Origin of the sequence: Rhizobium leguminosarum bv. viciae (assembly GCF_012276115.1) — a bacterium.
GTDB classification, from domain to species: domain Bacteria; phylum Pseudomonadota; class Alphaproteobacteria; order Rhizobiales; family Rhizobiaceae; genus Rhizobium; species Rhizobium leguminosarum_T.
Genome location: NZ_WIEU01000004.1, coordinates 332,395 through 444,448 on the forward strand (window position 1 = coordinate 332,395; position 112,054 = coordinate 444,448).

The 112,054-nt window shown below is 61.6% G+C and carries 108 protein-coding genes and 5 pseudogenes (2 of these 113 running past the window's edge); 48 read left to right on the plus strand and 65 right to left on the minus strand.

What is annotated here, in order from left to right:
* The 8 genes and pseudogenes from GFM02_RS10075 to uvrB all read right to left on the minus strand — a co-directional run.
* On the minus strand, positions 1-871 hold the start of the coding sequence (locus GFM02_RS10075; protein ID WP_168271209.1) for a cadherin domain-containing protein. It extends 2,366 nt beyond the left edge of the window; the window shows 871 of its 3,237 coding nt (coding positions 1-871); its start codon is at positions 869-871; its stop codon lies beyond the left edge, outside the window.
* Between the two features lie 180 nt (positions 872-1,051).
* A complete protein-coding gene (locus tag GFM02_RS10080; RefSeq protein ID WP_168271208.1) occupies positions 1,052-3,850 on the minus strand; it encodes a metal-binding protein in 2,799 nt (932 codons plus the stop codon).
* A 334-nt stretch (positions 3,851-4,184) separates the two neighbouring features.
* Positions 4,185-4,571 (minus strand): GNAT family N-acetyltransferase, encoded by a 387-nt coding sequence (locus GFM02_RS10085; protein WP_168321579.1) that lies wholly within the window; start codon positions 4,569-4,571, stop codon positions 4,185-4,187.
* Between the two features lie 65 nt (positions 4,572-4,636).
* A complete protein-coding gene (locus GFM02_RS10090) occupies positions 4,637-5,491 on the minus strand; it encodes a hypothetical protein (protein WP_168321580.1) in 855 nt (284 codons plus the stop codon).
* Between the two features lie 335 nt (positions 5,492-5,826).
* A pseudogene (locus GFM02_RS35050) lies at positions 5,827-5,916 on the minus strand (GNAT family N-acetyltransferase); the annotation flags it as partial.
* A gap of 202 nt (positions 5,917-6,118) precedes the next feature.
* Entirely contained in the window at positions 6,119-6,715 is a 597-nt protein-coding gene (locus GFM02_RS10100) for a HEPN domain-containing protein (RefSeq protein WP_168321581.1), read from the minus strand.
* On the minus strand, positions 6,708-7,745 hold the full coding sequence (locus GFM02_RS10105; RefSeq protein ID WP_168321582.1) for a DUF262 domain-containing protein: 1,038 nt from the start codon (positions 7,743-7,745) through the stop codon (positions 6,708-6,710). The genes GFM02_RS10100 and GFM02_RS10105 overlap by 8 nt, the downstream gene beginning before the upstream one ends.
* A 154-nt stretch (positions 7,746-7,899) precedes the next feature.
* Positions 7,900-10,893 carry an excinuclease ABC subunit UvrB gene (gene uvrB, locus GFM02_RS10110; RefSeq protein ID WP_168321583.1) on the minus strand — a complete coding sequence of 998 codons (2,994 nt, stop codon included), beginning with the start codon at positions 10,891-10,893 and terminating at the stop codon, positions 7,900-7,902.
* 411 nt (positions 10,894-11,304) lie between these two features.
* On the opposite strand from uvrB, the gene GFM02_RS10115 reads away from it, so the two are divergent.
* Both GFM02_RS10115 and GFM02_RS10120 read left to right on the plus strand, forming a co-directional pair.
* Entirely contained in the window at positions 11,305-11,646 is a 342-nt protein-coding gene (locus GFM02_RS10115; protein WP_077978520.1) for a hypothetical protein, read from the plus strand.
* Between the two features lie 286 nt (positions 11,647-11,932).
* On the plus strand, positions 11,933-12,157 hold the full coding sequence (locus tag GFM02_RS10120; protein ID WP_064653080.1) for a DUF982 domain-containing protein: 225 nt from the start codon (positions 11,933-11,935) through the stop codon (positions 12,155-12,157).
* Between the two features lie 49 nt (positions 12,158-12,206).
* Here GFM02_RS10120 and GFM02_RS10125 read toward each other — a convergent pair whose 3' ends face one another.
* Both GFM02_RS10125 and GFM02_RS10130 read right to left on the minus strand, forming a co-directional pair.
* A complete protein-coding gene (locus GFM02_RS10125; RefSeq protein ID WP_168321680.1) occupies positions 12,207-12,656 on the minus strand; it encodes a DUF805 domain-containing protein in 450 nt (149 codons plus the stop codon).
* 166 nt (positions 12,657-12,822) lie between these two features.
* Positions 12,823-13,590 carry an adenylate/guanylate cyclase domain-containing protein gene (locus GFM02_RS10130; RefSeq protein ID WP_168321584.1) on the minus strand — a complete coding sequence of 256 codons (768 nt, stop codon included), beginning with the start codon at positions 13,588-13,590 and terminating at the stop codon, positions 12,823-12,825.
* Between the two features lie 231 nt (positions 13,591-13,821).
* Here GFM02_RS10130 and GFM02_RS10135 point away from each other — a divergent pair, with 231 nt between their 5' ends.
* Positions 13,822-16,038 carry an adenylate/guanylate cyclase domain-containing protein gene (locus tag GFM02_RS10135; RefSeq protein ID WP_168321585.1) on the plus strand — a complete coding sequence of 739 codons (2,217 nt, stop codon included), beginning with the start codon at positions 13,822-13,824 and terminating at the stop codon, positions 16,036-16,038.
* A 19-nt stretch (positions 16,039-16,057) separates the two neighbouring features.
* Here GFM02_RS10135 and GFM02_RS10140 read toward each other — a convergent pair whose 3' ends face one another.
* Both GFM02_RS10140 and GFM02_RS10145 read right to left on the minus strand, forming a co-directional pair.
* Entirely contained in the window at positions 16,058-16,549 is a 492-nt protein-coding gene (locus GFM02_RS10140; protein ID WP_168270097.1) for a YHS domain-containing (seleno)protein, read from the minus strand.
* A gap of 77 nt (positions 16,550-16,626) precedes the next feature.
* A complete protein-coding gene (locus tag GFM02_RS10145) occupies positions 16,627-17,274 on the minus strand; it encodes an ankyrin repeat domain-containing protein (protein ID WP_348643958.1) in 648 nt (215 codons plus the stop codon).
* A gap of 210 nt (positions 17,275-17,484) precedes the next feature.
* Here GFM02_RS10145 and GFM02_RS10150 point away from each other — a divergent pair, with 210 nt between their 5' ends.
* From GFM02_RS10150 to GFM02_RS10165, 4 genes are all read left to right on the plus strand, one after another.
* A complete protein-coding gene (locus GFM02_RS10150) occupies positions 17,485-18,273 on the plus strand; it encodes a DUF899 domain-containing protein (RefSeq protein ID WP_168321586.1) in 789 nt (262 codons plus the stop codon).
* Between the two features lie 240 nt (positions 18,274-18,513).
* The gene (locus GFM02_RS10155; RefSeq protein WP_168321587.1) at positions 18,514-20,274 is read left to right on the plus strand and encodes a phospholipase D-like domain-containing protein; all 1,761 of its coding nucleotides are present in this window, start codon (positions 18,514-18,516) and stop codon (positions 20,272-20,274) included.
* A 205-nt stretch (positions 20,275-20,479) separates the two neighbouring features.
* Positions 20,480-20,857 (plus strand): response regulator, encoded by a 378-nt coding sequence (locus GFM02_RS10160; RefSeq protein ID WP_168321588.1) that lies wholly within the window; start codon positions 20,480-20,482, stop codon positions 20,855-20,857.
* Between the two features lie 81 nt (positions 20,858-20,938).
* Complete coding sequence (locus GFM02_RS10165; RefSeq protein ID WP_072638083.1) at positions 20,939-21,190, plus strand: hypothetical protein; 252 nt, start codon at positions 20,939-20,941, stop codon at positions 21,188-21,190.
* Positions 21,191-21,287: 97 nt separating this feature from the next.
* On the opposite strand, the gene GFM02_RS10170 is transcribed toward GFM02_RS10165, so the two are convergent.
* Together GFM02_RS10170 and GFM02_RS10175 are read right to left on the minus strand one after the other, a co-directional pair.
* On the minus strand, positions 21,288-22,490 hold the full coding sequence (locus tag GFM02_RS10170) for an NAD-dependent formate dehydrogenase (protein WP_131619697.1): 1,203 nt from the start codon (positions 22,488-22,490) through the stop codon (positions 21,288-21,290).
* Positions 22,491-22,876: 386 nt separating this feature from the next.
* Positions 22,877-23,254, minus strand: a pseudogene (locus GFM02_RS10175) (LysR substrate-binding domain-containing protein); the annotation flags it as partial.
* A 215-nt stretch (positions 23,255-23,469) separates the two neighbouring features.
* On the opposite strand from GFM02_RS10175, the gene GFM02_RS10180 reads away from it, so the two are divergent.
* The 6 genes from GFM02_RS10180 (at position 23,470) to GFM02_RS10205 (ending at position 30,865) form a co-directional block, all read left to right on the plus strand.
* Positions 23,470-24,279, plus strand: a complete 810-nt coding sequence (locus tag GFM02_RS10180) for a class I SAM-dependent methyltransferase (RefSeq protein WP_168321589.1) — start codon at positions 23,470-23,472, stop codon at positions 24,277-24,279.
* 437 nt (positions 24,280-24,716) lie between these two features.
* Positions 24,717-25,967 (plus strand): MFS transporter, encoded by a 1,251-nt coding sequence (locus GFM02_RS10185; protein WP_168321590.1) that lies wholly within the window; start codon positions 24,717-24,719, stop codon positions 25,965-25,967.
* A gap of 216 nt (positions 25,968-26,183) precedes the next feature.
* The gene (locus tag GFM02_RS10190) at positions 26,184-27,371 is read left to right on the plus strand and encodes a GGDEF domain-containing protein (RefSeq protein ID WP_168321591.1); all 1,188 of its coding nucleotides are present in this window, start codon (positions 26,184-26,186) and stop codon (positions 27,369-27,371) included.
* A 119-nt stretch (positions 27,372-27,490) separates the two neighbouring features.
* On the plus strand, positions 27,491-27,838 hold the full coding sequence (locus tag GFM02_RS10195) for a DMT family protein (protein WP_017960930.1): 348 nt from the start codon (positions 27,491-27,493) through the stop codon (positions 27,836-27,838).
* 219 nt (positions 27,839-28,057) lie between these two features.
* Positions 28,058-29,569 carry a DUF1800 domain-containing protein gene (locus tag GFM02_RS10200; protein ID WP_168321592.1) on the plus strand — a complete coding sequence of 504 codons (1,512 nt, stop codon included), beginning with the start codon at positions 28,058-28,060 and terminating at the stop codon, positions 29,567-29,569.
* Positions 29,570-29,680: 111 nt separating this feature from the next.
* On the plus strand, positions 29,681-30,865 hold the full coding sequence (locus GFM02_RS10205) for a DUF1501 domain-containing protein (protein ID WP_168321593.1): 1,185 nt from the start codon (positions 29,681-29,683) through the stop codon (positions 30,863-30,865).
* Positions 30,866-31,028: 163 nt separating this feature from the next.
* On the opposite strand, the gene GFM02_RS10210 is transcribed toward GFM02_RS10205, so the two are convergent.
* Positions 31,029-31,616 carry a hypothetical protein gene (locus GFM02_RS10210; protein ID WP_168321594.1) on the minus strand — a complete coding sequence of 196 codons (588 nt, stop codon included), beginning with the start codon at positions 31,614-31,616 and terminating at the stop codon, positions 31,029-31,031.
* Positions 31,617-31,635: 19 nt separating this feature from the next.
* Entirely contained in the window at positions 31,636-32,022 is a 387-nt protein-coding gene (locus tag GFM02_RS10215; RefSeq protein ID WP_003540707.1) for an acyl-CoA thioesterase, read from the minus strand.
* 290 nt (positions 32,023-32,312) lie between these two features.
* Between GFM02_RS10215 and GFM02_RS10220 the strand changes: the two genes are divergently transcribed.
* The 3 genes from GFM02_RS10220 to GFM02_RS10230 all read left to right on the plus strand — a co-directional run bounded on the left by GFM02_RS10220 (position 32,313) and on the right by GFM02_RS10230 (position 36,076).
* Positions 32,313-34,130, plus strand: coding sequence for a methyl-accepting chemotaxis protein (locus GFM02_RS10220; RefSeq protein WP_168270074.1), 1,818 nt, complete (start codon positions 32,313-32,315; stop codon positions 34,128-34,130).
* 150 nt (positions 34,131-34,280) lie between these two features.
* Positions 34,281-35,594: an extensin-like domain-containing protein gene (locus tag GFM02_RS10225; protein WP_168321595.1), complete on the plus strand. Its 1,314-nt coding sequence runs from the start codon at positions 34,281-34,283 to the stop codon at positions 35,592-35,594.
* A 134-nt stretch (positions 35,595-35,728) separates the two neighbouring features.
* Positions 35,729-36,076: a hypothetical protein gene (locus tag GFM02_RS10230; protein ID WP_012757920.1), complete on the plus strand. Its 348-nt coding sequence runs from the start codon at positions 35,729-35,731 to the stop codon at positions 36,074-36,076.
* A gap of 214 nt (positions 36,077-36,290) precedes the next feature.
* On the opposite strand, the gene GFM02_RS10235 is transcribed toward GFM02_RS10230, so the two are convergent.
* The gene (locus GFM02_RS10235; RefSeq protein WP_246728775.1) at positions 36,291-37,685 is read right to left on the minus strand and encodes a M20 family metallopeptidase; all 1,395 of its coding nucleotides are present in this window, start codon (positions 37,683-37,685) and stop codon (positions 36,291-36,293) included.
* Between the two features lie 216 nt (positions 37,686-37,901).
* On the opposite strand from GFM02_RS10235, the gene GFM02_RS10240 reads away from it, so the two are divergent.
* Both GFM02_RS10240 and GFM02_RS10245 read left to right on the plus strand, forming a co-directional pair.
* Positions 37,902-38,297 (plus strand): Ohr family peroxiredoxin, encoded by a 396-nt coding sequence (locus tag GFM02_RS10240; protein WP_168270068.1) that lies wholly within the window; start codon positions 37,902-37,904, stop codon positions 38,295-38,297.
* 119 nt (positions 38,298-38,416) lie between these two features.
* Positions 38,417-39,508, plus strand: coding sequence for a DUF3095 family protein (locus GFM02_RS10245; RefSeq protein WP_168321596.1), 1,092 nt, complete (start codon positions 38,417-38,419; stop codon positions 39,506-39,508).
* Here the strand turns inward: GFM02_RS10245 and GFM02_RS10250 are convergent.
* From GFM02_RS10250 to GFM02_RS10260, 3 genes are all read right to left on the minus strand, one after another.
* Positions 39,487-39,921: an NUDIX hydrolase gene (locus GFM02_RS10250; RefSeq protein WP_168321597.1), complete on the minus strand. Its 435-nt coding sequence runs from the start codon at positions 39,919-39,921 to the stop codon at positions 39,487-39,489. The two genes, GFM02_RS10245 and GFM02_RS10250, sit on opposite strands and share 22 nt — an antisense overlap.
* A gap of 32 nt (positions 39,922-39,953) precedes the next feature.
* Positions 39,954-40,454 carry a MarR family winged helix-turn-helix transcriptional regulator gene (locus GFM02_RS10255; protein ID WP_168321598.1) on the minus strand — a complete coding sequence of 167 codons (501 nt, stop codon included), beginning with the start codon at positions 40,452-40,454 and terminating at the stop codon, positions 39,954-39,956.
* A 116-nt stretch (positions 40,455-40,570) separates the two neighbouring features.
* Positions 40,571-41,626 carry a GlxA family transcriptional regulator gene (locus GFM02_RS10260; protein ID WP_168321682.1) on the minus strand — a complete coding sequence of 352 codons (1,056 nt, stop codon included), beginning with the start codon at positions 41,624-41,626 and terminating at the stop codon, positions 40,571-40,573.
* A gap of 162 nt (positions 41,627-41,788) precedes the next feature.
* On the opposite strand from GFM02_RS10260, the gene GFM02_RS10265 reads away from it, so the two are divergent.
* From GFM02_RS10265 to GFM02_RS10290, 6 genes are all read left to right on the plus strand, one after another.
* Positions 41,789-42,667: an ABC transporter substrate-binding protein gene (locus GFM02_RS10265; protein ID WP_168270062.1), complete on the plus strand. Its 879-nt coding sequence runs from the start codon at positions 41,789-41,791 to the stop codon at positions 42,665-42,667.
* 68 nt (positions 42,668-42,735) lie between these two features.
* Positions 42,736-43,488, plus strand: a complete 753-nt coding sequence (locus GFM02_RS10270) for an amino acid ABC transporter ATP-binding protein (protein WP_168270060.1) — start codon at positions 42,736-42,738, stop codon at positions 43,486-43,488.
* 7 nt (positions 43,489-43,495) lie between these two features.
* Complete coding sequence (locus tag GFM02_RS10275; RefSeq protein ID WP_131663600.1) at positions 43,496-44,155, plus strand: amino acid ABC transporter permease; 660 nt, start codon at positions 43,496-43,498, stop codon at positions 44,153-44,155.
* A complete protein-coding gene (locus GFM02_RS10280) occupies positions 44,152-44,814 on the plus strand; it encodes an amino acid ABC transporter permease (protein ID WP_168270058.1) in 663 nt (220 codons plus the stop codon). The genes GFM02_RS10275 and GFM02_RS10280 overlap by 4 nt, the downstream gene beginning before the upstream one ends.
* A 23-nt stretch (positions 44,815-44,837) precedes the next feature.
* Positions 44,838-46,067, plus strand: coding sequence for an Atu1372/SO_1960 family protein (locus tag GFM02_RS10285; RefSeq protein ID WP_168270056.1), 1,230 nt, complete (start codon positions 44,838-44,840; stop codon positions 46,065-46,067).
* Between the two features lies 1 nt (position 46,068).
* The gene (locus GFM02_RS10290; protein WP_168270054.1) at positions 46,069-47,310 is read left to right on the plus strand and encodes an FAD-dependent oxidoreductase; all 1,242 of its coding nucleotides are present in this window, start codon (positions 46,069-46,071) and stop codon (positions 47,308-47,310) included.
* Between the two features lie 152 nt (positions 47,311-47,462).
* On the opposite strand, the gene GFM02_RS10295 is transcribed toward GFM02_RS10290, so the two are convergent.
* Positions 47,463-48,233 carry a siderophore-interacting protein gene (locus tag GFM02_RS10295; RefSeq protein ID WP_168321599.1) on the minus strand — a complete coding sequence of 257 codons (771 nt, stop codon included), beginning with the start codon at positions 48,231-48,233 and terminating at the stop codon, positions 47,463-47,465.
* A 262-nt stretch (positions 48,234-48,495) separates the two neighbouring features.
* On the opposite strand from GFM02_RS10295, the gene GFM02_RS10300 reads away from it, so the two are divergent.
* Positions 48,496-49,113, plus strand: coding sequence for an O-methyltransferase (locus GFM02_RS10300; RefSeq protein WP_168321600.1), 618 nt, complete (start codon positions 48,496-48,498; stop codon positions 49,111-49,113).
* Between the two features lie 114 nt (positions 49,114-49,227).
* Entirely contained in the window at positions 49,228-49,623 is a 396-nt protein-coding gene (locus tag GFM02_RS10305) for a hypothetical protein (RefSeq protein ID WP_168270048.1), read from the plus strand.
* A 4-nt stretch (positions 49,624-49,627) separates the two neighbouring features.
* Here the strand turns inward: GFM02_RS10305 and GFM02_RS10310 are convergent, their stop codons facing one another.
* On the minus strand, positions 49,628-50,320 hold the full coding sequence (locus GFM02_RS10310; protein WP_168270046.1) for a GntR family transcriptional regulator: 693 nt from the start codon (positions 50,318-50,320) through the stop codon (positions 49,628-49,630).
* Positions 50,321-50,689: 369 nt separating this feature from the next.
* On the opposite strand from GFM02_RS10310, the gene GFM02_RS10315 reads away from it, so the two are divergent.
* Positions 50,690-51,472 carry an alpha/beta fold hydrolase gene (locus GFM02_RS10315; RefSeq protein WP_168270044.1) on the plus strand — a complete coding sequence of 261 codons (783 nt, stop codon included), beginning with the start codon at positions 50,690-50,692 and terminating at the stop codon, positions 51,470-51,472.
* A gap of 128 nt (positions 51,473-51,600) precedes the next feature.
* On the opposite strand, the gene GFM02_RS10320 is transcribed toward GFM02_RS10315, so the two are convergent.
* Positions 51,601-52,083, minus strand: coding sequence for a methyltransferase family protein (locus tag GFM02_RS10320; RefSeq protein ID WP_168270042.1), 483 nt, complete (start codon positions 52,081-52,083; stop codon positions 51,601-51,603).
* 220 nt (positions 52,084-52,303) lie between these two features.
* Between GFM02_RS10320 and GFM02_RS10325 the strand changes: the two genes are divergently transcribed.
* Positions 52,304-52,696, plus strand: coding sequence for a VOC family protein (locus tag GFM02_RS10325; protein ID WP_168270040.1), 393 nt, complete (start codon positions 52,304-52,306; stop codon positions 52,694-52,696).
* Between the two features lie 91 nt (positions 52,697-52,787).
* Here the strand turns inward: GFM02_RS10325 and GFM02_RS10330 are convergent, their stop codons facing one another.
* The 3 genes and pseudogenes from GFM02_RS10330 to GFM02_RS10340 form a co-directional block, all read right to left on the minus strand.
* Positions 52,788-54,131, minus strand: coding sequence for an epoxide hydrolase family protein (locus GFM02_RS10330; RefSeq protein ID WP_168270038.1), 1,344 nt, complete (start codon positions 54,129-54,131; stop codon positions 52,788-52,790).
* Positions 54,128-54,337 (minus strand): annotated as a pseudogene (locus tag GFM02_RS10335) (isochorismatase family protein); the annotation flags it as partial. The pseudogene GFM02_RS10335 and the gene GFM02_RS10330, both read right to left, overlap by 4 nt.
* A gap of 9 nt (positions 54,338-54,346) precedes the next feature.
* Entirely contained in the window at positions 54,347-55,018 is a 672-nt protein-coding gene (locus GFM02_RS10340) for a TetR/AcrR family transcriptional regulator (RefSeq protein WP_168270034.1), read from the minus strand.
* 93 nt (positions 55,019-55,111) lie between these two features.
* On the opposite strand from GFM02_RS10340, the gene GFM02_RS10345 reads away from it, so the two are divergent.
* The 3 genes from GFM02_RS10345 (at position 55,112) to GFM02_RS10355 (ending at position 57,500) form a co-directional block, all read left to right on the plus strand.
* Positions 55,112-55,732: an NAD(P)H-dependent oxidoreductase gene (locus tag GFM02_RS10345; RefSeq protein WP_168270032.1), complete on the plus strand. Its 621-nt coding sequence runs from the start codon at positions 55,112-55,114 to the stop codon at positions 55,730-55,732.
* An 83-nt stretch (positions 55,733-55,815) separates the two neighbouring features.
* Positions 55,816-56,775, plus strand: coding sequence for an acetylxylan esterase (locus tag GFM02_RS10350; protein ID WP_168321601.1), 960 nt, complete (start codon positions 55,816-55,818; stop codon positions 56,773-56,775).
* A complete protein-coding gene (locus tag GFM02_RS10355; protein WP_168270027.1) occupies positions 56,772-57,500 on the plus strand; it encodes an esterase family protein in 729 nt (242 codons plus the stop codon). Before GFM02_RS10350 ends, GFM02_RS10355 begins: the two co-directional genes overlap by 4 nt.
* Before the next feature lie 10 nt (positions 57,501-57,510).
* On the opposite strand, the gene GFM02_RS10360 is transcribed toward GFM02_RS10355, so the two are convergent.
* From GFM02_RS10360 to GFM02_RS10420, 13 genes are all read right to left on the minus strand, one after another.
* Complete coding sequence (locus GFM02_RS10360) at positions 57,511-58,503, minus strand: dihydroxyacetone kinase subunit DhaK (RefSeq protein ID WP_168321602.1); 993 nt, start codon at positions 58,501-58,503, stop codon at positions 57,511-57,513.
* Positions 58,504-58,554: 51 nt separating this feature from the next.
* Positions 58,555-58,962, minus strand: coding sequence for a hypothetical protein (locus GFM02_RS10365; RefSeq protein WP_020050423.1), 408 nt, complete (start codon positions 58,960-58,962; stop codon positions 58,555-58,557).
* 1 nt (position 58,963) lies between these two features.
* Positions 58,964-60,568, minus strand: a complete 1,605-nt coding sequence (locus GFM02_RS10370; protein ID WP_168321603.1) for a putative PEP-binding protein — start codon at positions 60,566-60,568, stop codon at positions 58,964-58,966.
* On the minus strand, positions 60,552-60,896 hold the full coding sequence (locus tag GFM02_RS10375) for an HPr family phosphocarrier protein (RefSeq protein ID WP_020050421.1): 345 nt from the start codon (positions 60,894-60,896) through the stop codon (positions 60,552-60,554). Before GFM02_RS10375 ends, GFM02_RS10370 begins: the two co-directional genes overlap by 17 nt.
* Positions 60,896-61,294, minus strand: coding sequence for a dihydroxyacetone kinase phosphoryl donor subunit DhaM (gene dhaM, locus GFM02_RS10380; RefSeq protein WP_168284346.1), 399 nt, complete (start codon positions 61,292-61,294; stop codon positions 60,896-60,898). Before dhaM ends, GFM02_RS10375 begins: the two co-directional genes overlap by 1 nt.
* Positions 61,291-61,899: a dihydroxyacetone kinase subunit DhaL gene (gene dhaL / locus GFM02_RS10385; RefSeq protein ID WP_168284345.1), complete on the minus strand. Its 609-nt coding sequence runs from the start codon at positions 61,897-61,899 to the stop codon at positions 61,291-61,293. Before dhaL ends, dhaM begins: the two co-directional genes overlap by 4 nt.
* A 52-nt stretch (positions 61,900-61,951) precedes the next feature.
* Positions 61,952-63,592, minus strand: a complete 1,641-nt coding sequence (locus GFM02_RS10390; RefSeq protein WP_168321604.1) for a dihydroxyacetone kinase subunit DhaK — start codon at positions 63,590-63,592, stop codon at positions 61,952-61,954.
* A gap of 53 nt (positions 63,593-63,645) precedes the next feature.
* The gene (locus GFM02_RS10395; protein ID WP_168270013.1) at positions 63,646-64,653 is read right to left on the minus strand and encodes an ABC transporter ATP-binding protein; all 1,008 of its coding nucleotides are present in this window, start codon (positions 64,651-64,653) and stop codon (positions 63,646-63,648) included.
* The gene (locus GFM02_RS10400) at positions 64,646-65,743 is read right to left on the minus strand and encodes an ABC transporter ATP-binding protein (protein ID WP_168270011.1); all 1,098 of its coding nucleotides are present in this window, start codon (positions 65,741-65,743) and stop codon (positions 64,646-64,648) included. The genes GFM02_RS10395 and GFM02_RS10400 overlap by 8 nt, the downstream gene beginning before the upstream one ends.
* 3 nt (positions 65,744-65,746) lie before the next feature.
* Positions 65,747-65,959: a hypothetical protein gene (locus tag GFM02_RS10405; protein WP_168321605.1), complete on the minus strand. Its 213-nt coding sequence runs from the start codon at positions 65,957-65,959 to the stop codon at positions 65,747-65,749.
* Positions 65,956-66,909, minus strand: a complete 954-nt coding sequence (locus tag GFM02_RS10410) for a carbohydrate ABC transporter permease (RefSeq protein WP_017994415.1) — start codon at positions 66,907-66,909, stop codon at positions 65,956-65,958. Before GFM02_RS10410 ends, GFM02_RS10405 begins: the two co-directional genes overlap by 4 nt.
* Positions 66,906-67,874, minus strand: a complete 969-nt coding sequence (locus GFM02_RS10415; RefSeq protein WP_020050414.1) for a carbohydrate ABC transporter permease — start codon at positions 67,872-67,874, stop codon at positions 66,906-66,908. The genes GFM02_RS10410 and GFM02_RS10415 overlap by 4 nt, the downstream gene beginning before the upstream one ends.
* Before the next feature lie 106 nt (positions 67,875-67,980).
* A complete protein-coding gene (locus GFM02_RS10420) occupies positions 67,981-69,306 on the minus strand; it encodes an ABC transporter substrate-binding protein (protein WP_018074537.1) in 1,326 nt (441 codons plus the stop codon).
* 560 nt (positions 69,307-69,866) lie between these two features.
* Here GFM02_RS10420 and GFM02_RS10425 point away from each other — a divergent pair.
* Positions 69,867-71,312: an MFS transporter gene (locus tag GFM02_RS10425; protein WP_168321606.1), complete on the plus strand. Its 1,446-nt coding sequence runs from the start codon at positions 69,867-69,869 to the stop codon at positions 71,310-71,312.
* A gap of 278 nt (positions 71,313-71,590) precedes the next feature.
* The gene (locus tag GFM02_RS10430; protein WP_168321607.1) at positions 71,591-72,655 is read left to right on the plus strand and encodes a sensor histidine kinase; all 1,065 of its coding nucleotides are present in this window, start codon (positions 71,591-71,593) and stop codon (positions 72,653-72,655) included.
* Positions 72,656-72,681: 26 nt separating this feature from the next.
* Here the strand turns inward: GFM02_RS10430 and GFM02_RS35700 are convergent.
* A pseudogene (locus GFM02_RS35700) lies at positions 72,682-72,807 on the minus strand (endonuclease domain-containing protein); the annotation flags it as partial.
* Positions 72,808-72,875: 68 nt separating this feature from the next.
* On the opposite strand from GFM02_RS35700, the gene GFM02_RS10435 reads away from it, so the two are divergent.
* From GFM02_RS10435 to GFM02_RS10445, 3 genes are all read left to right on the plus strand, one after another.
* Complete coding sequence (locus GFM02_RS10435; protein WP_168321608.1) at positions 72,876-73,427, plus strand: DUF924 family protein; 552 nt, start codon at positions 72,876-72,878, stop codon at positions 73,425-73,427.
* A 103-nt stretch (positions 73,428-73,530) separates the two neighbouring features.
* Positions 73,531-76,065: a mechanosensitive ion channel family protein gene (locus GFM02_RS10440; protein ID WP_168321609.1), complete on the plus strand. Its 2,535-nt coding sequence runs from the start codon at positions 73,531-73,533 to the stop codon at positions 76,063-76,065.
* Positions 76,066-76,177: 112 nt separating this feature from the next.
* On the plus strand, positions 76,178-76,444 hold the full coding sequence (locus tag GFM02_RS10445; RefSeq protein WP_017994411.1) for a hypothetical protein: 267 nt from the start codon (positions 76,178-76,180) through the stop codon (positions 76,442-76,444).
* A 21-nt stretch (positions 76,445-76,465) separates the two neighbouring features.
* Here the strand turns inward: GFM02_RS10445 and arsK are convergent, their stop codons facing one another.
* The 6 genes from arsK to GFM02_RS10475 are packed head-to-tail and all read right to left on the minus strand — an operon-like array spanning position 76,466 to position 80,392.
* The gene (gene arsK / locus GFM02_RS10450; RefSeq protein ID WP_168321610.1) at positions 76,466-77,698 is read right to left on the minus strand and encodes an arsenite efflux MFS transporter ArsK; all 1,233 of its coding nucleotides are present in this window, start codon (positions 77,696-77,698) and stop codon (positions 76,466-76,468) included.
* On the minus strand, positions 77,695-78,420 hold the full coding sequence (arsH, locus tag GFM02_RS10455) for an arsenical resistance protein ArsH (RefSeq protein WP_168321611.1): 726 nt from the start codon (positions 78,418-78,420) through the stop codon (positions 77,695-77,697). The genes arsK and arsH overlap by 4 nt, the downstream gene beginning before the upstream one ends.
* Positions 78,395-78,817, minus strand: coding sequence for an arsenate reductase (glutaredoxin) (gene arsC, locus GFM02_RS10460; RefSeq protein WP_020050407.1), 423 nt, complete (start codon positions 78,815-78,817; stop codon positions 78,395-78,397). The genes arsH and arsC overlap by 26 nt, the downstream gene beginning before the upstream one ends.
* A complete protein-coding gene (locus GFM02_RS10465; protein ID WP_168321612.1) occupies positions 78,814-79,509 on the minus strand; it encodes an MIP/aquaporin family protein in 696 nt (231 codons plus the stop codon). The genes arsC and GFM02_RS10465 overlap by 4 nt, the downstream gene beginning before the upstream one ends.
* Entirely contained in the window at positions 79,509-80,039 is a 531-nt protein-coding gene (locus GFM02_RS10470; protein WP_168321613.1) for an arsenate reductase ArsC, read from the minus strand. The genes GFM02_RS10465 and GFM02_RS10470 overlap by 1 nt, the downstream gene beginning before the upstream one ends.
* On the minus strand, positions 80,036-80,392 hold the full coding sequence (locus GFM02_RS10475; RefSeq protein ID WP_131663569.1) for an ArsR/SmtB family transcription factor: 357 nt from the start codon (positions 80,390-80,392) through the stop codon (positions 80,036-80,038). The genes GFM02_RS10470 and GFM02_RS10475 overlap by 4 nt, the downstream gene beginning before the upstream one ends.
* Positions 80,393-80,434: 42 nt before the next feature.
* Here GFM02_RS10475 and GFM02_RS10480 point away from each other — a divergent pair, with 42 nt between their 5' ends.
* On the plus strand, positions 80,435-80,956 hold the full coding sequence (locus tag GFM02_RS10480; protein WP_020050403.1) for a DUF6428 family protein: 522 nt from the start codon (positions 80,435-80,437) through the stop codon (positions 80,954-80,956).
* 28 nt (positions 80,957-80,984) lie between these two features.
* Here the strand turns inward: GFM02_RS10480 and GFM02_RS10485 are convergent, their stop codons facing one another.
* The 6 genes from GFM02_RS10485 to GFM02_RS10510 form a co-directional block, all read right to left on the minus strand.
* A complete protein-coding gene (locus GFM02_RS10485; protein ID WP_020050402.1) occupies positions 80,985-81,437 on the minus strand; it encodes a DUF411 domain-containing protein in 453 nt (150 codons plus the stop codon).
* Positions 81,438-81,493: 56 nt separating this feature from the next.
* Complete coding sequence (locus GFM02_RS10490; RefSeq protein ID WP_168321614.1) at positions 81,494-84,664, minus strand: efflux RND transporter permease subunit; 3,171 nt, start codon at positions 84,662-84,664, stop codon at positions 81,494-81,496.
* The gene (locus tag GFM02_RS10495; protein WP_348643959.1) at positions 84,661-86,106 is read right to left on the minus strand and encodes an efflux RND transporter periplasmic adaptor subunit; all 1,446 of its coding nucleotides are present in this window, start codon (positions 86,104-86,106) and stop codon (positions 84,661-84,663) included. The genes GFM02_RS10490 and GFM02_RS10495 overlap by 4 nt, the downstream gene beginning before the upstream one ends.
* A complete protein-coding gene (locus tag GFM02_RS10500) occupies positions 86,103-86,522 on the minus strand; it encodes a FixH family protein (protein WP_205930251.1) in 420 nt (139 codons plus the stop codon). Before GFM02_RS10500 ends, GFM02_RS10495 begins: the two co-directional genes overlap by 4 nt.
* A 111-nt stretch (positions 86,523-86,633) precedes the next feature.
* On the minus strand, positions 86,634-87,017 hold the full coding sequence (locus GFM02_RS10505; protein ID WP_168321615.1) for a hypothetical protein: 384 nt from the start codon (positions 87,015-87,017) through the stop codon (positions 86,634-86,636).
* Positions 87,018-87,059: 42 nt separating this feature from the next.
* Complete coding sequence (locus GFM02_RS10510) at positions 87,060-88,064, minus strand: squalene cyclase (RefSeq protein ID WP_168321616.1); 1,005 nt, start codon at positions 88,062-88,064, stop codon at positions 87,060-87,062.
* A 408-nt stretch (positions 88,065-88,472) separates the two neighbouring features.
* Between GFM02_RS10510 and GFM02_RS10520 the strand changes: the two genes are divergently transcribed.
* From GFM02_RS10520 to GFM02_RS35055, 3 genes and pseudogenes are all read left to right on the plus strand, one after another.
* Positions 88,473-89,303: a response regulator gene (locus GFM02_RS10520; RefSeq protein WP_131663565.1), complete on the plus strand. Its 831-nt coding sequence runs from the start codon at positions 88,473-88,475 to the stop codon at positions 89,301-89,303.
* Positions 89,304-89,488: 185 nt separating this feature from the next.
* Positions 89,489-90,820 carry a diguanylate cyclase gene (locus tag GFM02_RS10525; RefSeq protein ID WP_017960878.1) on the plus strand — a complete coding sequence of 444 codons (1,332 nt, stop codon included), beginning with the start codon at positions 89,489-89,491 and terminating at the stop codon, positions 90,818-90,820.
* Between the two features lie 31 nt (positions 90,821-90,851).
* Positions 90,852-90,971, plus strand: a pseudogene (locus GFM02_RS35055) (glutaredoxin); the annotation flags it as partial.
* 664 nt (positions 90,972-91,635) lie between these two features.
* On the opposite strand, the gene GFM02_RS35545 reads toward GFM02_RS35055, so the two are convergent.
* The 10 genes from GFM02_RS35545 to GFM02_RS10580 form a co-directional block, all read right to left on the minus strand.
* Positions 91,636-92,655, minus strand: coding sequence for a GlxA family transcriptional regulator (locus GFM02_RS35545; RefSeq protein WP_003540607.1), 1,020 nt, complete (start codon positions 92,653-92,655; stop codon positions 91,636-91,638).
* 294 nt (positions 92,656-92,949) lie between these two features.
* Complete coding sequence (locus tag GFM02_RS10540; RefSeq protein ID WP_026157393.1) at positions 92,950-93,150, minus strand: hypothetical protein; 201 nt, start codon at positions 93,148-93,150, stop codon at positions 92,950-92,952.
* Between the two features lie 316 nt (positions 93,151-93,466).
* Positions 93,467-93,931, minus strand: coding sequence for a hypothetical protein (locus tag GFM02_RS10545; RefSeq protein WP_168321617.1), 465 nt, complete (start codon positions 93,929-93,931; stop codon positions 93,467-93,469).
* A gap of 316 nt (positions 93,932-94,247) precedes the next feature.
* Positions 94,248-95,690, minus strand: a complete 1,443-nt coding sequence (locus tag GFM02_RS10550; RefSeq protein WP_168321618.1) for a DUF1254 domain-containing protein — start codon at positions 95,688-95,690, stop codon at positions 94,248-94,250.
* 118 nt (positions 95,691-95,808) lie between these two features.
* Positions 95,809-96,639: a transporter gene (locus GFM02_RS10555; protein WP_168321619.1), complete on the minus strand. Its 831-nt coding sequence runs from the start codon at positions 96,637-96,639 to the stop codon at positions 95,809-95,811.
* 96 nt (positions 96,640-96,735) lie between these two features.
* Positions 96,736-98,559, minus strand: coding sequence for an adenylate cyclase (locus GFM02_RS10560; RefSeq protein ID WP_168321620.1), 1,824 nt, complete (start codon positions 98,557-98,559; stop codon positions 96,736-96,738).
* 228 nt (positions 98,560-98,787) lie between these two features.
* Entirely contained in the window at positions 98,788-100,092 is a 1,305-nt protein-coding gene (locus GFM02_RS10565; RefSeq protein WP_432444445.1) for an alpha/beta hydrolase, read from the minus strand.
* A gap of 74 nt (positions 100,093-100,166) precedes the next feature.
* A complete protein-coding gene (locus tag GFM02_RS10570; protein ID WP_168321686.1) occupies positions 100,167-100,541 on the minus strand; it encodes a hypothetical protein in 375 nt (124 codons plus the stop codon).
* 105 nt (positions 100,542-100,646) lie between these two features.
* Positions 100,647-101,663, minus strand: a complete 1,017-nt coding sequence (locus GFM02_RS10575) for an Lnb N-terminal periplasmic domain-containing protein (RefSeq protein WP_168321621.1) — start codon at positions 101,661-101,663, stop codon at positions 100,647-100,649.
* Between the two features lie 50 nt (positions 101,664-101,713).
* Positions 101,714-101,980, minus strand: a complete 267-nt coding sequence (locus tag GFM02_RS10580) for a hypothetical protein (RefSeq protein ID WP_020050386.1) — start codon at positions 101,978-101,980, stop codon at positions 101,714-101,716.
* Between the two features lie 219 nt (positions 101,981-102,199).
* Here GFM02_RS10580 and GFM02_RS10585 point away from each other — a divergent pair, with 219 nt between their 5' ends.
* From GFM02_RS10585 to GFM02_RS10620, 8 genes are all read left to right on the plus strand, one after another.
* A complete protein-coding gene (locus GFM02_RS10585) occupies positions 102,200-102,502 on the plus strand; it encodes a DUF2147 domain-containing protein (protein WP_062940606.1) in 303 nt (100 codons plus the stop codon).
* A 116-nt stretch (positions 102,503-102,618) separates the two neighbouring features.
* Positions 102,619-103,395 (plus strand): hypothetical protein, encoded by a 777-nt coding sequence (locus GFM02_RS10590; RefSeq protein ID WP_168321622.1) that lies wholly within the window; start codon positions 102,619-102,621, stop codon positions 103,393-103,395.
* A gap of 134 nt (positions 103,396-103,529) precedes the next feature.
* A complete protein-coding gene (locus GFM02_RS10595; RefSeq protein WP_168321623.1) occupies positions 103,530-105,047 on the plus strand; it encodes a DUF1254 domain-containing protein in 1,518 nt (505 codons plus the stop codon).
* Positions 105,048-105,265: 218 nt separating this feature from the next.
* Positions 105,266-105,751, plus strand: a complete 486-nt coding sequence (locus GFM02_RS10600) for a hypothetical protein (protein WP_246792173.1) — start codon at positions 105,266-105,268, stop codon at positions 105,749-105,751.
* A gap of 147 nt (positions 105,752-105,898) precedes the next feature.
* Positions 105,899-106,321, plus strand: coding sequence for a cysteine rich repeat-containing protein (locus tag GFM02_RS10605; protein WP_072637511.1), 423 nt, complete (start codon positions 105,899-105,901; stop codon positions 106,319-106,321).
* 24 nt (positions 106,322-106,345) lie between these two features.
* Complete coding sequence (locus GFM02_RS10610; protein ID WP_168321624.1) at positions 106,346-106,915, plus strand: OmpA family protein; 570 nt, start codon at positions 106,346-106,348, stop codon at positions 106,913-106,915.
* Between the two features lie 18 nt (positions 106,916-106,933).
* Complete coding sequence (locus GFM02_RS10615) at positions 106,934-107,617, plus strand: hypothetical protein (RefSeq protein ID WP_168321625.1); 684 nt, start codon at positions 106,934-106,936, stop codon at positions 107,615-107,617.
* Positions 107,618-107,638: 21 nt separating this feature from the next.
* Positions 107,639-108,361, plus strand: coding sequence for an LssY C-terminal domain-containing protein (locus GFM02_RS10620; RefSeq protein ID WP_168321626.1), 723 nt, complete (start codon positions 107,639-107,641; stop codon positions 108,359-108,361).
* Between the two features lie 465 nt (positions 108,362-108,826).
* Here GFM02_RS10620 and GFM02_RS10625 read toward each other — a convergent pair whose 3' ends face one another.
* From GFM02_RS10625 to GFM02_RS10635, 3 genes are all read right to left on the minus strand, one after another.
* Positions 108,827-109,474: a MarC family protein gene (locus GFM02_RS10625; protein ID WP_168321627.1), complete on the minus strand. Its 648-nt coding sequence runs from the start codon at positions 109,472-109,474 to the stop codon at positions 108,827-108,829.
* 79 nt (positions 109,475-109,553) lie between these two features.
* Entirely contained in the window at positions 109,554-109,955 is a 402-nt protein-coding gene (locus GFM02_RS10630) for a hypothetical protein (protein ID WP_168269975.1), read from the minus strand.
* 54 nt (positions 109,956-110,009) lie between these two features.
* Positions 110,010-112,054, minus strand: partial view of a mechanosensitive ion channel family protein gene (locus GFM02_RS10635; RefSeq protein ID WP_168269973.1) — the 3' portion only. It continues 112 nt past the right edge of the window; only the last 2,045 of its 2,157 coding nucleotides appear in the window; its start codon lies off the right edge, out of view; its stop codon occupies positions 110,010-110,012.

The following is a 112,054-nucleotide window of genomic DNA, read 5'->3' on the forward strand; positions in this document are numbered from 1 at the left end:
TTCCGGCATCGCCGAAGATTTCATCGTCACCCTTGCCGGCGTCCAACCTATCGTCCCCGGCATTGCCGTTGATGTAGTCGTTGCCATCGCCCGTGTCGATAACGTCGTTGGCGGCGGTGCCGATCACATTGTCCTGAGTGCTTCCGGTGGTGAAGTCAATACCGGATACGTCGTTATTGCCAGAGATGTAGTTTCGGTCTCCTGCCAACTCGTCGGAGAGATCGAGATGGGCTCCGTCCGTCAAGACCAAGTTGACGGAGGAATCGGAGCTCGAACCGGTGATCTTGTCGAAGTATTCGAGTTGCGCGGTCGACGCGGTAACTCCGAATATCCCTGATTGGAGGATCTCGACGTTCTTGATCGTCAGGCCCGACAAAATGCTGGCTTGCAGCGTGTCGGTGCCATCGCCGCCGTCGACTGTTCCTGATATCTGGAGGAAAGTGTCGTTGGACAAAATTACGGTGTCGTTGCCATCGCCCGCATCGATATTGAAGACTTCAGCGACATCGGAAAAATAATAACCATCGCTAATCGTGTCGTTACCCGCGCCACCATTGATGACGTCATTGCCGACGTCGCCATAAATCTCGTCATTGCCGTCACCGCCATTCAGCGTGTCATCACCAGCTTGACCGTTGATCAAGTCGTCGCCGGCGCCTGTCGTGATTACATTGTCGCCGCTCGAACCTACCACGTTCGCGGAGACGGTGCCCAGTTCATCGGCCAGATCTGCCACGCCGGAATCCGAGACCTGCAGATCGACCGAAGCGAGAGGATTAGCGGGGGAGTGGCGAACAACATCGTAAGCTTCGAACTGGGCGCCGGTCTTGGTAATAATGGCGCCGTTCGTGTCCAGAATATTCAAGGCCATGTTAAACTTTCTAGAAGATGCGTTGGACTCTGCAAGAACGGCTTGTGTCTTTATCTGCCGTTCCGGATGGAGAAGGTTCGTGCGGGAGAGCAGTCGCCTTATTCGGAGAGACGGCGGCCGCAGGTTGGAAGGTGGGGCAGTGTTCGGGACGCATGTCTGCGTCCCGCGGCAGTGTTGCGACTAGATCAACGCCTCATGCGACAAGCTCGAAACCGACGGCTCGAAGACGTCCTTCACGGCCAGCGTAAACTCGTGGCTGGTTGCATTTCCGGCCGCGTCGTAGGCTTCGGCGGTGAAGGTCAAGCTGTGGGTGCTTTCGTAGTCGATCGCCGCCTTGGTCTGGATTTTGTTGCCGACGAGCTTGAAGATGCCGTCAGCATCATCGGTCAGCCGCCACTTCACCGTGCCGCCTTCCGGATCGACGGCTGTGAGAAGGCCGACCGAGGTGCCGATCGCGATATTCTCGGAGACCGAGCTGCGCGAGAAGGCGAGATTGGTCGGCGCCTTATTGACGGGGGCTTCGTTGACGTCGAGGACGCTGATCGTGATGTCCTTTTCGACCGTGACCTTGCCGTCCGAAACAGCCACCTTGATCGTGTGCGACTTGTCTGTCTCGTAGTCGAATTCCTTCGAGGTGACGATGCGGTTGCCCTTCAGCCGGAAGTGATCATTCGCCCCGTCGATCAGCGTATAGGTGAGGGCGTCGCCATCGGCGTCCTTGGCGCTGAGCAGGCCGACCGTAGTCCAGATCGGCGTGTCCTCTGAGAGGGCGGTCTTCGAAAGCTGGATATTGGTCGGCGCGGCATTGCCCTTCGGCGTAAAGGTTTCCGTGGCAAAATCGTAGACGCCGTCGGCAAAGCGCGCTAATTCGACGTCTGTCAGCGTATCCGTCCCTTCCCCAGCGCTCGTCAGGATGTGATCGCCATTATTCAATGCGAAGGAATAATTGGCGAAATTGCCGGAGAAGATTGCCGTATCGACGCCGTCGCCGCCATTGATGGTGTCGTCGCCGGCGCCACCGGTCAATTTGTCATTGCCGGCATTGCCATTGAGGATATCGTTGCCGCCGCTGCCGTCGAAAATATCGTTGCCGTCGGTGCCTGTGAACTCGTCGTCGCCGCTGCCGGTCTTGACGTCAATGCCGAAGGCATGGCCGTCGATGAAAGATCCGAGTTCTCCCAGCTCGTCGGAGAGATCGAGGTGGGCGCTGTCCGTCAGTGCCACTGAGGCGCGAAAATCGCCGAACGGATCGGTCGACCAGACGATCTTGTCGAAGCTTTCGAGCTGCGCGCTCGATCCGGCAACCGACCATCCGGCCGTTTCAAGAATCTCGACGTTCTTGATCGTCAGGCCCTGGAGCGAGGATATCTGCAGCGTATCGATCCCGGCGCCGCCATCGATCGTTCCGGAATTCATTGGAGCGAATGTCTCAAGAATTATGGCATCGTTACCGTCGCCCGCATCGATATCAACCACTTCAGAGGCAAGGCCAAAAAGCTCACCATCGGAGATCGTATCGTTACCCGCGCCGCCTCTGATGATGTCATTTCCGATGTCGCCCCAGAGCCGGTCATTGCCGTCACTGCCATTCAGCGTGTCATGGCCATCCCCGCCATGAAGCTGATCGTTTCCGGCCCCGCCGTTCAGCGTGTCATTGCCGTCACCGCCATTGATATTGTCATTGCCGGCGCCTGTGGTGATCGCATTGTCGCCGCGTGAGCCGGTGATATTGGCGGAGCCCGAGCCCAGTTCGTCGGAAAGGTCTACCGTGCCGGAATCCGAGATGACCAGATTGACCGCGACGAGAGGGTTGGCTTCGGAGTCGCGGATGACGTCGTACGCTTCGAACTCGGCGCCGGTCTTGGTAATCGTGGCACCGTTCGTGTCCAGGATATTCAGCGGAGTACCCGGCTCGGTGCTGTTGAGCGTGAAGCTTTCCGTCGCGAAGTCGTAAACGCCATCGGCAAAGCGCGCGAATTCGACGTCTGTCAGCCTGTCCGTGCCTTCCAGCGCGCTCGTCACGACACGGCTGCCATTGTCGATCGCGAAGGAATATTCGGCAAAATTGCCGGCGAAAACAGCCGTGTCGATGCCGGCACCGCCATTGATGGTGTCGTTGCCGTCGCCGCCGGTCAATTTGTCATTGCCGTCGTTGCCATTGATGAGGTCGCTGCCGCCGCTGCCGTCGAAAATGTCGTTGACGTCGCTGCCCGCAAACTCATCGTTGCCGTCGCCGGTTTTGACGTCAATGCCGGAGAAGCCGCGGACAAGGGTCCCGAGATCTCCCAGTTCGTCGGAAAGATCGAGATGGGCGCTGTCCGTCACTATCAGTGAGGGATCAAAATTAAAGACCGGATCGGTCGACCTAACGATCCTATCAAAGCTCTCGAACTGTGCGCTCGAACCGCTAACCTGGAAATCTGCCAATTCAAGCACTTCGACGTTCTTGATCGTCAGGCCCCGGAGCGCCGAGGCACGCAACGTATCGATCCCGGCACCGCCATCGATCGTTCCCGATATCAGTGGAGCGAATCTCTCAATGGTTATCAAATCGTCGCCGTCGCCGCCGTCAATGTCGACGATTTCTGGTTGGAGGCTGCCATCAGGTCCGGACACAAAGCCAAAACCACCATCAGTGATCCTGTCGTTGCCGTCACCGCCGATCAATTTGTCGTTGCCGGCATTGCCGTAGATCGTATCGTCACCGCCGCCGCCGCTCAGCGTGTCTGCGCCGTCGCCGCCCGAAATCGCATCGTTGCCGGCGCCCGTCGTGACCGTGCTGCCGCCGCTCGATACCGTCACGTTCGCCGATACCAAGCCCAACTCGTCGGCCAGATCTGCCGCCGAGGAATCGGAAACGGTGAGAGTGACGGGCGCGGAAGGGTTGGTTTCGGAGTTGCGGATAACATCGTAAGCTTCGAACTCAGCGCCGGTCTTGGTAACTGTGGCGCCGTTCGTGTCCAGAATATTCAGGGCCATATTAAACTTTCAAAGATGCGTTGTATTCTGTAAAGCGAGGAATCTCAGAAGAACTGTTCTTACTGGTTCAACGGACGACAACCCTTTGGGGATCTATGCCAATCCGCAACTAAGTTTTCAATGGGTAATTGTGTTTTTTTATTGCTTTTTTAACGGAAAAGTAAGCTTAAACACGAAGTTAGCAGTTGGAATTAGGGTACTCTTGGTGATATTTTAGTCTTTTATATCATATAAGTTCGCGGAATAGCTGTGGGAAAGCTGGCTGTAAGCCGGTCTGTTTCAACATTGCCGTTGAACGTCATAGTTTGGAGTACTTCGCGCGCGGCCGCCGGCTTTATGCCAGCTTGATGAGGCCTGCTTCCGTGGGTCTGAAACCGCAGGCGCGATAGAAGCCAGTCAGGTGCGGCTCGAAATCGACATGCAGCCACTCTGCACCCCGCTCCCGCGCAACCTGCGTCGCTTCCCTGACCATGCGCGTCGCGATGCCTTGCCTTCGCATGTCGGGATGCACCGATGTATCGAGGATGAAGGCGTGGATGCCTCCATCCCAGGCGACATTGACGAAGCCGACGAGACGGTCGTCCTGATAGGCGCCGATATGGGCGAGGCTGCGGGACAGGATGGCGGTGAAATCGTGGTTGTGCGGGCTGTCCCAGGCGGCGGAAAAGAGGGCGTTCAGTTCGGCGGCGGAGGGGAAGGGGTCGATGCGCAGGTCCAGCATGGGCGGTTCCCTTCCTTTAGCGGGCATGGAGGTCTTCCTGATCAAGGGCGGGCGACGTTGCAGGCTCACTCCGTCACAGTGACGAGCCGGCCGTCGCGCCGCTCGAAAATCCTGTCGGAGAGAAAATCGACGCCGCGGTGTTTCGCCATGTCGATCAGCTGCCGGGCCGTGATCAGCGCGGAGGGCGCTTTCCGGTCGATCACGGCGACCTCGTCGCGCTGGCTCAGGATCAGCAAGGCGCCATCCGGGAAATTCTTGTCCACCATCGCCCAGAATTCATCCGTCAGCACGATGGCCGGCGTCAGCGGTGGGTTGTCGTCGATCCGGTAGGCGATCATGTGATCGTTGACCCGTTCTTCCTGGAGCTTCGACATTTCCCGCAGAATATTGCTCTGCGCGGCCTGGCGGATCTCGGCGACGGAGCGTTCGCCGAGATCGGCGCGCGAGAGCCCGACCAGGCTCTGCGGCGTGTCCAGCTGCAAGACGATCGCCACGTCGCCGGCAAGTTCCTCCGCCAGGGACGTTGCCGCATCCTGTTCATTCGTAGGCGGCTGCCGGAAGCGAATATTGGCGAAGACATGTTGCAGGTCGAGTTCCGGCCTGCGGACGGTGACGAGAATGCTCTGCACGAGGTTTTCGATGGCGGCCTCGCGGTCCAGATCGTTGCGGAGCGTATAAAGCCTGCCGTAGACGTTGGTGACATCGACCGTCCCCGTCACGGCTTCTCCCCCGCCATTGGCAAGCCGCACGCGGAGAGCGGCGGGATTGCTGGCGTCGATCGCAACCTCTTCGACCTCGGGCTCGCTGCGCAGGCGCGCGGCAACGGCGTCGCGCAGCTGCGCCAGCGTTTCGGGCGGCACGGCAGAGACGGGCTGTGCTTGGGAGCGGAGGCCTATTTTGGAGAGAAGGGTCTTGAACATGTCGGCATTTCCCTGATGTGTCGTGTCCGCGTAAGCTGCCGCCGGCGTCAGGATCAAGGCGAGGCAGGCTGAAAGATTGATGATCCGCTTCCTGGCCTCGGGCACCCGCGAAGGAGACGGCAACCGTCCGGCCGCCGGCCGAAGTGCGTTGCGGCGAACCGGATTCACGCTACGCGTTTCAGGCGTTCGTTCATGCATGTCGTCCCCCGAAGCCGCCGCGACGGCCGGCCGCCAGCAGAAGCTAGGGCAAAGCTGTTGCCGATCAATGACGGATGCGGCGCATCAACCGGAAGAGGCGGCGGGCCTTATGCCAGGTTGATGAGGCCTGCCTCTGTGGGATCAACGCACGTGGCGAGAATGAAGGCATGAATGCCGCCATCCCATGCGACATTAACGAAGCCGAGGAGTTGGTTGTCGTGGTACGACGCGGCTGGCCGGCGGCGGGGTATGAGGCGAGCGCGAGGAGTTCGGCCTGTCGTGTGGAGCGGATTTACTTTGCGCTGGTGGCGGCGACGGAGAGGATGGCGCATGGGTCCGCGGGAAGGCTATAGCAACTGCGCATCGGCTGAAACAAAATGGGCAGCAACGTACGGCCATGCAAGTCCTTACGCAGATCGGCATCAATATCTACAATGCTGAAAGATGCGGACTCTTTTCTACGACAGCAAATATGGCTTCAGCGTACTCTTTGAATTTCTCAATAATATTGATAACGTCCGTCAAGCTAATATCGCTAGCGTTATCGTTGTGGTGTACTATCTTATTTCTTTTGTCGACAGTGGATCCAATAAAGTCTGCGTATTTTGCAAAATTTGCGTTTCCTTCTAAGTCAATGCCGATTTTTTCAAATATTTTTATGGTTTTAAAGAAATTTGCTGAAACCTCGTCCGTGATATTGCTTTTTTCTATGCCTGTCTTGTAGGATTCAAATCTATATGATGTTTTCTTTGTCTCTCCGTGTGACCACATAATTATGTTTCTCGGTATATTTGATTTTATTATTCTATCTTCCATGACGGTGACATAAGAAAATAATACATCCTGAATGAATGCCTCAAGTATTGAGCGGGCGCTTACTATGTAAGATTTGGTGAACACATTTAGGTAGTTTTCAAACAGACGATCAATCGGGTCCACTGTGACGCGTCGGTTTGATTCCGACACAATTAAGAGTAGGTCATCGAATTGCTGACTAAACACAGTAAGCGCTGTACGATTAATCACGGATGGCGCCCTGCAGTTTCTTATTCCAATCAGAATTCCGTTTATTTACAGAGGATTTGCGTTGCAATCCACCTGCGGTAGATTTTTTAAACGAGTCGGATTTGCAAAGATCTATGAATGCAGAGCGAATTGCTTCTCTCTTTTTCTTTATAACAGAGTGTTTTATCCTTCCCAGCGTTGTCATAAGCAAATCATAATATACTACCCCCTGGCGACGTCGGTCTCTGCTTATGTCGGCGAAAACCTCATCTTCATCGAAAGCAATCAGGCAAGCGCTCAACGCGGTATTGAAGTCTTTCTTTAGTTTCTCCAGTTTGTCTCCAGAATAATACGACGCCGTTTTCATATATTTATCGAGAAATTTCGATAGGTTTCCCTCGTATGTTTCTGGAGATTCAAAAAAAGCAAAGAATCTTAGGACTAACTCTTCAGATTCTCGAGCGTCCCTCTTTCCCTTTCCTTCTTTGCCGAGGCCGAAATCTTTAATAATTTTGTTCTCGGCGAGTTCGCTCAAAAGTTTGTCAAAAGCTCCAGGATAAAGGGCATGCCGAATTTCTTGGTCAGACAACGAAACCGAGCCTTTATTTAGGCGCGCAAATATCTCTGTGACAAGTTCGTCCGGGTTTTCGCGCCGAAGTATTACGCACCTTATCGTGGTTGACTCAAGTTCCGCTCGATAGGCTCCTAATTCAGAAAATTTCTTTCCTTCCAAATCTGGAAAAGCGCTCATCTCCTCAAGTGCAAACTCGTTATTAAAGAACTTTAAAACTGTGGTTATCCGTTGCACTCCATCTATCACAAGATGTGAGCCATCTTTGGTCTCTGCGAAATAGCAAGACGGAAGCGGAATTCGCATCAAACACGATTCAATAAATTTAGAAGCGCGAGCCCAACCTTCCTTATCCCATTTGTATTTTCGCTGAAAATCTGGATCGAGAATGAGTTTGGGTGGATTTGCCTTTGCTCGCTGAACCAACGTTTCAAAAGGATAATCAACAGTATTTAGATTTAAGGTTGAATTATTTTTCATGGTACTATCCCAGGGGGCGGCTATTGCCCTACACTATAAGCAATCAGAAGTTGCTGAAGTTTTAACATCACCTGATCACAGCGAGGTCGCTAGACTCCGCAATATACGTGGCGCAATGGCTGTTATCAATTTTCGAACTTGGCGATAAGATGACTCACCGCCCCGGCCGCCCCGTCTTCCCCTTCGTCCGCCCCTTGCGCTTCTGCTCGCCCGGGTCCTCATAACTCCCCACGCCCGTCTTCCCGCGCACGACCGGCCGCACGTCATCGCGTTCCGGCTGTCCCTCAAGCAGCGGTGAAAACCGCTTCGTGCTCTTGGCGGCATCCGGCTTTTCCGGCAGCGCGCCGGTGACCGGCTTTTCCGTTCGGCCGACGGTCATTTCGTCGAGGTCGTTTTTGCGGAAGAGGGTCTTCTTTGCGGGCTCGGCGATGTCGCGGCCCATGTCGTCGAGGGCGGGCTTGCGGAAGAGGGGAGTGGTGGTGTCGGTGCCTGGGCCCATGTCGTCGAGGCTGGGTCTGGAGAAGTAGGAGGGGGTGGCCCCCTCATCCGCCCTGCCGGGCACCTTCTCCCCGGCAGGGAGAAGGGACTCGCGGGTCGCTTTGGCGTTCCTTCTGACGCCTTCCATCGCCTTTGACTCTTCTCTGGCCATGGGATCGTCCATGACCGCCAGCTCGGCAGCTTTGAGGCGTTTGATTTCGTCGCGGAGGCGGGCGGCTTTTTCGAAGTCGAGGTCGGCGGCGGCGTCGCGCATGCTCTTTTCGAGCGCGTTGAGATGGGTCTGCAGGTTGTTGCCGACGAGGTTGCCGCCATCGGCGAAGCCCTTGCCCGAGACGCCCGAAATATCGGCGCGGACGTGGTCGCGTTCGTAGACGGAGTCGAGGATGTCGGAGATCCTGGCTTTCACCGATTCAGGGGTAATGCCGTGTTCCTGGTTATAGACCATCTGCTTTTCGCGGCGGCGGCCGGTTTCCTCCATCGCCCGCTTCATCGAGCCGGTGACCTGGTCGGCATAGAGGATGACCTTGCCGTCGACGTTACGGGCGGCGCGGCCGATCGTCTGGATCAGCGAGGTCTCCGAGCGCAGGAAACCTTCCTTGTCGGCGTCGAGGATGGCGACGAAGCCGCATTCGGGAATGTCGAGGCCTTCGCGCAAAAGGTTGATGCCGACGAGAACGTCGAAGGCGCCGAGGCGCAGGTCGCGGAGGATCTCGATGCGTTCCAACGTGTCGATGTCGGAGTGCATGTAGCGGACGCGCACGCCCTGCTCATGCAGATATTCGGTCAGGTCCTCGGCCATGCGTTTGGTCAGTACAGTGCAGAGGGTGCGGTAGCCCTTGGCCGATGTTTCGCGGATCTCGCCGAGCACGTCGTCCACCTGGCTGCGGGCCGAGCGGACCTCGACCGGCGGGTCGATCAGGCCGGTCGGGCGGATCACCTGTTCGGCGAAGACGCCGCCGGATTGTTCCATCTCCCAGCTACCAGGGGTGGCCGAAACGGCGATGGTGTCCGGGCGCATGGCGTCCCATTCCTCGAAGCGTAGCGGCCGGTTGTCCATGCAGGAGGGCAGGCGGAAGCCGTATTCGGCCAGCGTCGCCTTGCGCCTGAAGTCGCCCCGGTACATGCCGCCGATCTGCGGCACGGTGACATGGCTTTCGTCGATGAAGACGAGGGCGTTGTCGGGGATATATTCGAACAGCGTCGGCGGCGGATCGCCGGGATCGCGGCCGGTGAGATAACGCGAATAGTTTTCGATGCCCTGGCAGGAGCCTGTGGCTTCGAGCATCTCGATATCGTAGCGGGTGCGCTGCTCCAGGCGCTGGGCTTCCAGCAGGCGGCCGGCCTTTTCCAACTCGGCCAGGCGAAGCCTGAGCTCCTCCTTGATCGACTTGATGGCGCCGTTCAGCGTTGGGCGCGGGGTGACATAGTGCGAATTGGCGTAGATCTTGACCGATTTCAGGTCGCCGACCTTCTGGCCGGTGAGCGGGTCGAACTCGGTGATGGCGTCGATCTCGTCGCCGAACATCGAGATGCGCCAGGCGGCATCCTCCAAGTGGGCGGGGAAGAGCTCGATCGTATCGCCGCGCACGCGGAAGGAACCGCGGGTGAAGTCCATGTCGCGGCGCTTATATTGCTGGGCGACGAGGTCGGCCAGCAGCTGGCGCTGGTCGAGCCGGTCGCCGACCGACATCTGGAAGGTCATCGCCGTATAGGTTTCGACCGAGCCGATACCGTAGATGCAGGAGACCGAGGCGACGATGATGCAGTCGTCGCGTTCGAGCAGCGAGCGCGTCGCCGAGTGGCGCATGCGGTCGATCTGCTCGTTGATCGAGCTTTCCTTCTCGATATAGGTGTCGGAGCGCGGCACATAGGCTTCCGGCTGGTAATAATCATAGTAGGAAACGAAATATTCCACCGCATTGTCGGGGAAGAAATTCTTGAATTCCGAATAGAGCTGGGCGGCCAGCGTCTTGTTCGGCGCCAGGATGACGGCCGGGCGCTGCGTCGCTTCGATCACCTTGGCCATGGTGAAGGTCTTGCCGGAGCCGGTGACGCCGAGCAGCACCTGGCTGCGGTCGCCATTCTCCAGCCCCTCGACGAGGTCGCGGATGGCGGTCGGCTGGTCGCCGGCCGGCTCGTAATCCGACTGCATGCGGATGGCGATGCCGCCTTCGGATTTGTCGGGCCGGGCAGGGCGGTGCGGCGTCCAGATCTTGCCGTTCTTGTGCAGCGGATTGCCGCTCTCGATCAGCGCCGACAGCGCCTCGACCGTGGCGGTGACGGCGGTGCCTGCCTGCAGCGACGAGGCCTCCTCCAGCGTCGTATCCATGCCCGAGACGGGATTGAGGCCGGCGGCGGCGCGCGTCTTCGGGTCGGTCGAGCCGCCCATGGAGGTGCCGCGCGCCGATTTCGACGCGCTGACGCCGCCGTCGCTGGTTTTCGTCCTGGCGGCGATTTCCACCTTCTTGCGGTGCTTGCCGGCCTTGGAGGCGATCTGGCGCTGGGTCTCGACGCCCGAGGCTTCGGCATCGGCCTCCAGCTGCTTCACCCAGTCGGCAACCGAGCCTGAGAGGGGGGCTCCCTCAAAAGACGATTGAGGGGCTTCCTCGAAGCCATTCGGGGCGGGGGATTTCTTCGGAGATTTGGCCATGGGCAGAATATGGAGAGAGTCAGCGCGAAAGTGAAGAGGGAAAGAGTACAAAAGGGAAACGAATGAATCGTTCGGATTGGCTTAATAATTCCGAAGCTTGTGGGGCTGGGGCCGGCGTGCCCGCCCCACCCTTCGAGGCCCCTGCGGGGCACCTCAGGGTGAGGCTCTCTTGGGCGCTGGCGGCCTCCTTCGCGCCAGCGAGCGGCTGCGGCATCCTCCAACCTCCCTCATGCTGAGGTGCGCAGCCCGAGAGGGCGGAGCCTCGAAGCACGCGCTCGGCGCTGCTCCTTGCAGGCCATCGGTAAACCCAAATGCATCCCCAGTCGAATAAAAGTCTGTGGTTGAAGGCTGGGCAGCCTCCCGCAATGCGCGCGGCAATGTTACAGCTGCTGCGGGAATTGGGGACCATTCATGAACAAGATAATCATTGCATTCGCGGCGGCCGCGGCAGTGGCCGGCTGCGCCAAACGTCCTGACGCCATCGTCCAGGTCGATATTCCGATGGCCGCCTATACGAACCTCAGTTGCGAGGCGCTTGCAGTCGAACATAAGAAAGAGAAGGCCAAGCTCGACGACCTGTCCAAGCAGCAGATCAGCGCAGCGAATGGCGATGCTTTCGGTGTCTTCCTCGTTGGCGTCCCCATCGGCAGCGTCGCCGGGGGAGACAAGGAAGGCGAAATTGCCGCGTCCAAAGGCAAGGTTTCGGCCATGCAGTCCGCTGGAATGAGCAAGGGCTGCAAGCTGCCCGGCTGACTGCCGGGGCCGCTACAATCGAGATCGGCCCGGCCAAAAGTGAGGCATTGGCCGGCGATCCCGATTTCAATATCCATTCGGCGCCCGTCGTTTCTTCGCCGAAAGACCGACGGCATTCGTGAAATGCCGCGCGGCGATCGTCCGAACCCCCGTATCGGAACCGAAGTCGGCCCTCCGCAGTTAGTTTCCTGTGACTTAAGCTTCAGGTGCTACTGCCATTAGCGACCATTCTGCCTTCTGGGAAACCCCCATCTCGATCGACCTTGATACCGGCGAACGGCTGGTTTTGCGCTCACCGCAGGATGCGCTTTATGCACTCGTCTCGGACTGGCCGGTCAATGGCGGCGTCCATCAGCAGAGGGCGATCGATTTCTGCCGCGCCTGGCTTGCCGGACGGATGCCGGCCGAGACGGTGCGGCAGGCCTTCATCCTGGCCGCGCTGGAAGCCGGCGTTACGATCAATGATGATGAAGACGGCGCAGAAGCCTCCGCTTTGAACCCTGCGGTATAGCTGGAGCGACGCGGCTATATCCACGCGTCACGCGGCGGCATCCGCGGCGTCAGACGGACGCCCTGGAGTGATCCGCAGCCGGCGCTCTGCAATACCAGACGATGACGGCAATCGTTCCAATGGGAAACAGAATCCCAAGAAGCTGGTGCCATCCGCTTCGGTTGACGTCGTGAAAACGCCGAGCGGTCATGGCGATTGAGGGAAGAAACGTCACCAGCGACCAGATCCCGTTCAATGTTGCTGTTCGATCAACAAGGTACAAAGCGATGCTGACGAGAGCGACAAAGAGCGCCGAAAACCAGAATTCCGATCGGCTGGCTCTGCCGGTGAAATCCACATATTTCTTGAAGTAGCTGCTGATCGCTTGGCCGAAACCCATTGGCTGCGGCGGGCCGCCGAAGCGGTTCGGCCCGGCGGGTGGGTTTCTGAAAATGAAGAACAACGGCAAGGTTAGCGGGATCAAGACGACCAGCCAGTGAAAGAGAGAAAAACTACCCATGAGATACCCCAACGATTTGAATGGTATAGAGATAAGCAATGGTCGTTGCCGGAAGATTAACTGGCTTGCAATTTGACGCGTTCGGCAATCAAAGCGTGAGAAACAGCGGCTGCCACGTTGAGGGCAGTATAGACGCTTGGAAGAGGTTGGCAGCGCAGTTGGCAGCTTAGCGCTTGGCCAGCACCCGTGCCTGCACCGGCTGCTCGATGCCCTTGAGCACGAGCGAACGGGTTTCGGCGCCTGCCGCCAGATCTGCGGCCTGGGCTGCCGTCTCGGCCGAGACGATGATCTCGCCGGCGGCGGCTTGGGATTCCAGCCTTGCGGCCTGATTGACGACGCCGCCGATGGCGGTGAAATCGCTGCGAAAGCTTGAGAATTCGCCGATCTGGACCTTGCCGGAATGGATGCCGACGCCGACGCCGAGGGTGCGGCCGGGCAATGCCTCGAGCGCCAGACCGTTCAACGCGGCGGCGCAATTTTGCTGGATCTCCTGCGCGGCCAGGATCGCGGCGTCGGCGTGATCCTTTCGGACGATCGGGAAATTGAAGATCGCCATCAGGCCGTCGCCCATCTGCTTGTTGACGATGCCGTCATGCGCCCAGATCGCCTGCGCGCAGCGATCCTGGAACAGGCTGACGATCTCGCTCAGTTGCACCGCTTCGATGCGCTCCGACAGATCCGTGAAGCCCCTGATATCGGCAAACAGGATGGTGGCGTCGACGGTGATCTGGCGCTGCTTCTTGACATATTGGAAGGAGCGTTCGCAGATCGTGCAGATATCGGGGTTCATCTTGCTGCGGGTGATGCCGAAGGCACGGAAGGGCAGGGCGAGGGGGCCGCCGATCGGGATCGGCACATGCATCTGGTCCCAGCAGCCACGACAGATCCTGGCGCTGCCGTGCCTGGTTGGCTCCGTGGAAGAGGCTGTCGTCATATCTCGCAATCCATCGCCTGATAGCTGAAAATAAGCTTCCGACACTCGCCTGCTTTTGGCAACTCTCCCGACCGTCGAGGGCGATGATAACTCGAAATATTTCGTCCGGCTCCATCCTTATCGGACACGTCGCCACTAAGTTGAATATCGCCCGACCCGACGATAGCATCGCTCTGGGACATACTGTAGGATATTGTTAGTAATACATTCGCTCTCCAGGAAAGACCGGGGATGGAGCGCCGTCTTGCAGCAATCCTGATCGCTGATGTCGTCGGTTACAGTCGATTGAGCCAGATCGACGAAGAGGGCACCCGTGCGCGTTTTCAGGCGGACCAGAACGATGTCTTCGAGCCGGCGATCGAGCGTCACCATGGCCGGCTGGTCAAAACCATGGGCGATGGTCTGCTGGTCGAATTTCAGAGTGTCGTCGATGCCTTGCGCTGCGCGGTTGAGGTTCAACAACTGAAGGCCACGCAGAGTGCTGCGGCGCTGCCGGAGCACAGGCTCGAGTTCCGGATCGGCATCAATCTCGGCGATATCATCGTCGAGGGTGAAGACATCCAGGGCGACGGCGTCAATATCGCCGATCGAATACAGGCGTTGGCCGAGCCAGGCGGCATCGCCATATCAGGCACGACATACGACCAGGTGAAATCGAAAGTCCCGGTCGGTTTCGCTTCACTTGGCGAACAGCGGTTGAAGAGCATCACCGAACCGATCCGCGTCTATCGCATCCTGCTTGACCCCACTGCCGCCGGCAAAACCGTCAAAACCCGCAGGCGCCTGCCAAGACGCCGCCTCTTTGCCGGCATCGTAGCGGCCGTCGTCCTCGCGCTTGCGGGCGCAGCGCTCTGGTGGCAGCCGTGGATGCCGGCAAAACCGCCGGCGCTCGGTGAACGTTTCGCCTATCCGTTGCCGGACAGGCCCTCTGTCGCGGTTCTGCCCTTCATCAATGTCAGCGGCGACAGCGAGCACGACCATCTCGCAGAGGGGTTGACGGACGATCTGATCACCGAATTGTCCAAAGTATCGGGTCTTTTCGTCATCGCCCGCCACTCGGTCTTCGCCATCCAGGGCTCCGTCGGCAAGATCCAGGACGTGGCCGCCGAACTCGGCGTGAAATATGTGCTCGAAGGAACCTTGCAGCGCGCCGGACCGCGGCTGCGGATCAATGTCAAGCTGATCGACGCGGTCACCGGCCTGTCGCTTTGGGCCGAGCGCTACGATCGCCAATATGCCGACCTCTTCGCCGTTCAGGACGATGTGATCGGCAAGATCATCTCGGCCCTGTCGGTCAAGCTCAGCGCCCGCGAGCGCGACCAACTGGCCCGGATCCCGACCGAAAATCTCGAAGCCTACGATTTTTACATGCGGGCCGAGCAGGAGGGTTTCATCTTGAGGGATGTCGATACCTATCGCCGGACCCTGTCTTTCTACCAGAAAGCGATCGATCTTGATCCGGGCTTTGCCAATGCCCACGCGGGAATCGCCCGCGTCGCCGTCGATGTCTGGCGCAACGACTATAATTACCTCTGGTCGGCTGCCGTCGCCCGCAAGATCGCCTATGACGCCGCCGGGCAGGCCCTCAAACTGGATCCCAACAATGCCAGGGCGCACACGGTGCTTGCCCTGCTGCAATGGGTGGATGGACGCGAGACGGAGGCCAAAAATTCCGCCAACATGGCGGTTGCCATGGAGCCGAACGATGCGGAGGCCGCCGCCAACCTCGCTCTCATCCTGGTCCACACCGGAAGCAGCGGGCAGGCGATCACGGAGATGGAAAAGGCTTTGCGGCTCGACCCTTCGCCGGCGTCGAGTTTTCAACTGCTGGCGGGGATCGTCTTTTATACCGCGGGTGACGATCAGCGCGCGATCTCGCTGATAGAGCCGACGCTCGACAGCCTGCCGAAGGTCGAGCCGGCACGCGAATACCTGGCGGCGGCCTATGCCGACCAGGGCAATGAAACCAAGGCTGCAGCGGAGACGGCAAAGCTGCTGGAGCTCTTCCCCGAAAGCAATCTCACCTATTACGGCTATCTCTATGATTACTGGCGGGACGGCGATCTGCAGCGCCATCTGGCCGCATTGCGAAAGGCCGGCATTCCCGAATGGCCGTTCGGTTTTACAGGCAGTCAAGCCGACAGGCTGGGCGAGGCAGACCTGCGCAATCTTGTTGACGGCAAGAGCTGGACCGGCAAACACAAGAACGGCACGGATTTCACCCAGTATTTCGACAAGGCTGGAAACACTGCCTATCGCAGCGCGAATACCAGCATCACCGGTGTCGTCGAGGTGCGAGGCGACAGTCTCTGCGAAAAATTCGACGGCTATTTCCTGGACCGGATGGTGTGCGGATATGTTTACCGCAACACGTCAGGTGAGCAGCGCGACAGGCCATACGTCCATGTCACGCCACGCGCCTTGACGTTTTTTTCACTCACACCCTGACGGGTCGGGCGTTGCGGCTTCATTTCGTATCCGGTTGCTGCCAGACGGTGTGCATCTTCTCCGAAATCAGCGTCTGCTGAACTTCGGACCAATGCTTCTTCGAGTCGGTCACCTTGGTCGGATTTTTCTCCATGCCTTCGGCTGCCCCGGGATCATAGCTCAGGTACAGTTTGCCATCGATGATCCGCCAGGCTTTCGGATCGATATTGGTGGTCACTGTCCCGAAAGATACGCCGTCGGCGCAATAGCCGCCATATTGCGGCGCATATCTGGACGGATCGCCCTTGAAGAGATCGCGATTTCTAGCGCTGGCGAAATACCAGGTCGCGCCAAGCCAGTGGTGGGAATATGTCTCGGATCCTTCGACGGCCTGGTTTTCGGTGAAATAGGCGACTGGGTCGTAGCCCTTGATCGCGACATCGCCGAAATAGCCGGTATTGACGAGTTCCTCGGCCCCCGCAGGCTGAAGGAAGGAAAACAGCATCACCGCAGCGCCAACAGCCACGCCCATCCGCGTTCCGCATTTTTGCACATGATAAGACATAACAAGCTCCGTTCCCGGACGCGGTCCGTTACTCCAGCGAAATGCTATTGCCGTTTGGTGCATTCCTTGTAGAGCGGTTCGCCCACAAGCTCGGCTTTCTGGCAAACAGCACCGGCTTCCATGAGTAATTTGGCCGTATCCCAATGCGCCCGCCACCCGGCTTGAGTGAGAGGCGTGTACCCGTTTCTTTCCGTCGCTTCGACATCCGCGCTCTTCGTCAGCAGAAAAGCGACCACGTCGGTGCGGCCCTCTTCGGCGGCGGCGTGCAGCGGCGACATCTGATAGAAATTCTTCCTGTCGTTGACGTCAGCTCCCTCGGTGACAAGCCGTTTCACCACCTCCAGATTTCCTGCATAGGCTGCTGCATGCAGTGCCGTCAGCCCGCCCTTGTTGCGAATTTCGATGTCGCCGCCGCGATCCAGCAAAAGAACGACGACATCTGTATGGCCCGCCAATGACGCGATAATCAGCGCCGGTTCGCCCGTCTCATCGAGCTCCGACAGATCGGAGCCCTGGTCCAGCAACTGTGTGACGCGGGCGATATCGCCGTCCTTTGCCGCCTGATGCAAAGGACCTGCCCATGCCGGGAGGACGCCAATGACAAGCGTAGCAACAGTCGCGATAAAAATATTCACGGGCACGATCTCGGTTTGATCAGGGTTCGTATGCGCCGTTTTGTCGCGTTTTAGCACGTGTGCAATTCGTAAACAAGATTGCGCTAATGGACGCGCTCCCGGCCAACACCACTCGCGCGCCAAGGCTGCGACCGACGGTTCCAAAGAATACGGTCACACTTGTTACTCCCCCTGTTCGATTTCCGATGCGAAACTATCTCAGACCAATGCGCGATGAACCGGGCGTCCAAGCCCCGCGAAATCGCCCCAATGAGGAGATTGAAAGCCATGACTGCTTCAGCCGAGAATGGAAAAAGCGGACAAGCCATGCACAAGCCGCCGGTCGTATCGCCGCAAGCCTGGGAAGCGGCCCGCGCGCAACTGCTCGTGAAGGAAAAGGCTGAGACGCGCGCCCGCGACGCGCTGGCCGCCGAGCGCCGGCGCATGCCGTGGATGGCGGTGGAGAAGGCCTATGCGTTTGAGAGCCCTCAGGGCAAGGTCAGCCTGCTCGACCTGTTCGAGGGCAGACACCAGCTCATCCTCTACCGCGCCTTCTATGAGCCCGGCGTGTTCGGCTGGCCCGAGCATGCCTGCCGCGGCTGCTCGATGGTGGCCGATCAGGTTGCCCATGTCGCCCATCTCAACGCCCGCGACACGACGCTGGTCTTCGCCTCCCGCGCGCCGCAGGCCGACATTGCGCGGCTGAAGGCGCGGATGGGCTGGACGATGCCGTGGGTCACGATCACCGACAGCTTCGACAAGGACTTCGGTGTCGACGAGTGGCACGGCACCAACGTGTTCTACCGCGACGGCGATCGCATCTTCCGCACCTATTTCATCAACAACCGCGGCGATGAGCAGATGGGCGGCACCTGGAACTACCTCGACATCACGCCGCTCGGCCGCCAGGAGGTCTGGGAGGATTCGCCCGAGGGCTATCCGCAGACCCCGACCTACAAGTGGTGGAACTGGCACGACAGCTATGTGCCGGACGCCGAGCCCGACAAGAAATGGGTCGAGGTGTCAGATGCAGGGGAGGCGGCGTTTCGGGCCGAGAGTGCAAACGAGAAACCGTAGGGTCGGTCCGGCCGTATCCTCCGTCCCGTCCCGGCAGGAGGGTACGGCGGTCCGTCTGAAAGTCTGCTCAACCGCAAATCTCCTTTCATGACGACGCATCAGCTGGGCAGGTCGTGGCGCCGCTGGCGCTTGCTCCGTGCCGTCGCCTCCTGCACCTTCTGCGCGCAAAATTTCACCGACATATCTCCTTACTGTCACGGAACCATGCTAGATTTCGCCCGATTTCCAGGGGAGGCGGGCATGGATACGGATTTTCGTGTGACCGGTAGGAATGCGGCTGCGCTTTTTGCACTGACCATCCATCGCGGTGACGGCATGGTGCTGCTCGGCATGGATTGGAAGAATGGCCGGCCGCCGATCGATTTCGTCGGTTTCGCCATCCAGTATCGCGAGCCGGGTACTGACTTCTTCAAGAACGTGCGCAACCGTATCGGCTTTCCCGGCCAGCCGGTTCCAGTCGACGGCATCCGCACGACAGAGGCGCCGATCCAGAAATTCCGCTGGGTGCATTTTCCCTTCAATGCCGATCTGCCCGGCAAGTTTCTCTATCGAGTCACGCCGAAGTTCATGGATGCGTCGGGCGCGCTGACTGCGGGTGAGGCGCAGGAGGCGGAGCTGGCGCTGATGCGCGAGACCATTCCCGGCAAGCTCAACGTCGCCTTCACCCGCGGCTTCGTCTCGTCGCAGGCCTTCGTGCGCAATTTTGCCCCCGACGCGCCGACGATCATCACGCTGGTGCCGCCTGTCGGCGATGAGGGGCTGGACTTCGTGCCGACCCACGCCGATGCCGAGCGGGCGCTCGCCTGGATGGGCTTCGAGGCGCGGGCCGAAACGCTCGCGCTGCTCGACAAAGCGCGCGAGGCCGGCGCCGAGGTGCGCGTCATCGCCTATGATCTCAACCTGCCCGAGGTGGTCACCCGGCTGGAGGCGCTGGGGCCGAAGCTCAAGATCATCATCGACGACAGCGACCGCACCAAGGGCCATGGCCGCCCGAATTCGCCGGAGACCAGGGCGGCGGAGCGGCTGATCGCCTCGGCGGGTGTTGCCAATGTCAAGCGCCAGCACATGGCCAATCTGCAGCATCAGAAATCGATCGCAGTCCGCGGCGGCGGTATCTCGACCGTGCTTTACGGCTCGACCAATCTCAGCTGGCGCGGGCTTTATGTGCAGTCGAACAACAGCCTCGCCGTCCACAGCGACAAGGCGATCGAGGATTATTTCACCGCCTTCGAGAGCTATTTCACCGCCAAGCGCGCCGAAGACTTCCGCGACTCGCCAAGTTCCGCCGGCTGGATCGATCTCGGCCTTGACGGCGTCGACGCCAAGGTCGCTTTCTCCCCACACAGCGATGCCAATGGCCGGCTCGACGAGATCGGCGCCGATATCGATACCGCCCATTCCAGCGTGCTGTTCTCGCTCGCTTTCCTCGGCCAGATGACCAGGGGAGCGATCGGTCCGGCGCTCGGCCGCGCGCTCGAACGCCCCGAGGTGCATGTCATGGGCATCGCCGATGCCGAGGTCCGCGCCGGCAATCTCGGCCTCAATGTGCTGACGCCGGACAATCGCCGCAGGGTGGTGCGGGCGGCCGCCTTGACGGGCAACGTGCCGCCGCCCTTCCTGACGGAACCCTCGGGTCTTGCCGGTGTCGACGGCAACCAGCGCGGCACGCGCATGCACCATAAATTCGTCGTGCTCGACTTCGACAAACCGACGGCGCGCGTCTATCTCGGCTCCTACAATTTCTCGAACCCCGCCGATGACGAGAACGGCGAAAACCTCGTCGTCGTGCGCGACCGGACGGTTGCGACCAGCTACATGATCGAGGCGCTCCGGATGTACGACCACTACATCTTCCGCGTCGCCTCCGAAGCGAGCGACGGCCCGGCCCGTCCGCTGGAGCTCAAACGCCCGCCTCAGCCCGGCGGCACGCCCTGGTTCGAACGCGACTGGACCGACCCCATCCGCGCCCGGGACCGGGAGTTGTTTGCCCGGGCGGAGTAATGTCGCTGGTCACGACCGCTGCGGCACAGGCCGGAGCGACCTCGCTATTGGCTGGTTCCTCCACAAGGACCGGTAGCGGGAAAACGCGGCGCTGCCCGTCGATCGCCAACATATTCTTCTCAAAGTGGAAACATTCCGGGGACGGTTGGCGTTGTAGCCGCTACCGGCAGTGCGCCTGACAGGCCGTCTATGAGGAGGCTTATCCATGAAGGTGATGATCGTTGAAGATGAGAATTTTATCGCTCTGGAACTTGAACGCATTGCGCAAGAGGCTGGACACCAGACCATCGGGCCGGTTTCGACGGTGGAGCAGGCACTCGCCCAAGCTCAAAGAAGCGATGTTGCGCTCGTCGATCTCAGTCTCTCCGATGGGCTGAGCGGCGCCCAGCTGGCGCGCCGGCCGATCGACCGCCATGGCGTTGACGTCATCTTCGTGACCGGCAGTCCCGAAAATGTCGGCCACGGTATCGAAGGCGCGCTCGATGTGATCTCCAAGCCTTTCATCGATGAGAGGATCGCCAGCGCGCTCTCGCGGGCGGAGGAGCGACGTAAAAACTTCGACAGCAGCAAGGCTGCGTTGTGAACAGCAGCAAGGCTGCTTTGTGATAAAGAAGGAGATCGACGTCATTCAGGCCGCTACTGCCTGCCTGAGGAGATAGTCCGGATGAAATACGCGCTCCTTGCCGTTCTCTTCGCTCTCTCGGCCTGCGCCAGCGCAGGGGATCCGCAGCCTCTTCCCGGCAGCCTCACCTATGGCGGCAAGGTCCTTCATTCGCCCTACCGTCCGGGAACGGTAGTCAAGAATACCTTTCTCGGTGATTTCGGTTACCGTGTGTTCGAGACCTATGTCGTGCAGCCGGATGGGACGCTCAAGCTCACGTCCCAGAGCACGGGACCGGACTTCCTCTGGCAGTGAAAGAGGCACCGCCTCCTGTCGCGCCGGCGCCACGATCATCTCTGCGGCGGGACGTGGTCAGGCGCATGCGGGGCCGCATGCGCCTTGCCTGTTCAGATCACGTGCGCTTGAACTTTGCGGCCTCTTCGGAACCGCCCGTCGCATTGCCGGCGCTGTAGGAATGCGCGCCGGTGCCGGCGAGTTTGCCGCCGTCGACGATCAGGTATTCGTCGCGGATCGGCCGCTGCTCGAAGAAGCATTCGAGGATCTCGCGCGTGCCGGCGGCATAGCGGGTCTGGGCCGAGAGCGATGTGCCCGAGATATGCGGCGTCATCCCGTGATGTGGCATGGTGCGCCACGGGTGGTCGGCAGGGGCCGGCTGCGGGAACCAGACGTCGCCGGCATAACCGGCAAGCTGGCCGCTTTCGAGCGCACGCGCAATCGAGTCGCGGTCGCAGAGCTTGCCGCGGGCGGTGTTGACGAGATAGGCGCCGCGCTTGAAGTGCTTCAGGGTCTCGTCGTTGATCATATGCTCCGTTTCGGGGTGGAGCGGGCAATTCAACGTCACGACATCGCAGACCTCGTAGATTTCCTCAGGCGTCGCATGCCAGGTGAGGCCCAGTTCCTTTTCCACCGTATCAGGCAGGCGATGGCGGTCGGTGTAGTGAAGGTGCACGTCGAAAGGCTTCAGGCGCTTCAGGACGGCAAGACCGATGCGGCCGGCGGCGACCGTGCCGACATGCATGCCTTCGACGTCATAGGATCGCGTGACGCAATCGGCGATGTTCCAGCCGCCTTTCACCACCCACTGGTAGGAGGGGATGTAGTTGCGGACGAGGCCGAGGATCATCATGACGACGTGCTCGGACACGCTGATCGAATTGCAATAGGTAACTTCGGCGACAGTGATGCCGCGGTCGATCGCCGCCTGCAAGTCGACGTGGTCAGAGCCGATGCCGGCGGTCAGCGCCAGCTTGAGCTTCGGCGCCTTGGCGATGCGTTCGGCGGTGAGATAGGCCGGCCAGAAAGGCTGCGAGATCACCACGTCGGCGTCGACGAGTTCGCGCTCGAAGGCCGAATTCGGGCCGTCCTTGTCCGAGGTGACCACCAGAGTGTGGCCGTTCGCCTCGAGATATTTGCGAAGGCCGAGTTCGCCCGACACGCTTCCGAGCAGAGTGCCGGGCTGGAAATCGACGGCCTTCGGCGTCGGCAAGGTCTGACCACCAGGATATTGATCAATCCTCGGCAGGTTGTCACGGGCGTAGGATTTGGGATAGCCGTCGATCGGGTCGTCGTAGAGTACGCACAATACTTTGGCCATGGTCGGTTCCTCTGTTCGAGCAGCCGGAAACACGCCGGAATGCGCTCTTCTCGCATCGCCATTCCATTGTTGCGTTCTGGCAGCGGGTCTCGTCGAATGGGCTCGCGAGCGCGCCGCTGGTGTTTCCTCGAGGCTGCATCCCGTTTTGCCGGGATATCGTTCAACGACCGGATGATTTCATGCCAGGGGGCAGGGCGCAAATGAAAGCTTTGGAACGATTGGTAGGCGTCATCTATCAAGCCGCTTTCAGGCGAGAGCGAAAATCGGCGTCGAAATCGGAATCACGCAGAGCGCTGACCAACGCCTTCGTCATCGGCGATTGCGGTGACCGATCCGACATGACGAGGCCTATCGCCTGTGTGCTGCCGCAATGCCGGCGGCTACCTTTATACGATCACGAAGTCGTCGCTCCCGCCGATCCCCAAGGCGCTCAGCCGTCTCGCGGCCAGTTCGATGAATGCCTTGACCAAAGGCGGCAGGTGCCGGCTGCTGAGATAGACGACATGCAGACCGCCGGCCGGGGTGGTGTAACCGTCGAGCACGCGGCATAGCCGCCCGTCCTTAATGCAGGCTTCGCCGACCCCATAGGGCAGCTGGGCAATGCCGTAGCCGGCAATCGCGGCGGCCATGACCGCCTGCATTTCATTGGCGGCGAAGCGACCTGATACCGTGACCGTTTCCTGGCCGTGCGGGCCTTGGAGCAGCCATTGCGCATGGGCGGATTGGCCGGCGATGACGCAGTCATGGCGGGCGAGATCTTCAGGCGCCGGCGAACTCACCCAGTCGCCTTGCCAACGTCGCTCCAGTCGAGCTGCACTCCCAGTCGGCATAGCTGACGTGGCGTCGGCTATGTGATGGATGTCGCCAATTGGTGACATCTGATGGAGGTGGATCGGCTGGCGTTTGCCTCACGGCTTGCACAGTCGCCGGCGAACGTTAGTATTCAATCGAAGACCTGTGTCCTTGAGGGGAGGCTTCGATGCCGTCGAGTTTCAATGTCGAAAGTGCGGATGGTTACGAACGGCTGATGGGGCGGTGGAGCAGGAAGCTCGCGCCGATGCTGATCGATTTCGTCGGTCTTGCAGATGGCGATCGCGTGCTCGATGTCGGCTGCGGCACCGGTAGTCTGGCGTTCACGCTGGCGGAAACGCCGGGCCTGCAGGAGATCGCAGCCGTCGACTATTCGCCGGTCTTCGTCGAGGCGGCAACGCGGCGCAACGCCGATCCGCGCGTATCGATCCGGCAGGCCGATGCCTGCGCGCTTCCCTTCGAAGATAACCGCTTCGACAGGGCGATGTCGCTGCTCGTGCTGCATTTCGTGCCGGAGGCGGGAAAGGCGGTATCCGAGATGCGCCGCGTGGTGCGCCCGGGCGGCGTGGTCGCGGCCGCCGTCTGGGACCATTATGGCGGCATGTCCGGCATGCGGATGATGTGGGATACGGTGGTGATGCTTGATGAGGGCGCGCTGCCCCTGCGCCGCAAATATTGTTTCCAGCCGATGATGCGGCCGGGGGAAATGAAGGAGAGCTTCATCGCGCAGGGCCTTGCCGATGTCGAGGAAACCTCGCTGCTGATCCGGATGGAATACCTCTCCTTCGCGGACTACTGGGGCCCGATCGCCGCCGGAGAGGGACCGCTCGGCAAATATGTCGCGGGGCTGGACCCGGCGAAGCGAAAAGCGGTTGATGCGGCGGTGAGGGCGGCATACGAGGCCGGCGAGCCGGATGGGCCGCGGTCGTTTGCGGCGGTTGCTTGGGCGTGCCGGGGCAGGGTTCCGGGCGGTGGATAGCGGTGTGTGATGCCGGTTGCGGTTGATAGACAGCGAGTCTGCGCCACGCCCAAGAGAGCCTCATCCTGAGGTGCCCCGAAGGGGCCTCGAAGGACGGGGCGGGCGCGCGGGCGTCAAATGGACGCAAGGAGCGGCGTTGCGGCGTGTCCTTCGAGGCTTTGCCCTGCGGGCTACGCGCCTCAGGATGAGGGATGTTGGAGGATGCCGCGCCCAAGATACGGCGCCGGGGAGAGTGCCATGCCTTCAATGGTGGCGCTGGAAGTGCCACCCGATCACGGCAATCGTGATGGAACTCGGGCAGTATTGCTGACGTTATTGCCCGCTGTCTGCGACTGCAAACGCAGCCGCAACAGCATCACCCGCCCGTTTCGGGCACCCCTTCCGACGGCATCCGGAATTGCCCGCCTCGCCGCCGCTTTCGGACGGAGGAATATCAGATGTCTGCTTTGGAAAGCCTGCGCCGGCTGACGCCGCAGCAGCGCAACACCGTCATCGCCAGCTATCTCGGCTGGACGCTCGACGCTTTCGATTTCTTCATTCTTGTTTTCGTTCTCAAATATATCGCCGAGGAATTCCATACCGACGTTCCCGCCGTCTCGGTGGCGATCTTCCTGACGCTTGCCATGCGGGCGCTCGGCGCGCTGGTCTTCGGGCTGGCGGCCGACCGTTACGGGCGGCGCATCACGCTGATGGCCGACGTGCTGCTCTATTCGCTGTTCGAACTGCTGACCGGTTTTTCCACCGGGCTCACCATGTTCCTCGTCTTCCGCGCACTCTACGGCATCGCCATGGGCGGCGAGTGGGGCGTCGGCGCCTCACTCGTCATGGAGACGGTACCGGAGGATTCTCGCGGCATCGTCTCGGGCATTCTGCAGGCGGGTTATCCCTCCGGCTATCTGATCGCCTCGGTCGTGTTCTTCCTGCTTTTCCCCGTCATCGGCTGGCGCGGCATGTTCTTCGTCGGCGCGCTGCCGGCACTGCTGGTGCTCTATATCCGCAGCAATGTCGAGGAGAGCCCGGCCTTCTTGAAGCGGCAGGCGGAGGGGCGCCGGCCGTTCCTGACGGTGCTGCGCGAAAACGTTCCGCTTTTCATCTGGGCGGTGCTGTTGATGACCGCGTTCAACTTCTTCAGCCACGGCACACAGGATATCTACCCGACTTTCCTCGAGACCCAGCGCAACTATTCGAGCTATACGGTCGGCGCGATCGCCGTCGTCTACAATATTGGGGCGATCTGCGGCGGGCTGTTCTTCGGCGCACTGTCGCAGCGGATCGGGCGCAAAAAGGCGATCGTCATCGCCGCGTTGATCGCCGTGCCCGTCGCGCCGCTCTGGGCCTATGCGCCGGGGCCGGTGCTGCTCGCCATCGGCGCCTTCCTGATGCAGTTCTTCGTCCAGGGTGCCTGGGGCATCGTGCCGGTGCATCTGAACGAGCTGTCGCCGGACGAGGTGCGCGGCACATTCCCCGGCTTTGCCTACCAGCTCGGCAACCTGTTGGCGTCGGGCAATGCGACGCTGCAGGCAGGGCTCGCCGCCCGCTGGGACGGCGACTATGCCTATGCGCTCCTGATCGTTGCGGCAGTCGTGGCGCTCGTCGTCGCGGCCCTTGCCGGCTTCGGCTTCGAGAAGAAGGATGTCCGCTTCGGTACGGAGGAGGCCGAGGAACCGCATGGCGCGATGCGAATCTAGCGCTGCCTTGCGGCTATGAAGGCCGGCGGCTGACGTCGCCGGCCTTTCCTTGTGCCTGCCGCGCCATCTGCCCTTGAATGCTAAATTCCGGTGCAATTTCTGTACCCCGCCGGTTTCTTTTTTTTAAGGTCGTTGTCTTAAGTGTTTAGTCCCGGGACTAAACACTTGGCCTATTCCTCGCGTGGGTCATGTCTTGCGTCTCGCAGCGAGGAGCGTATGGGTTCGACGGATAATTTCGCCTTCCTGTTGCCAGCAATCATGCTGATTTTCGGCTGCACCTTTTTGGTGGTCAGGCGGCAGGGTTTGCGCGAAGCCGGTTATTGGGCGGCGGCCTATTTCCTCGGCGTGGCGGCCTTCTCGATGCCGCTGCTTTCAGACCTCGTTTCGGATTCCATCCTGTCGCCGATCGCCGACGCGCTGTTCGTTTCAGCCTTCTACTTCTATAGCGGCGCGCTGCTCTTCCGCTTCGGGCGGCCGGGTTTCGTGCGGGGACGGCTGGTCTTCTGCGGTCTCTCCGTCGCGGCGACCAGCTATGCGGCCCTTGTCGCGGGGAACCTGCCGGCCGAGCTCGTCATCAACGATCTCTCCTGTTCCGTGCTGCTCGCCTTCGCCGTTGCACTGAGCATCAGGCACGCCCGTCATCTTGCCGACAGGCTACTGCTTGTCATCGCCGTGCTGATCGTGCTCGATACGGTCGGTCGCAATATCTTGCTGGTCTTCGTGATGCCCTCCTATGGCGGCACGGCCGAAGGGTTCCTCTCGTCGAATTATGATTTCATGATGCAGGCGACCGCGTCGATCCTGTCGCTGCTCTTCGGGCTTTCGGCGCTCGGCGCGGTCGCGCTCGACCTCATCGCGCGTTATCGCGACGCCGCCGATCACGATCCGCTGACGGGCCTTCTCAACAGGCGCGGCTTCGACCGGGTGGTTGCCGATCGGGCGACCGGAGCGAAGGCTGCGACCGGCGCCGTCATCATCTGCGACATCGACGATTTCAAGCGGGTGAACGACAGGTTCGGCCATGCTTGCGGCGACCTGGTCATCCGCGGCCTTGCCGAGCAGCTTTCGGCGCGGCTGCCCAAGGGTGCTTTTGCGGCGCGCTTCGGCGGCGAGGAGTTCGTCGCCTTCCTGCCTGACGTGGGGATCGCGCAGGCGGCGGCCATCGCCAACGCCATCCGGCTGGACTTTGCAGCCACCGACCGCAGCGCGCTCGGCGCCGACCAGGCGATCACGGCAAGCTTCGGCGTTGCGGAGCACCGCCAGGGCGACCGGTCCTTGCACGAACAGATCGGCCGCGCCGATATCGCGCTCTATGCGGCAAAGGAGGCCGGCCGCAACAGGGTGATGCTGGAAGGCGAACCGCCGCGCGACCTGCCTGGTATCCGCATCGCCTCGGCGGTGTGAGGCTATCGCGACCGATCTCGGGCGTCGCAGGGCTTGCCGCCGAATGGCGGCGTGCTAGGTAAGGGCTGCCGGTATCTCCCTGCCGGATCGGTTCCTCCCTTCACAGCCCGAGTTACCCCATGTCCTTTTCCCCTGCGGCCGTCTGGCCTGTCGTCATGCTGTTTGCCTCCAACATCTTCATGACCTTTGCCTGGTATGGGCATCTCAAGCACAAGAGCAGCGCGATTTTCCTCGCCATCATCGTCAGCTGGGGCATCGCCTTCTTCGAATATTGCTTGGCGGTGCCGGCGAACCGCATCGGGTCGGCGGTCTATACGACGGCGCAGCTGAAGACGATGCAGGAGGTGATCACGCTGATCGTCTTTGCCGGCTTTTCGATCTTCTGGCTCGGCGAGAACCTGACCTGGAACCATGCGATCGGTTTCGCCCTGATTGCAATTGGTGCATCTTTCATCTTCCGTGCATAAACTTTAGCCTTTTCAATAGATTACAAATCGTCCATGTCTAGATATCGTCACATTTCCTACAGATTGGCGTCGCAATCGGCTGGCAGCCTGTCACCTCAAGCATTTCCGTTTTTTTCGAGTCACTGAAATGCTCTGACTTTTTGTTTGCGCAATTCCGGACGCAAAACCGCAACGCACTTTTGCTGGGATTGCTTAGCAGTGATCAGGAGGTGACCGGCCATGAGCCTCTCTTTCCCGACGATGGCGGCGATCCGCTTCGGTTATGGCTTGCGGCCGGGCGAGGCGCCGCCGCAGAGCAAGGATGAGCTGATCGGCCAAATCGCCGAGGGCGTGGCTGCAACGCCGGATTTTCCCCTCGGCGGGCCCGACATGCGCCACCAGGCAATTCTCAGCCTGCAGGCGCAGTTGAAGCAGATCCGGCAGGACGCCAAGACGGTGACCGACGATACGACGCAGCGCGAGATGCGCAAGGGCGTGCAACAGCAAGTGCAGCAGCAGTTTCAACATGATGTGAACCTGCGGCTGATGCAGGCGGTGCTGTCGCCGTACGGCTTCTACGAGCGGCTTTCGACCTTCTGGACCGATCACTTCTCCACCAGCGCCAATAAGAGCCTGCCGATGCGCCTCATCGTGCCGCTCTACGAGGCGGAGGCGATCCGGCCCTTCATATCAGGCAGGTTCGGCGATCTCTTGTGCAATGCCACCGCCCATCCGGCGATGCTGATCTATCTCGACCAGGCGGATTCGCTTGGGCCGGATTCGGCCGGCGGCATGAAGCGCAACAAAGGGCTGAACGAAAATCTCGGCCGCGAACTGCTGGAGCTGCACACGCTCGGCGCCGGCAGCGGCTATAGCCAGGCGGATGTCACGGCGGCGGCCATGGTGCTGACGGGGCTCACCATCGACCGCAAGGAGATGGACATCGCCTTCCGGCCGAATATTTCGGAGCCCGGCGCACATGAGGTGCTCGGCGTCAGCTATGGCGGGCGCCGGCGTTCGCGCGACGATTATCTCGACATGCTCGACGATCTCGCCGTCCACCCAAAGACAGCGGCGCATATCAGCCGCAAGCTCGCGGTGCATTTCATCGCCGACCAGCCTGACGAGGGCATGGTGTCCGATATGGCGGAGGCCTGGAAGAAGACGGATGGCGATCTGACTGCCGTCTACACCGCCATGCTTGATCATCCCGCCGCCTGGCGCGACGAGGGCGCCAAGGCGCGCCAGCCTTTCGACTATGTCGTCGCCGGCCTGAGGGCGCTGAATGCGGGGCCGGTCAACGGCGTTGTCGGCAGTTTCCTGGCGGCCAACCAGCAGGGTACGGACGAGGGCGACATGGCGGCGAACACGCCTGGCATGGCAGGATCGCCAGTGCCGACGGATCCCGCCGGCGAGGCGAGGGACAAGCGCCTCAAGGCGTTCCGGACGGCGCGGGCGCTGGGGCAGGGCGCACTCAGGCGCATGGGGCAACCGACCTGGCTGCCGCCGAGCCCGGCCGGTTTCGAGGAAGGCTTCTCCGCCTGGATCACCGGCAGCCAGCTCGCCGAGCGGCTGGCCTGGGCAAGGCGGGCCGCGGCCCAGTTCGGCCGGGACGAGGATCCGCGCGAATTCCTGAAGTCGACGCTTGCCGATGCGGCGCGCGACGAGACGATCCGCGTGGTATCGCAGGCGCCGAACAAGATCAGCGGGCTGACGCTGGTGCTGGCATCGCCCGAATTCAATCGCCGCTAAGCAGACTTTCGTTGGCAAGCCAACGCTTCGTCTGCTTAGCTCCTTTGTTTTGTCGCAGGTTCCGGAAAACCGTTGGACACTTTTCCGGAACCTGCTTAGGAGGCCCCGCCCATGACGTTGCCCATGAACCGGATTTCGCTGTCGCGCCGCGGCTTCCTGACGTCGGCCTGCTGTCTCGCCGCCGCCCCCATCTTTACGCCTGTCACCTTCGCGGCGATGCCGGGGGACAACCGTTTCGTCACCATCGTGCTGCGTGGCGCGATGGACGGGCTGGATCTGGTGCAGCCCTATGGCGATGCCGGCTTTGCGGCGCTCAGGCCGACACTGGCGCTGACGCCCGAGACCGGGCTTCTCGATCTCGACGGGCATTTCGGCCTCAATCCGGCGGCCGCCGAGCTGCTGCCGCTCTGGAAGAGCCGCGAGCTCGCCTTCGTGCATGCCGTATCGACGCCCTATCGCGACCAGCGCAGCCATTTCGACGGGCAGGACATGCTGGAATCCGGCGGCGAACATGTTGCCGAGGAGAAGACCGGCTGGCTGAACCGGGCGCTCGCCGTCATTCCGCGCTCGGATGCGCGCAAGGCAATCGACATCAACACCTCGACGGAGCTGATCCTCTCCGGACCCAACAATGTCGACGTCTGGGCGTCGGATTCCAATCTGGCGCCGGCGCGCGACGAGATGCAGTTCCTGGCGCGGCTCTATGCCGGCGATCCGCCGTTCGCAGAGGCGATGGCCGAGGCGACACGGGCCAACAGCGCCTCGATGATGGTCGAGCCGGAGGGCCAGCGCGGCGCGAAGATCGCCGATGTGGCAGCGCTTGCCGGCAACATGCTGAAGGGCGATTACCGCATCGCCAGCTTCTCGATTTCAGGCTGGGACACGCATATCGGCCAGGCCGGCCAGTTCAAACGACCGGTGCAGGACCTTTCGCAGGCGATCAATATGTTGAAGACCACGCTCGGGCCCGAGATCTGGGCAAAGACGGTGGTGCTTGCCATGACCGAGTTCGGCCGCACCGTGCGTCAGAACGGCTCAGCCGGCACCGACCACGGCACCGGCGGCTGCGCGCTGCTATCAGGCGGCGCCATCAACGGCGGCCGCATCCTCGGCCGTTGGCCGGGCATCGGCGACGGCCAGCTGCTCGACGACCGCGACCTGATGCCGACCGGCGACGTGCGCGAGCTCGCCGCGGCGATGCTCTACCGGCAGTTCGATGTGTCTGCGGATGATTTGACGGGGAAGATCTTTCCGGGACTGGGGTTTGATAAAGGGTCGCAGTTTTTGAGGGAGTGAGCGGCGGAGCCGCGAATGCATGGAGCGTAAGCGAAGGGCAAGAATAAGGTCGTCTCTTGGCTAGCCAGGGAGCTTGCCGCTACCCGGCCCTTCGCCTGGCTCAGGGCGTTCGACGTTGCAATCGATTCACTGGATCGATTGCTCCCGCTCGCGGGACCACGTCTCACCCCAAGACATCATAAAGCCGGAAGATGAAACTTACCTGATAGATCAGGTTGGCGATGATGAAGGCGGTGTGGAAGCGGCGGTTGGGGGTCCAGGCGGCGATGGCGCATAGGAGGATGTAGACGATGTTGCGAGCTGGGTATTCCCAGCCGAGCGAGAGGATGCGCTCATGGCCCTTGATTGTCGTGTCGAGAATATCGACGGCGTAGGTGAGGCCGAGGATGCCGAAGAACCATTTGCGCCGGGAAATGAAATATTCCTCGTAGCCGCCATATTCGTCGAGCGAGGCCGGAAAGAGCAGGGCGCAGAGCAGGAAGAACAGACTGCAGAAGCAGATGAGGAAGAGATAGATGCCGAAGCCGATCGCCGGCACCGCCTGCAGGCGATATTCCCACCACCAGATATGGATGATGAACAGGAACATCGACAATGCCCAGCCGAGATGGATGGGATAGACCTTGGCCTTGGCGGGATGCTGGACGATGCCGGCAAGGCCGGTGAGCACTCTGGCGAGTGAAAGGCTGATGACCATGCCCATGACCACCTTGATGTGAAGGAAGACCTCCGGCGAGCTGACCGTTTCCATGCTGTCGATCCCTGGCCTGTCACTCCTCGGGGACTTGCTTCGGTTTGCCCTCTTCGTCGAGCGCCACCATGATGAAGGTGCCAGCCGTGACCTTTTCCATCTTGGCGTAACGTGCGCGGTGCGCCCAGGCTTCGACGCAGAGCGTGATCGAGGTACGGCCGACACGGTCGATATCGGTATAGACGGATAATGTGTCGCCGATCTTTACCGGCAGCTCGAAGGCCATCTCCTTGACGGCGGCGGTGACGACGCGGCCCTTGGCGCGCTCTGCAGCGCGGATGCCGGAGGCAAGGTCCATCTGCGCCATGACCCAGCCGCCGAAGATATCGCCGGCCGGATTGGCGTCACCGGGCATGGCAAGCGTCCTCAGCGTCAATTCGCCTCTCGGCTTGGCGGCATCGGTCATCAAGTCTTCTCCATCTGGTGCGGGCCATGGGCCGGCGATTCACTGGAGAGCACCCTAGTGCAAAGGCCGAGGGCTGTAAAAGACGGCAAGACCAAGCGCTAGAGACGGCCGATGAGAAAAATGTTGCTGCCGTTGCCGGTTGAAATCTCATTTGATTTCAAATGGTTGAATTTTACAGCTTTCATCTGACCTTACGTTATTTAATTGTCTCCTAATTAAGCTTTACGCTCCAGTAATTCCGGCAATTCAGAATGCGATCGATCTCAAACATAAGAATCGCCGGGAACCTCATGCGCAACGTCAAGATTTCCACCCGACTTTACTGCCTCGTCGCATTCACGCTTGCCGTGCTCACGGCGACGATGGTCTTCTTTCTGAACTATTCCTATTCCGAGCTGGAAGCGGAGCGGAAGGCGGGGCTGGCGCAGTTGGATGCGACGGCGCTCGGCATCTTCGACAAATATTACAAGATGGAGCAGGCGGGCACGATGACCCGCGAGCAGGCGCAGGCGGCGGCCAAGGATGTGATCGGCGCTATGCGCTACGGCGCCGACGGTTACTTCTGGATCAACGACATGCATCCCAAAATGGTGATGCACCCGATCAAGCCGGCGCTTGATGGCACCGATATCTCGCAGATGAAGGATCCGAACGGCAAGTTCCTGTTCATCGAGTTCGTCAACAAGGTGAAGAAGGACGGCAAGGGTTTCGTCGATTATTACTGGCCGAAGCCGGGTGCCGATGAGCCGGTGCTGAAATATTCCTATGTCGCCGGCTTCGAGCCCTGGGGCTGGATCGTCGGCACCGGTGTCTATGCGGATGACCTTGCCGCGCTCTATCGCCAGAACGCGATGTGGGCCGCACTGCTCTGCCTGCTTGGCGCCGCCGCCACGATTGCCATTGCCTATGCCATCGTGCGCAGCGTGACAGTGCCGATCGTCCGGCTGAAGGCGGCGATGAACGCGATTGCGGCCGAAGAAGCATCGGTGGAGATATCAGGCAGCGACCGTCGCGACGAGATCGGCCAGATGGCCAAGGCGCTGCTAGTGCTGCGCGATTCCGTCGACGAGCGCAGCGCGCTGCGCGGGCGGGAAGACGAAAGACAGCAGCAGATCGAGGAAGAGCGCCGCGGCAACGAGGCAAGCCTGCGTTCCGCCTCCGAACGGCAGAACCGCGCGATGCAGGCGCTTGGCGTCGGCCTGGAGAAGCTTGCGGGCGGTGACTTGACGGTTGCGATCGGCGATATCGGAGAGGATTACGCCAAGCTGAGGGGCGATTTCAACGCCGCCGTCGACGCGCTGAACGGCGTCATCCATGCGATCGCCGAATCGAGCCGCGTCGTCAACGACAGCGCTTCCGACATCAGCGAGGCGACCGGCAATCTGTCGAAGCGGACGGAGCAGCAGGCAGCCGCACTCGAAGAAACGGCGGCAGCGCTCGACGAGATCACCGCGACGGTCAAGACGGCATCCGAACGGGCGAACGAGGCACGCGAGATGGTGGCCGAGACCAAGGCGAGTGCCGGAAAATCCGGCGAGATCGTCCGCAACGCGGTGACAGCGATGGGCCGGATTGAGGATTCGTCCAACCGCATCGGCCAGATCATCTCGGTCATCGACGAAATCGCCTTCCAGACGAACCTTCTGGCGCTGAATGCCGGCGTCGAGGCTGCGCGGGCGGGCGAGGCGGGCCGCGGCTTTGCGGTCGTCGCCCAGGAAGTGCGCGAACTTGCCCAGCGTTCCGCCAATGCGGCCAAGGAGATCAAGGAACTGATCAGCCGGTCCGCAACGGAGGTCCAGGGCGGGGTGGCGCTGGTGCGCTCGACGGGCGAGGCGCTGCTGGAAATCGAGGCACTGGTCAACCAGGTCAACGATCACGTCGCCTCGATCGCGACGGCGGCGCGCGAGCAGTCGACGGGGTTGAACGAGATCAACGGTTCCGTCAATCACATGGACCAGATGACCCAGCAGAATGCCGCGATGGTCGAGGAGACGACGGCGGCAAGCCGCACGCTCGCCGACGAGAGCACTCAGCTGAAGACGCTGCTTTCGAATTTCCGCCTGCGCGGGGAGCCGCCGCCGGTGACCCGATACACACGGGCAGCGTGAAGAAACGTAGAAATGAAAGGCCGGGAAACCGGCCTTTTCCTTTCCGTCGCGTTCAGATTGTGCCGGTAAGTTTTCATTCACCGTTTTTAATTAAAATTGGAGTGAGTTTTTTCGGTCACTGCCCAGCCAGCCTGCGGAAGCGATAAGAGTATGGCGTTTGTTTCCTTTCCTCGGCGATCCCTTTTGCCCATGCTGCTCTCAGTGGCGCTGACGACCTGTTCGATCAGTGACGGGCTGGTGCCGCCGGCCAATGTCGACAACGGCACCAGGGTCAGTTCGATCTCGCCGTCGCGGGGGGCAGCGCGCATGGCGCCTGCCGTGCGCATGGCGCCGGTGGAGAGCCAGGCCTCCTATCCGGTTTCCAGCGCGCCCGTCGGCAATGGCCAGGGCTCCGTCGATTATCTCGATACGCCAAACCTTGCCGGCACCGGCCATGCCTCCCAAGCCGCGCCACAGGCGCGGCGGGGCAAGCTGCCGATGATCGACAGCGACGAGGCACTGGCGGCAGGCCAACCGAGTGGCAGCTGGGGCGGCACGCAGGCGCTTGCGATCCCGTCCGGCGGCGTCAACATGGATGACGATCTCGGGGCGGAGCCGGTCGTCGGGCTGGCGCAGGAACAACAGCAGCAGATCGCCGAGGGCAACGCCACCGAGCCGGTTGTCGACGGCATCGGTACCGATAATCCAACGCAGCTCAACCAGCCCATGCGCCAGCCCGCGCAGCAGCCAATGCCGCAGCCGGCGGCCGAGGCACAGATGAGCCGGGCGCCCGCCTGGAACGACGGCACCCCTGTGGTGGCGCCGAGCCGTGTTCCCGAAGAGGACGAGAGCGAAGAGGTCGCGATGCTGCGGCCGAACAATCCGATGATGAGCGAGCCGGCGGCACCCGTCGATCCCAGCGTCATGCCGTCCTCCGAGCTTGCCTGCCGGCGTGAGCTGAAGCGCATGGGCGTCCTCTTCGACAACAAGCCGCCGATCTCTAATGGGCCGGCCTGCCAGGTGCCTTATCCGGTGTCGCTGAAAGGGCTTTCCGGCAATATCGGCGTGCGCCCGGCCGTGACGCTGAACTGCCAGGTGACGCTCGCTTTCGCTAAATGGGTGAAGAACGAGCTGGCACCGTCCGCTCGCTACCGTTACTGGTCCGGCATCAAGACGATCCAGCCGCTCGGCGGCTATTCCTGCCGGCGCATGAACAACAGCCGGCAGAAATACAATCCGATGTCGGAACACGCCCGCGGCAACGCCATCGACGTCGGCAAGTTCGTGCTGAAGAACGGCCATGAGATCGACGTGCGTAAGAAGGGCCTGTTCTCGCTGCGTGAGGGGCGGCTTTTGAAGGCGGTGCGCAGCGACAGCTGCCGCTATTTCAATACCGTGCTCGGCCCCGGCAGCAACCCGGAGCACTGGAACCACTTCCACTTCGATCTTCGCTCTCGCAAGAGCGGCAAGGCCTATTGCGACTGATGCATATCGCCTAAGCCATGCGGCGCGGGTGCGGCTGATGTCGCAGCATCGGACTCGGCTGCCAAAAAAGGTTCATCCCTGCCGCAGGGCACGCTATAGATCGGCGAGCCGATTGCGTTTCGAGAGTTTGATCCATGAGCTATGATTTCCATGTCGGCCAGAAGGTCGTCTGCATCAACGACACCTTCAAGCATGTCAGCATCGACCAGCTCATCCGCAAGGGCGAGATCTATACGATCCGCTGGGTGGGTGAATATACCCATTATATCGACGGCACCTTCATCGGGGTGAAGCTCGCGGAGATCAACCGCGGCAATGATGACGGGCCGGAAGGTTACGGAGCGGCCGACATGCCCTATCGCGCCACGCGGTTCCGGCCGCTGGTGAAAGACAAGATCTCGTCACTGCGCAAGCTGTTGGCGCCGACGCCCGATGCACCGGTCGAACCGAAGGAAAAAATCAGGAAGAAAGAAAAGGTCTGAGCGCTGGCGCGCCGGGATCTCCAGGTGATCCGCCATTGCTGACCAATACATCCGTAGCAGCGGCTGCACGGCGGCTTCGGCACAACCCATCTTGGCCTGCGCGAGGACGTGCTGGAGCGTTTCAGCGATTGGCATCCCTCGCTCGTGGACCTCATCTCCAGAAGCAGGCGCCGTTGATCGCAAGGCCGCTTTAGGCATGAATGGATGGTGGCGTCTAGATTGTCTGCCGGCCGACTGGCACGCCGGGCTCGCCGAGATCCCAATAGAGGCCTGCCATCAATGCCAGGCCCTCGCGGGCGATGGAGAGGGGAAGATGCTCGTTCGGCGCATGCTGGGAGCATCCCGGATAAGAATGCGGGACCCAGATCGTCGGCAGGTCCAGGGTCTCGGAGAAGGTGTCGTTCGGCAGCGATGCGCCGAGGTTCGGCAGGATGGCCGGCGTCTTGCCGGTGGTGCGGCTGATCGAGTCGACCGCCCAACCGACCCAGGGATGCTTGGGATCGAGACGCGTCGCGTAGAAAATCTCGTCGCCTGCCTGGGCAATCTGCACCTGCGGAAAACCATGACTGTCGAAGTGCCGTCGCAGCGCCGGCAGTATATCCTTCACATCGACTCCGACGACGAAGCGTAGCTGGCAACGCGCCCAGGCGCGCGGCGGGATCGCGCCTACGGGTGTCTTGGGGTTGCCGGCTTCGAAAGCCAGGATCGCGAAGGAGCTCCAGGCAAACAGTTTTTCGGCTGGCGTCAGCCCGGGTTCGCCCCAGTTCGGATCGATTTTCGCATCGCCGTCGCCATCCTCTGGGACGCAGTCGGCAAGCACATGCCGGACATTGTCGGGGATCTCTTTCGGACACCATTCCGGGATGCGAATTTCGCCCGACGGGCCGGTGATGCTGGCAAGCGCATGGGCGAGTTGGATTGCGGGATCGGAGAGTAGGCCGCCCCAGTTCCCGGAGTGGTGCCCGCCCTTGCGCGCGTCGATCAATATATCGAAGCTGACGGCGCCGCGGGAACCCAAGAAGATAGTCGGCCGTTCGGCAGTGAGCCGCGGGCCGTCTGAGGCGATCAGCACGTCGGCGCGGAACAATTCCCTGTGCGTGACGGCGAGTTCACGCAGGCCGGGCGATATCCGCTCCTCACCCATCTCGATCAGATATTTGGCGTTGAACCCGAGCTTGCCGCGCGTTTCCAGCACGGCCTGGATGGCGCCGATGTTGACGGTATGCTGCCCCTTGTTGTCGGCGACTCCGCGCCCGTACCATCTGCCGTCACGTTCGGTCATCCGCCAGGGCGACAGGCCGTCGTCCCAGGCATCGTCAAGTCCGCGGATCACGTCGCCATGGCCATAACCAAGGACAGTCGGCCGTTCGCGATCCTCGATGCGCTCGGCAAAGAGAAAGGGCCAGCCGGTCTCCGTCAATGTGCGGCAGGTGAAACCGAGAGCCTCGAAGGTCGGCCTGATTTCGGTTTCGATATAGTCGAGCAACACCTGCCTGCGATCGGGGTTCTGGCTCTCCGTCGGCATGCCGACACGGCGCGTAAGATCGGTTCGGAACGATCCTGAATCGAAATAGGCCTCTGCTCTTGCTATGGCCGCGTCACGTGTCATGAGCCGGAGCATAACATCAGGACAGGCGCATCGAAATGCCCAATCGAATTTCGCCGCTGCCGCTCAGGGGTGCCCGGATATGGCGTGTTTCCGCCTATAGAAACAAATCGCATCCGATTAAATCGGAGTGGTGTTGACATCGCTTTTGGTTGGGCGTATTAGAGCGCATCCGATTTAATCGGATGCGAATAAAACTTAAACCGAAAGGATATCACCATGACCGAGAAGCTTCTCTTTACCGGCAAAACCCACATCTCCGGCGGCCGCGACGGCTCTGCGCGCAGCAGCGACGGCACGATCGACATCAAGCTGCCGCAGCCGCATCCGGCCGCCGAAAACCTGTTCGGCATCGCCTGGTCGGCCTGCTACATCGGCGCCATCGAACTTGCCGCTGCCCAGAGAAAGATCACGCTGCCTGATGGTCCCGAGGTCGACGCGGAGATTACTCTCAACGCCGACAACGGCTCCTTCTTCCTGAGGGCGCGCCTCAATGTCAGCCTGTCCGGCATCGATCGCGACATCGCGCAGGAACTGATCGAGGCAGCCCATGGCATCTGCCCTTATTCCAAGGCGACACACGGCAATATCGACCTCGAGACCAGGCTTGTCTGAGCGGGCGAGGGCAGACCTCATCGCCGGAGGGTTTGATGCGGAGGGCCTGCCGGTCGGGCCGGCAGACCTCTTTCTGAGGTAGCAGGCACGGGAAACCTTGCCGATCTGGAGAGCAAGCGATGATCAGTAGCCACGGCCAGTCGCACCAGGCCTTTGACGAGTTTTCACATGTGCTCGACCCTGATGTCTATGAGCCGTTGTCCGATGACTGGCTGGTCGGCATCACTGATGTCGTCAACTCGACCACGGCGATCCGGTCGGGGCGCTATGAAGACGTCAACTATGCCGGCGCATCTGTTATCGCCGCGCTCGGCAATGCCTGGGGATCGTTCGATTTCCCCTTCGTGTTTCGCGGAGACGGGGCAGCATTCGCCTTGCCGCCGCAGGGCATCATGGCGGCGACATCGGCATTGCGGCAGGTCGCAGGCTTTGCAAGAGCCGATCTCGATCTAACCCTTCGTATCGGGCTGCTGACCGTACGCGAAATCCGCACCAGTGGGCGCGACGTCAGAATTGCCCGTTATGCCGCCTCCGAGAACGCGACCTATGCGATGTTTACAGGGGGCGGGCTCAAATGGGCGGAGCAGCAGATCAAGAACGGCCGGTATCTGGTCAAGCCGGGCCGCTACGCCACGAAGCCCGACCTGAGCGGTCTCAGCTGTGACTGGACCCCGTTCCCAAGCCAGCGGGGCGAGATACTGTCGCTGCTGGTCGAGCCTCGCGATCATCTCAGTCCCGAGGTCTTTGCCGCCATGGCAAAACGCGTTCTTGCGGTTTTCGATGCCGCGCCGCGCCAATCTCATCCGCTTCCCGGTGGCATTCCCACCGATGGAGGCAGCGGGAAGCAGGTCGATGCGAAAGGCTGGTCGGAGGTCGCCGCCAATTCGGATTTCCGCAAGTTCGATGATGGTTTGCGTTTGACGCTGGACTGCACGCGCGAACAGATCGACAGGGTCGAAGCGATCCTCGTTCCGGCGAGGGCGCGCGGCGAGATCAACTTCGGACTGCACCGCCAGTCGCATGCGCTGATGACCTGTCTTGTGCCATCGGACAGGCCGGATTCGCACCTGCATTTCCTCGATGGAATGGGCGGCGGCTATGCCAGCGCCGCCGAGAAGATGGAGGAAGGCGCGCTTGGCGATGTCGTCCGGCATCATGCGCCGTCGCTCAGGACCCAGCCGGCGCGGGATCATCGCCGCCAAGAGATCTGAGCGGGCTTCCCCGTTTCCCGGCTGACAAGGTTTGCGAGCATTTCGCCGAGCTGAGGCGGCGCTAACTCGGCTTCACCTTCTATCGCGGCGAGGCTAAACCATCTAAGCTCGGTGTGTTCGTCATCGACCAGCCGCGGATAGCCGTACCACTGATCGATACGATAGACGTGGAAGGTGGCGGATGCCTCAGGCAGGCCCTCCGATGCGAACTTTCCCGCAAACTGCCAGCGCTGCGGCGTCACGCCTATTTCTTCCATCAATTCCCGGCGCAATGCCGTCTCGGCGTCTTCGCCGTCTTCGATATGGCCGCCCGGCAGGCTCCAGCGATCCCGGTGCACCTTGCGCCTGGAACTGCGTCTGGCCAGGAGAACGGTCCCATTCTGAATCAAGGCGCCCATCGCGATCTCGGGCATTTCGTCTTCTCCGTTATGTCATGATGCCGGGATCACGATTTTTCCGGCTCGGGTTGCGTCGATCGCAGGAGGTTGTCGCGCAGCCGCGTCACCGATTTTTGCACGACGGGAAAGTCGTCGCCGAGCCCGGTGGCGGCAATCATGGGAGCGACGGGATCGCCGTCAAGAAGAGTGCGCCCTGCCGGCGTCAGGCTCACCCGCACCTGCCGCTCGTCTGCGGGATCGCGACGACGCGTGATGTAGCCAACCGATTCCAGCTTCTTGAGGATGGGCGTCAGCGTATTGGATTCGAGAAACATCTTTTCTCCCAACGCCCCGACCGTCTGATCGTCCTCTTCGGAAAGGGCGACGATGACGATATATTGGGTGTAGGTCAGGCCAAGCTGATCCAGGATCGGCTTATAGGCGCGGCCGAAGGCAAGATTGGCCGAATAGACCGCGAAGCAGAGGAAATTGGAAAGCTTGCGACCGCCCTTGCCCGCCTGCGGAGAGGTGGGCATATCCGGTCCCTTAGCTGCTTTAGATGTCGGCATCGGTCCATCCTGTCCAAGCTTTCTGACAATAAGATCTATATAAATCGCATCCGATTAAATCGCAATAGTGCCGAAGTCGGTTTTCGATCCCGCCGTTTGCGGTGACTCGACAAAGATCAGCGGAAACTCCTGGGAGGCTTCCCATACTTCTTGCGAAAAGCGGTCGCGAAATGGGCGGAGTCGGAGAACCCGATTTCAAAGGCGATCGCCGTCATGGGCAGTGTGCTGTTTTCGACCAGAAACCGGCCATAGCGCAATCTCGTCTCAACGATAAAACGCTTCGGAGTCATGCCGATATTGTCCTGGAACAGACGCGCGAACTGACGTGGTGACAGGCCGACCAGAGAGGCCACCTGTTCCGGTGAGACATCGCGGCCTTTCCGACTCTCGATGAGAACGACGGCTCGCTGAATACGCGAATCTTCCGTGCGGCGAAATGTTGTGGCGCGGCCGTGATCGAAGGCGCTCATGTGCTTCTGCTCCGTGAGCGAAAGCTGGTGCACGGCTTTGGCCGCCCGATCCGGTCCGCAATGCGTGCGGATGAGCTCCGTCATCAGCGACAGGATCGATACGCCGCCAGGCACGGTAATGCGACCGTTTTCGATCAGGAAGTCATCGCGCGTGGAGAAGGCAAGACGCGGGAAGCCAATGCGGAAATCCTCCGCGTGAAAGGGATGGACGCACGCCTTGCGCCCGGCAAGCAGGCCCTCCTGCGCCAAGACGAAGGCGCCCGTACACACACCAATGACCGGGACACCTGCCGATGCCGCCACCCTGAGATAGTCGCGATGCTTGCTGGGTGCGGCGCGCAGATGTGGCAGGAGGCCACCGATAACCACGACGTAGTCGAAGTCGGTCGGGTTAATGTAGGGCGCATCGGCGTGAACCCGGATGCCGCAGCTGGCGACCGCCGCATGGCCGGGAACCCCCATGATCGACCAGCGACAATGCAATGGACGGGAATTGTCGGCAAAGTCCGCCGCATGCCTGAGGGGCTCGACGATACCCGTCAGCGACATCATCGGGAATGTCGGCCAGAGGAGAATGCCGACGGAGAGATCGGCCTTTCGGTCGCGTGCGACCAGAAGCCGCTCGGCCCAAAGATCGTCGAGCCAGCGCACATAGTCCGGCTCGTTGGCAGATATTTCGGACGGTTCCTCGGATGTGATCATGGTGTGTGGCGATGATAGAGTCATCATGTCCTTTTTTCAAAGAAAATGTCCGATTTATAAAATTCAGTAGCAGCCTTCAGTGTCAAGTTTCCTCTCGTCGAACGCGACATCCGGGGACAGAAACCACCGGACCGGGGAACCAACAAATCAAGGATCAGAACAATGGCACTTTCTCTTTCGAGAAGGATGGTGACGTGCGCTCTGCTGGCAGGCAGCTTCATGTCCCTTTCATCTATCGCCAAGGCTTTCGAACTTGCCGAGCAGGGCAAGCTTACGGTTGCCTTCACCGGCGACATGCCCGGCTCCGGCTGGCAGGACGGGAAGCTTATAGGCTATGACGGTGAAATCATGCAACGCATTGCCGACAAGCTCGGGCTCAAGATTCAGCCTGCCCTCATGGAATGGTCGGGTACGATCGCCTCCGTTCAGTCAGGCCGCGTCGACGTTATGCTCGGCACCATGGGCTGGACCGAAAAACGTACCAAGATCATGACACTGTCCGAACCGATCCACTACTTCAAGAACGGCATCATGCAATCGACGAAGACGAACTGGGACAAGCTTTCTGACCTGGAAGGCAAGAAGATCGGCACGATCACCGGCTTTTCGTTCATTCCGGAATTGAAGAGCATCAAGGATCTCCAGCTCTCGCTCTACGACACTTCCGATGCGGCCGTGCGCGATCTTATCGCCGGGCGCATCGACGCTGTTATCGGCGATCCGCCGGTGATCTCCTACGCCATCAAGCAGAACCCTGATTGGAATATGCACTTCCTTGCCTTCACCGATAACAGTCCGGATTTTCCGCTGCTGACCGGTCTCGGCCAGGTCGTCTATGGCCTCAACCAGAAGAACGACGATCTGCGCCAGAAGATGGACGCCATCATCGCCGACATGTGGAAGACCTGCGAGATGAAGGAAATCGGCGCCCGCTACGGATTGTCGTCGGATGTCTGGTTCAAGCCTGTGGGTCAAAACTTCCGCGCCGGCGTCGATCGCCCTGCAGATTACAAGCTGCCGTCCTGCGCAGCTGGCGGCTGAACGAGCGTGCGGACGGAAGCTGCAATCGGCGGCTTTCGTCCACCCTCTAATCGCATGAGGAAACGGTGATGAACGCGCTTCTGAGCGTTGCAGGCCTGCGCAAGAGCTATGGTCCTATCGAAGTTCTCAAAGGCATCGATTTCGACGTCGCGCCAGGTGAGAAGATTGCCCTGATCGGTCCGTCCGGCTCCGGGAAATCCACCTGTCTGCGCTGCATGAATTTTCTGGAAAAACCCAGTGCCGGCGAGATCCGCCTCGATGGCGAGCGGATCGGTACACGCAACGGCCGTATCATGAGCGATCGGCAACTTGCACCGCAGCGCGCCGAGATGGGCATGGTCTTCCAGCTCTTCAATCTCTGGCCGCATCTGTCGGTGACGGAAAACGTGGCGATCGCGGCGCGCAAGGTGCGCGGTCTGCCTGCCGCCGAGGCACGCGAACTGGCTTTGGAAATGCTGGCCAAAGTCCATATGACGCATCGCGCCGACGCCTCACCGCTCGAACTGTCCGGCGGCCAGCAGCAGCGTGTCGCGATTGCGCGAGCGCTTGCCCAGAAGCCAAAGCTCATGCTGTTCGACGAACCGACATCCGCACTCGATCCCGAACTGGTCCAGGAGGTTCTGAAAGTGATGGAGGAGCTGGCAGCCGAAGGGCGCACGATGCTGATCGTCACGCACGAGATCGCGTTTGCGCGCGACATTGCCGATCGCGTCCTGTTTCTTGACGGCGGCACGATCGTGGAATCCGGCCCGGCACGCCAGGTCATAACCGCTCCCCGCGAGGCGCGCACGCAAGCGTTTCTCAACAAGATCCGGCACTAGGCGTGTCATGATTGGATTTTCCGTATTCTTCTCGGTCGTCCAGGGGCTCGTCGCCGGGCTTGGCGTAACCGTTTTCGTCACGATCGCCTCGCTCGTGTTCGCAGCCGCCTTCGGGTTCCTTCTCGCTCTGCTCAGACAATTTGTCGGGATCAAATTCATCAATCTCGCGATCGATGCCTGCTGCGAGATTCTCTGCAATGTGCCGGCCTTGACGCATCTGTTCATCCTCTACTTCGGGCTTGCCAGCCTCGGCGTGAAATTGACGTCAATCACGGCGGCCATCCTGGGCCTCGGGCTCATCGGGGCGGCGATCACCTGCGCAATCTTTCGCGCCGGTTTCGCTGCGCTGCCGAGCGGGCAGGCGGAGGCGGCGCTTGCTGCAGGGCTGACCCCACTCCAGACCATCTTTGAGATCCTGACGCCGCAGGCCATGCGGATAGCGCTTCCGGGGCTCGGAAACTACGCGGTGCAACTTCTCAAGGACACGTCCGTCGTCTCGGCCATCGCGGCGCCGGAAATCATGTTCTTCGCCCGTTCAATGGTGACGTCTTCCTTCCAGACAACAATGATCTATGCGACGGCGGCGGCACTCTACCTGTTGCTGAGCCTGCCATTGATGCAGGCAACGCAGTTCCTCGAAAGACGTTACGGGAGATTGAAAGGATGAGTGCTTTCCTGGCGCCCTATGGCGATCATGGTGCCGAATGGCTGCCTCTGCTGCTGCGGGCGATGGTGAATACGGCGCTGCTTTCCGTTTGTGCCTTTGCCCTGGCATTCGTTTTCGGCCTGCTGCTTTCGCTCTGCCAGAAATCCAGTTTCGCAGCGCTGCGGTATTTTGCGGCTCTTTATGTGACGATCGTGCGGGGCGTGCCGCTATTGGCGGTTCTGTTTCTGCTTTATTTCGGCTTGCCGGGCATCGGGGTCGTCTTCGATGCTTTCGGTGCGGCGATCGCCGGCCTGGCGTTGTGTTTCGCGGCCCAGGTCGCCGAGCTTTTCCGCGCCGGTCTGAAGGCTATACCGGCCGGACAGAGTGAGGCAGCGCTGGCCGCGGGCTTCACCCCGGCCCAGAGCTTCGCCTGGATCATCCTGCCGCAGGTCGCGCGTGTCATTCTGGCGCCGATGATCATCACCTTCGTCTCGCTGCTCAAGGATTCTTCGCTCGCTTCGCTGATTACCGTCGACGAACTGGTCCTCACGGGGCGGTCAATGGCGACGGAGTATTTCCTTCCCTTGCAAATCTATGTTGCCGTCGGGCTCTGCTATTTCGCGATAGCCTGGCCGTTCTCGGTCCTCTCGCGTCGGCTAGCCCTTCCGGCCGCCCGCTAACTCGTCATCACAAGGCCAAGACCATGACCACTGAAACGACCGTTGCCACGGGCAACGCATGTCGGCATGCAACGCAATCGCATGAACCTCGTTGGCCGGTGATCCTCATGACCCCCGACGTCAGCGAGGCGCCCGATGCGCCGACCGAGACGGAGTATGTGGTGCGCGCCAACTATGCGGATGCCATAGCCGAGGCAGGGGGAATTCCTTTGATCCTGCCTTACAACACCCGGAACCTGGCATCGGTGTTGGCGCTCGCCGATGGGATCGTTCTCACCGGTGCGCGGCCGGGGACCGAGGTGACAGGCGCGCGCAGACAGTTCGAAATTCAGCTGGTCGAACAGGTCTTGAAAACGGGCAAGCCGCTTCTCGGCATATGCCACGGCATGCAACTGATCGGTGAATACCTTGGGGGCGAATTTCAAACCGAGCTCCCGGCCGCCGCCGTATCCCACATCCCGCAGGGTATTCCCGACGTGTTGGCGCACGAGATCACGATCGAGCAAGGCAGTGTGCTGACCGATTGGGTGGGGAAGGGGCCGGCACGCGTCAACAGCCTGCACCGGCATGCTTTGGCCGGCCAAGGACGCTTCCGTGTCGCCGCGCGGGCGCCGGACGGAACCATCGAAGCATTCGAAGGGGACACGGACGGCTTTTGCCTCGGCATCCAGTGGCACCCCGAATACCGGCTGAGCGAACTCGACAGGAATATCATGAGGGCCTTCGTCGACCGCAGCGCAGAAGCGGCAGTCCGCAAGGCACGCAGTGCTTCATCGGCTGGAAGCAATCGTGTGCGCGAACGGCTGGCACAGCTTGAGCTTGCTCTGCCTGAAGCATCCTCGCCGCCAGGCGCATTTTCGGGTGCTGTGCGGACCGGCAGTATCATCACCGTTTCAGGTCAGGTGCCATTGCAGGACGGTGTGGTGCTGCGGACGGGACATCTCGGAGCATGCGTCTCCATCGAAGAGGGGCGAGAATGCGCGCGCTGGGCGCTTCTTAATGCGCTTGCACAGCTGGAAGGGGCTGCGGGCGGCTTTGACAACATCCTGGGCTTCGTCCGGCTCGCGGGCTATGTCGCGGCGGATGCTGCTTTCGAGCGCCACGGCGCCGTCATCGATGGGGCTTCCGAATTGCTCCGAGAGCTCTTCCCGGATCGATGGGCGCATGCCCGCATCGCAATCGGCGTAACATCCCTGCCGCGCGGGGTTCCTGTTGAAGTCGAGTTGACGGCCGTCGTCGGCGACGAGGCTTGAGATGGCACGCGTTGCGGTGATCGGCGCCGGCGTCATCGGCGTATCGTCGGCCTATCTTCTGGCCCGGGCGGGGCATGATGTGACACTTATCGATGCGGCAAGCGCGCCTGGCATGGGGGCGAGCGCCGGCAACGCCGCGCAGCTGTCCTGGGCCTATGGTGACGCAATGGCATCACCAGCCCTGCTGAAGCATCTGCCAGCGATTGCGATGGGCCGCGATCCAGCCTTCCGAATCCACTGGCAACTCGATCGGGACTTTCTCTGCTGGGGGCTGAAATTCCTTGCCAATACACCGTTCAGACGTTGGTGGAGCAATACGCAGGAGATCCTGCGCCTTGCCGAGCAATCCCGTCACGAACTCGCAATCCTGCTTAAGGAAACCGATATCGAATTCGACTATCGTGTCGCCGGAAAACTGCACCTCTATGCCGACCGGCAAAGTTTTGCTGCCGCCGATTCCAGTGTTGCGCGCAAGAATGCTCTCGGCTTCGAACAGCGCCTGCTGACGCGGGTGGAGGCGGAAGACGTCGAGCCTGCGCTCGCCGCATATCAGGGAGAGATTGCCGGCGCCGTTTATACACCCAGTGATGCCCTCGGCGATGCGGCTGGATTTTGCCGCCAACTGACCGCCTGGATGATCGAGCGCGGGCAGGTCTCGGTGCTCTTCGGCAAGAGGGTCTCGAGCTTCGTCCAAACGGGAGGCGTGCTGACAGGATTGAGGTTCGAAGACCGCGATGAGCTTCGCATCGACGCGGCCATCGTTGCGGCAGGACCGCAGATCCGTTCCCTTATATCCGATTTGCCCGAGGCTCGCGACATACGCCCCATCAGAGGCTATTCGCTCACCGTTCCAAGAACTTGCCTTGCACCAAGTATCAGCCTGACAGACGTCAAACGAAAGCTTGCCTTTGCGACAATTGGCGACCGTTTTCGTGTCGCCGGACTGGCAGATATCGAGCGTCCAGGGGCGGGTTTTGATGCCAGACGTTTCGACACGCTCAAGCTGGCCGCGTCCGCGGTGCTGCCCGACCTTTTCGAGCGATCGAATGAACTGATGAGATGGTCAGGCGAGAGGCCTGTGACACCGACCTCCAGGCCCATTATTGCCGGTTCCCGACACATCAAAGGTCTCTACATCAATGCCGGTCACGGCATGCTGGGTTGGACACTCGCATTGGGCTCTGCCCGCCGCGTGGTCGATCTCGTTCAACAAGTCGGTGGCTGGCGCCGCCCGGTGCTATAGTTGCGGACGCCATTCCGCCTGTCGCAGTGTGGATTGCCCTTAGAACAGGATGATTTTAGGCCGGGTCGGCCTAAAATCTGAATCCTGTTCTAAATTAAAGAGTTAGAGCATGATGTCGTCCGAAAACCGCTCACACTTTTCGGCATCATGCACTAGCCGAATTTCTCCGTCGTATCGGCCTTGCCGAACACCCAGTAGCCGGAAGCCTTGATCCAGCCGAGCGGGCAACCTCGTTCCAGCAGGTAGGCGCGGATATCGCGTGTCACCGAGGCTTCCGCCGCGACCCAGATGAAGGTTTCCGGTTTGATATCGACCGCACTCAAGAGTTTCAGCAGCGCTGCGGCATCGGTTGCCTGAGAGAGAGGCCGGTGCGCCCAGTTGAGGTGCAGCTCGGCTGATGTCTCGAAGGTCTGCTCTTCCAACGGGCCGGTGACGGCTGCGATTGTGGTGATAACGGTTCCGGCGCCGCTTTCCTCGATCCGGCGGCCGATCGCCGGCAGTGCTGTTTCGTCGCCGATCAGCAGCCATCGTTTGACAGTCTTCGACACTACGGCGGAGCCTCTAGGTCCGCCGATCTCGAGTTCGTCGCCTGGGCCGGCGTCGATCGCCCATTGCGTCACCGGACCTGCCTCATGCAAGGCAAAGTCGATGGTCAATCTCCGCTCGGCATTGTCATAGCGGCGCGGCGTGTAGTCACGGCGCTCTTCTCCACCGCCGGCAGTGGGAATGAAGATCTTGATGTGGTCGTCAGCACCGAGACTGATGAAATCGGCGAGATCGTCACCTGCCAATACGACCCGGCGCATACTCGGAGTGATATCGACGACGCTTTCGACTGTCAGCATGCGCCGCCGCGTGTCGTGGCGAATCCGCTCTATGCCAGGGATCGATGAAGCTTGATCTTTGAATTGATTGTTATCCATGTGTCCTTCCGGGGCTTCTGAAGCTCGATCCGCAGGACACAGTCGCGCAGATCGAAGCCGCAAAGCCGTTCGATCATACGCGTTGAGTGACGTTAACGCTTACGTGGCCGGGTGACCCGACCATTGACGGCATGATGTAGCCGACGGCGGCGACATGTGCAACGGCAAGGTGGTCAACAAGGGCGATGATTGCCAAAGTTTAACTTTCCGGTGCCGTTCCGGTTGGGCAATGATCGGCCGATCAGCGGTTATGGAGAAGACGATGGACAGCAGAATCCAGGACGTGCTCGACATCTATCACGCGATGATCGAGACGGAGCATAACAGCCCGCGCGAGCTGCCTCACGGCGGGCGCGATGGAGGACAGGATCAGCGGCTGCGCGCGGTCGGGCCCGCGACCGGGCAGTTCATCAATATTCTCGCCAAGAGCCTCAAGAGCCCGACCATTCTCGAACTCGGCACCTCCTTCGGCTATTCCGGGATTTGGCTGGCGGAAGCCGCGCGCGCCTCCGGCGGACGGCTGGTCACCATGGAAATGCACGGCTACAAGTCGGCCTACGCATGCGACATGGCCGTCAAGGCAGGGCTCGCAGAGCATGTGGAATTCATGGTGGGGGATGCGGTCCAGATGATCGGCGAGCTTTCCCAGGGCATCGACTTCGTGCTGGTGGATCTCTGGAAGGATCTCTACGTTCCCTGCCTCGAAGCCTTCTACCCCAAGCTCAATCCGGGCGCGATCATCGTCGCCGACAACGTGCTGCGCCCGGGAGGCGATGATCTCAAACGCTACGGGCAAGCCGTTCGTGCCAAGCCAGGGATGTCAAGCGTGCTGCTGCCGGTCGGCAGCGGGCTTGAGGTCAGTCGGTTCGATGGAGGCTGAGGTGAGATCAGCGGCCATTTTGTTTTTAGTTGCAGAAAAAAAGATGACACGTTTGAAGCTAATTTCCGACACTTTCCCGATCAAAGCTCCGCCATCGCGAGCTTTGGAGATGTGATGTCGGGCATTCTTATCGCCACCCTGTTGGCAACGGTTTCAGCAAAGATTCCCGCCGGATTTTCCAGCGGTGGCCTCCTTTATTCTGATTGCGGCGGCTCACGGCAGTTTGTCGTCGGATATGTCGCGGGTTGGTTGGACAAGTGGAACCGGGACGAATATTTGGCCCGCCGTATTTTCACCGAAGTCGTTCCTGCGCCTAAAGCAATGGTAAACTCGGCGTATTTTGCCAACTCCGTTGGGGTAAACGTCTGTGTGCCGGTTGGAACGACCGCGGAAGCAATCGGCAATACGTTGTGTACATTCCTCGAAGAGAATCCCGGCATTCGCGAGGCCACCGGCGACGAGTTGATGACGACCTTGATCGCCTATAAATACCGCTGCCCCGTGCCGTAAGACGTCAAACTCCCCCCGGCTTGTTGATTTCGATGAAACGGCTGAGCGAGGTGGCGGCGTTCAGCATGTGGGCGCGCATGCGCCGGGATGCCATCTCACCGTCGCCTTCGGCGATCGCTTGCATGATTGCCTCGTGTTCGTCCCGGGATCGGCGGAGCCGTTCGCCCTGGCGCAGCTGCGTGCGCCGGAAGGCATTCAGGCGGTTGCGCACGGCGATCGCCTGTTCGGCAAGGAAGCTATTGTGGGTGGCGTGATAAATGGCTTCATGGAATTGGCGGTTGAAGCTGTCATAGGCATCGAAATCGCCGGTCTCGACGATCGGCTGGGAGAGGTCGTGCAGTTCGATCAGATGGCTGCGTTCCAGTGGTGTCATGCGGTAGGTGGCGAGCCTGACGCAAATGGCCTCGATCTCGGCCACAGTCTCGAACATCTCCATAATGCGCTCCGGCGTCATGCGGGCGACGACACCGCCGCGTCGGGCGCGAAGCTCGACGAGGCCGCCCGCCGCCAGCTGACGCAGCGCTTCGCGAACCGGCGTGCGGGAGGCGCCGAAACGATCGGCAAGCTGCTGTTCGTCCAAGGCTGCGCCCGCCGCCAGCGTGCCGGTGGCGATCTCGTCCGTCAGGGCGTTGCGAATGCGGTCCGAGAGCAGCCCGCGATCATCGCCGTCATCCTCGGTTTCGAAATTACTCGCCATTCCGTTATCTCCGATCTGTTTCAACATCGACGGCTCGATCGATTGTGTATGCAAATGCGATCGAGGTGCCCCCAGGTGTATACACTTATGGCATCACGAAGGTGTTACGTATTCAATAATTGACTTTATATCGGATGGGAATACATACATCTCCAGCGAGCAGGCTTCCGCATACAGGAGGCCGCTTCAAATACCGATTTGAATAGGACGGAACCGTAACGCGGCGAAGGCCAGCGCCTCGCGCCGGGCAAAGCGAACCGTGCCGACATGGCATCACAGACCAACCGATTTTGATTTGGCTTCGGTTCTTCGGTCCCAAGCCAGCATGCTTTCGACCCTTCAATTCCTCGACGCACAAGGAACCAGATCATGATGATGAACAGACGGACTTTCTCGGCTGCCCTTGTTGCCGGCGCCGCCGCTTCTCTGCTTGCTACCCGCGGTATGGCCGCGACATCCGCTCCCGTTAAGGCGCGCAACGTCGTGCTGGCGCACGGGCTGTTTGCCGACGGCTCGTGCTGGACCGAGGTGATCGCGCGCCTGCAGGCGGCCGGGCTCAATGCCACGGCGGTGCAGAACCCGCTGACGACGCTGCCCGAGGCGGTCGCTGCCGTGAAGCGGGTGCTCGACCGGCAGGATGGCCCGACGGTTCTGGTCGGGCATTCGTTTTCCGGCATGATGGTCACCGAGGCCGGCGTGCACCCTGATGTTTCGGCACTCGTCTATGTCGCCGCGCGCGCCCCGGATGCGGGCGAGGATTACACCGCTCTCGCCAAGACCTTCCCGACGCCACCGGCATCTGCCGGCATCGTCTTCGACGGCGATGAGGGACGCCTCAGCGAGGCCGCCTTCCTGCACGACTTCGCCGGCGATCTGCCGGAAGCCAAGGCCAAGGTGCTCTATGCCGTGCAGCAACCGTTCCAGAAGGTGCTGCTGACCGGCAAGACGACGCAGGCGGCGTGGCGCTCGAAGCCAAGCTGGTATGCCGTTTCGACGGAGGACAGGACGATCAACCCCGATCTCGAACGCTTCATGGCCAAACGCATGGGGGCGAAGACGATCGAGGTGAAGGCCAGCCATCTGTCGCTGATCTCCCACCCTGACGAGATCGCCCGGCTGATCATCGAGGCTGCCGGGCAGAACACGAACTGATCTCAACGGCCGGCGGAGCGGTATGTCGTTCGCCGGCTTGCTTTGGCGATGGCCATGATGCCGCGAGGGTCGTGTCTCGACCCGTTTCCGTCATTCGTGTTTCAGCAGGTCGACGCTTCTTCGTTTCGCTACAGCCACCGCCTGATGCGGGCCTTGTAAGCGAGATAGACGTCACCGAATTTCCGCTCGAGATAGGCCTCCTCGCGGGCGACCACGCCGTAGCGGATGACGAGGTAGAACGGCACCAACAGGAAGATGAGCCATAGGCTGTCGAAAGCGATTGCGAGGCCGATGAGGCCGAGGAACATGCCGATATAGATCGGGTTGCGCGTGAAGCGATAGGGGCCTTCGTCGACGATCGTTGTCGTCGGCCGGCTGAGCTGGACCTGCGTTCCCGCCCGGCGGAAGGTTGCTACCGCCCAGATCAGCAGCGCCAGGCCGGCGAGGAACACGATGCCGCCCAGCCCGCCGGCAGGCATGGCCGCCGGCAGGAACGGCAGCGGATAGAGCCAGTCGAGTGCAAGCCCGGCGACGACCATCAGCGCCCAGGCGATCGGCGGCCGCACCGCCGCGCCTGAACTGTCGCGCAAATTGCCGTTCGCCTCGTTCATGCTACCCCCTTCCGATCCCCCAGCCCCTGGAATCCCAGCGCATGGGGAGCGTGTTTCGTACCATTTGTCAGGGCTCCTCCACCGGTGGAGTCTACCTCGTTTCGACAGAGATTTGAAGGCGGAGAGGCACGGTCGAAGTTCGGAACAAGAGGCGTCCGCGAGGGTTAACCGGCAAAGCTTCCATCGAGTTTGTAACTCCCTTCGTTTGCGAGAAACCACTATGGCCATCCACTTCAATCATACCATCCTGTCGGCTCACGACAGCAAGGCCTCGGCAGATTTCCTGGCCGATATGTTAGGGTTGCCGGCGCCGCGGCGCTGGGGGCCGTTCCACATGGTCACGACCGACAACGACGCCAATCTCGACTATATGGAAATGGAAGGTCAGATCGTCCGCCAACACTACGCCTTCCTGGTCGGTGACGCTGAATTCGAGGCGATATTCAATCGAATTCGCGAGCGGAACCTGAGCTACTGGGCCGACCCCGGTCAACGGAAGCCTGATGAGACCAATGACCACGACGGTGGGCGCGGCGTCTATTTCGAAGATCCGAACGGCCATCTGCTCGAAATCATCACGCGTCCCTATGGCAGCGGCGGCTGGAATCCGTGAGCTTGGCGCCAAGGGAGGCGACCCCGGTGCCGATCATGGACAATGATACCAGACGGCAGCATCCCTGAGCGGCGAGGGGCCGCCGCTCTTCTCATATCGGTCGGCGCAGCGGCCTGAACGCTGCTCGAAGCTCGGCGGAGAAGAGCTCCGGCTGCTCCCAGGCGGCGAAGTGGCCGCCCTTGTCGACCTTGTGGAAATAGATAAGGTTGCGATATGCGCGACGGGCCCATGTCTCCGGGGCCTGGTAGCTCTCCCCAGGAAAGACAGTGATGGCGACCGGAAGCGCGATCTTGGAGGTCTTCTCCCCGGCCGCAAGGACGGGACTGCGCCCGCCGCCATATTCCCAGTAGATCCGGGCCGAGGAAGCGGCGCTGTTGGTCAACCAGTAAAGCGTGATGTCGTCGAGCACCTCGTCGGGAGACTTTTCGGGATCGCTGCTGTCGTAGGTCCAGTGCGTGAAGCCTGGATGACCGAGCGTCCATGCCGCAAGGCCGGCCGGGGAATCCGATATGGCGTAGCCGATCGTCTGCGGCCTCGTGCCCATCATCGTGGCATAGGACCTGTTCCCCATCTTGGCTGCGGCGCTGAGGGCATCGAACGCCGCGCGTTCCTCGGTGGAGAGTCGCTGCGGCGCCGGCCCGCCCGCGGCGAGCACCGCGGCAACTTCGGGCGGCACGACAGCCGGCAGGTTGATGTGGATGCCGAGCAGACCTTGTGGCGCGAGCCGTGCCATCGCGCCGGAGACCGGCGAGCCCCAGTCGCCGCCCTGGGCGACGTAGCTGCTGTAAGCGAGGCGCTTCATCAGTTCCGCCCAGGCCCGCGCGATGCGGTCCGGCCCCCAGCCGGTGCCGGTCGGCTTGCCGGAGAAGCCATAGCCCGGCATCGACGGAATGACCACGTCGAACGCATCTTCGGCGCGTCCGCCATGAGCGGTCGGATCCGTGAGCGGGCCGATGATCTTGAGGTTTTCGAATACCGATCCCGGCCAGCCATGGGTGATGATAACGGGCAGGGCATTCGGATGTTTCGATTGGACGTGAATGAAGTGGATGTCTATGCCGTCGATCTCGGTGATGAATTGCGGCAGCGCGTTCAGCTTCGCTTCCGCCTTTCGCCAGTCGTAGCCGGTGCCCCAATAATCGACGAGCGGCTTGATCTTTTCGAGCTGTATGCCCTGCGACTGGTCGTCGACCGTCTCCCGTTCGGGCCAGCGTGTTGCCAGCACGCGCCGGCGAAGGTCGAGGAGGTCCGCCTCGGGAGTGTCGACGCGAAACGGGCGGATCGCATCTCCCGTGGCCGATGCCGGATAGGACGGAAACAGGCTGGTTGCGCCCGCGGTGGCGATCCCGATCGCCGCGGTGGTCAGGAACCTGCGCCGGTCGCGGTTCAGGGATTCCGAGCCGGCACTTGTGAGCATTTTGAAGAGCATGGTCATGGCATTGTCTCCTTTGAAGCAGACGCCTTGGGCAAGACTTCGATGAGTTCGGCCGTCGTCAGAATAGCATGGGCGTAGGTCGGGCCGTTCAGCTTGTGCGCAGCATGCATCATTTGGTGCGAGAAGACGGCCGTCGCGTCGCTCGCCAGGGTCGGGAAATAACCGAGTTCCATGGCGAAGCGGGCGGTGGATTCGATACAGGTATTCCCGCCGGATCATCTCGATGCGAGGCCGGCCGTATTGCGCAGGTGATCGGGATGCGTGCCGCCGCCCATACTTCTCTCCACCATCGCGACGATGGTTTCGAAGAGTTCATCCTTTGCCTCGACGGCAGTGATATCGCCCGACGCGGCGGCATAGGAGAGGGCTTCGGCAGCGCCGAGCATGGCCCAGAGGCCGGCTGCGGCGATCGTGCCGGCGCCGGCGAAGGGCGAAAGCGCAATGCGGCATTTCTCGATGAAGACCGCCTCATATTCGCGCTTGATCCTTTCGAGTTCCGGCGAGCCAGCGAGCGCGGCAATGACGCCGGGGATTTCGCGGCCCTGGAGAAGCACGCAGTCGACATAGGAGGCGGCGATGACCGCGGCCCGGTCGGCGAGAGATGGCTGGCTTGCCGCAAGGGCTGCGTCCATCACTGTCGTCTGGCGGGCGTCGAATTCGCGGTAGAGCGCTGCGAGCAGGCCGGGGCGGGTTTCAAAATGATCGTAGACCACGGGTTTCGTCACGCCCGCCTGCTCGGAAAGCCGGCCAAGGGTCAGCGCTTCCGTTCCCTCATCGCGGGCGATCTGCCAGGCGACGTCGAGAAGCTGGCGATGCCGGTCCTGCCGCGACAGGCGGCGGCGCCGCTGCGGATCGGTCGGCTGATTTGTTGTTCCGGAGCTTGACATCGCTATATACTAAAAGTAACTTACTGACGGTAGCTTACCAAAGGTATACAGGCTGCGTCTTCTGTCCGCAATCATTCAGCAGGAGTTTTTGCCATGCACGCGCTCATCGTCGTCGCGCATCCCGACCCCCGGTCGCTCACCCATGGCGTCGCCGCGCATCTTTCCGAGGGTATCACGCTCTCCGATGCCGGCCATTCCGTCGAGATCGCCGATCTCGCGGCCGAGGGCTTCGATCCCCGGTTCACTGCGGCCGATATCGCCCTGCATCTGAGGGAAGGGGCGCTGCCCGCCGACGTTGCCGCCGAGCAGGCAAGGATCGACTGCGCCGATGCGCTGGTGCTCGTCTATCCCGTCTACTGGTGGTCGATGCCGGGGCTGCTCAAGGGATGGATCGACCGGGTGTTCACCAATGGCTGGGCTTACGACGATCGCGCGGATGCCGGGCTGGTGAAGCTGCTTGGCCGTCTCCCGGTGCATCTGGTCGGCCTCGGCGGCGCCGACGCCGGGACCTATGCGCGGCACGGCTATTTCGGCGCGATGAAGACGCAGATCGATCACGGGATCTTCGACTATTGCGGCGCCCGCGTCGTGACATCGGAGCTGTTGCTCGAAGCCGGACCGGACCATGCGGCCGCCCATCTGGAGACTGCGCGCGCCATCGGCCGCAGGCTCTTCAAGGCATCTGGGCGATACGAGGCGACTGACGCCGCGTAAAGGCGTCCGGCATTCAAGCAAGCTTTGTCGGCTGGCGCAGGCGAAGCCTTGCGCCGCCGGCTTTTTCACGAGAAAAGCCTTGGATGAGTATTCCCAAGACACATCCCTTCGATTTCGATCCGACCTACGGCATGCAGCTCGAGGACCTTCTTGCGGTCAAGCCACCCGAGGCGCCTGAGGGTTTCGATGATTTCTGGAAGGCGCGGCATATCAAAGCGCTGGCGGTCGATCCGCAGCCGGTACTGCGTCGAAGCAAGATCGCCCATCCCGATTGGCATGTGCTTGATCTCGTTTATATCTCAACCGGTTCATACAGGATCGGCGGCTGGCTCATCCTGCCGCGTCAGGGGGAGGTGCGGCGCGGCCTCGTCGTCGGGCATGGTTATGGCGGGCGGGATCGGCCTGAATTCGATCTGCCGGTCAAGGAGACGGCGGTGCTTTTTCCCTGCTGCCGCGGGCTGTCCCTCAGCGCCCGCCCACCGATTTCTCAGAACCCCTCCTGGCATGTGCTCCACGATATCGACAAGCCTGATAGCTACATCATCGGCGGCTGCGTCGATGATATCTGGCTTGCCGTCTCGACGCTCACGGGTCTCTATCCGTGGCTCTCGGGGCATATCGGCTATAGCGGCATCAGCTTCGGCGGCGGCGTCGGGGCGATGGCGATCGCCTTTGACCAGCGCATCGATCGCGGCCATCTGGCGCTGCCGACCTTCGGGGATCAGCCGCTGCGGCTGACCCTGCCGACCGTCGGCAGTGCGCAATCGGTGCAGGAATATCATAAGAAACACCCGGATGTGCTCGGGACGCTTCGCCTTTACGATGCGGCAACGGCTGCTTCGCGGATCAAGGTGCCGATGCTGGTTGCCGTGGCTTTGTTCGATCCTTCCGTCGCGCCGCCCTGCCAGTTTGCTGTCGCAAATGCGCTACCGAAATTTAATGAAATCTTCATCCTGGATGCCGGGCATTTCGATTACCCTGGAAGTGCTGAGCAAGAAGCGGTTCTCCGCGAAAAGATCGGACAGTTTTTCAGGGTGCCATGAACCGCGAATATCTGCGCTGGTACAGTCAGCGCCTGCATCGAGACATGGAGATGCTGGTGTTCGGCCATGCCGGCGCCAAGGTGCTGGTTTTTCCGACGCGGGACGGGCGTTTCTTCGAATATGAACAACTCGGCCTAGTCGCCAGCCTCGCCGACAAGATCGAGGCCGGCCAGCTTCAACTCTATTGCATCGAGGGGCTGGCAACCGAAACTTTCTATGCCTTCCACCACCATCCGGCAGAGCGCATCCGCCGCCATAGCGCCCTGGAGGAGTATATCCTCAACGAAGTGCTGCCGCTGATGGCGGCGAAGAATTCGCATGACTGCACCATCGTGCATGGCTGCAGCCTCGGCGCCTTCCAGGCGGCAAGCCTGTTCTTTCGCCATCCACATCTATTCCGCAAGCTCGTCGCCTTTTCCGGCCGCTACGACCTGACGATGAAGGTGGAATCCTTCGGCGACCTGTTCGACGGCTATTACGATGACAGCGTCTATTTCCACACGCCGGCGCATTTTCTTCCAGGGCTCGGCAGCGACTGGCGGCTCGACAGGCTGCGTGAGCGCGACATCGTTCTCACCATCGGCGACGCCGACCCCTTCCTCGATAACAACCGCTATCTCAGCCGGCTGCTCGGCGAAAAGAATATCGGCCATCAGTTGCATGTCTGGGATGGACGCGCCCACCGCGCCGGCGCCTGGAGGAAGATGGCAGCGCTTTACCTCTGACGGGACGTGGTCATGGCCAACGCAAAGCCGCCGTTGCCACCGGCGCGTCCCAGAGGGCGATCTCCTCGTCGCTCAGCAAAGCAAGGGTGACGGACAGTCCCTGCATGTCGAGCGAGGTGACGTAGGTTCCCACAAGCGAGCGCTCGATCGAGATGCCTCTTTCCTCGATGAAGCGGCGGGCGCCGTTATAGGCGAGGTAGAGTTCGGCCGGCGGCGTACCGCCGAGGCCGTTGACGAAGAGCAGCGCTCTCGCGCCCGGCGTCACTGCGATATCGCCGGCGATGGTCTCGCAGAGATGGCCGATGATGGCATCGGAGGCGGCGAAGGGCTGCCTGGCATGGCCGGGTTCTCCATGGATGCCGACGCCCATTTCCATCTCGCCAGGCCCAAGCGAAAATGTGGTGCGCTCGGTCTGCGGCACCGTCACGCCGTTGAGCGCGACGCCCATCGAGCGGATGCGTGTGTTCAATCCCTCGCCGAGCTGCTTCAATTCGGCAAGCGGCATGCCGCGTTCGGCCGCAGCGCCCAGGAGCTTTTCGACGATCAGCGTTCCGGCAACGCCGCGCCGGCCATTGCCTTCGCCGGTCCTTGATGTCTCGATATCGTCGCTGACGACGACCATGTCGATGTTGTGGCGGTCGCCGGCCATCTCGATCGCCATTTCGAAATTCATCAGATCGCCGTCATAGTTTTTGACCACGAGCAGGCAGCCGGCGCCGGTATCGGTCTCTTCAATCGCAGCGATGATCTGGCTCGGCGTCGGCGAGGTGAAGATATGGCCGACGCAGGCGGCATCCAGCATGCCATGACCGACGAAGCCGATATGCATCGGCTCATGGCCGGCGCCGCCGCCTGATATAAGCGCCACCTTGCCAAGGGCGAGATGGCGGCGGCGGATGCATCTGCGCTCAGGCCCGAACACGACCAAGGCTTCATGGGCGCGCACGAAGCCTTCGACGCTTTCCGCGACCATGGTTTCCGCAGTGTTCATGAACTTCTTCATCAAGCCCTTCCCAAGGCCAAAAGCATTACGTTACGTCAACCAGCTCACTTGTCATTCAGCACCCGATATCGCGACGATCTTCTGCACCAGATCGGAGATCGCCTCTTCCAGCAGGCGGTTTTTCCTGTCGTCGCCGAAGTCGGGCACCATCAGCGACAGGTGACGCAATCTCTCGGAATGGCCGAGATCAGGCAGCTTGCCGGGATGGGCGGCCTGATAGGCTTCGAGAAAGCGCTCCTGTTCGGCGGCGCTAAAATGGCAGACGCGGACGATCGTCGCGAGATGGCGCGCCGGCAGCGGCGTTGCATAGGTCGGGCTGGTGATCTGGGTGACGAAGCTGCGATGTTTTCCAAGCGCCGTCGCCAGGCGCTGGCGCGTGCCCGATGGCCTGTTGTCGATGATCTGCGCCAGAATGGACTTGTAGGCGATAATGGCGTCTTCGGTGTCTTCGCGCGCCATTTTACTCTCCGGCTGCCCTTGTGCCATCGGCGTTGAGGCCGATGATCGCCGATCTTATCGCGGGACGTCGGGCCGGCGCCACGGAAAAATGCCGAAGACCGGCGGCAAGCAGCCCAGGCAGATAGCTCGGATTACCGGCCATGTCGCCGCAGATGCTGACCGGCTTGCCGGCGGTCAGCTTCACCGCCTGGGCAATCAGCCGGAGCACGGCGGGTGCCGCCTTGCCGGCATCGGCGTCGATATCGTCGCGGGCGGAGGCGGCAAGATATTGGGTGAGGTCGTTGGTTCCGAACGAGAAGAACGCCGCCGCCCCGAAAGTGTCGAGCATCAAGGCGGCGGCCGGCACCTCGACCATCATGCCGATCGGCGGCATCCGGTGAAGCAGGGCGCGGCGGCCGAGCTTTTCGGCTTCCTCGCGGAACAGCTCGCGCATCCTGTCGATCTCGTCGGGAAAGGTCACCATCGGCAGCATCACCGAAAGCCTGCCGAAGACGGCGGCGCGCAGCAGGGCGCGGGCCTGGACGCGGGCGATTTCTGGCCGGGCAAGCAGCAGCCGGATGCCGCGCAGGCCGGAGGCGAGAGCCGGCAGGTCTTCCAGGCCGGCGAGCGGCTTGTCGCCGCCGATATCGAGCATTCTTATGATCACTGGCCTGTCGCCCGCCTGCTCCAGCACGCGGCGATAGATCGCCAGCTGCCGTTCCTCATTGGCGGCATCGGCGACCGAGGTGATTGAAAATTCCGAGCGCATCAGGCCGACGCCTGCCGTTGCCGGATCGAGCGCGTCGATCTCGGCGGGATCGTTGATGTTGATCGAGAGCAGGATCGGCACGCCATCCGCCGTGCGCAGCTCGCCGCCGGTGGTTTGCGTGTCGCCGGCGGGTTCTTGTGCAGGCACCAGGGGCGGGATCAGCATGCTGCCCGCCTGCAGGATGACCGCACCGGCGTTGCCATCCACGCCGACAGGATCTCCGTCTGCGGCTGAAAAGCGGCCTGTGCCGATCACCATCGGCACCGATTTCGCCCGGGCGAGCAGGGCGACATGGCCGGCAGTGCTGCCTGCGAACAGCGCGATGCCGCCGCCTTTCGACCAGTCATGGGCGAGAAAGCGGCTCGGCTCCATGTCCTTGCCGATAAAGACCGAGCCGGGCGGGAAATCGGCGATCGGGGTGCCGGCGAGCGCGCCCAGCACGCGGTTCTTGATGTCGAGAATATCGACGGCGCGCGCCCGCATCTGCTCCTCGTCGGCCGCTTCGAGTTCACCGATATAGGCGTCGAGGGTGGCGACCCAGGCGAAGACGACGTTCTCGTCCGCTTCCATGCGCGCGCCGGTCGCTTCCGCGATCGAGGGATCGCGCAGCACCTCGATCTGGAAATCGATGATATCCCGGCTTTCGGCATCGGCTCCATCGGCAAGGTGCTCGAGTTCGCCGATCGAGATGTCTATTGCCTTCTCCAGCGCGCCGTATCCACCAACGGCTCGGGACGCAGGGGCAGCGTCCGGCCGCTCGGCAGCGGAAGGAGCCTTCGGCTCCTCCGCGAGAAAGGCCGGGCCGGATGCGATGCCCGGGGATGCGCTCTTTGCTTTCAGTCTAAGCGGTTCGGCCATGTTTCTTTTCCTCATCGAAGTTGCGCTCGATGAGTTCCTTCAGCGCGCGGATCGCCTCTTCGGCGAGGATGCCGTCGGCGCGGATCCGGAGGATCGACCCCTTGCGGATTCTCGCGCCCATGATCTTGATGATGCTCTTGCCGTTCAGCCAGACGTCGCTGCCGTTGACGGCGATTTCGATCGAACAGGGGAAGGACTTGGCAAGCCGCGTGAAGGTAACGGAGGGGCGGGCATGCAGCCCGACGCCGTGCTTGACTTCTACCTCCGTCTGGCAATTCACATGCAATGGATCGGGCTCCTGTTTTTCATTACGCAATCCGCTCGTCATCAGGGGGACAGTTCCTCGGCTGTGGCGACGACTTTGGCCAGCGAGGCGCCCCCCGACGCCTCGGCAGCGGCGATGACGGCGCCTTCGACCAGCGGCGCGTTGCAGATGGAGACGAGGGCCGCGCGGGGAAGGCCCAGCATCTCGATCGCCATCTCGCTGTTGGTTTCGGCGCCGCCGAGATCGACGAAGACGGCGACGCCGGCATCGGACCAAGCCGCCTCCATCGCCCTCAGGATACCGGCGGCATCGGTGCCGAGTTCACCGTGGACGTTGCCGCCCGACCAGGCGAGCGGCACGCTGTCGCCCACCATCTGCCTAACCATGTCGGCGATCCCCCGTGCCACCAGCGGCGAGTGGGAGACGATCACGATACCCACATTTGCGGTCTTCCCATTCATTGCGGACGGTGCTCCCCGAGATAGCGGCAGATCGCCGTGGTCAGCAGCGCGCAGCTCGACGCGCCGGGATCGACGTGGCCGATCGAGCGGTCGCCGAGATAGGCGGCGCGCCCGCGCATTGCTTTCATCGCCGCAGTCCTGATGGCGGAGCGTTCGGCCCTGCGGGCGACGTCACCGAGCGGCGACTGTTTGGCGAGTGCCGCATGCACGGGATAGAGGACGTCGAGCAGGGTCTTGTCGCCGGCATGCGCGCGCCCGCGTCTTGCCACAGCGTCGATCGCCTGTTTCAGCACGAGGGAAAAATCGGCCTCACTTTTGCGAAGCTCGCGACCGATTTCCATCAGCAGCGTGCCATAGAGCGGCCCGGCCGCACCGCCGACATTCATCACCAGCGTCAGGCCGATCTTTTCCATGGCGTCGGGGAAGGGCAGGCTGGACAGGCTTTCGCCTTCGGCGCTCACTGCCTCGCAGCCGCGCCGCATATTGGTTCCGTGGTCACCATCGCCGATGGCGCGATCGAGCGCGCAGAGATGATCGCTGTTTTCAGCGATCGTCGCGCGGCACACTTCGATTAATCCTGCCAAAAGCACCGGTTCCGCCTGCACTGCCGTCCTCCCTGTCGCCGCGCCTCCCGCGGGCTTTCAAACTTTACTCCGGTCAGGCGAGGCTTGCCACCACGCCGAACGCGCCGGCAACCGCGACGGCACCCGGATCGGCAACGCCCGCCAGATCCCTTTCGCCGACATAGGAGGCGCGTCCGGCTCTGGCCTTCATCATCGTCTTCGTCGATTCGGCGCCGGCTGCCGCGGCCCTTGCCGCGGCGGCGACATCGCCGGATGCGAGCGCCTGCAGGGCCGGCGACAGCGCATCGACCATCGTCCGGTCGCCGACTGCGGCTCCACCATAGAACGTCATCCTGTCGAGCCCGGCAAGAAGGGCGGCTGATATATCGGCTTTGTCAGCCATCGCCTTTGCCGCGGCGGTGAAGAAGATCGACAGCAGCACGCCACTCGATCCGCCCATGCTGGTGCCGAGGATATCGCCGAGCGAGGCAAGCGTTGCCGCCGGCCGGTCGAGCGGCAGCGTGTCGAGGCGGGCCAGCACGCTGCGGGCGCCCGTCGCCACCGTCGAGCCGGTATCGCCATCGCCGACGCGGCCGTCCAGGCGGTTGAGTTCTGTTTCCTGCGAGATCAGATGCTCACAGAGCGCCGTGATCAGGCGCCGGTTGCGAAGGTTGTCTCCAGCAATAGCCGCGCCGTTCAATCCGGCTGATGTTCTCGGTGCGGCGATGATCTGGATCTCGTGGCGTTCGACGGCCGGCATCCAGGCATGCGGTTCGACCGCTGCCGTCAGCGCCGCCTCGCGAACGGCATCCAGCCGGATCAGCGACAGCGAGAAGCCGTTCATGTTGAGCGCGGTCATCATCGGCGAAGGTCCGATGATCAGCCGGATGCGATCGGCAAGTGCGGAGGACAGCACGGCCTTGGCAATGACGGTCATTTCGAGCGGCGGCACTGCGCCGAGATTGTTGATGAGGAGTGCATAATTTCCCCCTTCGCGCAGCGCAGGCGACAGGCGTGCCACCATGGTGGCGACGATATCGGCGACCGGCTGCAGCGTGATGCGCTCGACGCCGGGCTCGCCGTGGATGCCGAGGCCGAGTTCGCCTTCGTCTGCTCCGAGACGGTCCTCATGGGCCTGGCCGGGCACGCTGCAGGTGGACAGAGACATGCCGAGCGAGACGATGTCGCCAGCTGCTGCCGCGGCATGGGCTGCAATCGTCTTCAGATCCTCGCCCCTTTCGGCGTGATAGCCTGCGATCTTATGGACGAACAGCGTGCCGGCGACGCCGCGCGGCTGGTTGATGCCGGGGATGGCGATGTCGTCGGCGACGATGACCATCTCGACGTCGAAGCCCTCGGCGCGCGCTTTTTCGGCGGCGAGGCCGAAATTCAGCCGGTCGCCGGTATAGTTCTTGACGATCAGCAGGGCGCCCTTTTCGCCGGCGACGGCGCGGATCGCCGTCAGCACGGCATCGACGCTCGGCGAGGCGAAAATCTCGCCGGAGACGGCCGCCGTCAGCATGCCCTTACCGACGAATCCGGCATGGGAGGGCTCATGACCGGCGCCGCCGCCTGAGATGATCGCCACCTTCGACTTGTCCCAGTCCGCGCGCAGGATCACCTTGATGTCGGGAAAGCTGTCGAGGCGAGCAAGACGGCCGCTGCTGCTCGTCAGAAGCAGACCGTCCAAGGCTTCGGTGACGATGTTTTCCCTGCGGTTGAAGAAGTGTTTCATCGATTGAGACCCGTCTGTTTGTTTTTCATGCCATCGTCACGTCTGTTTGCCGGTCAGGAAAGGCGCTGTCCAGACGCATCGAAATAAAGCGGATCGCGCAGCGTCAGGCTGATCCGGTCGCCCGGCGCGATCGCCAGATATGGATCCGCAAGTGTGACGAGCTTGTGATTGCCGACCTTGATGTGCAGATGGTTCTGGTCGCCGAGGTGCTCGATCCAGTCGATTTCTGCATTGGCATCCTTGCCGACCAAGATATCGAGATGTTCGGTGCGCGCGCCGACGGTTTTCGTGCCGGGCGGCGGCCCGCCGCCCGGCAGGAGGTCCGCCGGCAGAAGATTGATGTGCGGCTGGCCGAGACGGGCGGCGACATGCAGGTTGGCGGGATTGCCGTAGATCTCGCGCGGCGTTCCGACCTGCATCAGCCGGCCCTCGGCAACGATGCCGATGCGATCGGCCATGGTCATGGCTTCCACCTGGTCGTGAGTGACATAAAGCAGCGTCGAGCCCAGTTCCTTCTGGATGCGTTTGAGCTCCAGGCGCAGTTCGGCGCGCAGCTTGGCGTCGAGCGAGGACAGCGGCTCGTCCATCAGATAGATCGCCGGCCGGCGCACCAGCGCCCGGCCGATCGCGACACGCTGCATCTCGCCGCCGGAAAGCCTGGTCGAGCGGTTTTCCAGCTTGTGGTCGATCCGGACCATGCGCGCGACTTCGCGCACACGGCGGTCGATCTCCGCGGTGCTGAGTTTGCGGACCGGCGCCTTCAGCGGGAAGGCGAGGTTCTCGTAAACCGTCATATGCGGATAGAGCGAATATTGCTGGAAGACGAAGGCGACGTCGCGTTCGGCGGGGGCTTCGGCGGCGACATTGCGGCCGGCGATCTCGATGCCGCCGCTATCGGGCTTTTCGAGGCCGGCGATCAGCCGCAGCGTTGTCGTCTTGCCGGCGCCTGTGGGACCGAGCAGCACGACGAACTCGCCGTCGCGGATCGAAAGATCGAGGTCAGCCAAAGCCTGGGTGTCGCCGAAGCGCTTGGCGAGGTTCCTGAGGACGACATCAGCCATGCCGGGTCTCCTGATAGAGCTGGGATGGCACCGCGCGGCCGGACGTGCAGTCGAAGAGCGCGAGTTTCGCCGGGTTGAATTCGAGGCCGACCCTTTCGCCGATCTGGAAGCTGCGATTGGCGGGAACGCGGGCCTTGATCAGGCCGCCCTGGGTTTCCACGGCCACGACCTGGTTGGTGCCGAGATATTCGCTGCCATAGACGGCGCCGCGAAGTGGCGAGCCGTCGCTGAAGCGGATATGCTCCGGCCGCACGCCGAGCGCCAGTTCGCTTTCGGCCATGTCCTGGTGGATCTCGGGAACGGCGACATCGACGCCATCGAGCAGGATGGAGCGGTCACCGCTTTTCAGGCCGGAGGTAAAGCGCATGAAGTTCATCGGCGGCGAGCCGATGAAATCGGCGACATACATGGTCGCCGGCTTGGCGTAGATCTCTTGCGGCGTGCCGAACTGCTCAATGACGCCATGGTTCATGACGGCGATCTTGTCGGCCATCGCCATCGCCTCATGCTGGTCATGGGTGACGTAGACGGTGGTCGCGTGGATGCGGTTGTGGAGTTCGCGCAGCTCATGAACCATGATCTCGCGGAACTCGGCGTCGAGCGTGCCGAGCGGCTCGTCCATCAGGAAGCATTTCGGACGCCGGACGATGGCGCGGCCGAGCGCCACGCGCTGCCGGTCGCCGCCGGCAAGGCCGGAGACCGAGCGGTTGAGAATATGGTCGATCTGCAGCAGGCGCGCGGTCTCTTCGACGCGCTGACGGATTTCGGCCTTGGGCATGCCCTGCGACAGCAGCGGGAAGCCGATGTTCTTGCGCACGTTCATATGCGGGTAGAGCGCGAAGAGCTGGAAGACGAAGGCGATGTCGCGGGCGCTGGCGCGGTTGAAGGTGACGTCCTCGCCGTCGAGATAGATCTTGCCGCTCGACGGCAACTCGAGGCCGGCGATCATGCGAAGCGTCGTCGTCTTGCCGCAGCCGGAGGGGCCGAGAAGCGCCAGGAACTCGCCGTCATGGACGGTGAAGCTCGAATCCTCGACGGCGACGAAGCTGCCGAATTCCTTGCGGAGATTTTCGATCCGGATATCCGCCATGGTTCACTCCGGGAATTTTGAAACGATGATGAACATGACGGTGCCTGCAAGCAGGGTTACCAGCGAATAGGTGTAGAGCACCAGCAGGAAGGGCTGGAACAGCATCAGGAAGCCGATACCGATCAGCACGGTGGCGATGGTCTCCATCGGGCCGCGACGCAGGAAGAACGGCCGCTTCGGACGGGCAGGGCTTGATGTTTCGATCAGATGGCTCATTTGCGGACGGCTCCGAAGGTGATGCCGCGCAGCAGCTGCTTGCGCAGGAGAATGGTGAAGACGAGGATCGGGATCAGGAAGATCGTCGTGCCGGCGGCGACGGCCGGCCAGTCCTGCCCGCCTTCGCCGATGATCGTCGGGATGAAGGGCGGCGCGGTCTGGGCCTCGCCCGAGGTCAGAAGGGCGGCGAAGGCATATTCGTTCCAGGCGAAGATCAGGCAGAAGATCGCGGTCGCGGCGATGCCGGTCGTTGCCTGCGGCAGCACGACCTTGCGGAAGGCCTGCAGGCGGGTATAGCCGTCGATCATCGCCGCTTCCTCATATTCGCGCGGGATCTCGTCGATGAAACCCTTGAGCAGCCAGACGGCGAGCGAGACGTTGACGGCGGTGTAGAGCAGGATCATGCCCAAGGCCGTGTCCGACAGGCCGAGCTCGCGGTACATCAGGTAGATCGGGATGGCGACGGCGATCGGCGGCATCATCCGCGTCGACAGGATGAAGAACATCAGGTCGTCGGCGAGCGGTATCTTGAAGCGCGAAAAGCCATAGGCGGCGAGCGTGCCGAGGAAGACCGCGAGGAAGGTGGAGCCGAAGGCGATCACCAGTGAATTGACGAAGCGCGGCAGGAAGTTCGACGGGCCGGCGATCACCATGTTGCGCTTGCGCGTGACCTCATCGCAGGTGCCGACCGGGGCCGGCAGCGAGGCGATATAATCAGGCGTCTGCCGCGTGCGCGTCGTGAACAGGTTGCAATAGCCTTCGAGCGACGGCGAAAAGACGATCTTCGGGGGATAGCTGATCGAATCCGGCGGCGACTTGATGCTGGTCAGGAAGATCCAGACGAGCGGAATGAGGGTGATCAGCGCATAGAGGACGACGATGGTGCCGGCGATGCGCTTGCTGGACAGGCTCGGTTCGACGACCGAATGGGCTGAGTTGGCGGCGCTCATCGTTGCTTCACCTTGTTCAATGCCTTGACGTAGATGTTGGCGAGGCCGAACACCGCGACGAACAGGATGATGGCGAAGGCCGAGGCCCGGCCGGTCGCCCAGCTTTCGAAGGCGGCGCGTTTCAGGGTGATCGAGGCGACCTCGGTGACCGAACCCGGCCCGCCGCCGGTGAGCAGCGTCACCATGTCGAACATCTTGAAATTCTCGATGCCGCGGAAAAGCACGGCGAGCATGATGAAGGGCAGGGCCATCGGCACGGTGATCGACCAGAACTGCCGCCAGGGCGAAGCGCGGTCGACCTCGGCTGCCTCATAGATATAGTCGGGGATCGACCGCAGCCCGGCGAGGCAGATCAGCATCACATAGGGCGTCCACATCCAGGTATCGACGATGATGATCGCCCAGGGCGCCAGCGTAACGTTGCCGAGCATCTGGATATCCGATGTCGGAATGCCTGTGACCAGCGACACGGCATAGGCGAAGAGGCCGATCTGCGGCTCGTAGAGAAAGCGCCAGAAATTGCCGACCACGGCGGGCGACAGCATCATCGGGATCAGGATGATCGTCGTCCAGAAGGCATGGCCGCGAAACTTGCGGTCGATCAGATAGGCGAGCGTGAAGCCGATCACCGTCTGCAGCACGATTGTCCAGAAAACGAAATGCGCGGTGGTCTGCATTGCCTGCCAGATGTCGGGGTCGTTCAGAACGCGCTGGTAATTTCCAAAGCCGACGCCCAGGACCGGCGCATTCGGCCGGTTGGCGCGGTAATTTGTGAAGGAGAGATAGACCGCCCAAAGCAGTGGGAAGATATTGATCGCCAAGAGCAGGGTGATGGCAGGCGCAATAAACAGCCAGGCGATCGCCCTGTCGGAGAGGCCGCGGACGCGCCGGGCGACCGAGGAGGGCGTCGCCCTTGCGGTCGCATCGGCCGCCTTCTCGACGATGGAGGAATGGGAAATAGTCAAGTTTTCACCTGGTATTTTTGGGGTATGAGAGATCTGGCGGCCCGGCTCGTCTGCCGATCCGGGCCGCCATCCTGTCGAGGATGGCGCGCATCAGGGATGCCGCGCGTCAGATCTTGCCGTCGTCCTTGAAGACGTCGCTCCAGTCCTTCACCAGGCCGTCGAGCGCTTCCTTGGCGGTGCCGTTGCCGGCGACCACGTAGTTATGGACGCGCTTTTGCATAGCCTGCAGAAGCGAAGCGTAGCTCGGCTCTGCCCAGAAGTCCTTGACGATCGCCATCGAGTCCAGGAAGGCCTGGGCATAGGGCTGGCTCTTGGCAAAGCCCGGCGCGTTGACGACGGAGTTCAGGCAGGAAAAACCGCCGAGTTCCCACCACTTGGCCTGCACGTCGGGCTGTGCGAACCACTTGATGTATTGCAGGGCGGCATCGCGCTTGTCGGAGTAAGAAACCACCGAGATGCCCTGGCCGCCGAGCTGGGCGAAGTGGGCCTTTTCAGCCGGATTGGGGAAGAAGCCGATCCTGTCGCCGCCGACCTTCTCGTCCTTGTAGAGGCCGGGCCAGGTGAAGGCGAAGTTCATCTGCATGGCGACCTGGCCGGATTTGAAGGCGTCGGCGGATTCGACCATGTAGACGTTGGAGCTGCCGGGCGGGGTGCAGCAATCATAGAGGGACTTGTAGAATTCGAGGCCCTTGACCGCGTCGTCGGAGTTGACGAAGCCTTCCATGTCATAGGGCTTCTTCGGGTTTTCGTACTGGAAGCCCCAGTCATAGAGCACGTTGGTCACGCCCATGGTGATGCCTTCGGAGCCGCGCTCGGTATAGATCGAGGCGCCGTAGACGGTCTTGCCGTCGATCTGACGCTTCTGGAAGAATTCGGCGATCTGCTTCAGCTCGTCGTAGGTCTTCGGCGCCGCGAGGTCGTGGCCGTATTTCTCCTTGAATTCCTTCTGCAGTTCCGGCTTCTCGAACCAGTCCTTGCGGTAGGTCCAGCCGACGACGTCACCCATGGCGGGCAGCGCCCAGTAGTTCGGGGTGTTTTTCGGCCATTCCGAGTAGCCGACGACCGTCGCCGGCACGAAGTCATCCATCTTGATGCCTTCCTTGTCGAAGAAGTCGTTGAGCTTGACGTAGTGGCCGTTCTCGGCCGAGCCGCCGATCCATTGGCTGTCGCCGATGATGAGGTCGCAGAGCTTGCCATGGGAATTCAGCTCGTTGAGGAAGCGGTCGGCATAACTCGTCCAGGGAACGAATTCGAACTTCATCTGCGTGCCGGTCTTGGCGGTGAAATCCTTCGACAGCTCGACCAGCGCATTGGCGGGGTCCCATGCGGCCCAGCACAGCGTGAGTTCATCGGCTTTGGCGAGATTGGGCAATGCCGACGACATGACGAATGCCGTGGCCAGCCCGAAAAGGGCTTTCGATGTTTTCTGCATAAGTTCCTCCCAGAACCAAGGGCCGGCTCCCCGCCGGCGTCGCATGTTCACCCACTTCAGAGAATGCTCACATGAACTCCTCAATCATCATGTTTAGCAATATGTTTAGTGATATCTATTTTTATAAACATTGCAAGCGCCAATCGTTGTTGCAATGCGACAGGTGTCGCGCCAAATGGGCAGATAGTTTTGGGGGCCGATCTTTTTTCGGCACGATCGCGAAAATTCTTTGGCGAGCGTACCGATGCAGCGACATCTGGCCTCGCTGCGACATCGATCGCACGGTATGGATTGCACGCCGCTCCTGTTTTTCCCCGGAGCGGTTCAAGCTTGGCCTCGCTTCGGTGGGGCCTTTTTCTTGAATCCTTTCTTGGGTCGAGGCCGCTTGGTATCGGGAATATTCCTGCGCAGTGCGAGATTTAGCCTTTCCGGCCGGCTGCAACGGGCGTATTCAGCCAGTGCGTGGCTTTCCATGTCCGCGCTCCCCCGCGCGGCAGATCTCCGATCGGCTTCCTTCCCGTTTGCCTGCCGCGTCATCCAGAATTTTCATTGGCAGATCGATGACCACGGCAGAGACGAGCGAGAATGGGCAAGAGGCGGCAAGTGGCCGCCAGGCGAAGATCGTGGCGCTGGTCGTTGCCGTTTCCTTCTTCATGCAGATCCTCGACGGCACGATCGTCACCACCTCGCTGCCGCAGATGGCGGCGAGCTTTAATGTACAGCCGGTGTCGATGAGCATCGGCATCACCGTCTACATGCTGACGATGGCCGCCTTCATTCCGCTGTCGGGCTGGCTCGGCGACCGGTTCGGCGCGCGCCGCATCTTCCTGATGTCGATCGCCGTCTTCACCGGCGCCTCGCTGTTCTGCGGGCTGTCCGGCAGCCTTGCGGAATTCGTGCTGTGGCGCGCCGTCCAGGGCGCAGGCAGCGCGCTGATGACGCCGGTCGGGCGTATCATCGTGCTGAAGAACGCCCGCAAGTCGGAACTCGTCCAGGCGATCGCGCTGATCACGTGGCCGGCGCTGACGGCGCCGGTGATCGGCCCAGTGCTCGGCGGCTTCATTACCACCTATGTCAGCTGGCACTGGAACTTCCTCATCAATATCCCGATCGGCATTCTCGGTATCGCGCTGGTGCTGCGCTTCGTGCCGGAGCAGCGCGAGACCAATCCCGGCCGGCTGGATCTCGTGGGCTTTGTGTTGAGCGCCGCCGGGCTGACCTTCCTGCTCGCCGCCCTCGAGCTCTCGGTCAAATGGGACGGCGGGCTTTTGCCCATCATATCCATGCTGGCGGCGGGCATCGTGCTGTCAGTCATGGCGACGCGGCATTTCCTCGCCGTCGACAATCCGCTGCTCGATCTGTCAGCCTTCCGCATCCAGACCTTCTCGATGTCGACTCTGTCGGCGGGCACGGCCTGCCGGATGGCGATCAATGCGACGCCGTTCCTGCTGCCTCTGCTGTTCCAGCTCGGCTTCGGCCTGAGCTCGATTGCCGCCGGCACCTATCTGCTCGTCTATTTCCTCGGCAATTTCAGCATGAAGGCGGTGACGACGCCGCTGCTGCGCTTCTTCGGCTTTCGCACAGTGCTTGGGGTCAACGGGCTGATCGCCGCGCTTTCGATCGTCGGCTGCGGTTTCCTCTCGCCGGAGACGCCGCCGTTTTTCATCCATGCGCTGCTTTTCCTCGCCGGCCTGTCGCGGTCGATGGAATTCACCGCTTTGAACACACTCGCCTTCGCCGATATCGGCCCGGCGCAGCGAAGCTCGGCCTCGACGCTGTCGAGCATGCTGCAGCAGGTATCGATGCTGCTCGGCGTGGCAGTGGCGGCGGCCGTGCTCAACATCGCCTCGGCTCTCAGGGGCGCCGACAATCCCGTCCTTGCCGATTTCCGCTGGGCTTTCGTCGTGGTCGGCGTGATCGGTATCGTCTCGTCGCTGCGCTTTCTGCAATTGCCGGCAGAGGCAGGGGCCGAAGTATCCGGCCATCGGAAATTCCAGAAAAATTAACTTGTCCGCGGAACCAGTCGGGCCGCTCGGCGTTCATGCATCTCATTTCAGGTTTTTCGTTTCCCCATCTCCTTCAACGACTTCCACAGGGATCCTCCCCAGGCCAGGGTCATGTTCTGAAAATGCCGGCTTCCCGACATCCTCCTTCCGCGCCGCCTGCGACAAGAGCGAGGGATAACCGCTGTTTACCCCAGGCGGCCAATGCAATACGACATTGCCATGCGGACGACTCGGACGCTTGCGGGCGGTCGTCGCGCGAGAGAACGCCGGGAGACCGAATGAGCAATGCTAGCGGCGATGCGGATGCCCTGATCCACATCCTCTATATCGACGACGACGAGGGTCTCGCCCTTCTGATGCAAAAAAACCTGCGTCGGCGCGGCTTTTCGGTCGAGTGGGCCGAGAGCGGCGCTGCCGGTCTTGCGAGACTGGGCGAGGGCGGTATCGACGCCGTCGTGCTCGATCATGTCCTGGCGGGCGAAACCGGCCTCGACATTCTGCCCAGCATCACTGCGATACCGGATCATCCGCCGGTCATCTATGCGACAGGTTCGGACGATACCAGCATCGCGGTCGCCGCGCTGAAGGCCGGCGCCGACGATTACGTGCTGAAGGGGATCTCAGCCGATTATTTCGACCTGCTCGCCGCCGCCCTCGAACAGGCGCTGGAGCGGGCGCGTTTTCGCCGCGAGACGGCGCAGGCGCAGCAGGTGATTCGCCAGCAGCGCGACCTTGCCGAAATGCTGCTTGCCGAAGTCAATCACCGCATCGCCAACAGCCTCGGCCTCGTCGGCGCGCTGATCCGCATGCAATCCTCGATGACCACGGACCAGGTTGCGATCGACGCGCTGCACGAAACGCAGATGCGCATCAACGCCATCGCCAGCGTGCACCGCCGGCTGTATACCAACCGGCAGGTCGGCTCGGTGCAGGTCGACGAATATCTGAACAGCCTGCTCACCGAACTCGAAACCTCGATGCGCGACGACAAGCGGCCGCACCGGATCGTCCTCACCGCGCAGCCGGTCAATCTGGCGACCGACAAGGTGATCACACTCGGGCTGATCGTCAGCGAACTCGTCACCAATGCCTTCAAATATGCCTATCCGGACAACGTGCCGGGTGAGATCCGCGTCATCGTCGACCAGACGGACGGGGCATTGCGCGTCATCGTCGAGGATGACGGCGCCGGTTTCGACCCGTCGAGCCCGGCCAGGGGAACCGGCCTCGGCACACGCATTCTGACGGCCATGGCCGCCAGCCTGAAATCGGATTTCGCCTATGACCCCGGCCACGACGGAACCAAGGCGACGCTGGTGTTTTCGTTGCATGAGGGGAAGTAGAAAGTGCAGCCTAGGGTGTGCCGTGTGGCCCCCTCATCCGCCCTACGGGCACCTTCTCCCCAAGAGGAGAAGGGGGAAGGAGACGTCGCCGCGAATCTCTTCTCCCCAGCGGGGAGAAGGTGGCGGCAGCCGGATGAGGGGGCTACCGGCACGGTGTTATCCCTTTTTCTACAATAATTTACCGAAACTGCATTAACAAGCCTAACGCTAGGGGAGGAACATGACGACGATCCGTACGCCGATAGAGGTCTATGATTTCTGGTTCGTCAGATGCGGCCAGGAGCTGTGGTTCCGCTCGACGCCGGAACTCGACGTGGAGATCCGCGAAGGCTTTCGCGATACCCATCTGGCCCTTGCCACGGATGTTGGCGCCGAATGGCGGGCGGATGCGGAGAGCCGGCTGGCGGCTGTGATCGTGCTCGACCAGTTTCCCCGCAACATCTATCGCGGCACGCCGCTTGCCGTTGCGACCGACGGGCTGGCGCTTCGCGAAGCCAAGCTCGCACTGGCATCCGGCGCCGATCTGTTGGTAGAAGCCGCATGCCGCACCTTTTTCTACATGCCCTTCGAACATGCCGAAGACCTTGGCGAACAGGAGCGATCGGTGGAACTGTTCACCGCGCTTGGCGATGAAGAATATCTCGATTATGCAATCCGCCACCGCGACGTGATCGCCGCCTACGGCCGCTTTCCGCACCGCAATGCCATGCTCGGACGCGAGTCGACGGCTGAGGAATGCGACTATCTCTCCCGGCCCGATGCCGGTTTCTGAGGGTCTCCAGGGAGCTTCCGCCTTTCTGTCGCCTTTCTGTCGCCTTTCTTTACTAAGACAAGCTGGCATTCTATTCCGACGACAACCTTTCCCGGAGGCGCTTTTGCGGCTGAGACCGATCCTGCTTCGCACCATTCTTCTGCTGACGCTGGCGGTCGCCGGCGCGCATTTCAAGGGTGCTGCGGCCTTCGCACAGGAGCCGCAGGCACCGGCGGCGGTGCAGGCGCCGCTCGCCGATACGCCGTTCGACCAGGCGACAAAGGAGATCGACAAGGCGAAGGTCCAGCTGAGCGCGCTTCAGGACGGCGTCAAGCAGAATGCCGACAATGACGATGCCCTGGTCGGGCTTGCGACCAAGGCCGACGAACTCAGCCGCGCCGTCATCACCATATCGGTCAATCTCAGGCCGCGTTTCGACCAGATCAAGAACCGGCTTGCCGAGATCGGCGATCCGCCGAAGGATGGGCAGCCGCCCGAAGCCGAGATCGTCACCCAGGAGCGCAACGCTCTCGCCGCCGAACGCGCGCAGATCAACGCGCTGACGGGCGACGCCGAAAACCTGTCGATCACGGTGACGAAGCTCGTCAACGAGATCACCGAGATGCGGCGGCGGCTGTTTGCCGATACGCTGCTCAGGCGCACAGAGATTTCAGTCTCGGTGCTCGACGATGCCGGCAGCGCCTTCGTGCATGAGGCCCGCGAATTCTCGCAGGCCCTGTCGAGCTGGGCCGCTTTCGTCTGGAAATTCAAGCGTTTCCCGATGTTTGCCGCGATCTTCCTGTCGCTCGCCTCGGCGCTGATCCTACTCTCCGGCAGTTACCGGCTGTTCGGCTCCTACCTGCGACGCGACGAGGCTGTCGAGAACCCGTCCTATATCGGCCGGCTGTCGATCGCCTTCTGGTCGACGTTGATCCGCACGCTGGCGCTCTCGGTGCTGCTCGTCACCTCCTTCTTTTTCCTTAACGGGTTCAATGTGCTGAGGCCCGATATCGCACCTGTCATCGGCGCGCTGTTCGGGGCGATCGGCCTCGTCTATTTCGTCGGCCGCTTCGTCAATGCCATCTTCGCGCCGCACGAACCGCGCTGGCGCCTCGTTCGGCTTTCCAATCTCGGCGCGCGCTCGATCGGCTACTGCCTGCTGGCGATGGCGATCGTCAATGCGCTCGATTATCTGTTCGGCACGATCGGCGAGGCGATGGGCTCGCCGCTCGTGCTGACCGTGGTCAGAAGCCTGATTGCCGCGCTGATCATCGGCCTGATCCTGATCGCGGTCTCGTTCGGCAAGCCGATGCTGGCGAAGAACGGCGATCCCGATGCGCCGGGAAGGCATTGGCCGCGCGGCATGGCGATCATCCTGCGGGTCGTCGGCGCCGGCCTCATCCTCACCGCACTGACCGGTTATGTCGGGCTCGCGCGCTTCGTCGCCACCCAGCTCATCATCACCGGCGCGGTCGTCGTCACCATGTATGTCGGCCTGCTTTCCGGCAAGGCGATATCAAGGCAGGAAAGCTTCGGCGACACCTTCTTCGCAAGCTTCCTGACGCGCCGCTTCAAGCTCGGGCCGGTGGCGATCGACCAGGCCGGCCTGCTTGTCGGCCTTGCCATCTATGCGGTGGCGCTTCTCGTCGGCATCCCGCTGATCCTGCTGATGTGGGGCTTCCATGTGCAGGACCTGCAGATTCTTGCCTACAGGCTGTTCACCGAGGTCAGGCTCGGCGGTATCAGCATCTCGCTGCTCGGCATCTGCACCGGCATTCTCCTGTTTGCCGGCGTCTATCTGCTGACGCGCTGGCTGCAGCGCTGGCTCGACGGCAATGTCATGGCAAGAAGCCATGTCGATCTCGGCGTGCGCAATTCGGTCAAGACGGGCATCGGCTATCTCGGCGTCGGCATCGCGGCGATCATCGGCGTTTCGGCGGCCGGCATCGATCTGTCGAGCTTCGCGCTCGTTGCCTCCGCACTTTCGGTCGGTATCGGTTTCGGCCTGCAGAACATCGTCTCCAACTTCGTCTCCGGCCTGATCCTGCTCGTCGAACGGCCGTTCAAGGTCGGCGACCATGTCGTTTCCGGCACAGCCGAAGGTATCGTCAAACGCATTTCGGTGCGCGCCACCGAGATAGAGACCTTCCGCAAGCAGTCGATCATCGTTCCGAATTCGGAGTTGATCAACGGCCTCGTCGGCAACTGGACACACCGCAACAAGATCGGTCGCTCGGAAATTCCGGTTTCCGTCGCCTACAACGCCGATCCGCAGCAAGTGATGGACATCCTGCTGGAACTGACGGCGAAGATACCGCTGGTCATGCGCAATCCGGAGCCGCATGTCGAATTCCTGCGCTTCGGGCCCTATTCGCTGGATTTCGAGTTGCGTTTCTTCCTCGCCGATATGGGTGACGGCATGGCGGTGCGCAACAATCTCAGGATCGAGATCCTTAGGCGCTTCAAGGCCGAGGGCATCGAGATCCCGCTGCCACAGACCGATCTTACCATCCATCGAGAGGCTCGTCCCGCGCTTGCAGATGCGGGCAGGGTTCAACCCAACGAGCAGGAAAACTCGGCGGACACGCCCATGGAGGAGGAGGAGCAGCCGGTGCGGCAGTTGCGCAGCAAGACGGCAGACGGCAATCGGAAAGGCTGAACGGGTCATTCAGCCATCATTCACAGCTATGTGTGCATGATCTCCACTATCGGGATCGCTGCCGGGGGCAGCACCGATCGTTCGAGGGGAGGGCGCGCCAGCGCCGCCGTACATGATGGCAAGATTTGCCGCCGTTCTGCTTGTCCCGCTGCTTGCCGCACCTGCGGCTGAAGCGGCATCCATCACCAACACCGATCCAGCCGCCGTCGTGCTCGTCATCACCGAGAGCGGCCAGCGCGTCGAGGTCGTCGTCGATGCCGGCGCTTCGGAAAACCTCTGTGCTTCCGGCTGCTTCATGACAACGCCCGACGGCGACCGCATCGGGCTCGATGGTGGCGAGACGATCGACATCGTCAAGGGCTCGGCCGTCGTCAAGTAGCGCCTGTCCTGATTAACCCGCTCAAGCTTCTCGGGGATTGGGAACAGTTTCCGGCCGGGCAACCGGGCGCGTCAGCCGTATGATGGCGAAGAATGCGGCAACGGCGATGGTGCTGAGCAATGCAGCGATCGACAGCGACCATGATACGCCGAGATTGCCCATCAGGAGGGCAAGTGCAAACGGCGCCATCGAGGAGACGACGAGACGAACCGACATGATTTGTCCTTGCCGCCGGCCGTAGCCATCGCTTCCGAAGAGCGCGAGCGGCAAGGTTCCGTAGACGATGCTGTTAAGGCCCGAGCCGAGGCCGAAGACGACGGCGAAGACCAACGCGCCGGGCACCAAGGGTGCGGTGGCGATGAGGATGACAAGGGCTGCCGGAAGCAGGATGGCGCAGATGATCGCCAGCATCACTTGCGAAAAGCTCTCGCCAAAGACCATGTTGACGAGGCGGCTCAGCACTTGTGACGGGCCGAAGAGCGTTCCGACCACCACCGCCATGGCGCCGAGGCCGAGGGCCGACATAACAGGCACCATGTGAACCAGAAGCGCCGAGTTCACAAAGCTTTCCAAAGCAAAGCCCGTCACCATCAGGATAAAGGCCGGCCTGCGCACCGATGGCGGAAGGCTCGGCTCGACGCGTTTTGCAGCCTTCTCTCCGGTCCGTCTCCTGGTTTGGCTGACCCCACGGGAGAGCCAGGCATGAATGGGAAGGCAGACCATGAGATTGAGCGCGGCGAAGATCAGATAGACGTTCTGCCATGAGAGATGCGCATGCAGCGCCGTGGTGATCGGCCAGAAAATGGTTGAGGCGAAGCCGGCGATCAGGGTCAGATAAGTGATGCTGCGCTGGGCGACCTGCGGCCTGATCTGCACCAGCAGGGCGAAGGCTGCGCCATATTGCACCAGGTTCGAGGCGATCCCGATGCCGATCAATGCCGCGACGAAAGCGATCTTTCCCGGCGCGAAGGCGCAGGCGACGAGGGCGGCGGCGGCAATCGCCGAGCCTGATGTCATGATCCTGCCGGCGCCGAAGCGATCGATCCACGTGCCCATGAGAGGTGCGGCCAGACCGCCGATCAGAAGGGCCGCGGAGAGCGCGCCGAAGATCCATTCCGATGACCAGCCCAGATCACGGGCCATGTCGGGAGCGAGGATGCCGAAGCTGTAATAGAGCGATCCATATCCGATGATCTGCGTCAGCCCGAGTCCGGCGATGGCCGCTACCGGCGGTCGTTCGGTGCTGATTGTCATAGGGATCGGAGGCTCACGCGCTGTTCGAGCTTTTCGACTTCCTCCTTCCGCTCGCTGTAACGGTCGGTCAGATGGTTCGAGGCATCACGGGTCAGCAGCGTGAACTTCACCAGTTCCTCACAGACGTCGACGACGCGGTCGTAATAGGACGAGGGTTTCATACGGCCGTCCGCGTCGAATTCTTGGAAAGCTTTGGCAACCGAGGACTGATTGGGAATTGCGATCATCCGCATCCATCGTCCAAGGATGCGGAGTTGGCTTACCGCATTGAAGGACTGGGAGCCGCCGGAGACCTGCATCACCGCCAGCGTCTTGCCTTGCGTCGGCCGGACCGAGCCGACCGACAATGGAATCCAGTCGATCTGCGCTTTCATGATGCCGGTCATCGCGCCATGACGTTCGGGGCTGACCCATACCTGGCCTTCAGACCATGCCGACAATTCACGCAGCTCCCGAACTTTCGGGTGGCTCGCCGGCGCCGCATCAGGCAGCGGCAGACCTTCCGGATTGAAGATGCGCACTTCGCAGCCGAAATATTCGAGCAGCCGCGCCGCCTCCTGTGCGAGGAAGCGGCTGTAGGACACTGCTCGCAGCGAGCCATAAAGGATCAGGATGCGCGGCTTGTGGGTCGAGAACGCCGGCCTGAGCGCATCCATATCCGGTTGACGCAGATGCATCGGCGATACGGCAGGCAGATCAGACAATGCGCTTGCCTCCGGCATCGAGCACCTTCTCGCCGTCCTCCTTGGTGAAGGCGCCCTGATGCGTTTCCGGCAGGATTTCGAGGACAAGTTCCGACGGCCGCGACAGGCGCGTGCCGACAGGGGTGACGACGAAAGGCCGGTTGATCAGGATCGGATCTTTCAGCATCGCGTCGAGCAATTGCTCGTCGGTAAGATCGGGGTTGTCGAGACCGAGTTCGGCGTAGGGTGTATCCTTCTGGCGAATGGCATCGCGCACGGTGAGGCCGGCATCGGCGATCATCCTGACCAGCTCCTCACGTGACGGCGGGGTTCCCAGATAGTCGATGATATCAGGTTCGATGCCGGCATTGCGGATCATCGCAAGGGTGTTGCGGGAGGTGCCGCATACCGGGTTGTGGTAGATGGTAACTTTCATAGTTTTGCCTCTGACGATAGCGTTGATGACGCGCCCGGCTGCAGCAGCCACGTGAACAGGAAAAGGGCTGCGACCGCGCCTGATATTTCGGCGATCCAGAAGCCTGGAAGATCGACCGGGCGAATGCCGGAGAAGGTGTCGGTCAGCGAGCGGGCCAAAGCGACGGCAGGATTGGCGAAGGAGGTCGAGGCGGTGAACCAGTAGGCGGCGGTGATATAGAGCCCGACCAGCCACGGCACCGCCTTCTGCTCGAACTTGATGCCAGCGAGGATGACCGCGACCAGACCGAAAGTGGCAACGCCTTCCGAAAACCATTGCGCGCCGCCGGTGCGCATCTTGCTCGACAGCTCGATCAGCGGCAGGGCAAACATCAGATGGGCGGCGACGGTCCCGACGATGCCGCCGAAGATCTGCGCGGCGATATACCCGGCGAGATCGCGTTTCGCCAGCGTCCGCGACATCGCAAAGATCAGCGAGACTGCCGGGTTGAAATGGGCTCCGGAGATCGGCCCGAGCACGGTGATCAGCACCACCAGGATGGCGCCGGTCGCCAGCGTGTTGCCGAGCAGGGCAAGTCCCGTATCCTCGGTCAATGATGTCGCCATAATGCCGGACCCGACGACGGTCGCGACCAGCATGGCGGTGCCGAGGGCCTCAGCGACCAGACGGCGCGTCAGATCGAACGGTACCATCAGTCGGCCGTCGCCGGTTTTGCGGTCGTACCTTCCATGGCGCCGATCTGACGCAGGTGCGATTCCAGCGCCAGCTTGTCGATCGATGTCAGCGGCAGGCTGAGGAAGGCCATGATCCGGTTCTTGAGGAAGCGGGCGGCCTGCGCGAAAGCGCGGCCTTTGTCGACTTCGCTGCCCTCGACCGCGGCCGGGTCCTCGACGCCCCAATGGGCAGTCATCGGATGGCCGATCCAGACCGGGCAGGCTTCGCCATGGGCGGTGTCGCAGACGGTGAAGATGAAATCCATCTCCGGCGCACCAGGCTCGGCGAACTCGTCCCAGCTCTTCGAGCGGAAGCCGGTTGCGGGATAACCGAGCGCCTGCAGCTCCCTCAGTGCCAGAGGATTGACCTCGCCCTTCGGCTGGCTGCCGGCCGAATAGGCCTTGAACCGGCCCTTGCCTTCGGTCTCCAGGATGGATTCCGCCAGGATCGAGCGGGATGAATTGGCAGTGCAGAGAAAAAGCACGTTATAAACGCGGTCTGTGGTCATTGCAGTTCCTCCTTGGTTGCAGGTGCACAGCATGCGGCGACGGCAGCAGCCGGGGCGCATATCTCCGGGTTACCGCCGCAGCAATCCTCCATCAGAAAACGGATCAGGCCGCCGAGCGCTTCGTAATTGGCGGTGTAGATGATCGAGCGGGATTCCCGCTGCTGGGCTATCAGGCCGGAGCGTTCCAGCTCCTTCAGATGGAAGGAGATGTTGGATGGCGAAACCTCCGCCTTTTCCGCGATAGATCCTGCCGCCATGCCATCGGGGCCTGAGACCACGAGCATGCGGATGATGTGCAGGCGCGTTTCCTGCGAAAGTGCGCCGAATGCGATCAAGGCTTGACGTTGATCCATATTTCAATAATCCTTGAATCGTTGAAACGAGGATTAGCGCAAATGAACGCCATCGACAACAGCAAAATTCAGGCGGACGACATCAAGCTTGGCCTGCTGCTCAACATACTCGCCGGTGAAAGAGACACGCCGCTGGTTTTCTATTACGACGGCCAGCCGGTGAAGCCCGGTTATCATATCACCGAGGTCAAGGCGGGCCAATTCTCCGCGCTCGATTGCGGCGCCAATCCCGAGGCCTGGACGGAGATCTTCATCCAGCTCTGGGATATTGATGAGGACGATCGCACGCATATGCCGGCCGGCAAGTTCTATTCCATCATCCGCAAGGTGACGGAACATGTGCAACTGGACGATTCGGCCAAGCTCACCTTCGAAGTCAGCGACGGCGTGCGGCCGATGCAGCTCTATTGCGCGGCGATGCCGGTTCTTCGCGCCGGTGCCGTGCATGTCGAGCTTTCGCCACGGCCGGCAAGCTGCAAGCCGCGCGATCGCTGGCTCGCTGGGGAAAGCTCTGCGACGACGTGTTGCGGTCCGAGCGCTCGCACAAAGGCGTGCTGTAGTTAAGATTCGCTAGGATCCAACTCCACTACGTCTATTTCGGACGTACCGATTGATAGATCTGCGGCGTTCCGGCTCCCTTTGGGACCGCGAACACATCATAGGAGGCCTGCGGATCGTTGCCCATGCCGAGCGAGCCGGAGGGCATTCCGGGAACTGCCAGGCCGGCGATATCAGGCTTCTCGCGGAGCATCCGATGGATTGCCTCCAAGGGAATATGCCCTTCCAGATATTTTCCTTCCACGACGCCGGTATGGCAGCCCTGCACGGCGTCCGGCACGTTGTACCTCGCCTTGATGGCAGACAGATCGGTGGCGTCCTCGACCGTGACTGAGAAGCCGGCCTTCGTTAACGCATCGGCCCAGGCATGGCAGCATCCGCAATTCGGATCCTTGTAGACGGTGACGCCGGTAGCCGCCTTCGCTGTGCTACTCATCATGACGGCGACGCATGTGGCTGCACCGCTTATGAACGCTCTCCTGTTCATCTGTTTTCTCCCTTTGCGAGCATCGAGGATGAGCCCGCAGGCCTGTCCTTCTTATCTCATTCGGCAGCCTGCAGTTCACCCGATTGATCGGCGGCGGCAGCAGCGCTTTCCGAAGCGGCTGGCAGTCGCCACCCCTTGATCAATCCGTAGACGGCCGGAATGACGATCAGCGTCAGCAGCGTCGAAGACACCATGCCGCCGATCATCGGCACGGCGATGCGCTGCATGATCTCCGATCCGGTTCCAGTTCGCCAAAGGATCGGAACGAGACCCGCCATGATGGCGACGACGGTCATCATCTTCGGTCGGACGCGCTCGACCGCGCCGACCATGATCGCTCTGTTAAGGTCCAACTTCGAGAAGGCGCGGCGTTCCTTTTCGCAGGCCTCGCGCTGCTCTTTCAGGGCGTGGTCGAGGTAGATCAGCATGATCACGCCTGTCTCAGCCGCAACGCCCGCGAGCGCGATGAAACCGACGGCGACCGCCACCGAGGCGTTGAAGCCCATCCACCACATCAGCCAGATGCCGCCGACGAGCGCGAATGGCAAGGACAGCATGACGATCATCGTTTCCGTCAGCGCCTTGAAGTTCAGATAGAGCAGCAGAAAGATCAGCGCCAGCGTCAGCGGGACGACAACGGCGAGCCGCGCCTCGGCCCGTTGCAGGTACTCAAACTGGCCGCTCCAGGCGACCGAATAGCCGAGCGGCATCGTCACCTTCTCGGCGACGGCCTGCTGAGCCTCCGCCACATAGCCGCCGAGATCGCGGTTGGCGATGTCGACGTAGATGTAGACGGCGAGCTGACCGTTCTCCGTGCGAATGGTCGTCGCGCCACGGGTCAGCTTGACGTCGGCCACTTCACCGAGAGGCACCGTTCCTCCGCCCGGCAGCGATATCAGCACATCCCTGGCGATCGACTGTGGATCGCTACGGGACGCCCGTGGATATCGTATGGCCACGCCATAACGCTCGCGGCCCTCGACGGTCGATGTCACGACCTCGGAGCCGAGCGCCATACCGACGACATCCTGAATGTCGTTGATGGTCAGCCCGTAGCGGCCGAGCGACGTCCTGTCCGGGACGATGTCGAGATAGTAGCCGCCGATCACACGCTCCGCATATGCGCTCGACGTTCCGGGGATCGTTTTCAGCACGGTCTCGATCTGCCGGGCGACCTTCTCCATTTCACCGAGATCGGTGCCGTAGACCTTGACGCCGACCGGCGTCCTGATCCCGGTAGACAGCATGTCGATGCGGGCGCGGATCGGCATCGTCCAGGCATTGGAGACGCCGGGAAATTGCAGAGCAGCGTCCATCTCCTGTTTCAGGCTTTCGGTGGTGACCCCCGGCCGCCATTCCGACTTCGGCTTTAACGTGATGATCGTCTCGAACATTTCCGTGGGGGCCGGGTCGGTTGCGGTCAGTGCACGACCCGCTTTGCCGAAGACGCTCTGGACTTCGGGGAAGGACTTGATGATCCGATCCTGCGTCTGCATCAATTCGGCTGCCTTGGTCACCGATATGCCGGGCAGGGTGGTCGGCATGTACATCAGCGTGCCCTCGTCGAGATTGGGCATGAACTCGCTGCCGATGTGCTGGGCGGGCCAGACGGTCACTCCAAGGATGACAAGCGCCGCGAGGATCGTCAGCGTCTTCACCCTGAGAACGCCTGAAATGACCGGACGGTAGATCCAGATGAGGAACCTGTTCAGGGGGTTCTTGTGCTCTGGGACGATGTATCCCCGAACGAAGAGGATCATCAGTGCCGGCACCAGCGTCACCGAAAGCAGCGCTGCGGCCGCCATCGAGAAGGTTTTGGTGAAGGCGAGCGGGCCGAAGAGGCGTCCCTCCTGCGATTCCAGTGTGAAGATCGGCAGGAACGAGACGGTGATGATCAGCAGGCTGAAGAACAGCGCCGGACCGACTTCGCTCGCCGCCTCGACGAGGATTTCTACGCGTGGCTTGTCAGGCGGCGCGCGTTCGAGATGCTTGTGGGCGTTCTCAATCATCACGATCGCCGCATCGATCATCGCGCCGATGGCGATGGCGATGCCGCCGAGACTCATGATGTTCGCCCCGAGACCGAGCATCCGCATGGCGATGAAGGCGATCAGGATGCCGACAGGCAACATGATGATGGCAACCAGCGCACTTCGCACGTGGAGAAGAAAGGCGATCGTCACCAGCGCCACGACGATCGATTCCTCGATCAGCGTCCCTTTCAGGGTCTCGATGGCGGACTCGATCAAGGCCGAGCGGTCGTAGACCGGAACGATCTCGGTGCCAGCGGGAAGGCCGCCCTTGACGGAATCCAGGCTCTCCTTGGCGTTATCGATGACCGTCAGGGCATTGGCCCCGAACCGCTGCAGGACGATGCCGCTTGCGACCTCGCCTTCGCCGTTCAGTTCGGTGATGCCGCGCCGTTCGTCCGGAACGAGTTCCACCCTGGCGACGTAGCTGAGCTTCAGCGGCACGCCGTTCTGGCTCCTCAAGACGATGTTCTCGATATCGGGTATGCCCTTGAGATAGCCGCGACCGCGTACCATGAACTCGAATTCGGAAAGCTCGACAGTACGGCCGCCGACGTCGGTGTTGCTCGCACGGACTGCGTTCGAGATGTCATCGAGGGAGACGCCCTGCGCCTTCAGCCGAGCCGGATCGACAACGATCGAATACTGTTTGACAAAGCCACCAACACTTGCCACCTCGGCCACGCCTTCGGACTTGGAAACGGCGAAGCGCACCACCCAGTCCTGCAGCGACCGCAATTCCGCGAGCGACAGTTGCTTGGCGACCACCGCATACTGGTAGACCCAGCCAACGCCGGTTGCATCCGGGCCGAGCGTCGGGGCGACGCCCTGCGGCAGACGGCTCTGGGCGGCGTTCAAATATTCCAGCACGCGGCTGCGCGCCCAATAAGGATCGGTGCCGTCGTCGAAGATGACGTAGACGAAAGAAACGCCGAAGAAGGAGAAGCCCCTGACGACCTTCGACTTCGGCACTGTCAGCATCGACGTCGTCAGCGGATAGGTCACCTGGTCCTCGACAACCTGCGGGGCCTGGCCGGGATATTCGGTATAGACGATGACCTGGATATCGGAGAGATCGGGAATGGCGTCGAGCGGCAGGGACCGCAGAGCGTAGACGCCGCCTGCGACGGCGAGTGCTGCGCCGACAAAGATCAGGACGAGATTGTGGGCGGACCACGAGATGACGCGAGAGATCATGGTTTGGCCTCCTCTTGCGTCATGGCGCTCAGCGCGGAATTGAGGTTGCTTTCGGCATCGAGCAGGAAATTGCCGGCCACGACCACCTTGTCGCCGGCGGCGATGCCTTTGGTGATTTCTGTCTGGTTTTCGCCCTGAACCCCGAGCGTGACGTCCTTCGGCTCGAATTGACCATCGCCTTTGTCGATGAACACGACCCGGCGATCGCCCGTATCGATGACGGCGCTGTTAGGGACGGCGACGACAGGGTTCGGTGCTCCGGCCTCGATCTCGACGTCGGCATACATGTTGGCCAGCAGTACGCCATCCGGATTGGGAATCTCGATGCGGACCTTTGTCGTTCGCGTCTGTGTGTCGACGTCGGGATAGATCAGGTCGACGACACCCTTGAACGTCCGGCCGGGAAGACTTCTGACCGTTACGTTCACCTCGGCTCCGCTGCGGACCGAGGCCAGATCATATTCCGGCACGCCTGATATCACCCAGACGTTGGAGGTATCGGCGATGCGGAACAGCACGTCGCCGGGTTTGGCCATCATGCCTGCCGTCGCCATGCGTTCGAGGACGACCCCATCGCGCGGCGCGACATAACCGATGCTGGCCGGCACCTGCCGGCTCCGCGCGATCGTATCGATCGCCTCCTGGGGAACGCCGAGGTTTTTCAAGCGCAGCGCGGAACCCACCTCTCCGTTCCCGCGGCCGCCATCTCTCCCGGCCGCGTATTCGGAGGCCGCAGTGGCGATGTCCTTCGAATAGAAGCTGAAGAGGCTCTGGCCTTTCCTTATGCGGTCACCGGTGGTGACATTGGCGACGTCGTCGACGAACGAATCCGTCCGCATCGAGATGACGCTGACGAGCCGCTCGTCGAGGACAATGGTGCCAGGCACCTCGATCTTCCTGCTGATGCTGGCCATTTCCGCGGTGGCCGTCTTGACGCCCGTGCGCTGCAGCTTGCCGAGCGAGAGCTTGACGGTCGAGGCGTCGCCCTGATCACCCTCGTAGACCGGGATATAGTCCATGCCCATCGAGTCCTTTTTCGGCACCTTCGACGTGTCGGGCAGGCCCATCGGGTTTCGATAGTAGAGAAGTTTTCCTGTCGCCGGCGCGGTTGCGGACGATGTCATGGTCGTTTCCGTTTCGACCGGTTTTGGTGCTGCGGTGTCGGCGAAGCTTAGATCCTGACTCGCATGCACGGCGACGAATGGCCGGCCATCCTCTGTATTCTTCGGCGTCGCAGAGAATTGCGGGAGGCCGTCCGGATGGCGATAGCAAATGATCGCGCCGGTTGGCACGGCCAAGGAAGCTGCCGGCGTAGCGAGCGCCGTTTCGGCGAAGGAAAGGCCGAGGTGCGCGCCAAGATCGTTCGTGCCAGCCCAATAGCCTCCCCCGCCGACCAATACGGCAAGGGAGAGCGTGGCCGCCACACGCGCTGGCGTGTTCACGGCGCTGCCTTGAGGACGAGTTCGCCCTCGACAGTGTCCGGTTCGCCCTGGACTTTGGCGGCAAGCTTGAAGCGCCAGCCACCCGCCATGGTAAAGTCCGTCTTAAAGGCATAGACACCGGGTTCCGTGGAGGCGGCGGCCTCGACGGGTGTCGTCATCATTTCCATGCCCTCGGGAGCCATGTCCATGCGGGTGGTGAAGATGACCGCGTCGGGAACGGGCTTGCCCGTGCGCTTGTCAACGAGGCGGACGGAGACCAGCGATCCCTGGCCCTGCTTGACGTCGGTCGAAACCGGCTGGAATTCGTAGTCCTGTGACGCGGAGAAGGACGCTGTGGCGGATCCGACAATCAGCACGCCGGCGAGGAGAATCGCTCCCGCGGAAAAGATGGTCTTGTTCATAATATCTGATCTCATTGGGATAGGCGCTCAGGCCGCATCCTCAGTCATAAATTGATTGCCGCAGGTCCCTGAAAGATGCGCGAAGCATCCGCCGTGAACCGTAGACGTTTCAGGAATGACTTGAGATCAAGCTTTCGGAGGTCGGGCCGGAGGCTCGTCATACGCGGGCGTCAGTTGCGACGCCAGAACGAGGTCATAGCGATGGGACAGCCAGGAGATCGCAAATGACCAGCCGTGGACGTCGGGCGCGTTGGCGAAGATCGAGGTCGTGCAGACCAATGCCAGCGGGCAGCCCTTTGCGCAGTCCGGCTTGACGGACTGCTGTTCGGGGCAGCACGGCATCTGCTCCGCCATCTGCATGCCGGCCATCGTGGCGCTCATGCCATCGGTCATCGCCGGATCAGAAGAGGCCATTGCACTGCTCGCCAACCCGATGCTCATCGGACCGATGACGATCGCGAGCATGGCGATGGCAAGGAACAGACGATGGACGGCCCGCAGGAAATTCATGGGCGGAATACTGGCATGCCGGTTCCGGAATTGGAAGCAGGCTCACGAAGATGTGTTGCAGGCGTCGAGACGGACTGAGGGCTGGGCATCCCACCATCTGAGCACCCGCATCGCCCGGAGCGTCACCCACCGCGAAGGCTTGCCTTGCCCGTCATCGACCTCGAACCACACCCGACCGGCAGGGCTGTCGTCGAGCGGCCAGCGGCCGTCCTGCAAGCGCCGGGAACGAAGGTGGTCGATCGCCTCGCCGAGGCGCGGATCGGGGTCAGCGCCGGTCAGGATCGCGCTGGCGCGGAAATAGTCGAGCGCGCGCAAAATGTCGTAGCGCCAGCGGTTTGGATACAGGAGGCGCAGGAAGCGTTCGTCGGCCGGCTCGCCGGTGCCAAGGCGGCGGAAGAGGTTGCGGGCCAGCAGGAATTCCTCGCCCGTTCTGCGCGCCTCTCGAGACCGATGCGTGCCGCCGGTCGATCTCTCGTATTCCAACAATCCTTCCAGCACGTTGATGGTGCTGGTGAAAGACGAGCGGACGGAGCCGTTGATCCGCTCGCAGTTCCAGCCGCCGTCGTCGAGACGCTCACCGGCCAGCCTGTCGACGATGGGCGAGACGTCGACGCCGAAATAGGCGCCGTCGGCAACGGTGCGGCCGTTGATGCACTCCTCGACTTCGCCTTCCCAATAGGGCTGGCCGCCTTCTTCCCAACGGGCGTTGGCGCCGACCAGTTTGACGGTGCGCCGGGCGCAGCCGCAGGCGGGATCGAGACCGAACTCGCGCAATTGCGACAGCGAGAAGGTCGTGGCGGTCCACGGCTGGCCACGCTCCTTCCACTCGTGCGGGTCGAAGCCGGCGGGCAGGAAGGCGCCGCCTGCCCATTGCCCGTCCTCGTCCTGGCACGAGAGCAGCCTGGCGCCCCAGCCCTCGGTCTCGACTTTGGCCCGCTCAGTCATCCATTCCCGCTCCGGAGCATCGAGCAGGTCGCGCATCACCTGCCATCGGATCGATGGGTCGGAGTCGAGAAGCCATTCGATCACCGGGTCGGATTGGATCATGGGCGAACCTGTCGGCGGGTCGGGGTCGATGGCTCGTTTATAATCGCTTCGGCCGAGCGGTGCCAGCCAGATGGGCTGGTCGGCGGCGCCACCAACGGCGCCTTCGGCTTCCGCAACAACCGCTCGCTGGCGCTTGCCATGCTGCGGCCGGATTGCGCCAGGGAAGGCACGAAACCGAAGATCAAAACGTCGGTTCGACCTATAATGCGACGGTTGTCGGCGAAAGCCTGTGCGACGCCGAGAATGCGGCGCTTCCCGCCTGATTTCTTAATCATATCTGCAAAGAAATCGGAGGCGGCCACATCGGGCCGCGTCTTCGTATATATCGGAACGCGCCGATTAATAATTATTCAAATCAATCGATGTATCGGTTTGATCCGGGGACAGATTTTACATCAAAGGTTTGCTATGGCGTTTCTAGGTATTTCGGGGATGCAATATTCCGGGGAAATGTTTGCGGGTGCGCGTATTCTTGTCGCGGAAGATTCCAACGTATTCACCTCGATGATCAGCAAACGTCTCAAAGAGCTGTTCGATATCGATGTCGAGATCTGCCGCAGCTTCGAAGATCTGCAGGTTTCCTACGACAAGTCTCCCGATCCGATCACGCTGGCGATCTCGAACATCAACCTGCCCGGCGCCGAAAACGGCGAAGCGCTCGAATATCTGGTCGATCTCTCCATACCCACAATCGTTTTCACCGGCACCTTCCATGAAAACATGCGCGACAAGCTGATGGCCAAGGATATCGTCGACTATATCCTCAAGGACAATATCTTCGCCGTCGACCTGCTGGCGGAATCGATCTGCCGCTTCCTCACCAATCATCGCCACCACGTGCTGATCGTCGACGATAGTGCGACTGCGCGCGCTCTGCTGTCGAGCCGGCTGAAGCGCTACAATTTCCGTGTCAGCGTCGCCGAGAGCGGCGGCAAGGCGCTGGAGATCCTGAAGGCCAACCGCGATATCGGCCTTGTCATCACCGACTACAACATGCCTGACATCGACGGCTTCGAACTGACGCGGCGCATCCGCGCCAATATCGGCTCGCACGAGTTGCGCATCATCGGCGTTTCCTCCTCCTCGAACCGGCTGCTTTCGGCACGATTCCTGAAGGCCGGCGGCAATGATTTCATGCTGCGTCCTTTTATCGACGAGGAGTTCTACTGCCGCGTCAACCAGAACCTCGATACGCTGCTGCAAATTCAATCGATGCGCAAGGAGCGGGCGGTTGCCTGACGGCCCTTCCAATATCGGTATCGCCAGGGGTTGGAAATGACGGTCGGGGACAGTCGTCGAATTTATGCAATTACAAGTAATAGTGCCATTATTTGTCCCCTTCACGCGCACAGGCCTCTCGGTTACCATCCCCGCCGGGGAGAGGGCCGAGTCGCGCCCATCGGACGCATGGGGGAGTAGCGGCTGTGGCGTTTCAAGCGGATTTTCAGCGGGATGGCATCGGGTTACGCTCCGGCGGGCTCAAAATACTTCTGGTTGAAGATTCCCGGATGTTTTCCGCCGTGCTCTGTCACCGGTTCCAGACGGAGCTCGGCCTTGCCGTCAAATCCTGCCCGTCGCTGAAGGCTCTTCGCAAGGAGCTTGCCGACGATGCTCACGGCTACACCATGGCCGTCGTCGATCTCAACCTGCCGGATTCGCCCTATGGCGAAGCGCTCGACTGCACGATCGAGCACGATATCCCGGCGATCGTCTTCACCGCGACATTCGATCTCAACACGCGCAACAAGATCATGGAGCGTAATGTCATCGATTACGTGTTGAAGGACAATGAATTCGCGCTCGACAATCTGGTTGCCACCGTCCGGCGGGCGATCTCCAACCGCAAGACGCGGGTGCTCGTCGTTGACGATGTCGTCTCGGCGCGCCAGGTGCTCGTCGATCTCCTGAAGGCACAACAATATCTCGTCGTCGAGGCAAATTCGGGGCTCGAGGCGCTGGCAGCGCTCGAGGCCTACAGCGATATCGAGCTCGTCGTCACCGATCACCACATGCCCGATATGAGCGGCTACGAGCTGACGCGGCGCATCCGCCATCGTTTCGGTTCGGACAGGCTGCGCGTCATCGGCGTTTCCTCCTCCAACGACCGGATGCTTTCGGCGAGTTTCCTCAAGGCCGGCGCCAGCGATTTCGTCTACCGGCCCTTCGTCGCCGAGGAGCTGCAATGCCGCATCGCCAACAATGCCGAAACGCTGGCGCAGATGCGGCAGCTGAGAGCGGCGGCGGCCTGCGACTATCTGACCGGCCTCTATAACCGCCGCTATTTCTACGACAACGGCCCGAAGCTGGTGAACGAGTGCCTGCGGCTGAAGGTGCCGAGCTCCGTCGCCATTCTCGATATCGACCATTTCAAGCGGTTGAACGATACCTATGGCCACGAAATCGGCGACAAGGTGTTGAAGGCTGTCGCAAACAGGCTGTTCACGATCTTCGAGGGCAGCGACAATCTTCTCTCGCGGCTCGGGGGCGAGGAATTCGCCATCCTCTTCCCGCAGATGGATTCGGCAGCCGCGACCAAGCTCTGTGACGAGATCCGCTCGGACATTTCGCGGCTGAAGGTCACGGCCGACGACGAGGAACTCGGCGTCACGATTTCGATCGGCATCGCCGAGATCGCCGGTTACGAGACCTTCGAGAATTACCTGAACGCCGCCGACCAGTTTCTCTACATGGCCAAACACAGGGGCCGCAACCAGGTCTACTCCGACGCCAGGATGACGGAAGAGGCGGCGCAGTAGCGGGCGCCTCATCTCAGTTCGCTTCTCTCGAAAACGCGAGCTGAAATGCGCCTGCGTGGGCGGTGCCGGTGGCGTTCCGTTGGGCCTTGTTTCCAAAAACCTGTTGACGATGGCGATGGCAGTATGGGGATCGGTCAGGTCCCTGTTGTGAACCAGACGTTCCAGTCAGATTCCAGCGCGTCGCCGTGGAACAAATGCCTGAACCGCAGGTTCAGTAGATTCAACCGAAAAACGGAGGCGCGCGAGAGGCTATAGCTGTACGCTCGTCGAGCCCAGCCAACGCGGCGCCGTCAGCATTTTCGCCATCCCATGAAGCCGGTGTCCCTTGGCCGCGAGACGGCGAGAAATGAACGAGCGACAGGCGGAACTTCCGCGCATTCTCGTGGGGTTTGGATGCGCTTGCGGCGAGACTGTGAAAGGAAAAGTCAATGCGAATCCTAGCTGCATTGATCTTTGCGATGGTCGCATTTTCGAGTTCAAACGCTAATGGACAGGCAAATGAACAACCGTCTACCGACTCGGAACGTTGCACTGCATCGCCTGCAGATCAGAACAATCAGTCGGCAACCGGGGACGCCGGGAAGGCGGCCACGGACGGTTCGCTGTCGCAAAAGATGGACGATTGCCACGGTGTCCTGAAGCCGCCCCCGACCGGGGATAGCGAATTCAGCCAGCCCGCGCCTGAGGAAGGGAAGACACCGGTCATTCGGCCTGACAATCTACCCGGGCAGCAACAACCGAAGTGACGATTTTTGCTGCCGCGGGACCGTTACTTGGCCCATCTGGCCGCGGCTGCGACGGCCTTTCTCAATGTCTCACGCGGCGACCGCCTGCCTTGCCGTCGCCATGGTCATCTTGCGCTCGGCGCGCTCCTGCTGCGGCGAGCGGTGGTAGAGTTCGCGATAACACTTGGAGAAATGCGAGGCCGAGACGAAGCCGCAGGCGACGGCGACTTCCACGACCGGCATGGAGGACTGTACCAGCAGGTGGCGTGCGCGGTCGAGCCGGATTTCCAGATAGTAGCGAGCCGGCGAGCGGCCCATCTCCTGGCGGAACAGCCGTTCGATCTGGCGGCGCGAGAGGCCGGCGCCGTCGGCGATCTCGATCAGCGACAGCGGCTCGGCAAGATTACCTTCCATCAGCTCGATGATCGACAGCACCTTGGCATTCTGCACGCCGAGACGGGCGCGCAAAGGCAGACGCTGGCGGTCGTGTGGGTTGCGCACGCGGTCGGTCAGGTGCTGCTCGCAGATGCGGTTGACAAGGCTTTCGCCAAAGTCCTCGCCGACGAGGTTCAGCATCATGTCGAGCGAGGCGGTGCCGCCGGCGCAGGTATAGAGATTGCCGTCGATCTCGTAGAGATCGGCATAGACCTCCGCCTGCGGGAAGGCTTCCGAAAAGCCGGGCAGGTTTTCCCAGTGGATGGCGCAGCGCTTGCCGTTCAGGAGGCCGGCCTGGGCAAGCACATGCGCACCCGTACAGAGGCTGCCGACGGCGACACCGCGATTGTAGCATTCACGCAGCCAGGCATTGACCGACTTGTTGTTGAACTGCTCGACATCGATGCCGGAACAGACGAGCACCATGCCCGGCCGGTTTTCACCGCCGAGATGGCGCCGCTCCTCGGCAAGCGAGGAATTTGCCTCGACGCCGATGCCGCAGGAGGAATAGACTTTTTCCCCGTCGACGGAGGTCAGCCGCCAGGTATAGGCCTGATAGCCGAGCATGCGATTGGCGATGCGCAAGGTGTCCACGGCGGCCGAAAAGGGCAGCATGGTGAATTGCGGTACCATAAAAAAGACTACCGAACGCTTCTTGATCTGCATCCTGTTCATAGCGAAATCCATGCTCGAGGGGCGATGACACATTCGTTGCGCGGAATGCGTCGCGCCGATGTCCTGAAAGCGACACTGGCATGGAAAAATGCGGCCGGGAAGAGCAAATATGCGACATCGCCGGCGATTTGGCCGGTCAAATCGCCGGAATGGCCGCGGGCAGGGAGAAGACAGGCTGATAGGCGACTGAAATTCAATGTTGAAAATGGCTTAGGAATGTACGGTCAGGCCACGAAAAAGGCGGCGTTGCACGAGGCAGGCGCCGCCCTTATCTTGGGAAGAATGTCGCATTCATTACATGGTCCGGTGTTTGTTGTCGTCCGTGCTCGGCCAACCGATGTCCTTGCGAATGTCGAAGGGCATGGCTTCGATTTCGCGGGCCGTCTGCCAGCGCGTCCAGGCGAGCACAAGCTTACGGGCATAATGTGCCAGGTCGAAGCGGCTTTCACTGGAGGTGAGGGACTTACCACCACCGCGATAGGTGAGCGTGGTCATTTTCCGGTTCCTTTCTTGGGTCAGGGGCATGGTCGTCAATGGGAGGTTCGTCCATGTCCATGGTCCTAATATGGGCTTTGAAAACTCATCATTCAAACGAATAGAACTTATGGATAACATCAGAGATATTGAATGATCGTGGCCTCCGCTGGGGTTGTCAGCGAACCTTAATCTTCAGGCTTTTCCAGGGACGGCTGCAAAGCGCTTCGGCATAGTTAGCAGCGCCGCGATCGACTGGGTGCGGATGCTTCCGCGAGACGGGACAACGTGGCCCCGGCAAGGCCGCGGCATCTGATCGTCTGTAAACGGAGTGCCTTCATAGTCGTGAAGCACACGGGCGCGCATGGTGGAAAGACCAGTCATAAGTTTCGGTCTCCAGGTCATCAGGTTGAGCAACTGTGAACCCTGAAGCCCGGCTCCTGCTTTGCGAGCCGGGAGCAGCAGGGAAATGCGATGGTGCTATCGCGACAGGATCGGCAATTGTGCCGACGCCTTGCAGGTTTTCCGTATCCCACGGAAGATCGGTAATGCTCAGCGCCACGATATCCATGATCTCCGAGCCGCGGTTCAGAAGATCAATTACGTTGCCGAAGGTAAGCTTTCCCGTTGCGATGCCGGCGAATTGGTCGGCTAGGTGACCTTCCGGATGATTGAACAGCTGCGCGCGAAAATGCTTCGGATCCAGCACGTCCAGATCGAAGTGCACCAGTAGCTTCGAGGCGCCAGTCGCTTTTAATAAGCGATACGCGGCGCTGCGGTCTTCTTGGGAGTCGAAAGCCAAGAAGACCGCGCCCATGGCCGCCGGAAGACGCCGATCGCCAGCAGGTGTTCCTGCAGCCCTTCAGCGCGTCGTCTCGACCGCGCGAACATCCGAGATCGTCGACCGTCTGGGATCGTGGAGCCTCCTGAGCGTGAGCAACGGCGCACATCGTGAGAGCCAGAAAAAGCCCGGCGATCCATTTCATACCCTTGTCCTTACGGCTATTTTCGGCTGCGAAGACCGGTCTCCAGTCCGACTTCAGGTCGACGCCCGGCCAGTTGCGGCGCTCCGGCTCGCGGAGCGCCTTGTCGACCCTGCTATCGGCGTTCAGCGCCTTCTACGAAACCCGCTTCACGCCGGGCGGCTGCCACGTTCCTTTCCCAGCGGGCAGGATCGAAGGCGCTTCCGTCTTCGGCCAGTACAGGCGCATCACGAGATAGATCGTGCCATTCGGGGCCGGAAGCCAGTTGGCTTCCTTGTCCGCACCGGGGCTGTCTTTCTGGATATATAGGGTGAGCGAGCCGTCCTCGTTCTTCTTCATCCCCGGCAACATCGGAGAGTTGATGAGGTAGCGATTGATTGGGTTCTTGACGAGGAACTGGCTCTTGCCGTCGTACATGGTCACGGACCAGAACGAATGCACTGGCGGCAACTGGCCCGGCGGGAAGGTGATCGTGTACTTGTGCTTGCTGCCGTCGAGCGGTTTCCCGCTCGCATCTGTTCGGGTGAAGGGGTACATGGCCTCTGCCGCATCGTTGCCATAGAGGCCTGCCTTGGCAGCACCTGAGCGCATCAACCAATCGCCGTTGAAGAAGGCCTCGTCGCCAAGCAGCGAGCTGACGTTCCAGCCGTTGATGGGCTTGTTTCCGCTCGCCAGCCACTTGTCAATCTTGTCGTCGCCCTGCTTCATGCCGACCAGCAACTCGGCCTTATGTTCGAGCGGCAGATCCTTGAATTCGAAGGTCTTGCCGGGCCCAATGCCGATCCTTGCAAGCTTCGCACGGATCTCCTTGTCCCTTGACGTCTCCGGGACGAACTGCAGAGCCACGTCGAGATATTCGAAGAAGTTTTTCTTGATGCCGGCGGTGGTGGCGGGAAGGAACTCGATGGTCGGTGCGGCGGGCAGGGCGGGTTGCTTGAGGAAGGCCGAAAGCGGTTGCGCCTTGTAGCCGGCCTGCACCTTTTCCACGTTCGCCATATCTTCGGCGTTGATAAGTTGGGTCCGGAAGTTGGCGAATACGAAAGAGGTACTCGAGGTGAAGACCTGCTTGATGCCGTCGGGCTTCTCGCCTTTCCAGTCGGGTCCGACAACGAGATAGGAGCCCGGGTCGCTTCCCGTGGCGCGCGAGCCGATATAGCCGAAATTGTAGGTGTTTCCGTCGATGAGCTGGACCGAGTAATAGCGTTCCTTCTCGACCGTCGGCACCGAGATGACCATCGGTTCAGCACGCAAGTCCAGCCAGAGGATCGAGTAGGGCGTGTCGCTGTTCGGCGTGATGATTGCCGTGTCCGCCGGGCTGGCGACCTGATGCATGTTGTTGATCTCGTTGAACGGCGCCTTGAACTGTCCGGAGTTCCTGTCCACGGCGAACTCGTTCATGACCGCGTAGTTCATCACCAGCGGCAGGCCGTAGATGAAGCCTTCTTCAGCGATGTCCTTGGCCTCCAGGAGGCTGGGCCATTCGGCCTTGTTCTGCGCAAGCACCGGGGTGGACTTCGCCGTCGCGGCGACGAGTGCTGCCATCGCAGCAGAGCGGAGCAGATCGCGTTTCGTGAGCATTTGAACGTCCTTTTGGTTCGCGGCGTGCGATCAGGCACGCAGGTGCAGGAGAAGGGGGCATGCGGCTGCGGACATCGATCGAACAGAGCAGACCGAGTCCTGACCATGAGATATGCGACTACTTCGGAAACAGGAACGTCAGCCCGAGACGGACGCCGAGCCCTTCGGGGCCGTCGTCCGGTGCCGCCGCCCAGTATCGAAGTCCGGCCGTCAGGCTGATCGGCTGATCGTTCACCTTGACCAGCTTCGAGACGGTCAGATTGATCGGCACCGACCAATCGTGCGCCTTCCAGTCGTATGTGGATTCCGTATTCAGCGCGAACGTCCATGCTGTCGGCGTCGTGTAGGAGAGGAAGGGCTGCATGTACGTGCTGCTGATGTCGTTGCGGTCCTCGTTGCCGGCGAACGACCAGATGTGGTTGGCCAGCACGCCATAGGTCCAGGGGCCGTCCTGCTTCAGCGCGACGATGGTCGGCCCTGCGCCCCATTTCTCGCCGCCGAGCAGATCGTCGGTCGCGGTCGGGATCAGGAAGACAGGGCCAGCGCCCCAGATGAGGCCGCCATCGGTCGGCTTGGCAGGCGACAGGAAGAAGCTCTGAACGACGTCGCCGAGACCGAACTGCGATCCGGATGGCCCGGCGATGTCGTTCTGGTAGGTCACGGGAAGGATCGTGCGGGAGATCAGATTCCAGTCGGCGTTCAGCGAGAAAGGGATCACGGGCTGGATGTTCATGGTCGCCTTGTCGCCATCGAGCGGACCGTAGCCATGGTCATAATTCAACTGGAAGGGAACGCTGATGAGCGAGGCGATCGGGTTCGAAAGCTTCTTGGCGAGATCGGAGCTGGAGTCCTGACCGTAGGCCGGCGCCCCCAAGCCGAGGGTCGCGGCGACGGCGAGCGTCACGGACCTCTTCAGCGGCTGGGTGGGGGTCGATGCGGTCTTGACCATTGGCTTTGTCTCCATCCGATGCCGAGGCTGGCGGTGAGCGAGCCTCGGATCATGCGCCGGAAGAATGACGAAACGAGCAGGAAGAAGAAACGTATGTTACTGTAGCGTACGGGTCCCGCTGGCCGTATAGGCGTCGGAAAGCCTGAACTCGGCCTCGACATCCGTCGCGCTAGGCACTGGCAGTCCAGCGCGTCGCAGCGCTGCGATCATGCGCATGCTGTCCTTCGGCGGCAGGTTTCTCTTCCGGTTCTCGACCACGATGTTGGGCAGATAGTCGGGGCGCATTTTCATGAACACCTCGCCCTCGCGCTTCGCTTCCGCCAGCAGCCCGGCTTCGGAGTAGATGACCGCCGCAACGCCATGGAAGAGCGGAAATTTCTGCAGGTCGGCTTTACGGATCAGCCGCACCGCCATCTCATGATCGTCGAGCATGCAGGCGATCAGGGCGCGCGTCCCGAAGTAATATCCGGCTCCGCCTGGATTGAGCTCGATCGCACGATCCAGCAGTTCCGCGCCGCGCTTCCATTGACCCGAGAACGCGACGCGCGTTCCGAGTTCCCCGAGGAACTCGGTGTCGTTCGGGTTGGCGGCGAGCGCCGCTTCGCCGACTTCGAAGGCTTCTTTCGTCTCGTTGTTGAAGAATAGAGCCGTCATCAGCGCCTGCAGGGCGCGCGTGTTGTCGGGTTCGAGCGAGACCGCCCGTCGCGCCGAACCCAGCGCTCGCTCCATCGCGGATCCCTTGTCGCTCTGTGGATTGAACTCGAACCGGCCCTCGTCGAGATGGATGAACGAGAGCATCGACCAAGCGGTCGCATAGCCGGGGAAACGCGAGACAGCGTTCTGAAGACAGTCGCGCGCGATCAGATGCGTTTCCGGGTTCAGCTCCTCGCGGTAGGCGTAGAAGCGCAGCGTGCAGTCATGGACGCCGACATCGTCCGGCGGCGGGTTGGCCGCCAACGATCTCGCTATGATGCCGTATGGCTGGGCGATAGCCGTCGCCACCTTGCTCGCGACATCCGTCTGAATGACGAAGAGTTCGTGCGTGTCCAGGTTTTCGTCGTAGTCCTGCGACCACAGGATGGATCCTTCGGAGGTGTCGACGAGACGCACGGTCACGCGGATCTTGTCGCCCGCGACGCGGACACCACCCGCGAGAAGGTAGTGCGCGCCAAGTCCCTCGCGCACCTGCGACGGCTCGACGCCTGGTGGCAGTGCCTTCGATGTCTCGCGGCCGAAGACGGTAATCTCCTTGAAGCGGGGAAGGGCGGTTAGAAGCTCTTCGGTCAGCCCGGCGGCATAGCGTGCAGCGTGGGGGCCGTCGCCCAGGTCCGCGAAGGGCGCGATCACAAGGGTCGGCTCGCCCGGAACCCGCCCGGCGGAACGACCGATGGCAGGGCCTGTCAGAACGCCGGCGTAATACCCTAGGCCCGCGCAGACGAATGCCACGATCACGGCCAGCACCGGCCAGGCGAGACGCCGCCACGCGAGAACCCGGCGCTCGGCGACGTCTTCGTTCGGCGGCGCATCCCCGGCCGCTTCTATCGGCGCGTCATTCCACGTAAAGGTCGGCACGTAGCCGCCCTTGGGGATGTCGATGCGGATCGGATCGCGCTGGCCTGCAACGAGATAGTAGCGTTCGATGACCCGGCGCAGACGTCCCGCCTCGATGCGAACGACGGGATCTTCCTGAGAGAAGCCCGCGCTTCGGTTGAACACTTCGATGGCGATCGAATACGCCTTGAGACGCTGTGCCCGGCCTGCAAGCGTCTCCTCGGTGACATATTTTAAGAAAGCAGCGCCACGTCCGGCACTGGGAAACTCGCGGCTGGAGAGAATCCGTTCAAGCTGCGCCCTGACCTCCTCATGGGTCGGACAGGAGCGCTCGGCCCGATCGTCAGGCAAAGGCACCGAGGTCTGCATTGCATCCTCCCCCTCGTCACACATATGCGCGACAGTTAAAGCTTGTATTAAAATCCCCTTATGCAACCTAACCCCCGAAGAGCCCTTCGTCTAGCTGAAAGAAGTTTCAAGGCGGATCACGTAGGGGCCGGGCAACCGGTTACGGGCGATGACGCCGATGAACGAGGCCCCGAACGGGCTATGAAGACGAGGGTGCCAGGCGTGGCGAACTCAAGCCGGCACCTCCTGCTATCGCTGCTTCCGGCAGGCCGGGTCGGCCGGCGTCGCCGCGCAGTTCTTGACCGCGATCTTCTGCGTCCCGCCGTCTTGTCCGGTCAGACCGCCGACATGATTGGCGTAGTTGCTGCGAGTATCGGCGTCGAGCACCGCAACGGGGGCGGTCAGGATGAGGCCCGCGGCGCTTCCGGCCGCCGCCGCCACATGCGTCGTCCCTGCAAGGATCGTGTCGCCGAGGCCGACCCGGCTGTCGGTCAGCGTCTGCCCTTCGGACAGCCGCGCGCCGATGAGCTGGACGACTTCAGGCGATTCCGCGAACTTGCTGTGATTGAGGTCGTCGCTGACCTTGATCTTGGTCAGATCGATCACCGAGACCTTGTAGTCGGCGAGTTCGGTCTTGTACGGTGCGGTTTCCGGATCGATCGAACCGAGCCGCGGGATGTTGCCCCAGACCCGCCGTGAGAAGGCAAGCGCTTTGTCGTCTTGCGAGACGAAGAGCGTGAACTGCGGATGAGGGTCGCCCATGTCCTCGATCTGCGACCGGAAGACGTCCACGTCGACGTCCGGAGCGGCGAGCATGACGTTCTTGAACTTCGCCGGAAGACGGCCGTTGCGGATCGCCATCTGCCGGAGCGCTTCCAACGCCAGCCAATTGCCCATCGAGTGGGCCAGCACGTTGACTTCCTTCACGGTGCCGTCTTTGGCGAGATACTGGAACAGCGTCTCGAGCGCGTTGCGCGTGTAGTTGGTGCTCTCGCGGTCATAACCGTAGGCGAGCAGGCTGCCGCGCGATGGCCAGGTCACAAGGACCGGCGTGCTGTGGACATTGGAATCGTGGACGATCTGAGCGAAGCGGTAGACGCTGTCCTCGAAGCGGTTGTTGAAGCCGTGGATGAAGACCAGGACGCTGTGGTCGCGGTTCCTTTTGACCGAGGCGTTCAGCCAGTCTTTCGCCCCCTCGATACTGAGCTCGTCGGCCTTCAGCGTGGCGAAGTCGGTCTTCGGATTGGAAGGCAGCTTCCTTGGCCAGGCGACGTCGCCCTCGTTGCGGACCTTGGGCAGTGAAACTCTCATCTGCGCGAAGGACGGCGTCCGGGCGCGCTCGCCCGTGAACATCTCGCCGGAAACAGTCGATCGGGCGCGCGTGGTCGCGACCAGCATATCGACGCGACTGGTATCCGGCATGGTGTCCGCAACAGGGGACAGCACGTTCTTCGGATGTCCGCCGCAGCCTGCGAGCACGACCAGCGCGAGGCATGGAAGAAGTCGTCGGATATGACCGGCAGTCAACGAACCAAACAAGCTCAAGTCCCCCATCCGCATTCCGGCTGCATCACCTCTGTCTGTTCAAATCGATCGACGCGCTAGATGCTAATGCCGATCGTTGCGCGCTATCGTGGACAGACATCCCAGAAACCCGTCTTCTTGGTGCTATCCGTATAGTACCAGCACATGCCGGACCGCGGCGGCGTCCCGGCGACCGAGGCCGCCGCGGCGCCCGCGATGAAGCCGATGGCGGCTCCAGCCGCGATCGCACCCCCGGCGGGCCAATAGCGGCGAGGATTCACGACGACGACACCGCGCCTGACGGGCGCGCGAGGGACCACAACGGCGCCGCGATTGCCGACGGCAGCACATCCTCTCGCTCCGCAGCCGACGACCGCACGGCGGGCTTCGGCCGGGGTCGGAGCGAGCATCGGCGCGGCCACCATCATCAGGAGGGCCGCAGCCGTCGCGGCGTTCTGAAAGTGCTTGATGAGGTTCATGAGTTTGGTCCTGGTTAAGGGCATAATCGAAACTTCGCCTAGCGAATTCCTGACAGGCCGGACCATGCCTCAATCATCGCGATTCCCTTCGTATGTTACTGTACGTTACGGCCTAGCGACGGCGACCGGGAAGGGCACGCCGAGGCGGATCGCCTTCGAGAAGTCGGGCGACAATCCGTCCGCCCGCGCCCGCACGTCGATCTTGGCAATCTCCCGCAGGCGGACGAGCGGCATCGACGTGTCGATGGCCCCCCGGTCATAGGCATAGTCGGGAAGATAACCGTTGACGATCAGCCGCCAGTCGAACGGCACCTTGTCTCCTGCGATCCGCATCAGCTTGGCGACGGTCGTCGTGCAGTTCGTCGTGATCGAGTTGTAGAACTGCGGCGTCCGGGCGAGCGCGTTGGCCTCGGCGACGTACTCGAGCAGCAGGTTCCGCGACTGCTCGGGACTGGCTCTCAGCCGGTAGATCTGGACGTCCTCGCCACGCACGTTGGAGCGGACCCCGACGACGTCACGTTCGTCCGCGGCAACAACCACCAGCGGGTCGTTCTTGAAGAGGTCGGCAAGGGGAGAAAATCCGCCGCCGACCTTATGGCGAACCTCGATAGACCAGGCGAGCTGTTCGCCGCCTTCGAAGCCGAAGCTGAAGATGACATGCGCGATCTTCGGCCCCGCCCAGTATGACATGAACAGGTCGACCGTCCTAACCTTGCTCACATCGTAGGTTCGTGTCGTCCAGCGCTCCGTAAAGTCGGAATTGCTTCGCCACTCGAAGTCCCGGACATCGGTCAAGGTCAGCAAATTTCCCTCGACACGACCCGTGACCTGGCGGGCGACATCCGGCGCCCATGCAGCGTCGGCTTCCGGCTTGATCGAGTTCCACCAGAAGAGAACCAGCACGAAGACGATTGAGAACGAAACGAGGGCTCGGATGCGCTGCCGGCTGGCAAGCGCCGCCACAGTGAAGAGACCGTAGACGAGGAAGACGCCAGTGCCGATCGCCCGCCCGCCATCAGGCAGGGGTAGGCGATACCATAGGGCGAGGGAACTCCAGGCTGTCAAAGCCGCTACGATAACGGCGACCAGGAGGATGAGGACGATCGCCATCGGTCGAGGCATGTTGTTCCTTTTCCGTAGCCGCCGAAGTGTCGATGATGCGGAGCGGGCGTTCATCTGGCGACCGGGAATGGAACGACCTTGGCAAAGTCCAGCATGGTGTGGATTTCCGCGGCGAGGCCGTCCATGAGTTCCAGCGCCTCGGCATAACGTGCGTCCCGCTCCGGAGCCGTAGACGACTGCCATTCCCGCACGAGCTGGTCGGCGATGGAAAAGTCGTTACACAGTTCCCGGAAGCTTTCACTGCGGGAGGCAAGCGCTTCGATCTCCAGCGTCTGCTCGGGAAACCTGCGCTTAGCGAACTCCGTGTCGTATTCCATTGCATCGGCTCCCGGCCAGGCGACGCGGGGGGCGCATGCGTCGTCGTCGTGAAGATGACACAGAACCGGGCCGGCACCATGTAGGTTACAGTAACACACCGCGAGTTTCTTGCGGTCGGCAGCGCATGTGTGATCCATTCGGTCATCGGCCCGGTGGCGGGCTACCCATGCGAGGACCTTACCGTGAAACCCATCCTGATCTCCGTCACTGTGCTGCTGATGTCGACCGGACTGGCGAGCGCAGCCGAGCCGATCGTCGGAAACTGGAAAACGACGCTCGGCGACACCGCTGCGATCGAGCCGTGCGGCGGCGGTTTCTGCATCACACTGAAGAGCGGCAAGCATACCGGCGAGAAGATCGGCGCGTTCGAAGGCAGCGGCGGCAGCTATTCCGGCAAGATCACCGATCCCGACGCGAAGAAGACCTACGACGGCACCATAAGCGTCTCCGGCGACACCGTCACCCTCAAAGGCTGCGTGATGAAGGTCGTCTGCGAGTCGCAGAAATGGTCACGCCAATAGTCCGCGGGAACAGACGGATACGGTAACATACGGGTGCTTCCGGCGTGATCAGTTATCCCTTGCGCCGCGAATCATTTCCGGTGATCGCCAGAGCCACGGGAGACGGGGACTACTGAATGATTGAAATGAAAAGTGTCTATTGCGGGTTGGCTCTGGCACTGGCGGCTGCACCCGCGGCCGCCGCAGACATGTCGGAACCTCGACCGGTCGTCGTCGACAGCGAATGGAAGTTCCAGTTCACGATCGACGGCTGGCTGGCAGGTTTGAATGGCGACATCGGCGTGCGCGGCCTTCCGGCGGCGGCGGTCGACGTCTCGCCTCTGGACGTGCTCGAGGATCTGGACGGCGTGTTCGCAGGATCCTTTCAAGCAGCAGGCGATAGCTGGCTTCTCTATACGGATGTCATGTGGGCCAAGATTTCGACCGACGCCGACTTCGGCCCCTTCGGCGGAACGGCCGACTTCGAGCAGACGCAGATCGTCGCGACGGCCCTTGTCGGCTACGAGCTGCCGGTCAACGTCGCGAACATGCAGCTCTACGCGACGGGCGGACTTCGCTACCAGCACAACAAGGTGGAACTCGGGATCGACCCCGTGTTCTTCCCGGCGATCGACCGCAGCGGTTCGCAAAGCTGGGCCGATCCGATCGTCGGGCTCACCATGCATTATGACGTCTACAACAAATGGTTCGTGGACGTCATGGCCGACGTCGGCGGCTTCGGCGTCGCCTCGGACATCACGCTGCAGGGCACCGCGACGGTCGGCTACAACTGGACGGACACTCTCGCTTCGTCTCTCGGCTACAAGGCCCTCTACACCGACTACGAGGACGGTGGCTTCCAGTACGACGCCACCCAGCACGGCATCTTCACACGACTGGCGGTGAAGTTCTAGCCGAAGCCGCGGGGGCGGCTCGCGGTAAGCTACGGTCGTGTAACGGTAACATACTTCCCCGCGCGCCGCCGAATGCACACAGATTGGCGACCTCATGAAAAACGATCGACGGGGCGGTCGACAAGGAGAGAGCAATGAAACGCGCGACGAGACAGGTTTACGCTACTGCCGCGGTGCTGCTGATGGGCTGGGGGGCCGCGTACGCCGAAGCACCGAAGATGAAGATGGCGACGCCGATACCGGATTCGATCGTCACGCCGGAGAGCGTCGACACCAGGATTGGCAAGCTGAACTTTTTCGACGGCTTTCCGGACGACGCCACTTCGGAAAAGATCTATGACAATCTCGATTTCATGCGCGGCGTCGATGCTTTTCTCAATGCGATGCCCGGCGCTTCGGTCGAAGCCCTTCGGGTTGGACTGGCCGGCCAGGGCGCCGACAACAACCAAACCATTCTGATATTCGAAAATCTCATGGATTCGCATTCGCTGTTCCTGACCGGCAACACCGAAAGCATCTACAATCTCATGTGGCTCGACACCAAGGCGGGTCCGCTGGTCATCGAGACGCCGCCCAACATCCTGGGCATGATCGACAACCACTGGTTCCAATATGTCGGCGATGTCGGTAATGCCGGCCCGGACAAGGGTAAGGGTGGAAAATACCTGCTCTTGCCGCCGGACTACGAGGGCGTGGTCCCCGAGGGTTATCACGTATTGCGGTCCTCGACCTACGGGAACCTGTTCTTCTGGCGCGGCTTCCTCGAAAACGGCAGCACGACGACGGCCGTCGAAAACACCAGGAAATTTGCCAAAGTCTATCCGCTTTCGGAAGCCGACAATCCTCCGCCGATGAAGATCGTCAACGTCTCGGGCAAGGAATTCAATACGATCCATGCCAATAATTTCCATTTCTACGAGGAAGTGAACGACATCGTCCAGTACGAGCCGAACGAAGCCTATCATCCGGAAGTGCTGGGACAACTCGCCTCCATCGGCATCGTAAAGGGCAAAGCCTTCGCGCCCGATGCGCGGATGAAGAAGATCCTCACCGAAGCCGTGGCCGTCGGCAATGCGACGGCGCGCACCATCACCTTCAAGACGCGCATGAAGGACGCCTATTATTATCCGAACAGCGCCTGGTTCACCGGCTTTGTCGGCGGCAGCTACGAGTTTCTGCTGCAGCCCGGCGTTCGCTATCTGGATGCCCGCGTCCTGTTCCATTACTACGCGACGGGCATCACGCCGGCGATGGCGATAAAGCGCGTCGGCATCGGTTCGCAATATGCCGGCGCCACGACCGACAAGGACGGCAAGCCGTTCGATGGCGGCAAGACCTATAAGATTCACATGCCGCCCAACATTCCTGCAAAGGAATTCTGGTCGTTCGTGGCGTATGACAATCAGACCCGTTCGATGCTGCAGACGGACCGGCAATTCCCCAGCATCGGGAGCGACAAGAAAGACATCGTGATCAACGCGGACTCGTCGGTCGACGTCTGGTTCGGTCCGACGGCGCCGAAAGGCCATGAGGCCAACTGGGTCCAGACAGTGCCGGGCAAGGGTTGGAACGTCCTTCTTCGCCTCTACGGGCCCCTGGAGCCATGGTTCGACAAGACCTGGAAGCCGGGCGAGTTCGAACCGGTCGAGTGACGCTAGAATACGCGATGAACGGATCGCCGCGCCACAGGCGCCCGTCCTCCCGCTGGGTTCACCTCCTATGCCGATCCGACTGCTGTGTCGGATCGGCATTGTCAGGACAGTTACACCGCGCATGAGACCGTCGTCGGCATCAGCCACGGCGGCCTGTGCCTTCTGGCTCGTGTTCTCTCCGTACCAACGATCTGCAGGACTGCATTGGGAGGCGGAGCTTGAAGTCAAGATCAGGGCCGTCGGCACCATGGATCTACATGGGTCTCCTCGCAGCTCAGACCGCTGCGGCCTTGATCCTGTTCTGGATCGTGTTCCCCATCTTTCAGGGCTTGGTCACCCACCTCGGTGAACGGCAGATGCTCGCTCTCTCGGACCAGGTCGGGATTGTTGCCAGCGCCGCTCTGCTTCATTGCTGTTACTGGACACGGTTGAAATGGGTGCCGGTCACGTCGCCGTTTCACAGTGTCTTCGTGGCGCATCTGCTCTTCTTCGCCAGCCGGGTGAGTTTCTTCTTCGGCGGTGCGCTCTTCTCGGCCGTTTTCTTCAGGCATCTGCCGGAACTCGACGCCTTTCCGCCGCTCGCCCAGGCGTTCGTGAAGAGCCTGTATGTCGCGGCGACGCTGTTCGGACTATTCTGCTACTCGCTCGAACTGGATCGCTTCGGGAAGGCGATGGAGCGTCGGCCGCCAGAGCGCAGCGAGTAGCTTCCACATCCATCGCTGCGGCGACGCGTTGAACGCCGTCTCCTACGGTCCGTGTAACTGTAACATACTTCCCTTCTCACCCCCGAAAGCGCACCAGATGCGTGCGGAGAGTTTCTCCGACGATCAATCGTTCACGATGGGGGTAGCATGTCGACGAGAACCAGACTGTTAGGAGGGGCGCTGGTCGCGTTCCTGGCGCTCAGCGGTGCGGCCCGTGCCGACACCATCAGCTTTGCCGACGCGGTGAGCACGCTCGCCAACGACTGCGGATCCGACATCAAGAAGTTCTGCAAGGGCCTGAACCTCGGGAGCGGCCGCATCCAGAACTGCCTCGAATCCCATGCCGCAAAAGTCTCGCCGACCTGCACCTCGACACTGGCGAGCGTCACCACCTCGATCGAGCAGCGCCTTGCCGCCCAGTCGTCGTTCACCGCGATGTGCAAGCACTATGTCGCGCAGTTCTGCAGTGGCGTGGTGGGCGAGGGAAACATTCTTTCCTGCCTGAACAAGGCGACGCGCGTGAACGAAGGCCAGTGCGGCCAGGCGATCATCGACGCCGGCTGGCGCTGAACGATGTTGAAGGGACACAGGATCATGAAGAGCTTTCGACTTGCGACGATATTTGCCGCCGGGCTGCTGCTGGCACCCGGCCACTCGTTCGCCCAGGAACTGAGCGGTCCGCAGGTGGTGCGCACGCTCGGCAGATTGCAGGGAGGGGCTCCCGGCATCGACATTGCGTTGCTTATGGAAGAAGCGGCGGCGAGTGCAGGCAAGGGCGTCGCTGCGCTTCCCGACTGGCAGAAACTTTCGAAGCTGTCGCAGCTCATCGTCGAGATCGACTTCGAGAACGACTCCATCGCCATCGAACCGAAATCCTATCGCACCGTCGGCATGATCGCCGACGCCCTGCATCATCCGAACCTGCGGCGCTACAAGTTCCTTGTCGTCGGACACACGAGCTCGACGGGCGACGCCAAGCACAATCTGGACCTCAGCCAGAAGCGGGCGAACGCAATCACGGAGGCGTTGTCGACAACATTCGCCATCGCCCCGGACCGTCTGTTCGCCATCGGCGTCGGCGAGGAGTGGCTCGTGGATCCGGCAAACCCGCAGGCCGCCGACAATCGGCGCGTCCAGCTGGTGAACCTCGGTCTCGTGAAGTAGCAAAAAGGAGAATTCTCCATGAAACGCCATATTCGGATCAGCGCCGTCGCTGCCTGCCTCGTGTCGTTCGCAGGAGCGGCGCAGGCCGAAGACGCGATCACGGCACCCGCCGCCAAGACCATTGGAGCGACCACGGCCACGAAGATGGTGCCGTCGCTTGCCGTCCTCAATTCCGGCGGGGCGACGCTGGTCGACGGCAAACTGACCATGACGGGCGTCACTCCAAACTCCATCGTGTTCGCCGATCGTCCCGTACGATCGGCCGGACACGTGCTCACGACCGAGTTCATCAAGGAATGGGACGAGGGCAAGGACAGCTTCGCGGTCGACCCGCCGAACGCGACGATCTCCGTCATGAGCAGCGATGGCACCGCTGTGGAAGACGCGGTCGTGGTCCTGACCAAGCCAAAGCTGGATGGCGGCACGCTGACCTTTGACGTCCAGGTTCTCGAGGGCGAACTCGCAAAGGCCAATGGCCCGGCTTCGCTTTTCATCGACATGTTCGTGGCGCGCGCCGGAATGGGGCGCGTCGGCGTGGTCGGCGTGGGTGCGGTCGGCTTTCATGGCGGCTGGTATGCGCACCCGGCGGCCCGCTACGGCGCCGCGGTCGCGACGGGCGCGGCCATCGGTGCTGCGGCGGCCTCCGCGCCATACTACTATCACCCCCCGTGCGGCTACTATCCGTATCCGCCCTGTTACTGAAGTCGGGAGCGGCACATTGCAATGGAACAGGGGAGAAGCAGTCGAGGCAGATGGAAGTCGGCTGTGGGCGTTCTTGCCGCCGTCTTCGTGGCCTATCTGCTCGTCTGCTACCTGGTCATGCCGGAGCTTTGGATCTTCCGCGACCGGAGCACTGTTGCCGATCTCAGCCGGATGGTCACCACGACCGGCGACGACATTCCGGGCGACCCGATCAACGTCGGCGTCGTCGGCCCGAAGCAGCAGGTGATTAAGGCCTTCGCCGCCTCGGGCTGGGATCCCGCCGACAGGATAACATTACTCTCGTCGGTCGAAATCGGCCTGAGCGTGGCGCTTGATCGGCCGGATCTCGATGCACCCGTCAGCCCGCTGTTCTTCGACGGCCGGAAGCAGGATCTGGCTTTCGAAAAGCCTGTCGGGCGAAGCGCGGACGAGCGCCACCACATACGCCTCTGGCAAACGGCGACCGTCGGCGCCGACGGCCAGCCTCTGTGGCTGGGCTCCGCCAGCTTCGACCGCGGCGTCGGTGTCAGCCACGACACCGGGCAGATCACCCACCATATCGGACCCGATCTCGATGCCGAGCGCGAACTGGTGATCGGCGACCTCAAGGCCGCCGGGCAGATCTCCATGACCTACGAGCGCGCAGGCGTCGGTGCGACAAAAGATGGTCGCAACGGCGGCGGCGATCCGTACTTCACCGACGGTCGAATCCTTGTAGGGGTGCTGAGATCGGCCGAGCAATAGGATCGGCGGCGGCTGGACCAGGGCGAGGGAGCGACCGCATTGATGAGACTGCTGTCTTCGCCAAGCCACGCTGCTTCCTGCACGATGCTTTTACGAAGGGCTCGAGGAGGTCAGTTGAGCCGCTCTCGTGATGGCCGGTGGGGCACGCGGCGGCCAGGCTGGAAAACTTCCTCGCCTGCACGCGCGCCAGCGGTCCGACAAAACCTGCCGGCGATGCCAAGTGGGTCTACCTTGTTCGCAACGAGGCGGAATGGGGGCCTGCGTCCAGTTTCCGACGGACTGCCCTACTCCGAAGGATGAAATTGCTGATTCCTGATAGCGCGAGACGACCCGAGAAATACGCCAAGTAGACTGGAACCACTGCCGAACCCTTTCGGCTCAAAAGTGTTACCTATGTCTCAGGAATAGACCCCCAGGCTTTCCGCGCAAGGGATCACAAATCCGTAGGCGGGCATGATGCCGAATCTAATGCACAGCGGCCGGGGTGATGATCCCGAGATTGCCAAGTCCGGCGACGATCAGCTGGACTGCGACTGCGGTCAGCAGAATGCCGAAGACGACCTCCGAGACGATCATAGTGACTGGCTTCATACGCTTGGCGAGCTTGTCGATGTTGGTGAACACCAGATAGTCCAATGCGCCGACGATCAGGATAAGGCCGATGACAAGTATCGCGCTGGCGATCGAGACGACTTCGCCGGAGGCGATGATGATGACCGTAATGCCGACAGGATTGAGCAGGTAAGGGACCGCAAGCGGAAATACGGCCAGCTTGTCGGGATCGACGGGCGCCGCAATATCGTCATGCGACTTCTCTGTCGGTCCTGATGCCATCTTGATCGCGATCAGCGCGAGGATGATGCCACCGGCGACGGCGACGGCGCCGCCCGTGATGTGGAGAAGCCGCATCAGCAGAGCGCCGGTGGCAAATAGGATCAGGGCCGTGACCACGGCGATCTGGACCATCTGGCGGCCGATGCGCACCTTGGTTTGGGTATCGAAGGCGTGGGTCTTTTCCAGAAACGGCACCAGGGCAATCTTCGGCCCCATGCCGATCAGAAGCAGCAGGAGAAGTTTTCCGACGAGTGCGGCATCGATGACTGTGAAATCCATGAAACGTGCCCTCTAAATTTGTGATGCGGAAATCGAGACGAAGAGAACCAAACGAACTCGTCAGTTTTTCTGCGAGCACTCAGCGCGGGCACTCGTCCCAGAAGCCCGTCGTCTTGGCGGGCGAGGTGTAATACCAGCATTGACCGGATTGCGGCGGCGTGCCTGCCAAGGACACGGCGGCAGCTCCGGCGACGAAGCCGATGGCAGCACCTGCGGCGATGGCGGTGCCCGGACGCCAGTAGCGGCGAGGGGTGACGACGACGACGCCGCGCCGGACAGGCGGGCGAACGACGGGGCGGGTGCTTCCGACTGCAGCGCATCCCCGCGGTCCGCAGGCCGCGGCACCGCAGCCTCTCGGACCACATGCCGCCACGCCACGACGGGCGGCTTCGGCCGTTACGGGAACGAGGACGGGCGCGCAGACCGTCATCATGACCGCAAGGGTCGCAAGCATGTGCGACAGGATGACCAGGATCTTCATTTCATTTCCTCCCATTGTTCTCGTGTGTCGTTCATTTCCTCGAAGATGCCGCCCTCAGGCCGGGTTTGCGGCACCGGCCGCGTTGTGTGCTGCGAGCGTCTGCTGGGCAGCGGCTGCAACAGCGTCGTCCTTGCCGCCGGAGACCTGAACGGTCGGCACGGCGAGCTTGATGCCGTTTTCGTTGAACGCCTCATGGATCATCCGCAGAGCCCGACGCTTCAGCGTGAACTGCTGGCCGGGAAGCGTCATGACCTTCATGCGCAGGAGCAGGCCGGAGTCGCCAAGGCTGTCGATCCCCTGCATCTTCAGCGGCTCGAGCGTCGTCGGTTTGAACTCAGGGTCCTCGAACAGTTCCTGGCCAATCTTCTTGATGATCTTGCGGGCTTTCTCGATGTCGGAATCGTAGGTGACGGTGATCGTCATTTTCTCGATCACCCAGTCGCGGCTCATGTTCTGCACGGCACCGAGCTCGCTGAAGGGGACGATATAGACCGCGCCGCGGTGGTGCCTGAGCTTGACGGATCGCAGGCTGAAGGATTCGACGGTGCCTTTGTAGCTGCCGCTCTGGATATATTCGCCCACCCGGAAAGCGTCGTCGAGCAGGTAGAACATCCCGCTGATGACGTCCTTGACCACTGTCTGTGCGCCGAAACCGATCGCAACGCCGACCACGCCGGCGCCGGCGATCAACGGGCCGATCTCCACGCCGAGCGACGACAGTGCCATCATGATCGCGACGGCGACGAAGAGGATCATGAGGACATTGCGAAGGATCGGCAGCAGCGTTCTGAGACGTGTGCGCCGCCGCTCCCGTTCGCTGCCGACTTCGAGGACGGCTTCGGTGTCGCCGAGCTTGCGATCGATCAGCACTTTCACAACGCTCCAGGCGAGGTCGACGACGAGCAGAATGATGCCGGCGCTGAGGAGGCCGCGCACAAGGCGCAGAAGCGGCGAATCCTGCATCGTCATCTGCGTCAGCCTGATATCCAGGGCGTTGGCCAGCAGAATGATGGCGCCGACGATCAGTGCCGCCCTGATGCCGCGCTCGACGATCACCGAGACGACGGTGCCTCTCTTATGGCCGTCCTCTTCGTCTTGGGAAGAGCGCAGGATATTGTCGATAGACGCCTTGGTGAGGGCGATAGCGCCGGGCAGTGCGGCACAGACCACCGCGATCCAGAACAGCCTCATCGCACCCACCACCCACAGCAGCCAGACGGCAACGAAGTAAACCGTCCAGAGCCAGTTCCGCGCCCGCAGGCCGATGCGGCTGGCCCGGCCGGCCGTCAATCCGGACGGACGTCTCCAGACAGCTTCGATGCCGATGACGAGGAGCACGAGGCCTAGGGCATAGGCCACGAGTTGCCGCGCCGGGACGGAAAAACCGTGTGTACCGAGCAAGCGGATCGTCACCCAGCCAAAGGCATACCAGCCGACGAGATAGCCGAGGCGTTTCGCCCAATGGCCGGCGGCATCCTTGGTGATCGGTATGACACGAAACCGGCCTTCCTCCTCTGCTCGCGGTGCCAGAAGCACGTCGAAAAGGGCGCTCGCCAGACGGAAGACGACGATCGCAAAGAGGTAGCCGACGACGATTTCCCGAACGATCGGCGGCCATTGGAACAAGAGGAAGAATCCGATGCTGCCGAGCCCGAACGACAGGACGAAACATGCCGCCCACAGAAGCCTCGCGGCCAGTGCGATCACCCTCTGGCGAACTGTGGCGAAGGGCGCGCGCGTCATCCACGAACGCCAGCCGGCGCTGATCCACCAGAACAGCCATTGCGCAGCCAGCCCGACTGCGACGAAGGCCGCGACCAGGAAGATCGGCCGCGTTCCGCCGTTCGCCTGGACGTCGCCTTGGAGCATGGCCGCGCCACGCATCGTCTCGGAGGGAAAGGATTTGATAGCTCCGAGAAGGCTGGAAACATGGACACGGAGCCGCATCGCAAATTCCGAGAACGAAGGGTCGGCATTCGGCGTTGCGACAGGCGGTTCCGTGACGACCCGGGCTGCTTCCGATTGCTGCTGCAGGAAGCGCTGGACATCCGGATCCGAGAACATGCCGATAAAGCGCCGGACACTTTCAGGCTGCGGGC

Coding starts and splice junctions, on each gene's coding strand:
- GFM02_RS10080 (WP_168271208.1), bottom strand. CDS start 3,850: ATGGCCCTGAATATTCTGGACACGAACGGCGCCACAGTTACCAAGACC.
- GFM02_RS10085 (WP_168321579.1), bottom strand. CDS start 4,571: ATGCTGGACCTGCGCATCGACCCCTTCCCCTCCGCCGCCGAACTGAAC.
- GFM02_RS10090 (WP_168321580.1), bottom strand. CDS start 5,491: ATGTTCAAGACCCTTCTCTCCAAAATAGGCCTCCGCTCCCAAGCACAG.
- GFM02_RS10105 (WP_168321582.1), bottom strand. CDS start 7,745: ATGAAAAATAATTCAACCTTAAATCTAAATACTGTTGATTATCCTTTT.
- uvrB (WP_168321583.1), bottom strand. CDS start 10,893: ATGGCCAAATCTCCGAAGAAATCCCCCGCCCCGAATGGCTTCGAGGAA.
- GFM02_RS10115 (WP_077978520.1), top strand. CDS start 11,305: ATGAACAAGATAATCATTGCATTCGCGGCGGCCGCGGCAGTGGCCGGC.
- GFM02_RS10125 (WP_168321680.1), bottom strand. CDS start 12,656: ATGGGTAGTTTTTCTCTCTTTCACTGGCTGGTCGTCTTGATCCCGCTA.
- GFM02_RS10130 (WP_168321584.1), bottom strand. CDS start 13,590: ATGACGACAGCCTCTTCCACGGAGCCAACCAGGCACGGCAGCGCCAGG.
- GFM02_RS10135 (WP_168321585.1), top strand. CDS start 13,822: ATGGAGCGCCGTCTTGCAGCAATCCTGATCGCTGATGTCGTCGGTTAC.
- GFM02_RS10140 (WP_168270097.1), bottom strand. CDS start 16,549: ATGGGCGTGGCTGTTGGCGCTGCGGTGATGCTGTTTTCCTTCCTTCAG.
- GFM02_RS10150 (WP_168321586.1), top strand. CDS start 17,485: ATGACTGCTTCAGCCGAGAATGGAAAAAGCGGACAAGCCATGCACAAG.
- GFM02_RS10155 (WP_168321587.1), top strand. CDS start 18,514: ATGGATACGGATTTTCGTGTGACCGGTAGGAATGCGGCTGCGCTTTTT.
- GFM02_RS10160 (WP_168321588.1), top strand. CDS start 20,480: ATGAAGGTGATGATCGTTGAAGATGAGAATTTTATCGCTCTGGAACTT.
- GFM02_RS10165 (WP_072638083.1), top strand. CDS start 20,939: ATGAAATACGCGCTCCTTGCCGTTCTCTTCGCTCTCTCGGCCTGCGCC.
- GFM02_RS10170 (WP_131619697.1), bottom strand. CDS start 22,490: ATGGCCAAAGTATTGTGCGTACTCTACGACGACCCGATCGACGGCTAT.
- GFM02_RS10180 (WP_168321589.1), top strand. CDS start 23,470: ATGCCGTCGAGTTTCAATGTCGAAAGTGCGGATGGTTACGAACGGCTG.
- GFM02_RS10185 (WP_168321590.1), top strand. CDS start 24,717: ATGTCTGCTTTGGAAAGCCTGCGCCGGCTGACGCCGCAGCAGCGCAAC.
- GFM02_RS10190 (WP_168321591.1), top strand. CDS start 26,184: ATGGGTTCGACGGATAATTTCGCCTTCCTGTTGCCAGCAATCATGCTG.
- GFM02_RS10195 (WP_017960930.1), top strand. CDS start 27,491: ATGTCCTTTTCCCCTGCGGCCGTCTGGCCTGTCGTCATGCTGTTTGCC.
- GFM02_RS10200 (WP_168321592.1), top strand. CDS start 28,058: ATGAGCCTCTCTTTCCCGACGATGGCGGCGATCCGCTTCGGTTATGGC.
- GFM02_RS10205 (WP_168321593.1), top strand. CDS start 29,681: ATGACGTTGCCCATGAACCGGATTTCGCTGTCGCGCCGCGGCTTCCTG.
- GFM02_RS10210 (WP_168321594.1), bottom strand. CDS start 31,616: ATGGAAACGGTCAGCTCGCCGGAGGTCTTCCTTCACATCAAGGTGGTC.
- GFM02_RS10215 (WP_003540707.1), bottom strand. CDS start 32,022: ATGACCGATGCCGCCAAGCCGAGAGGCGAATTGACGCTGAGGACGCTT.
- GFM02_RS10220 (WP_168270074.1), top strand. CDS start 32,313: ATGCGCAACGTCAAGATTTCCACCCGACTTTACTGCCTCGTCGCATTC.
- GFM02_RS10225 (WP_168321595.1), top strand. CDS start 34,281: ATGGCGTTTGTTTCCTTTCCTCGGCGATCCCTTTTGCCCATGCTGCTC.
- GFM02_RS10230 (WP_012757920.1), top strand. CDS start 35,729: ATGAGCTATGATTTCCATGTCGGCCAGAAGGTCGTCTGCATCAACGAC.
- GFM02_RS10235 (WP_246728775.1), bottom strand. CDS start 37,685: ATGACACGTGACGCGGCCATAGCAAGAGCAGAGGCCTATTTCGATTCA.
- GFM02_RS10240 (WP_168270068.1), top strand. CDS start 37,902: ATGACCGAGAAGCTTCTCTTTACCGGCAAAACCCACATCTCCGGCGGC.
- GFM02_RS10245 (WP_168321596.1), top strand. CDS start 38,417: ATGATCAGTAGCCACGGCCAGTCGCACCAGGCCTTTGACGAGTTTTCA.
- GFM02_RS10250 (WP_168321597.1), bottom strand. CDS start 39,921: ATGCCCGAGATCGCGATGGGCGCCTTGATTCAGAATGGGACCGTTCTC.
- GFM02_RS10255 (WP_168321598.1), bottom strand. CDS start 40,454: ATGCCGACATCTAAAGCAGCTAAGGGACCGGATATGCCCACCTCTCCG.
- GFM02_RS10260 (WP_168321682.1), bottom strand. CDS start 41,626: ATGATCACATCCGAGGAACCGTCCGAAATATCTGCCAACGAGCCGGAC.
- GFM02_RS10265 (WP_168270062.1), top strand. CDS start 41,789: ATGGCACTTTCTCTTTCGAGAAGGATGGTGACGTGCGCTCTGCTGGCA.
- GFM02_RS10270 (WP_168270060.1), top strand. CDS start 42,736: ATGAACGCGCTTCTGAGCGTTGCAGGCCTGCGCAAGAGCTATGGTCCT.
- GFM02_RS10275 (WP_131663600.1), top strand. CDS start 43,496: ATGATTGGATTTTCCGTATTCTTCTCGGTCGTCCAGGGGCTCGTCGCC.
- GFM02_RS10280 (WP_168270058.1), top strand. CDS start 44,152: ATGAGTGCTTTCCTGGCGCCCTATGGCGATCATGGTGCCGAATGGCTG.
- GFM02_RS10285 (WP_168270056.1), top strand. CDS start 44,838: ATGACCACTGAAACGACCGTTGCCACGGGCAACGCATGTCGGCATGCA.
- GFM02_RS10290 (WP_168270054.1), top strand. CDS start 46,069: ATGGCACGCGTTGCGGTGATCGGCGCCGGCGTCATCGGCGTATCGTCG.
- GFM02_RS10295 (WP_168321599.1), bottom strand. CDS start 48,233: ATGGATAACAATCAATTCAAAGATCAAGCTTCATCGATCCCTGGCATA.
- GFM02_RS10300 (WP_168321600.1), top strand. CDS start 48,496: ATGGACAGCAGAATCCAGGACGTGCTCGACATCTATCACGCGATGATC.
- GFM02_RS10305 (WP_168270048.1), top strand. CDS start 49,228: ATGTCGGGCATTCTTATCGCCACCCTGTTGGCAACGGTTTCAGCAAAG.
- GFM02_RS10310 (WP_168270046.1), bottom strand. CDS start 50,320: ATGGCGAGTAATTTCGAAACCGAGGATGACGGCGATGATCGCGGGCTG.
- GFM02_RS10315 (WP_168270044.1), top strand. CDS start 50,690: ATGATGATGAACAGACGGACTTTCTCGGCTGCCCTTGTTGCCGGCGCC.
- GFM02_RS10320 (WP_168270042.1), bottom strand. CDS start 52,083: ATGAACGAGGCGAACGGCAATTTGCGCGACAGTTCAGGCGCGGCGGTG.
- GFM02_RS10325 (WP_168270040.1), top strand. CDS start 52,304: ATGGCCATCCACTTCAATCATACCATCCTGTCGGCTCACGACAGCAAG.
- GFM02_RS10330 (WP_168270038.1), bottom strand. CDS start 54,131: ATGACCATGCTCTTCAAAATGCTCACAAGTGCCGGCTCGGAATCCCTG.
- GFM02_RS10340 (WP_168270034.1), bottom strand. CDS start 55,018: ATGTCAAGCTCCGGAACAACAAATCAGCCGACCGATCCGCAGCGGCGC.
- GFM02_RS10345 (WP_168270032.1), top strand. CDS start 55,112: ATGCACGCGCTCATCGTCGTCGCGCATCCCGACCCCCGGTCGCTCACC.
- GFM02_RS10350 (WP_168321601.1), top strand. CDS start 55,816: ATGAGTATTCCCAAGACACATCCCTTCGATTTCGATCCGACCTACGGC.
- GFM02_RS10355 (WP_168270027.1), top strand. CDS start 56,772: ATGAACCGCGAATATCTGCGCTGGTACAGTCAGCGCCTGCATCGAGAC.
- GFM02_RS10360 (WP_168321602.1), bottom strand. CDS start 58,503: ATGAAGAAGTTCATGAACACTGCGGAAACCATGGTCGCGGAAAGCGTC.
- GFM02_RS10365 (WP_020050423.1), bottom strand. CDS start 58,962: ATGGCGCGCGAAGACACCGAAGACGCCATTATCGCCTACAAGTCCATT.
- GFM02_RS10370 (WP_168321603.1), bottom strand. CDS start 60,568: ATGGCCGAACCGCTTAGACTGAAAGCAAAGAGCGCATCCCCGGGCATC.
- GFM02_RS10375 (WP_020050421.1), bottom strand. CDS start 60,896: ATGACGAGCGGATTGCGTAATGAAAAACAGGAGCCCGATCCATTGCAT.
- dhaM (WP_168284346.1), bottom strand. CDS start 61,294: ATGAATGGGAAGACCGCAAATGTGGGTATCGTGATCGTCTCCCACTCG.
- GFM02_RS10390 (WP_168321604.1), bottom strand. CDS start 63,592: ATGAAACACTTCTTCAACCGCAGGGAAAACATCGTCACCGAAGCCTTG.
- GFM02_RS10395 (WP_168270013.1), bottom strand. CDS start 64,653: ATGGCTGATGTCGTCCTCAGGAACCTCGCCAAGCGCTTCGGCGACACC.
- GFM02_RS10400 (WP_168270011.1), bottom strand. CDS start 65,743: ATGGCGGATATCCGGATCGAAAATCTCCGCAAGGAATTCGGCAGCTTC.
- GFM02_RS10405 (WP_168321605.1), bottom strand. CDS start 65,959: ATGAGCCATCTGATCGAAACATCAAGCCCTGCCCGTCCGAAGCGGCCG.
- GFM02_RS10410 (WP_017994415.1), bottom strand. CDS start 66,909: ATGAGCGCCGCCAACTCAGCCCATTCGGTCGTCGAACCGAGCCTGTCC.
- GFM02_RS10420 (WP_018074537.1), bottom strand. CDS start 69,306: ATGCAGAAAACATCGAAAGCCCTTTTCGGGCTGGCCACGGCATTCGTC.
- GFM02_RS10425 (WP_168321606.1), top strand. CDS start 69,867: ATGACCACGGCAGAGACGAGCGAGAATGGGCAAGAGGCGGCAAGTGGC.
- GFM02_RS10430 (WP_168321607.1), top strand. CDS start 71,591: ATGAGCAATGCTAGCGGCGATGCGGATGCCCTGATCCACATCCTCTAT.
- GFM02_RS10435 (WP_168321608.1), top strand. CDS start 72,876: ATGACGACGATCCGTACGCCGATAGAGGTCTATGATTTCTGGTTCGTC.
- GFM02_RS10445 (WP_017994411.1), top strand. CDS start 76,178: ATGATGGCAAGATTTGCCGCCGTTCTGCTTGTCCCGCTGCTTGCCGCA.
- arsK (WP_168321610.1), bottom strand. CDS start 77,698: ATGACAATCAGCACCGAACGACCGCCGGTAGCGGCCATCGCCGGACTC.
- arsH (WP_168321611.1), bottom strand. CDS start 78,420: ATGCCGGAGGCAAGCGCATTGTCTGATCTGCCTGCCGTATCGCCGATG.
- arsC (WP_020050407.1), bottom strand. CDS start 78,817: ATGAAAGTTACCATCTACCACAACCCGGTATGCGGCACCTCCCGCAAC.
- GFM02_RS10465 (WP_168321612.1), bottom strand. CDS start 79,509: ATGGTACCGTTCGATCTGACGCGCCGTCTGGTCGCTGAGGCCCTCGGC.
- GFM02_RS10470 (WP_168321613.1), bottom strand. CDS start 80,039: ATGACCACAGACCGCGTTTATAACGTGCTTTTTCTCTGCACTGCCAAT.
- GFM02_RS10475 (WP_131663569.1), bottom strand. CDS start 80,392: ATGGATCAACGTCAAGCCTTGATCGCATTCGGCGCACTTTCGCAGGAA.
- GFM02_RS10480 (WP_020050403.1), top strand. CDS start 80,435: ATGAACGCCATCGACAACAGCAAAATTCAGGCGGACGACATCAAGCTT.
- GFM02_RS10485 (WP_020050402.1), bottom strand. CDS start 81,437: ATGAACAGGAGAGCGTTCATAAGCGGTGCAGCCACATGCGTCGCCGTC.
- GFM02_RS10490 (WP_168321614.1), bottom strand. CDS start 84,664: ATGATCTCTCGCGTCATCTCGTGGTCCGCCCACAATCTCGTCCTGATC.
- GFM02_RS10500 (WP_205930251.1), bottom strand. CDS start 86,522: ATGAGATCAGATATTATGAACAAGACCATCTTTTCCGCGGGAGCGATT.
- GFM02_RS10505 (WP_168321615.1), bottom strand. CDS start 87,017: ATGAATTTCCTGCGGGCCGTCCATCGTCTGTTCCTTGCCATCGCCATG.
- GFM02_RS10510 (WP_168321616.1), bottom strand. CDS start 88,064: ATGATCCAATCCGACCCGGTGATCGAATGGCTTCTCGACTCCGACCCA.
- GFM02_RS10520 (WP_131663565.1), top strand. CDS start 88,473: ATGGCGTTTCTAGGTATTTCGGGGATGCAATATTCCGGGGAAATGTTT.
- GFM02_RS35545 (WP_003540607.1), bottom strand. CDS start 92,655: ATGAACAGGATGCAGATCAAGAAGCGTTCGGTAGTCTTTTTTATGGTA.
- GFM02_RS10540 (WP_026157393.1), bottom strand. CDS start 93,150: ATGACCACGCTCACCTATCGCGGTGGTGGTAAGTCCCTCACCTCCAGT.
- GFM02_RS10550 (WP_168321618.1), bottom strand. CDS start 95,690: ATGCTCACGAAACGCGATCTGCTCCGCTCTGCTGCGATGGCAGCACTC.
- GFM02_RS10555 (WP_168321619.1), bottom strand. CDS start 96,639: ATGGTCAAGACCGCATCGACCCCCACCCAGCCGCTGAAGAGGTCCGTG.
- GFM02_RS10560 (WP_168321620.1), bottom strand. CDS start 98,559: ATGCAGACCTCGGTGCCTTTGCCTGACGATCGGGCCGAGCGCTCCTGT.
- GFM02_RS10565 (WP_432444445.1), bottom strand. CDS start 100,092: ATGGGGGACTTGAGCTTGTTTGGTTCGTTGACTGCCGGTCATATCCGA.
- GFM02_RS10570 (WP_168321686.1), bottom strand. CDS start 100,541: ATGAACCTCATCAAGCACTTTCAGAACGCCGCGACGGCTGCGGCCCTC.
- GFM02_RS10575 (WP_168321621.1), bottom strand. CDS start 101,663: ATGCCTCGACCGATGGCGATCGTCCTCATCCTCCTGGTCGCCGTTATC.
- GFM02_RS10580 (WP_020050386.1), bottom strand. CDS start 101,980: ATGGAATACGACACGGAGTTCGCTAAGCGCAGGTTTCCCGAGCAGACG.
- GFM02_RS10585 (WP_062940606.1), top strand. CDS start 102,200: ATGTCGACCGGACTGGCGAGCGCAGCCGAGCCGATCGTCGGAAACTGG.
- GFM02_RS10590 (WP_168321622.1), top strand. CDS start 102,619: ATGATTGAAATGAAAAGTGTCTATTGCGGGTTGGCTCTGGCACTGGCG.
- GFM02_RS10595 (WP_168321623.1), top strand. CDS start 103,530: ATGAAACGCGCGACGAGACAGGTTTACGCTACTGCCGCGGTGCTGCTG.
- GFM02_RS10605 (WP_072637511.1), top strand. CDS start 105,899: ATGTCGACGAGAACCAGACTGTTAGGAGGGGCGCTGGTCGCGTTCCTG.
- GFM02_RS10610 (WP_168321624.1), top strand. CDS start 106,346: ATGAAGAGCTTTCGACTTGCGACGATATTTGCCGCCGGGCTGCTGCTG.
- GFM02_RS10615 (WP_168321625.1), top strand. CDS start 106,934: ATGAAACGCCATATTCGGATCAGCGCCGTCGCTGCCTGCCTCGTGTCG.
- GFM02_RS10620 (WP_168321626.1), top strand. CDS start 107,639: ATGGAACAGGGGAGAAGCAGTCGAGGCAGATGGAAGTCGGCTGTGGGC.
- GFM02_RS10625 (WP_168321627.1), bottom strand. CDS start 109,474: ATGGATTTCACAGTCATCGATGCCGCACTCGTCGGAAAACTTCTCCTG.
- GFM02_RS10630 (WP_168269975.1), bottom strand. CDS start 109,955: ATGAAGATCCTGGTCATCCTGTCGCACATGCTTGCGACCCTTGCGGTC.